We start from the raw sequence: 112,046 nt of genomic DNA, 5'->3' as shown, positions 1-112,046 counted from the left end.
TCGAACGGGAGTGCCGGATGCGCCGAAGTGGCTCACCTTTCGCCTTCATCCTGCTGGGCGTAGGCGTGTTCCTCCTCGTCCTCGCGCCCATGCTCGTGTGGTACGTCAAGCCGCGTGCCGCCGTGAACCCGATCGACATCGATGTGACAGCGGTGTACAAGGGCACGGGCAGTTACTTCGACGTCGGCGAGACGGAGACGCTGAGCGGGGAGCAGATCACCGTCACCCAGCGGGTGCGCGGTGACGTGGCCGAGAGCGAGCGCAGCGGGAACGCCGTGTGGGACGTGGTGACCACCGTCGACACGGAGAAGTCGCTTCCGGCGGCCGATCCGCACGACGCGCTGGACTTCTCCACCGCCCGCTGGGTCACCGACCGCCGCACCAACAAGCCCGTGCACTGCTGTGACGAGCAGCCGTACCACGAGGGCGAGGCGTATCTGAAGTTCCCCTTCGATGTGGAGAAGCGCTCCTACCAGTGGTGGGACAGCACCGGGGACACCACGGTCACGCTCTCCTACCAGGGCACGCAGGAGATCAAGGGGTACAAGGGCTACGTCTTCACCGGCAAGGTCGCCCCCATGCAGGCCGGTACCCGTCAGGTGCCCGGCGCGCTGGTCGGCCTCCCCGACACCCCGCAGGTCATCGCCGAGGAGTGGTACTCCAACCACGGCGTCAAGCTGGTCGTGGACCAGGCCACCGGTCGTACGCTCTACGCCCAGCTCGGCCCCAAGCGCACCCTGCGCGCCCCGGGTTCCGACGAGGACGCGGTGACCCTGCTGGACGTGGACAAGCTCTCCTTCACCGACGCCACCCAGCAGTTCGCGGTGGACCGCGCCGAGCAGGACAGCGGTCAGCTGCGGACGGTCGGGGTGACGGCCCCCATCGGCGCGGCCTCGGCGGGACTCCTGTCCACGATCGCCGCCGTCGTGCTCCTCGTACGGGGCCGCAGGCGCGGCGGGGAGAGCGACGAGGACCGTGCCGTCCCGTCCGAGCCCGCCCCCACGGCGGAACTCACGGCGGCCCGTCGGTGACGGCGGCGCCCACCCGCTGAGGTCTCCGGTACGCGAAGGGGGCGGCGGCAGTCCGGATTCACTCCGGCTGCCGCCGCCCCTTTCGTGCCGGGCTCATGCCCCGCAGGAACGCAGGAATTTCCGGGTCCGTACGGCGATCGGCAGCGGCGCGTCCGGCTCGCAGGGGTACATGTCCTGCTCCACGATCGCGAACAGGTCGATGCCCAGCCGCTGGGCGGCCACGAGCACCGGCTCCAGCTCGGGGACCCCGCCCGGCGGTTCGCACATCACCCCGCGCTGGACGGCCGGCCCGAAGGCGGTCCCGTGCGCCACGACGTCCGCGAGGATCTCCGGGTCCACCTGCTTGAGGTGCAGGTACCCGATCCGCTCCCCGTACGTCTCGATCAGCTTGACGCTGTCGCCGCCGCAGTAGGCGTAGTGCCCGGTGTCCAGACACAGTCCGACCAGCCCGGCGTCGGTGGAGTCGAGGAAGCGCTCGACATGGGTCTCGGTGTCGATATGGGTGTCGGCGTGCGGGTGGACCACGATGTCCAGGCCGTACGTCTCCCGCACCCGGTGTCCGAGGAGTTCCATGCCCTTGGCCAGATGGCCCCACTGCTGGGTGGTCAGCTCCGGCGGTTCCAGGATCTCGGCGGTCTTGTCGTCACGCCAGAAGGAGGGGATGACCACGAGGTGCCGGGCGCCCATGGCGCGGGTCAGCTCGGCGACCTGGCTGACGTGCTTCCAGGTCGGCTCCCAGACGTCCGGGCCGCGGTGCAGGCCGGTGAAGACGGTCCCGGCGGAGACCTTGAGCCCGCGCCGGCCCACCTCGTCGGCGAGCCGGACGGGGTCGGTCGGGAGGTAGCCGTAGGGGCCCAGCTCGATCCACTCGTAGCCGGCCTCGGCGACCTCGTCCAGGAAGCGCTGCCAGGGCACCTGCCGGGGGTCGTCGGGGAACCACACGCCCCAGGAGTCGGGGGCCGAGCCGACCCGGATGCGGTCCAGCGCAGCGGACATGATCAGGACTTCCCTTCGGGCTGTGCGGGTGGAACGGGCGGTGCGGGAGGTGCGGGAGGTTCGTCGGACTGCTGTGGTGCAGCGGGGGCGGGCGGTTCATGGGACCGCGGGGCGGCCGGGGCGGGCGGTTCATGGGACCGCGGGGCGGGCGCCGGGGGGCCGGGTTCCGTACCCGTTCCGACCTCGTCCGGCAGCTCGTCCACGTCCACGCCCCGCACCTGTGACAACTCATGCTTCAGCGCCGCCAGTTCGGCGCCGCCCGCCATGTGGTTGGTCAGCTCCTCCAGGCTGACCTCGCTGCGGTCGGCGGAGAGTTCCAGCGTGCCGAGCCGCAGCACGCTGAAGTGGTCGCCGACCATGTAGGCGTGGTGGGGGTTGTGGGTGATGAAGATGACGCCGAGGCCCCGGTCGCGGGCGGCGGCGATGTACTTCAGCACCACCCCGGACTGCTTGACCCCGAGCGCGGCGGTCGGCTCGTCCAGGATGAGCACACGCGCGCCGAAGTAGACCGCGCGGGCGATGGCGACGCACTGGCGCTGGCCCCCGGAGAGGGTGCCGATGGGCTGTTCGAGGTCGTCCAGGACGATCCCCATGTTGCGCAGTTCCTCGTCGGCGGTCCGCTTCATCCGGTCGATGTCGAGCCGGCGCACCGGCCAGGGGCCCCTGGTCATCTCGGAGCCGAGGAAGAAGTTGCGCCACACGGGCATCAGCGGCACGGTCGCGAGGTCCTGGTAGACGGTGGCGATGCCGCGGTCGAGGGCCTGGCGAGGGCTGGTGAAGCGGACGGGTTCGCCGTCCACGAGGACGTCGCCCTCGGTGTGCTGGTGCAGCCCGGAGACGATTTTGATCAGGGTGGACTTGCCCGCGCCGTTGTCGCCGAGGACACAGGTCACCCGCCCGGGGTGGACGGTGAGGTCGACGCCGTGCAGGGCGCGGATGTTGCCGTAGGACTTGCCGGCGGCGCGCAGCTCGACGATCGGGCCGTCCTGCGCGGGCGGGACGTCGGGCAGGACGGTCCCGTGGGTGCCGGTGCCGGTGGGGGCACTCGTGCCGGTGGCTTTGCTGGTCATTGGTCAGGTCACCTCCGGGTCGCCGTACGGCGTACCCACAGATTGATGAGCACGGCCCCGAGCAGCATCACCCCGAGGAACGCCTTGAACCAGTCGGGGTTCCATCCGGCGTACACGATGCCCTGGTTCACCATGCCGAACATGAAGGCGCCGAAGACCGGGCCGATGGCCGAGCCGTAGCCGCCGGTGAGCAGACAGCCGCCGATGACGGCGGCGGCGATGTAGATCAGCTCCTGGCCGACGCCCTCGCCGGACTGGACGGTGTTGAAGGAGAACAGGTTGTGCATGCCGATGAACCAGGCGCCGAAGCCGACCAACATGAACAGGGTGATCTTGGTGAAGGTCACCGGGACCCCGACGGCCCGCGCGCTGTCCTGGTTGCCGCCGACGGCGAAGACCCAGTTGCCGTACTTGGTGCGCAGCAGCACCCAGGTGGCGAGGCCGGCGAAGACCAGCCACCAGACCACGGTGATCTTCACCTCGACGCCTCCGATGTCGAAGGAGGAGGCGAAGAGGGCCCTGGCCTGGTCGAAGCCGTCCATGGTGCTGATGTCGTCGGTGGCGACATTGCCGGTGACCAGTTTGGTGACGGCGAGGTTGACGCCCTGGAGGATGAGGAAAGTGCCGAGGGTGACCAGGAAGCTGGGCAACCCGGTCTTCACCAGCATCCAGCCGTTGAACGCGCCGACGGCCAGCGAGGCCAGCAGGGCGACGACCACGCCCATCCAGACATTGAGGGTCAGCTGGTAGCTGAGCATGCCGGCGGTCAGCGCGGAGGTGATGACGGCGACCCCGGCGGAGAGGTCGAACTCGCCGCCGATCATCAGCAGGGCGACGGGCAGCGCCATGATGCCGATGGTGGACGCCTGGTAGAGCACGGTGGCCATCGAGCCGCCCTGGCGGACCGAGGGCGCTGCGATCAGGAAGAACACGAACACGGCGACCGCGCCGAGGAAGACCCCCACTTCCGGCCGGGCGAGCAGCCGCAGGGCGAGCGGGCGCTCCCGGGTGCGTCCGTCGGCCGGCCGGGGGCCGGACGGCGCCGGCGGTGCGCTCACCGCCGGCGCCGTCCGCTGGGGTGTGCCCATCACCGGGTGCCCTTCTGGGCGAACGTGGCGATGGCCTCGACGTTGGACTCGTCGACGAAGGCCGGTCCGGTGAGCACGGGCTGCTCGCCGCCGCCGCTGTAGTTGCCGTTGTTCTTGTAGAGCCAGAGGCCGTCCACGGCGAGGTAGCCCTGGAGGTAGGGCTGCTGGTCGACGGCGAACGCGATGTCGCCCTTGGCGATGGCCCCGGTGAGCTGCTTGTTGAGGTCGAAGGTGGCGACCTTCGCGTCGCTGCCCGCCTCGTCCACGGCCTGGACCGCCGTCAGCGCGAAGGGGGCGCCGAGCGTGACGACATGGTCGATCGCGGAGTCCTCCTTGAGCTTGGCGGTGATGGTGGACTTCACGGACGGCATGTCGGTGCCGTTGACGTTGAGGACCTCGGTGGTGCCGGAGAAGGTCTTCTTCACCCCGTCGCAGCGCTGGGTGAGCCCGACGTTGCCCTGTTCCTGGATGACGCAGACGACGTTCTTCGCGCCGTCCTCGTCGAGCCGCTTGCCGAGCGCCTCGCCCGCGACGGTCTCGTCCTGTCCGAAGAACTCCATGAGGCTCAGCTCCTTCCAGTCGCTGAGACCGGAGTTGAGGCCGACGACGGGGATGCCGGCCTGCTGTGCCTTGGCTATGACGCCCTTGAGCGCGTCGGGCTTGGCGAGGGTGACGGCGATCCCGTCCACCTTCTGGTCGATGGCGTTCTGGATCAGGTTGGCCTGGTTGCCCGCGTTGGGGTCGGCGGAGTAGACGAGCTTGACGTTGTCCTTGTCGGCGGCGGCCTGGGCGCCCTTGCGGACGATGTCCCAGAAGGTGTCTCCGGGCGCCTGGTGGGTGACGAGGGCGACGGTCATCCGCGGGGTGGTGGCCTTGCCCGCGCCGGCCCCCTCCGCCGCCGACTCCTCGGACTTCTTGCCGCCAGAGCCGCTGGAGCAGCCCGCCAGGGTCAGGGCCGCCGCGGCCACCACGGCCAGGGCGGGGGTGATTCTGCGGGAGCGAGAAGAGCGGTCCATCGTTGCTGCACCTCACTGTGCGGCCGGGGAAAGGGTGGGGGGTTCCGGGGAAACGCTGCGCGGTTCCGGAGAACCCGGTGCCCGGGATCCAATCCCCTGTCGCGCCCGGTGTCAATACTTTGTCCAGACATCATTGCAGGACAAGGTCCGAATGTAAGTACAAAGCCTTGACAGGGGATCACTCCCGGCACTAGACCTGACGGGCACACCCGAGCACACCCGACCACGCGAACACTCCGAGCACGCCCGAGCACGCTGAACACACCCGGGCCCGCCCCAGCACCCCCCAGTACTGCCCAGCACCCCCGCACTACCCGCACCCCCCGTACTCCCCCGCACATCCCGACTGCCTGATGCCCCTGAGCAGGACACCCACTGCCCCGCACGGAGGTGCCCCGTGGCGACGACCGGAGCCGGCCCCGTCTCCCCTCTCGCTTCCCTGGACTTCACCCTGGACCGCGCGAGCCCGATACCCCTGTACCACCAGCTCGCCCAGCAACTGGAGGCCGCCATCGAGCGCGGGGCGCTGCCCCCGGGCAATCTGCTGGGCAACGAGGTCGACCTCTCCCACCGTCTCGGCCTGTCCCGCCCCACCGTCCGCCAGGCCATCCAGTCCCTGGTCGACAAAGGGCTGCTGGTCCGCCGTCGGGGCGTGGGCACCCAGGTGGTGCACCGCCAGGTCAAGCGACCGCTCGAACTGAGCAGCCTCTACGACGATCTGGAGTCCGCGGGTCAGCAGCCCACGACCCGCGTCCTGCGCAACGCGCCCGTCCCCGCGTCCGCCGAGGTCGCCGCCGCCCTGGGCGTCCCCGAGCACACCGAGGTCACCCTCCTGGAACGCCTGCGCCTCACCCATGGGCTGCCGGTCGCGTTCCTCACCAACTACCTGCCGACCGACGTCCTCACCCCGCAGACCCCCCGCCTCGAAACGACCGGCCTGTACCGGGCGATGCGCGCGGCCGGCGTCACCCTGCACAGCGCCCACCAGACCGTCGGCGCCCGCTCCGCCACCCCGGGGGAGGCCGCGCTGCTCGACGAACACCCCGGCGCCGCGCTCCTCACCATGCGTCGCACGGCCTACGACGTCACCGGCCGCCCGGTCGAGTACGGCACCCACATCTACCGGGCGTCGCGGTACGCCTTCGACTTCCAGCTGCTGGTCAGGAGCTGACCGGCGCCACCGGGCGGCCAGTTCAGTGCGCCGCGTCCAGCCGGGCCCGCTGCTCCTGGGTCAGTTCCAGGTCCACCGCCGCCAGGTTCTCCTCCAGTTGGGTGAGCGACGAGGCCCCGGCGAGCGGGAGGACGGGCAACTCGGCGGCGATCTGCCAGGCCAGGACGGTCTGGTTGAGGGTGGCGCCGCTCTCCCGGGCGACCTCACGCAGGACCGCGAGCCGGGCGGGGGTGCCCGGGTGGTCGTAGTCCGAGGGCACCGGCTTGTCCTCGCGGACGTAGGCCCCGGCCAGCAGCGGGGAGTAGGCGACGAGGGTGAGGTCCGGTTCGGCCCGCAGATAGCTGAGGAGTTCCGGGCCTGTGTGGCCCAGGCTGCCGTCCGGGAACAGGTCGCCGGGCACGTCGAAGCGCGGGCGCAGCAGGCTGTGCTGGTACTGGAGCACCTCGTAGCCCGGCAGTCCGGCCGCCGCCGCGATCGCCCGGGCCCGCTCCACCCGCCACACCGCGTGGTTGCTGACGCCGAGCAGTCCGACCGTGCCCTCGGAGACCAGCGCGGCGAAGCCCTCGACGGTCTCGGCGAGCGGGACGGTCCGGTCCTCGATGTGGGCGTACAGCAGATCGAGCTTGTCGACGCCGAGCCGCTCCCGGCTGCGCTCGGCGGACTCCCGGATCACCTTCGCGGACAGTCCCTCGGCGTTGTCGACGAAGCCGGTGCCGGGGGCCAGCGGGCGGGCGCCCAGCTTGGTGGCGATGACGACCTCGCTGCCGATGCCCCGGCTGCGCCGCCAGCGGCCGAGCAGTTCCTCGCTCTGCCCGCCCTGGCTGCCGTCCTCCCAGAAGGCGTAGTTGTCAGAGGTGTCGATGAAATTGCCGCCGGCCTCCACATAGCGGTCGAGGACGGCGAAGGCGGTCTTCTCGTCGGTGCGGGTGCCGAACAGCATCGCGCCGAGCGCGAGCACACTCACCTCACGGCGGTGGGCCGGGTCGATGCCGATGGTGCGGTACTTCATGGGGGTTTCCTCCCGTTCGGACCCGGGTCGTCCGGGCACGAACGGGAGTCTGCTCGTTGAAGTGCTCTCCAAGTCAACCGACCCGGGCACGAGAACCTCACCATGGCGCCGGTGAGCCCCTCACCTGTGAGCCGCTCACCGGCGCCCCGCCTCCGGACGGACCGCTGCATCAGCTCCCTTCCCGCCACAGAACACCTCGTACCAGCCGATTTGTGACGGCTGACACATTCAGCCACCGTGGCCTGAATGGGGTGACATGGTGGGGGCGTGCTGCTCGACGACACCGACCGCGGGATCATGCGCGCCCTCACCATCGACGGGCGGACGCCCTACACCACACTCGCCCGTGAGCTGGGCGTCTCGGAGGGGACCGTACGGCAGCGGGTGGCCCGGCTCCAGGAGGGCGGGGTGCTGAGGATCGTCGCGCTGTGCGACCCGCTGCGGCTGGGACACCAGTCGGTGCGGCTGATGATCCGGGTGCGGGACCTCACCCCCAAGGCGGTGGCCAAGTCCCTCTCCGGTATGCCGATGATCAACCATGTGGCGCTGTGCGCCGGAAGCCAGGACATCTTCCTGGAAGGCACCTGCCGGGACCAAGCCCAGCTCGTGCAACTCCTCGACGACATCCGGATGCTGCCGGGGGTCTCCCGGGTGCAGGTGCTTCTGCTGCTGGAGCTGTTCAAGGACTACTCGTGGCAGGGGCTGGCGAGCGCGGTCGGACAGGGCGTGGCGGAGGAGTAGCCCCCCGGGGAGCGGCCCCGGAAACGGCCCGCGAGGGCAACCCCGGAACGGCCCGCGGGGCAACTCCGGAACGGCGCGCGGGGCGACCCCGGATCGGTGCGCGGGGCGACCCCGGATCGGCGCGCAGGGCAACTCCGGAACGGCCCGCAAGGCGACCCCGGAAGCAACCCCCCGGAACAGCTCACTCCCGGGAAAACAACCCCGCGCCCTCCCGTCAGCCGGGGATGATCCGCTTCTCCGGCCGTACCGGGACCTCCCGGAACCCGGCCCACAGGTACGAGTCCTTGATGACCTCCAGCACGGTCAGCGCCTCGGCGTGCGCGACCCCGTTGACCCGGCGCACCCGCTCGGTGAGCAGTTCGGCGAGGTGCTCCAGATTCCGGCAGCGGACGTCCGCGATCAGGTCGTACGGGCCCACGCAGGAGGCGACGTACCGGATCTCCGGCATCCGTGACAGCTCCCGGGCGACCAGCGACACCGGGATGTGATGGACGCGGATCGCGAGATGGACCTCCATCTCGCCCATGCGCACGGCGTCCGTCATCCCGACGACCTGGAGCACACCCTTGCGCTGGAGCCGCTGGTAGCGGGCGCGCACCGACGCCTCGGAGAGGCCCACGGTCCGGCCCATCTCCGCGAAGGAGCGGCGCCCGTCCACTCTGAGCTGGTCGATGATCTGCCGGTCCAGGTCGTCGATCACCGGGAACCTCCAGAGCGGGTACGAGTGCCTCGGCGCACTGACTGCACCTTCGGCCTTGCGGCCACCGGGTGTCAATGTCCCCCGTCACAGTCCGACCGCCCTGCGATACGCGTGGAAACAGGGCCGCTATTCCACGGGTTTCGTTGCGGGCGTGTCTTTCGGGTCGCCGCCCCGTCGCCCACTCTTTTCCCATCCGCAACCTCGGCGGTCCTCCCCTCGACGACGGCGAGGCGTGCCCTGGGCCTCGAACCGCCCCCGGACAAGGAGTTCAGCACATGCACACCACCCCTCCCCGCGCCCCGACGCCCCGGCGGCCGTCGCGGTGACCGTCACGGCAGCCACCACCGGTGTGCCCGCCGAACCGCGGGACGCGGGCCCCTCCGGTGCCGGCACCGCCCGCCGGGCGCGCGGCCGGCGGGCGGCGGTGACGACGCTGCTCCTCGCCCCCGCCGGGATCACCGTCCTCGGGCTGGTTCTCGTGCCGCTGCTGCTCGTGGTGCGCAACAGCTTCGCCTCGGCGGACGCCTACGGCGGCATCCAGGGCGGCTGGACCCTGTCGAACTACCAGGACCTGATGGACCCGGTCTATCTCAAGGTCTTCAGTTACAGCCTGGGCATGGCGGCGCTGAACACCGCGGTGTGCCTGGTGCTCGGCTATGTGGTCTCGTACTACCTGGCCGGCCGTTCCCCGCAGCGGCAGATGCTGCTGCTTCTGCTGATCATCGTGCCGTTCTGGACCGACTTCCTGGTGCGGACCTTCGCCTGGATCAATCTGCTCAGCCCCGGCGGGCCGGTGAACAGCCTCACCGACGCCCTCGGGCTCACCGACGGCAACACCCAGTGGATCCCCAGCCAGGGCGCGTCCTTCATCGGCCTGGTGTACGCGTTCCTGCCCACCGCGATCTTCCCGATCTACGCGTCGCTGCGCGGGGTCGACGGCTCCCTCGGGGAGGCCGCCCGCGACCTGGGGTGCGGCTGGTGGCGGGTGCACACCCGGGTACTGCTGCCGATCGCCCGGCCGGGGATGCTCGCGGCGGCGCTGCTCACCTTCATCCCGACCCTCGGGGTGTTCGTCATCCCGGTGCTGCTGGGCGGCGGCCGTGACCAACTCGTCGGCAACCTCATCGTCACCCTCTACACCGAGTTCCGTAACCAGCCCATGGGCGCCGCCGCCTCGGTCGTACTGCTGCTTCTGATGGTGGCGTCGATGGCGGTGTTCGGACTGGCCGCCCGGCGGCTGAGGAGGAAGTCGGCATGAAGCACGCTCTCGACACCCTGACGGCCTGGCTGGCCCGCGGCGTCATCGCCTTCCTCTACATCCCCATCGTCGTGGTGGTGGTGCTCTCCTTCAACGACTCCGAGGTCACCTACCGCTGGGACGGCTTCAGCACCCGCTGGTACGGGCGGCTCGCGGAGAACACCGAACTGCTGGCGGCGCTGCGGATCAGCGCCGAGACCGCGCTGATCTCGGCGACCCTCGCCACCCTGTGCGGACTGCTGGCCGCCATGGGCATGGCTCGGCTGCGGGCCCGGGGCAGGGCCGTCTTCTCCGGCGGGCTGTTCCTGCCGCTGATCATCCCGGAGATCGTGCTCGGCGTGGCGCTGCTGTCGGTCTTCGGCGCGATGCACGCCGACCTGGGCCTGACGACCCTGGTCGCGGGCCATGTGGTGGTGACCCTGCCGTACGCGGCGCTGATCGTGCTCGGCGCCCACGCGGCCCTGGACCCCTCCCTGGAGGAGGCCGCCACCGACCTCGGCTGCAACGCCTGGCAGTCGTTCCGCCGGATCACCCTGCCGCTGCTGCGACAGCCGCTGCTGGCGGCCTGGCTGCTCTCCTTCACCATCTCCTTCGGCAACATCGTGATGTCCACCTTCACCAACGGCGTCGGCAGCACCACCCTGCCGCTGCGCGTCTACTCGATGCTCAAGGGCGGTCTGACCCCTGAGATCAACGCGCTGGGCACGCTGCTCGTGCTCTTCACCCTGCTGATCATCGTCGGGGTGGGCCTACGGCAGATGCGCCGGGTCCTGCTCGGCGCCGACCGAGCCTGACCGACCCCGCACAGGCTCCCCTCTCCCCTCGGCCCTCTCCCCGGTCGTCCTCCCCCGTCCGTCCGCTTTCCTGAAAGGCACCACCCTCATGCGCGCAAGAAGTGTCTCCAGAGGCGTCCTCGCGATCGCCGTCACCACCGTCACCGGCCTGATCGCCACCGGCTGCGGCGGCTCGGACTCCGGCTCCGCCGGTTCGGGCGGCGGCAAGGAGCTGAACATCTACGCCTGGGCCGGGGAGATCCCCGACTCGGTGGTGAAGAAGTTCGAGCAGGAGACCGGCATCAAGGTCACCGTCGACACCTTCGACAGCAACGAGACGATGACCGCCAAGCTCAGCTCGGGCTCGGCCGGTTACGACCTGGTGGAGCCCAGCCAGTACAGCGTGCAGCAGCTCATCGGGCAGCAGTTGATCGAGCCGCTGGACCACTCCCGCATCAAGGGCCTGGACAACCTCGCGGACAAATTCCGCGACCCGTCCTACGACCCCGGCAACAAGTACTCGATCCCGTGGATCTGGGGGACCACCGGCTTCGCCTACAACGACACGTGCATCCCGTCGGCGACCAGCTGGAAGACCCTCTTCGACGAGAAGTACAAGGGAAAGGTCTACATGCTGGACAACATGCTCGCCGCGTACATCGCCGGGCTCCAGGTGACCGGCGCCCGCGCCACCAGCACCGACGAGGGCGAGATCAAGGCCGCCACCGACGCGCTCACCGACCAGAAGACGATGCTCGCGGGCTACAACTCCACCAACTACCCGCAGCTCCTGTCGACCGGCCAGGCGTGCGCGGCCCAGGCGTGGAGCGGCACGGCGATGGCGGAGGTGGTCGCTGCCAACCCGGACGTGCACTACGTCCTGCCCGAGGAGGGCGGTTCGATCTGGACGGACGGCCTGTCCATCCCCAAGGGCGCCGAGAACACGGACTCCGCCTACCGGTTCATCAACTACCTCCTCCAGCCCGAGATCGCGGCCATGGCCACCGACGACGGCGGCAGCGCCAGCACCAACGCCGGGGCCCGCGAGTTCATCAAGGACAAGAAGGCCCTGGAGAACCCGGCCGTGTACGCCTCCGACGAGGCGATCGCCAAGGCGGACTTCCTGCTCGACCCGGGCACCGCGATGAAGCACTTCCAGCAGGGCTGGACCAAGGTGAAGGCGTCCTGACGATGACCACCACGAAGACCCGCTCCGGGCCGGCGGCCCCGGACACCGACGCGGCACCGGCCGTACGCCTCACCGGCGTGGGCAAGACCTTCGGCGCCACCCATGCGGTGCGGGATGTCACCCTCGACATCCGACGCAACGAATTCTTCTCCATCCTCGGCCCGTCCGGCTGCGGCAAGACCACCCTCATGCGCATGATCACCGGCTTCGAGACCCCCAGCGAGGGCACGGTGGAGCTGGGCGGGGTCCCCGCCAACTCCGTACCGCCGCACAAGCGGGACCTCAACATGCTCTTCCAGAGCTACGCCCTCTTCCCGCATCTGTCGGTCGCCGACAATGTCGCCTTCGAGCTGAAGGTGCGCAAGTCCCGGCCGAAGCCGCAGATCGCCGAGGCGGTACGGGAGGCCCTGGCACTGGTCCGCCTCACCGGTTACGGCGAGCGGTCCATCGCCCAGCTGTCCGGCGGGCAGCGGCAGCGGGTCGCCATCGCCCGCGCGCTGATCGGCCGCCCCTCGCTGCTCCTGCTCGACGAACCGCTCGGCGCCCTCGACCAGAAGCTGCGCGCGCAGATGCAACTGGAGCTCAAGAAGATCCAGCGCGAGGTCGGGGTGACCTTCGTGACGGTCACCCATGACCAGGAGGAGGCCCTGACCATGTCCGACCGCATCGCGGTCATGGACGGCGGCAGGGTCCTCCAGGTCGACACCCCCGAGGCGATCTACGAACGCCCCGCGACCCGGTTCGTCGCCGACTTCATCGGTACGTCGAACTTCCTGACCGGCACCGTGGACGGCACCTCGGTCCTCGACGTCGGCGGCCTCGGCCGCTTCACCACGCCGGAGGGGCACGGGCTCACCCACGGCACCGAGGCCCATCTCGCGGTACGCCCCGAGAGCGTCCGGCTCGCCGGGGCGGACGCCGACCTCCCGGACTGCGGGACCGTCCTGGACGGCACCCTCCAGCAGATCGTCTACCTCGGCAACGCCACCCGCTACCACCTCACCCTCACCGACGGCACGGAACTGATCGCCGAGTCCCGCGGCCCGGACCGCAGCGGCCTGGCCGTCGGCGCCCCGGTCCGGGCGGGCTGGGACCCCCGACGGTCCCGGCTGCTCGCGCGATGACCCCGGCCACCCCGGTCCTCACCGGGCCCCGCCCCGCCACCCCCACCCTGGGCGCACACCCCACCCCGGACTGCGCCCACCCCAGCAAGGAGATACGACCGTGAAGGTCGCCGCAGCACAATTCGCCCCGACCGCCGACGCGGCCGGCAATCTCGCCGTCATCGAGGAGATGACCGCCGAGGCCGCAGCGGCGGGCGTCGAACTGGTCGTCTTCCCCGAGGAGTCGATGCTCCCCTCCGACGTCGGCGACGAGACCGACACCCAGCTCAGGGACCTGGCCGTGGCCCACTGGGAGCCTTTCCTGGCGGGCCTCTCCCGGATCGCCCGCGCCCACCACGTCGCGATCATCGCCGCGGGCTACGAGGACAGCGGGACGGCACTGCCGTACAACACCATGGCCGCGGTGGACGCCGACGGCGAGGTCCTCGGCCTCTACCGCAAGATGCACCTGTACGACGCCTTCTCCTACAAGGAGTCGCGCCGCATCCAGCGCGGCGACACCGGCCCGGTGGTGGTCCGCATCGGCGACTTCAACGTCGGCCTGGTCAACTGCTACGACATCCGCTTCCCCGAGTTCACCCGCTCCCTGGTGGAGATGGGCGCGGACCTCCTCGCGGTGTCGGCGGCCTGGGTGAAGGGGCCGCTGAAGGAGGACCACTGGCAGACCCTGCTGCGCACCCGCGCCATCGAGAACACCTGCTGGGTCGTGGCGTCCTCGCTCACCACCCCCGACTGCATCGGCATGTCGATGGCGGTCGACCCGCTGGGGGTGGTCCGTGCGGCGCTCGGCGAGGAGGAGCGCTCGCTGCTCGTCACCGACGCCGACAAGGACCGCATCGACCGGGCCCGCACGGTCCTGCCCGTGCTCCGCAACCGCCGCATCATCATCGGACCGAGGTGACCCGCCCATGCCCCTGGACCTCCGCGCCCTGCCCGCGCCACTGGACCCCGCGCTCGTCGAACGACTGCGGACGGTCGACTTCCCCACCCTCGGCCACTATCTGGAGGAGGGCTTCTGCGCGCCCGCGCTCCAGCGGGTGGCGGGGACCGGCAAGCTCGTCGGGCGGGCGGTGACGGTCCGGACCACCGCCACCGACTCCACCGTGCTCCACCATGCGGCGGGGCTGGTCGAACCCGGCGACGTGGTCGTGGTCGACACCGGCGGCGACCGGCGCCACGCCCCGCTGGGCGAGGTGGTGGTCAACGCGCTCGCCGCCCGCGGCGCGGCCGGCGCCGTCGTCGACGGTCTGTGCACCGACGTGGACGCGCTGCGGGCGGTGGGCCTCCCGGTGTACGCCCTCGGCCGCACCTCGCTGACCACCAAGCTCCACGGAATCGCGGACGGCTCGCTGTGCGCCCCCATCACCTGCGGCGGTGTCCCCGTGCACCCCGGCGACCTGGTGCTCGGCGACGCCAACGGCCTGATCATCGCGCCGGCCGGACGCCTCGCCGAGGTACTGGACGAGGCGATCGAGGACGACGCCGAGGAACCCGCCCTCATCGCCGAACTCCACCGGGGCAAGCCCCTCGGCACCCTCACCGGCGCCACCGAGACCCTGAGAACCCTGGGCGCCCTCAACTGACTCCCGGCTCCACCCTCTTCCTCGAAAGGACCACCGTGTTTCTGAAAGCCGCCGTCAACGGCGGGCGCTCCAGGACCGAGCACCCCACCGTCCCGGTCACCGCCGAGCAGATCGCCGCCGACACCGCGGCCGTCCTCGCCGCCGGAGCGGATGTCGTCCACTTCCATGTACGCACCCCGGACGGCGGCCAGAGCATCCACCCCGAGGCCCTCGCCGAGGTGCTGCGCGCGATCCGGGCCACCGCGCCCGGCGCGGTGGTCGGCACCACCACCGGCCTGTGGACCTGCTCCGGCCCCGAGGAGCGCTACGCGCTCGTCAAGGCATGGGACGTCCTCCCCGACTTCGCCTCCGTCGCGTTCTGCGAGGAGGGCGCGGCCGACACCGCCCGACTGGTCGTGGAGCGGGGCATGGTGCTGGAGAGCGCCGTCTGGACGATGGACGACGTCCCCGCCCTCCTGGCATCGCCCACCCTGCACGACAACGTACGGATCCTGATCGAGCCGGTGGAGGAGGACCCCGAGGAGGCGGTCACGGCCGCCCGCGCGATGGCCGGACGCATCCTCGCCGCCGGGGTGACCTGCCCGATCCTCTACCACGGCGAGGGCCCGACGGTCTGGCCCCTGGTCCACGCCGCCGCCGAGGACGGCCACCAGACCCGAATCGGCTTCGAGGACGGCACCGACCTCCCCGACGGAACCACGGCCCGGGACAACGCGACTCTGGTACGAGCGGTACGCGAACTGACGACCGACAACTGACAGATGACGCACAAAGGCCGGTTCCGAACACCCCCGGGCCCGGCCTTGCCCCCGCCCTGGCACACGTCATGCCCACGGCGGCGTGACTTCCTCCGGCTCAGCTGAAGGCGATGACGACTGCGACGGCATCGGGCCGTCAGTCGGCTCGGGTGACGGCCCGTCCGCCGGCGCGGAGGGGTCCGTGGGCTCCGGTGCCGCCTCTGCAGGATCGGGAGAAGGACCGCTGCCTTCCCCACCCGAGGTGGGAGCGGACGGATCCGCCGTCGCGGCCGCACGTTCTGCACCTGCGTCTGCGTGCCGACGGTGTCGGCGACAGGCAGCACCTCGACCACGTCCGCGATCTGTGCGGGGTCCTCGCTCGGGGAGGCGGACCCCTCCGGCGTCACCGTGCCCGGCTCCCCTGGGGTGGGCCTCGCTCAGATCGACGGTCGCCTCGGCGGCGGCAGGCCACTTCGGCGCCGGGAGCGCCTTGCCCGCCTCCTCCCGCCGCTGAGCGGGGACCGACCCCGATCCGCTGAGGCGAGATCAAGTGCCGGCTGACTCGGTCCCCGACCTGTCCCCCAGAACGACCGAAGGCCGGTCAGAACGACCGAAGGCCGGTTTCGGATGCCTCCGAAACCGGCCTTGTCTGTGACTCTCACGAGTCGGGACGACAGGATTTGAACCTGCGACCCCTTGACCCCCAGTCAAGTGCGCTACCAAGCTGCGCCACGTCCCGCCGCGTTCCCGTGGTGGTCCACGTGATCGCGCCGGGAGTACTTTACCTCACGGCGGGAGGTGAGCCGGTCACGCACAATCGTCGTATGGAGCCTCTCAGCGCATCGGACGACGGTACGGCGGCGGGCACGGAGCGGGACCGGGACGGTGCGGGGCGGGCCCGCAACGCCCGGCCCCGTGACGGGCTCGGGCGTCCGCTGCCGTACGGGGCGACGGGGGTGGAGCGGCAGCCGGAAGGGGTCGTGCGGACTCCGGAGCGGACGGTGGCCGAGGCGCAGGCGCTGCTGGACGCGGGGAGGCCGTTCCACGCGCACGAGGTGTTCGAGGACGCCTGGAAGTCCCGGCCGGACGACGAGCGGAGCCTGTGGCGGGGCCTCGCGCAGCTCGCCGTCGGGCTCACCCACGCCGCTCGCGGCAACCCGACCGGCGGGGCCCGGCTGCTGCGGCGCGGCGCGGGCGCGATCGGGGAATGGGCGGCGGAGTCGGGGCGGGCGGTGCCGTACGGGATGGATCTCGGGGGGCTGGCCGACTGGGCACGGGCGTTGGCCACCGAGGTGGAGGAGAGCGCGGCGACGGTGGACGCGGCGGCTCGGGCACCGCGGCTGGGCGGCGGGCGGTAGGGGGCGGGGGGGGTGACTCCGCCGCCCACCGGCGGTCGCTCGTCGGCTTCTCGTCCGGCCGCCGACGTCACTGTCAGTGCCGTACGGCACACTCGGGAGCGTGCGAAAGATTCATGTCATCGGTATCGGCGCGGGCGACCCCGAGCAGCTCACCCTCCAGGCGGTCAGGGCGCTGCGCGGCACGGACGTGTTCTTCCTGCTCGACAAGGGCGAGGTGAAATCGGATCTCACGGGGCTGCGTCGGGAGATGCTGGACACGCACATACCGGGGGGCGGGTACCGGGTCGTGGAGGCGCGGGACCCGGAGCGGGACCGGCGTGCGGGCGGCGCGGCGTACTCCCCGGCCGTCGGGGACTGGCGCAGCGCGCGGGCCGACATCTACGAGCGGCTGATCACCGACGAGCTGGCCGAGGGCGGGACGGGCGCGTTCCTGGTGTGGGGCGACCCCGCGTTGTACGACAGCACGCTCGGGATCCTGGAGGAGGTCCTGGACCGGGGCGCGGTCGCCTTCGAGTACGACGTGATCCCCGGGATCAGCAGTGTCTCGGCGCTGGTCGCCCGGCATCGCACGGGGCTGAACCGGGTGGCGCGGCCGGTGCAGATCACCACGGGCCGCAGACTGGCGGAGGGTTTCCCGGAGGGCGTGGACGACGTGGTCGTGATGCTCGACGCCCACCAGGTGTTCCGGCGGTACGCGGACCAGGACATCGACATCTACTGGGGTGCGTACATCGGCACGCCCGACGAGATCCTCGCCTCGGGGCCGATCGCCGAGGCCGCGCCGCGGATCGAGCGGCTGCGGGCGGAGGCACGCGAGCGCAAGGGGTGGATCATGGACACCTATCTGCTGAGACGCCGTCGCGGGGAGGACTGACCGGCGGCCGGGTCCCGGTACCCGGGCGGACGGCTCTGACGTGCGGTGACGGTGCCGCGATGTGATCGTGGCCGCGTGACCGTCGCCGAGGAGACCGCCCCGCCCGCAGCGCAGCCGCCGGTGCTCGACCCCCGGCGGCGGAACATCGTCTTCGTCACGATCCTGCTCGGTGTGCTGCTGGCCGCCCTCGACCAGACCATCGTGGGCACGGCGCTGCCGACGATCGTCTCGGACCTCGGTGGTGCCGAGCACATGTCGTGGGTGGTCACGTCGTATCTTCTCGCGGAGACGGTGGCGACCGTCCTGGTGGGCAAGTTCGGCGACCTGTTCGGCCGCAAGGTGGTCTTCCAGGTCTCGGCGATCGTGTTCATCACCGGCTCGTTCCTGTGCGGCCTCGCCTCCAACATGACCCTGCTGATCATCTGGCGCGGTATGCAGGGCATCGGGGCGGGCGGGCTGATGGTGACGGCGATGGCGCTGATCGCCGATGTGATCCCGCTGCGGGAGCGCGGCAAGTACCAGGGCGCGATCGGTGCGGTCTTCGGGGTGGCCACGGTCATCGGGCCCCTGCTGGGCGGGCTGTTCACGGATCATCTGACGTGGCGCTGGGCGTTCTACATCAATGTGCCGATCGCGATCGCCGTGGTGTTCGCGGCGGCCCGCACCATCCCGGTGGTGAAGTCGGCGTCCCGGCCGGTGATCGACTATCTCGGCATCGCACTGGTCGCGGTCGGCGCGAGCGCGCTGATCCTGGCGACGAGTTGGGGCGGCAACCAGTACGCGTGGGGCTCCGGCGTGGTCGTCGGGCTGTTCGTGGGCGGGCTCGTCGCGCTCGGGCTGTTCTGCTGGGTGGAGACCCGTGCCGCCGAACCGATGCTGCCGATGCGGCTCTTCGGCAACCCGGTGTTCACGGTGTGCTCGGTGCTCAGTTTCGTCGTCGGCTTCGCGATGCTCGGCGCGATGACCTTCCTGCCGACCTATCTCCAGTACGTCGACGGTGACTCGGCCACCGTCTCCGGCGTCCGCACCCTGCCGATGGTGTTCGGGCTGCTCATCGCGTCGGTGTTCAGCGGCAATGTGGTCAGCAAGACGGGCCGGTACCGGATCTTCCCCATCGTCGGCACGCTGGTGATGGGCGTCGGCCTGTATCTGATGTCCCTGATGGGGCCGGGCACGGGGGTCTGGCTGGAGTCGCTGTACATGTTCGTCCTGGGCACCGGCATCGGGCTGGGCATGCAGGTGCTCACCATCGCCGTGCAGAACACCGTCGACTACGCCGATCTCGGCACCGCGACCTCCGGTGTCACCTTCTTCCGTACGCTGGGTTCCTCGTTCGGCACCGCCGTGTTCGGCACGATCTACACCAACTCCCTCGCCCCTCACCTGCGCGACGGCATCGCGTCCGCGACGGCCACCGGCGCCGCCGACCCGCAGACGGTGGCGCGGGCGGCGACCAGCCCCGAGGGGTTGCACCGGCTGCCCGCCGAGGCGGCGGCGCCGATCATCCAGGCGTACGCCGACACCTTGCAGACCGTGTTCCGCTGGACCGTGCCGGTCGCGGCACTGGGTTTCGTCGTCGCCCTGTTCCTCAGGCAGGTGCGGTTGCGTGACAGTGCGCGGCTGTCGTCCACGGACATGGGCGAAGGCTTCGGGCAGCCCCATGACGCCGACTCGCGGCGGGTGCTGGAGGCGTCGGTGTGCCGGATCCTGGGCGGCACCGATCTGGACACCGCGCGCCGGCTCGTGCTCGCCTCGGACACCCGGCTGGATGTGGCGGGCGCGTGGGCCGTGATGCAGGTGGAACTCTTCGACCGCATGGTCGGCCATGCCAGTCTGGGGCTGATCGCGGCCCGCCGCCATATGCCGCCCGAAGTGCTGCTGCCGGTCTTCGACCGGATGGTGGAGGAGGGTTATCTGACGCGCCACGGCTCCCTGCTCTCCCACACCGCGGCCGGTGCCCGTGAGGCCCGGGTGCTCACCGGTGCCTGGGGCGCCTGGCTGGAGGAACGGGTCCAGGAGGACATCGGGCGCCCGGGCGGCAAGGAGTTGCGGGCCGCCGTCGACGCCATGGCCAAGCGGCTGCTGGTGGAGGACCTCAGCCAGGTCCTGCCGCTGCGCTCCGGCCGCCCGGCGCAGGGCACGGCACCGGTGTGACGGGGGTGGTGTGCCCTCGGAGGGCCCCCTCGTGCGGGGGTGGGCTCACTGCGGCGGTGGTGTACGTCCGCCGGCGCCCGGGAGCGACCCCAGCCACTCCAGTGCCCCCGCCACGTCCGGCACCACGGTCACGCCCGGTGGCAGCGGGGGGCGTTCCACCACGACGACCGGGAGCCCGGCGTCCCGTGCCGCCGTCAGTTTCGCCTCGGTCGCCGCTCCCCCGCTGTCCTTGGTGACGAGGACGTCGATCCGGTGTTCGCGGAGCAGCGCGGACTCGTCGGCGACGGTGAACGGGCCCCGGGCGAGGATCACTCGGGTGTGCGGCGGCATGGGTGGCTCGGGCGGCTCCACGGACCGTACGACGAAGTGGAGGTCGGTGAGAGGGGCGAAGGCGGCGAGGCCGAGGCGGCCGGTGGTGAGAAAGGCGCGGTGGCCGAGGGTGGGGAGGAGGTCGGCCGCGGCGGAGAGGGTGCGGACCGGGTGCCAGTGGTCGCCGGGGGCGGGCCGCCAGCCGGGGCGGCGGAGCGCCAGCGCCGGGAGGCCGGTGTCGGCGGCGGCACGTGCCGCGTGCGCGGTGATGGTCGCGGCGAAGGGGTGGGTGGCGTCCACGACCGCGTCCACGGCGTGCACGCGCAGCCACCGGGCCAGGCCCTCGGCCCCGCCGAACCCGCCGACGCGCAGTTCCCCCGCCACCGGTCCCGGCCGGCTGACCCGGCCGGCCAGCGAGGTGGTCACCCGGACACCGGGGCGGGCGGCCAGTGCGGTGGCGAGCGCGCGGGCCTCGGCGGTGCCGCCGAGGACGAGGATGTGCGGGGACATGGCGTTGAGCGTACTGATCGGTTCAGGACAGCAGGAGCTGGGCCCCGCCCACGACCGTCGCCGCGATCACGAGTCGTTCGAAGAGTCGCTGGTTGATCCGGTTCACAGCCCATTTGCCGATCAACGCACCCGGCAGCACGAACACCACCAGTGCCGCGTCCAGCAGCAGCGACCGGCCGTCGATCAGCCCCAGTCCGGCACTGAACGGCACCTTGGACACATTCACGATCAGGAAGAAGAACGCCGACGTCCCGAGGAACCCCAGCTTCCGGAAGCCCGCCGACAGCAGATACATCGACATCACCGGTCCGCCCGCGTTGGCGACCATGGTGGTGAAGCCGCTGAGCACCCCGTACGACCGGGCCTTCATCCGGCCCGCGCGGGTCGTGATCCCGTCGGGGGCGGGCTCCCGCTCGGCCTGTCTCTCCTGGCGCCGGCGCCACATCGTGACGCCCGCCATCACCAGCAGGATCACACCGATGGAGGTCCGTACCTGGGCGTCGTCCGCCCACACCAGGAACACGGTGCCGACCACCACCCCAGCGCCGACCGCCGGGAACAGCCGCCACAGGGTGGGCCAGTGGGCGTGCCGCCGGTAGACGAGGACGGCGATCAGGTCCCCGACGATGAGCACCGGCAGCAGGATGCCGGTGGAGGCGCGGGCGGGCAGTACGGCGGCGAAGATGGCGAGGCTGACCGTGTTGGCCCCGCTCACCGCGGTCTTGGAGAAGCCGACGAGCAGTGCGGCGAAGGCGAGTGCGGCGAATTCCCAGCCGGATATGTGCCAGAGCGTCATCGTGTCCATGCGGACACCGATGCTAGGCCCACGCATCTGCGCGGCGGTAGGCGTGTCTCGACTGCCGAACCCGCCGCGGCCTCACCCCGGCCCACCCGCACTCACCCCGGCCCCCGCTCACCCGCACTCACCCTGACCCGCCCCGCTCACCCTCACCCTCCCCCGCTCACCCCCGTTCCACGAGTACCGCGCTCCCCTGTCCCACCCCCACGCACATGGTGGCGAGTCCGCGCGTGGCGCCGGTGCGGCGCATGCGGTGGAGGAGGGTGGTGAGGATCCGGGCGCCGGAGGAGCCGAGGGGGTGGCCGAGGGCGATGGCGCCGCCGGTGGGGTTCACGAGGTCCGGGTCGAGGCCCAGCCGCTCCACACTGGCGACGGCCTGCGCGGCGAACGCCTCGTTGACCTCGGCCTCCTGGATCTCCCCGATACTCCATCGCAGACGGGCCAGTGCCTTCCGCGTGGCGGGCACCGGCCCGATCCCCATGACGTCGGGATGGACGCCGGCGCTGGCCCCGGCGACGTACCGGCCCATCGACTCCAGGCCGAGTTCCTCCAGGGCGTCCTCGCTGACCAGGAGCAGCCCCGCGGCGCCGTCGTTCATCGGTGCCGCGTTGCCCGCGGTGACCGTGCCGCCCGGCCGGAAGACGGGCTTGAGCCGGGCGAGTCTCTCCTGCGAGGTGTCCTCGCGGATGGACTCGTCGGCGGTGACGACGACACCGTCCGGGCGCTCGACGGGGAGGAGTTCGGCCTGGAAGAGGCCGTTCTCGCGGGCTTCCGCGGCGCGCAGTTGGCTGCGCAGGGCGAAGGCGTCCTGCCGCTCGCGGGTGACGCCGTACCGGGTGGCGACCTCCTCGGCGGTCTCCCCCATGGCGAGCACGCCGTGCAGGGCGCGCATCCGGGGGTTGACCAGGCGCCAGCCGAGCCGGGTGTCGGCGGTCTCCATCTGCCGGGGGAGGGCCTCGTCGGGGCGGGCCAGGACGTAGGGGGCGCGGCTCATGGACTCCGAACCGCCCGCGAGCACGATGTCGGCCTCGCCCGCGGCGATGGCACGGGCGGCCGTGGTGACCGCCTCCAGGCCGGAGGCGCACAGCCGGTTGACGGTGGCGCCGGGGACGGTGTCGGGGAGACCGGCGAGGAGGGCGGCCATGCGGGCGACATTGCGGTTGTCCTCGCCGGCCTGGTTGGCGGCGCCCCAGTAGATGTCGTCGACACGGGCCGGGTCGAGGGCGGGCACCTCGGCCATGAGGCCGCGGACCACTGCGGCGGCGAGATCGTCGGGCCGCACGGAGGACAGGGCTCCGCGCAGTCGGCCGATGGGGGTGCGGCGGGCGGCTGCGAAATGGACGGGACGCACGGCAGGTCTCCTGACCGACGGGCCACGGGGTCCACGGAATCCGCGGGATCCGCATCCACGGGATCCGCGTCCGCAGGATCCGCATTCACGGGATCCGCTGGATCCGCGACCCCCCTTTAATTAGCGCTGCTAGTTTCTGACTATAAGCCTCCCTCGACCCCACGGAGAAGGGCGGACGGGCCCACCCGGCGAACCCCGGATGCCGAACTCCCGGATGCCGAACTCCCGGATGACGGGATGCCGAGGGGCACACCGCCACGGCTGGCCGAAAACCGGCCGCTGTCAGCCGCGTCCGCCGTGCCAGACTGCGACGGACGCCCAGCGGGGCGGCACCGTACGACCGAGCATGAGGAGCGCCCTGTGACCGGGACCGAGCCGACCGGCCCACTGATCGACACCACCAGGCCGCATCCGGCCCGGGTGTACGACTGGTATCTCGGCGGCAAGGACAACTACCCGGTCGACGAGGAACTCGGCCACCGGATCATGTCCATCGACACCGGCGCCCCGCGCGCCGCCCGCAGCAACCGCTGGTTCATGCACCGGGCGATCCGGCTCCTCGCCCGGCAGGAAGGAATCAGCCAGTTCCTCGACATCGGTTCCGGCATCCCGACCGAGCCCAATCTCCATCAGATAGCCCAGAACGTGACGCCCGAGGCGCGGATCGTGTATGTCGACAACGACCCGATCGTGCTCGCCCACGCCGCGGCGCTGCTGCGCGGTACCCCGCAGGGGGTGACCGACTACGTCCAGGCCGACGCGCGGGATCCGGAGCGGATCCTCGAACAGGCCGGGCGCGTCCTCGACCTGGACCGGCCCGTCGCGCTGTCGCTGATCGCGCTGCTGCACTTCATCGCGGACGAGGACGGCGCCCAGCATCTGGTCAGCACCATGGTCGACGCGCTCGCGCCGGGGAGTTTCCTGGTGCTGTCGGCGCTGACCGCCGACTTCGAACCGGAGAACGTCCAGCGCGGTATCGAGGCGTACACGGCCGGCGGGGTCACTCTCGTCGCCCGTTCGCAGAGCGAATTCGGCGCGCTCTTCAAGGGCCTCGAACTGGTGGCGCCGGGGATCGTGGCGCTGCCCGCCTGGCACCCCGAGCTGGCCGTGGACGAGTCGGACATCGGCGACGGCCCGGTGTCGCTGTACGGGGCGGTCGGCCGCAAACCCTGACGGCCGCGGGCGGCTACAGCGCCACGCCCGGCAGCCGCAGGGCTCGCGCGATGGTGCGCAGCACGCCGTTCTCGTTGTTGGACGGACAGACCTGGCGGGCGCACTTCGCGATGTCGGGGTGGGCGTTGGCGACCGCGTAGGACCAGTCGGCGGCCTCCAGCATCTCCAGGTCGTTGAGGTAGTCGCCGAAGACCATGGTCTGCGCGGGCGTGATGCCCAGTTCCCGCTGGAGGCGGCGTACGGCGGCGCCCTTGTGGGCGGTGCGGTTCATGACGTCCACCCAGTGCGCGCCGGAGATCACGACCTGGTGGGTGTCGGCGAAGTCCGTCAGCGCGGGTGCGGTGGCACGGGCGACGGGGCCGAAGTCGAAGAGGGCGACCTTGAGGATGTCGTCGTCGATCGCGGTGGCGTCCGTCACGACCTGGTGCTCCACGTAGTACTTGCGCACCTCGGCGAGGAACGGCCCGTCGGCCCGCTCGACGTAGGCGGCGCGCTTGCCGCAGACGACGGCGCCGACGTTCACCCCGGACGCCGCCAGGTCCCGTACCGTCCGCACGATCCTCGGGGCGACCCCGGGCTCCAGCGGGTCGGAGCTGATCTCCACCCCGTCACGGACCACATACGCACCGTTCTCGGCGATGAACACCATGCCGCGGGCGGCCGGCCGGAACTCCCGGGCGAGGGTCGCGTACTGCCGCCCGCTCGCCGGGCAGAACAGCACTCCGCGCTCGCGCAGCAGTTCCAGCACCGTCCACAGGTGCCGCGGGGTCTGCTTGGCGTCGTCCAGGAGCGTGCCGTCCATGTCCGTGACGATGAGCCGGATGTCGGCCGGGCCGTCCGCGGCCTCCGGCGTGGAACGCAGGGGCGAGGGGGTGCGGAACAAGGGCATGAGCTGTTTCCTGTGGGATGCGGCGATGGACAAGCGGCCATTGTAAATGTCCCTCCCCGGACCCCGGACGACCAGGGCGGGAGCCCCGACCGGAGCTCCGCCGTTCCCGGGACAGCCGATCATGGGCGCGGCACAATGACGGCACGGCCGGTGGGGCGCGGCGGCCCCGGGGCGAGGAGGACGGACGACATGAGCGAGAGCCGGGCCCCGGTACGGAGGACGGACGACACGAGCAAGAGCCGGACCCCGGTGCGGGAGGCGGCGCCGGTGCGACCCGTGGCCCACAGCGCGCGGGTCTGGAACTACTGGTGCGGTGGCCGGGACAACTACGAGGTGGACGAGCGGGTCGGTGACGAGGTCGCCGCGCTGTTCCCGGTGATCCGAGACGTGGCCCGCGCGAACCGGGCGTTCCTGGGCCGGGCGGTGCGATTCCTGGCGGGCGAGTGCGGGGTGCGGCAGTTCCTGGACCTCGGCACCGGGCTGCCGACCGGCGACAACACGCACGAGGTGGCACAGCGGGTCGCGCCGGACGCACGGATCGTGTACGTCGACAACGACCCGACCGTGCTGATGTACGCCCGCGCCCTGCTGACCGGCACCGACGCGGGCGCCACGGACTACCTCGACGCCGACGTGCGCGAACCGGACGCGCTGGTCGAGCGGGCGGCCGAGACCCTTGACCTGGGGCGTCCCGTCGCCGTGCTGATGCTGGGGGTCCTGAACTTCGTGCAGGACACCGAGGAGGCCCGGTCCATCGTGCGCCGGGTCATGGCCGCGCTCCCGTCCGGCAGTCATCTGGCGCTGAGCCATCCCACGGCCGACCTCGCCCTCGGTGGCGAGGGCCAGATCTCGGCGATGGCGTACTGGAACGAGCACGCCCGGCCCCCGATACGGGCCCGCGACCGCGCCGCGACGGCATCCCTGTTCGAGGGACTCGAACTGCTGGAGCCGGGCCTCGTGTCGTGCTCGGCGTGGCGCCCGTTGTCCCAAGCACCCGCCGTGGTACCGCAGTTCGGGGCCGTGGCCGTGAAGCCCTGACCCGGCGCAGCGCCGGATCGACGAACCGCCCTGGAGGCCGTATGACCACCCTTGCCGATCCCGTTCCCGGTGGCCGTCCCGGGGAGGTGGAGCGGGCCGTGGGCCTGGCCGCCGAGCTGGCCGGGCGCGGGGTGCACGGTGTCGTGCTCTCCTACGTCGACACGGCGGGCGTCGGCCGGGTCAAGACGATCCCGGCGGGCAAGCTCGCCGGCGCGGCGGCCTGGGGCGTCGGGATGTCCCCGGTGTTCGACACCTTCCTCGCCAACGACGCGATCGTCTCCACGGACGTCCTGGGCTCCCCGGACGGCGATCTCCGGCTGTACCCCGACCTCGACCAGCTGACCGTGCTGTCGGCACAGCCCGGCTGGGCGTGGGCGCCGGTGGACCGGATCACCCAGGACGGCGAGCGGCACCCGGGCTGCTCCCGCACCTTCCTGCGCCGGCTGACGGCCGAGGCGGCGCGGGAGCACGGGCTGGACTTCCGGGCGGGCGTGGAGATCGAGTGGACACTCGCCGTGCCCCCGGGTCCGGACGGGGACTTCGTACCGGTGGCGACCGGCCCGGCGTACGGCGCCGTGCGGCAGGTGGAGCTGAGCGACTACGCGGCGGAACTGCTGGCGGCGTGCGCGGCGCAGGGCCTGGACGTGGACCAGTTCCACCCCGAGTACGCGGCCGGTCAGTTCGAACTGGCGATGGCGCCGCTGGACCCGGTGGCGGCGGCCGACCGCAGTGTGCTGGCCCGGCAGACGATCCGCGCGGTGGCCCGGCGCCACGGTCTCGCCGTCTCCTTCGCGCCCGCCGTCCGGGCCGAGGGCGTCGGCAACGGCGGCCATCTCCACCTCTCCGCGTGGCGGGCCGGCGTGAACCTCCACACCGGCGGCGACCGGCGGCACGGGCTGACCGCCGAGGCCGAGTCGTTCACGGCCGGTGTCCTCGCCCGGCTGCCCGCGCTGACCGCCGTCACCGCGCCCAGCCCGGCGAGCTATCTGCGGCTCAGGCCGTCCCAGTGGGCCGGGGTCTTCACGGCCTGGGGCCTGGAGACCCGCGAGGCCGGGTTACGGCTGATCAGGGGCACGGCGGGGCTGCGCGGCCAGGCCGCCAATCTGGAGGTCAAGCCGGTCGACCTGGCCGCCAACCCGTATCTCGCGCTCGGTTGCGCGATCGCCGCGGGACTGGACGGCATCGCCGCGGGCGCCACGCTGCCCGAGGAGACCACCGGGGACCCGGCCCGGCTCGACCCCGCCGAGGCGAAGGCCAGGGGGGTGCGCAGACTGCCGGTGTCGCTGGCGGAGGCCGTGGCGGAGTTCCGCGGGGACACGGTGCTGCGGGCCGCGCTGGGCCCGGTCCTCGCGGACGCGGTGATCGCCGTGCGCGAGGGCGAGAGCGCGGCCGTGGCCGGGCTGGATGACGAGCGGGTGGCGGCGGCCTACCGGTGGAAGTACTGAGATGGCGGCCGTGCGCGAGGCGCTGGACGCGCTGGCGCTGGTGGATCACCACTGCCACGGGGTCGTCACCGGCGATCTCACCCCCGAGGGCTTCGAGGGGCTGCTCACCGAGGGCGACCCGTGGCCCGGCGTGTCCCTGTTCGACACCCCGGTGGGCACCGCCGTGCGCCGTCACTGCGCCCCGCTGCTCGATCTGCCGGCGCACGCGCCGCCCGGGGAGTATCTGCGCCGCCGGGCCGACCTGGGCGCGGCCGAGGTCGGCCGGCGCTTCCTGACGGCCTCCCGCACGGAGGTGTTCTGCGTCGACACCGGGTACGCGCCCGAGCGGCTGACCCCGCCGGACGCCCTGGCGCAGGCGGCGGGCGCGGCGAGCGGCGCACCGGCGGTGGCGTACGAGGTCGTACGGCTGGAGGGTGTCGCGGAGCGGGTGGCGGCCGACGGGGTGGAGGCGGGCGAGTACGGCGACACCGTGCGCTCGGCCTGGCTGGAGGCGGTACGGCGGCCGGGGGTGGTGGGGGTGAAGTCGGTGGCGGCGTACCGGACCGGCTTCGCTCTCGACCCGGCCCGCCCCGCGGAGCAGGAGGTCACCGCGGCGGCCCGGCGCTGGCTGGAGCGGGGCGGGCGGCTGGAGGATCCCGTGCTCGTCCGCCATCTGCTGTGGACCGCCGTCGACCTGGGACTGCCGCTCCAGTTGCACACCGGGTTCGGGGACAACGACATCCGGCTGCACCGGGTCGACCCCACGCATCTGACCGACTGGCTGCATCTGACCGCGGGCACGATCCCGGTACTGCTCCTGCACTGCTGGCCGTACCAGCGGCAGGCCGGCTACCTGGCCGCCGTCTTCGAACAGGTGTACCTGGATGTGGGGCTCACCCTGCATCATGTGGGTCCGGTGCGGGCACGCGCGGTGCTGGAGGAGGCGCTGGAGATCACCCCGTACCGCAAACTGCTCTACAGCTCCGACGCCTTCGGGCTCGCGGAGTTCTACCATCTCGGCGCGCTCGCCTTCCGGCGCGGGCTCGCCGAACTGCTCCAGGACCGTGTGGACGCGGGCGAGACCGCTCTCGCGGACGCGCTGCGGCTCGCCCGGTGGGCGGGCCGGGACAACGCCCGCCGGATCTACCGGATTCCCTCCGACACCTGAAAGTATGATCAAGCAATGTCTGATATGACCGAGACCACGCCCGGCTGGCTGAGCCCCGACGAGCTGGAACTGGCCCGCGCCCAGATGCCGATCCTGTACGTCGAGGCGGTGCCGGTGCGGGTGGACGACAGCGGCGAGGTCGTCAGCATCGGCCTGCTGCTGCGCATCGGCCCGGACGGCACGGTCAGCCGGACCCTGGTGTCCGGCCGGGTGCTGCTGCACGAGCGGGTGCGGGACGCCCTGGTGCGCCATCTGGAGAAGGACCTCGGCCCGGTGGCCCTGCCCCGCATCCCCACCGCGCTCCAGCCGTTCACGGTCGCGGAGTACTTCCCGACCGTGGGCGTCACCCCGTACCACGACCCGCGCCAGCACGCCGTCTCCCTGGCGTACGTCGTCCCGGTCACGGGTGACTGCCGGCCGCGGCAGGACGCGCTGGACCTGGTGTGGTTCAGCCCGCGGGAGGCCGCCTCGGAGGCCGTGCACAGCGAGATGCCTGGCGGGCACAGCGCGCTGCTACGGCAAGCGCTCGCGCACGTGGGCGTCGGCCTCTGAGCCCCGGCCGTCCCCCTTCCCCTCCGCCTCCCCCCCTCCCCTCCCCCTTCCTCTCCGCCCTTCCCCTCCGGACGACCGCGCCCACCGGCTGCCGCCCTCCCCGCCGCCCCGGCACACAAGGGGTGGCAAAACCTCCCGAAAGGTACAGAAGTCAACGAACCACACATTGCTCGGGAGTGAGAATCACCGCAGGTCAGACCTGATATGTAGATCATCTGACCAAGATTTTCTGGACAACGTACAAAGCTCGAACGACTTCTTTTCTTGAACCCCTCACGTTCGAGCGGATAGGTTGGCGTCGTGACCGCAGCCCAGCCCTCGGCCGGTGTCGGCCGAGGTGTTGATCCGGCCCCTCCCCTCCGCATTTCCTGAGCACCGACCAAGCACGTTCGGAAGGATTCCCATGGCTGAGAACCCCGATGCGATCGTCACCGACCCGAAGGCGGAGGGCACCGAGGGCTGCCCCGTCGCCCACGGGCGTGCCGCGCACCCGACGCAGGGCGGTGGCAACCGCCAGTGGTGGCCGGAGCGGCTCAATCTGAAGATCCTTGCCAAGAACCAGCCCGTGACGAACCCGCTGGGCGAGGAGTTCGACTACGCGGCGGCCTTCGCGTCACTCGACCTCGCGGCCGTGAAACAGGACATCGCCGAGGTGCTGACGACGTCCCAGGACTGGTGGCCCGCCGACTTCGGCAACTACGGCCCGCTGATGATCCGTATGGCGTGGCACAGCGCGGGCACCTACCGCATCAGCGACGGCCGCGGGGGCGCGGGCGCCGGTCAGCAGCGTTTCGCCCCGCTGAACAGCTGGCCGGACAACGCGAGCCTGGACAAGGCCCGCCGACTGCTGTGGCCGGTCAAGAAGAAGTACGGCCAGTCCCTCTCCTGGGCCGACCTGATGGTCCTCACCGGCAATGTGGCGCTGGAGACGATGGGCTTCGAGACCTTCGGCTTCGGCGGTGGCCGCGAGGACGTGTGGGAGGCGGAGGAGGACGTCTACTGGGGCCCCGAGACCACCTGGCTCGGTGACGAGCGCTACACCGGCGACCGTGAGCTGGAGAACCCGCTCGGCGCGGTCCAGATGGGCCTGATCTACGTCAACCCGGAGGGCCCCAACGGCAACCCGGACCCGATCGCCGCGGCCCGCGACATCCGCGAGACGTTCCGCCGGATGGCGATGAACGACGAGGAGACCGTCGCGCTGATCGCCGGTGGCCACACCTTCGGCAAGACCCACGGCGCGGGCCCGGCGGACAACGTCGGCGCCGACCCCGAGGACGCCCCGATGGAGCAGCTCGGCCTCGGCTGGCGGAGCACGTACGGCACGGGCGTCGGCAAGGACGCCATCACCTCGGGTCTGGAGGTCACCTGGACCACCACCCCGACACGGTGGAGCAACGGCTTCTTCAAGAACCTCTTCGAGTACGAGTACGAGCTGTCGAAGAGCCCGGCCGGCGCGAACCAGTGGGTGGCCAAGGACGCCCCGGAGATCGTCCCGGACGCGTTCGACGCCGACAAGAAGCACCGCCCGACGATGCTCACCACCGACCTGTCGCTGAAGTTCGACCCGATCTACGAGCCGATCTCCCGCCGGTTCTACGAGAACCCGGCGGAGTTCGCCGACGCGTTCGCCCGCGCCTGGTACAAGCTGACCCACCGTGACATGGGCCCGAAGTCGCTGTACCTCGGCCCGGAGGTCCCCGCCGAGACCCTGCTGTGGCAGGACCCGCTGCCCGAGGCCGAGGGCCAGCCGCTGGACACCGCCGACGTCGCGGCGCTCAAGGCCAAGATCCTCGCCTCGGACCTGACCGTGTCGCAGCTGGTCAAGGCCGCCTGGGGCGCGGCCTCCACCTTCCGCGGCAGCGACAAGCGCGGTGGCGCCAACGGTGCCCGGATCCGTCTGGAGCCGCAGCGCGGCTGGGCGGTCAACGACCCCGACGAGCTGGCCCAGGTGCTGCGCGTCCTGGAGTCCGTGCAGAGCGAGTTCAACTCCGGCGCCAAGAAGGTCTCCCTCGCCGACCTCATCGTCCTCGGCGGCAGCGCGGCCGTGGAGAAGGCGGCCAAGGACGGCGGCGTGGAGATCGAGGTGCCGTTCTCCCCGGGCCGTGTCGACGCCACCGACGAGCACACCGACGCCGAGTCGTTCGCCGCGCTGGAGCCGGCGTACGACGGCTTCCGCAACTACGTCGGCAAGGGCAACCGCCTGCCGGCCGAGTACCTGCTGCTGGACCGGGCGAACCTGCTCACGCTGAGCGCCCCCGAGACGACCGTGCTGGTCGGCGGTCTGCGGGTGCTGGGCGCCAACCAGGGCGGCTCGAAGCACGGTGCGCTCACCGAGCGGCCGGGCACGCTGACGAACGACTTCTTCGTCAACCTGCTCGACCTGGACACCACCTGGAAGTCCACGTCCGAGGACCAGACCACGTTCGAGGGCCGTGCCGCCTCCGGCGCGGTCAAGTGGACCGGCACCCGTGCCGACCTGGTCTTCGGCTCCAACTCCGAGCTGCGGGCCCTCGCGGAGGTGTACGCGAGCGACGACGCCAAGGAGAAGTTCGTGAAGGACTTCGTCGCCGCGTGGGCCAAGGTCATGGACCTGGACCGCTTCGATCTGGCCTGATCAGCGACCGCTCAGCTCGCCTCGGATCGCATCGGATCGGCAGGGAGCGGCAGGCTGATGAGATCCGAGTGAATCTCGTGTGATCGCTCTGGCATTCGAGTCCGGGTCGGCCCGTTCGGGTCGGCCCGGTCCTCATTCCGAGCCCCGTTTCCGGGAACGGCCGACCCCGTCCCGGGAGTTGTACGGGCAGACACCGGCACAGGAAAGGTCCAGCATGATCATCTTCGGTACCAAGGGATACCTCTACCAGCTGGCGATCCTCACGCTGGTCTGCGGAAGCTGCGGAAATCCGGCGGCGCACACGCTGAGGAAGCGGGTCACCAAGTTCTCCCTGTTCTTCGTCCCGCTCTTCCCCGTCTCCACGAAGTACATGACGCAGTGCACGTTCTGCGGCGCCGAGCAGAAGGTGACCAAGGAGCAGGCCGATCGGCTGGAGGCACAGTCCGCGGCGGGCGGCGGCCCCGGCGGACAGGTGGGTGGCCAGATGGACGGACAGGCGCGGCAGCAGCCCTACGGCTCCTGAGCGGAGACTGATCTCCTGCCCGCGGGCCGGCTTCCGGTGCGCGGGCTGCATCGAAGGATGCAGTCCTGATTCGTCCATGGGCAGGAAGAGGACGGCCCGGACACCCGAGACGCTGGTGTCATGTCCGAGAACACGCGGGTGGCCAGGGCCGCCCCGACCGATCTCCAGGCTCCCCGGGGCCGACTGCCCGTCCTCGACGTACTGCGAGGCGTGGCGATCCTCGGCACGCTCATGACGAACGTGTGGATCTTCGCCTCGCCCGGCTCGGAGTGGGCGTTCCTCCAGGGCATGCCCCAGGCCGATCCGCTGGAGGAGCCTGCCGAGGCGGTCTTCCGGTTCCTCGCGGACGGCAAGTTCCTGGCGATGCTGACCATGCTGTTCGGGGTCGGCCTGGCCATCCAGTACGACTCGGCGCGGCGGCGCGGAACCGACTGGCCGCGCGGCTACCGGCCCCGGGCGCTGTTCCTGTTCGCCGAGGGAACCGTGCACTTCGTGCTGGTCTTCGGCTTCGACGTGCTGATGGGGTACGCGCTCACCGCACTGCTCGCCGCCCGGCTGCTGGTGCGCTCCGAGCGCCGCCGCCGGGTGATCATGTGGACGTCGGTGGGGCTGCACACGGCGTTGATGGCGCTGATCACCGTGGCCCTGCTGGCAGAGCGTTCCCCGGCGGAGCCGGGCCCCGGGGCGGAGCGGGCGGAGCGGGTGTACGCCGAGGGGAGCTGGTTCGACCAGATCGCCTTCCGGCTGGACAACGCGCTCGCGCTGCGCATGGAGCCGGTGATCTCCTTCGGCCTGCTGCTGTTCCTGTTCCTGCTGGGCGTGCGGCTGTACCGGGCCGGAGTGTTCGCCGCGACCGACCGGGGACGTGTGCTGCGCGCCCGGCTGGCGTGCTGGGGCCTGGGGATCGGGCTGCCCTTCAACGCGACCGTCGCCCTGGCCGGCGAGGACTTCTTCTTCCTGGCCCGCTATGTGGCCGCGCCCGTCGTGGCCCTCGGCTATCTCGGGCTCGTCGGTGTGCTGCTGGACCGCGCCTGGCTGCCCGCGCCGGCGGTGAGCGCGCTGAGCGCGGTCGGACGTACCGCGCTGACCTGCTACGTGCTCCAGAACGTGCTGGCCATGCTGGCCTGCTACGGCATCGGCCTCGGCCTGGCCGAGCGGTACGGGGAGAACGGGCCGTGGTGGGTGATGGGGCTGTGGGCCGTGATCTGCGCGGTGCTGGTCGCCTTCGCCACGGGGTGGCTGCGCCGCTTCTCGCACGGGCCGCTGGAGTCTGTGCAGCGGTGGGCGTTGCGGCGCTGAGAGTTGGGTTGGGGGTTGGGGTTGGGGTTGGGGGTTGGGGTTGGGGGTTGGGGACCGTGGGGGCCGAGGGGCCGGCTGGGGGTCAGGGGCTTTCGGCCCCCGGCCCCCGGCTTTCGGCTCCCGGCCCTCAGCTCCCTCGCACCGCCCCCGGCTTTCGGCTCCCGGCCCCGGCTCCCTCGCACCTGACCCCCGGCTCCCGGCCCCGGCTCCCTCGCACCCGACCCCCGGCTCCCGGCCCCGGCTCCCTCGCACCCGACCCCCGGCCTCGGCCCCCGGCTCCCGCCCCCCGGCTATCGGTGGCGCGGTGCGGTGCGGTGGGTCACCCCCGGAGTGCGGCGAGTTTGCCGCGCAGGCGCATCACGGCCTGGGTGTGGACCCGGGCGGCCTGGGACTCGGTGGTGCCGAGCGCATGGCCGATCTCGGCGAGGGTGAGCCCTTCGTAGTAGTAGAGGGTCACGACCGTCTTCTCCCGTTCGGGGAGTGCGTTGATCGCCCAGGCCAGGAATCGCCGCAGTTCATGGTCCTCCGCCACCGCCACCGGATCGTCGGCGGCCGTGTCCCCCAGCGTGTCCTCCAGACCCAGCCGGTCGTCGTCCTCCTCACCCCCCACCCGGAGCAGATCCTCCAGCGCGACCACGTTCGCCAGCGACAACTGCCCGAACAGGGCGTGCAGTTCCGCCACCTCGATACCCAGTTCCTGTGCCATCTCGGGGTCGGTCGGGGTGCGCCGCAGCCGTGTCTCCAGGGTCGCGTACGCCCGCTCCACGTTCCGCGCCTTCTGCCGTACCGACCGGGGGATCCAGTCCAGCGCCCGCAACTCGTCGATCATCGCCCCGCGGATCCGTGTGATCGCGTACGTCTCGAACCTGATCTCCCGGTCCACGTCGAACCTCTCGATCGCGTCGATCAGCCCGAGCACCCCCGAGGACACGAAGTCCGCCTGCTCCACATCGGCCGGCAGGCCGACGGCCACGCGCCCGGCCACGTATTTCACCAGCGGGGAGTAGTGCAGGATCAGCTGTTCCCGCAGCCGCTTGTCGCCCGTCGCCCGGTACGAGCGCCACAACTCGTCCAGCGTCGAGGGCACGGGTGGGCGATGGGCGCCCTGTTTGCCGACGCGGGGCGGGGACGGCTCCGCGACACCGACGGCGCGGTGGGACCGTACGGACGACACGTCGTCGGCTCCTCCGGCGGTGGCCAGCCGTGTGGAGCGGGCCACGGCGGAGACGGCCGTGCTCGTCAGGTTCTCGCGTCGCTCGCTCGGGGCGGGCGCTTCCTCGGTCATCCAGGCGCGCAGTTCGCGCAGGCCCTCGACCGTGGTGGGTGCGGTGGATCTCGTGGGTGCCGTCAGTGCGGTGACGGGTTCATCCGTCAGTTGGTCGAGCCGTCGTACCAGATCGTCGGCGCGTACCGGCGCCGGGGACGGCGAAGGGAACCCGGGTGTCTCCGGCTGTTCCTGATCCTGGTTCATCCCGCTGCCTCCTCTCCCGGACCCCGGTCCGTCCACTCGGACGGGAAGACGACCTCGTCCCCCAGTTCCGCGGCCAACCGGTGGCGCGCGTTGCGCAGATGGACACGGACCGTGCTGTCCGCGAGGCCCAGATGCCCGCTGATCTCACGGTTGGTCCACTCGCCCTGCCATTTCAAGAGTGCTACCCGTCGCTGGGCGCAGGGCATGCCGTCGATGACCTTCCAGCATCTGCGCAGCAGCAGATTGGAGACCGCGGTCCTCGGGGTGTCCAGATCGGCCGCCGGCAGGGTTGTCTCCAGGTCCGTGGTGGAGCGCCGCCGCGCCGAGCCCCACTGGTCGAACACTTTGTTGCGCACCACCGCGTACAGCCAGGCGCGCTGTCCGCTCTTGCCGCGGGGGCCGATGGTCTCCCAGCGCAGGGCGGCGTCCTTGAAGGTGTCCTGCACCAGATCGTGCGCCGCGTGGCGCTCACCGCCCAGGAGCCGGGTCGCGTAGTTGAGCAGGTCGTCTCGGCACCGGAGATAGAGATCCTCGATCTCGCCCCAGTGCCGCGCCGGGATGCGGGACGTCATTCCCCCTCTCCCCCGACCTCGATCCGCATCCTCGGCCCGCCGATGCCACCCTCCTGGGCCACGACGGTGCCGTGCGGGGCCCGGGTGACGACCGCCAGCAGGGTCTTACGGCGTGAGCGCTCCGCCAGCAGTCTCAGCACCCCCCACAGGACCGGAACACAGCAGGCCGACCACGGGACGAGGAACGGCACCAGGGCCGCCCCGTCAACTACCCACCCTTGCAGCAGGGTTGCGATGGCTTTCATGCCTGTACATCTCCCGACTCACGGGAAGTGTTTAGCAGGCGTCGGTGCCGCGGGCGGGCGGACCCGGAACAGCGTCACGCGTCCGCGTACGTTTCCCGGGCAGGGTCATACGGCACCGCACGGCCGACGGGCTCCTGACCGCATCGGTCTGGCACCCGGGTGGCGCCACAGCGCACCACCGGCGGTGCGGTGCAGCGCCGGGCAGGTGCCGAGCGGCGCGCATCGCGTGCCATGATGGCCACATGGAACTACGAGGCTACGTCGACGCCCTGCGTGAGGAGCTTGTCGCCGCGTCCGCGGCCGGAGACGCCGACACCCGCGCCGCCGCCGAACGGCTCCTGGCTCCCCTGGAGTCGGCCGTCCGGCTCACGTTGCTCAACGTTCTGTCGGCCGCCGCCGACGAAATCACCCGTGACCTGGCACCCGGCTCGGTCGATCTGCGTCTGCGGGGGATGGAGCCCAGCTTCGTCGTGACGCCGCCCACCGGTGACGCGGGGCCGGCCGGGGACACGGTGGAGGCGACCGGGGACGCGGTGAGCGCCTGGTCGAGCGGTGCGGGCGGTGGCGCCATGAGCGGCGCCACGGCCCGGATCAATTTCCGGCCGCCGCAGGAGATGAAGGACCAGATCGAGGAGGCGGCGGCCCGGCAGGGCATCTCCGTCAACGCCTGGATGGTCCGGGCCTCCGCCGCGGCGCTGGCCAACAGCAAGCGGACCTCGCGCGGCAGGCAGAGCTTCGACGGCTGGGTGCAGTAGCGACAGCCCGCCGCGTCACGGGGTCCGGGTCCCCGAATCCCTCAATACTGCGTTTTTGGGGTTCAGGACGCGCGGTGGACCGTGATGTCTCCGAACGAGGTCTCGCCCCGTACCGCGACGGACTTCTCGGCCGACTCGGCGGTGCTCTCCAGCATGTTGTGCACCCGGCCGAATCCCGTGCTCAGACTGAGCTTCGCGGGAAGGCCCGCGCCGATGCCGAGTTCCAGGTCCCCGGTCGCGGTCTTGAGCACGACCGTCGCACTGGTGACCTCGCCGAGGCGGATGCTGCCGTTGGCGGTCTCGGCCTCGGTCCTGGCACCGTGGGCGTGCCGCACGGTGATGTCACCGTTGGAGCAGCGGACCTGGATGTCGCCCGCGACCCTGCCGAGGTCCGTGTTGCCGTTGGAGTTCTTGACGGTGACCGAGCCGCCGATCTCCCCGGCGCGGATCCGCCCGGTGGAGGTGGAGATCTCGGCGTCGCCGTCGACCCGGCCCACGGTGACATGACCGGCCGAGGTCCGCACCCGCAGCGCTTCGACGTGATCGAGCTGGACGTGCCCGGTCGCCGTCTTGTACGCGCACTCACCGAGCCGTCCGGAGCCGCGCAGATCACCCACCGCCGACTCGCCCCGCAGCCGTGAGCCCGTGGGCAGCACGATCGACACGTCCACCGACTGGCTCTTCTTGGAGAAGCCGAGCGGCCGGGGCTTCGGTGTCCTGATCACCAGCACGCCGTCGGTGAACTGGACGCTCGCCTGCTCCGCGACCTTGACGTCCGAGGCGTCGTTCTCGTCCGTCGGCCGTACCTGGACGACGGTGTCGGTACGGTCCTCGGCGGTGATCAGCAGATCACCGACACCTCCGATGTCGATCGTGACGGAGATCGGTCCAGGAGTGTCGAATGCAGGCATGGCTGTACTTTCTCACGGGGCCGCCGGACACCGACACCCGCACACGGACCCCGGAGTGGCGCCAGTATGGCGCAGCTGGAACGCCGGCTCAAGCGATGCCAATCCGAGCCGTGCACCGGTCAGTTCCGGTCGGCTCGGTTCCGGCCGACTCGGTTCCGGTCGGGCTCGGTCCGGTCAGCTCGGTCCCGTCGGCTCGGTTCCGGTTGGTCCGGCCGAAAGCCCGCGTTCAGTCAGCCGGCTCCTGCGGTGTCGGGTGCTCGGGGTGCACCGTGCCTTTCGGCGCGCGCCCCTTCGGCCCCGAGCCCGCCTCGTCGGTGTCCGGCAGCCCCTCGTCCTCCTCGGCCTCGTGTCCGTCGGACTTCTGCTGTCCGTCCGGCCCCTTCTGTCCGTCGGACCTCTTCTGGCTGTCCGGTACGACGATCTCCAGCGGGTCTTCCTCGCCGGTGGCCTGCTGGTCCGGCGGGTCACGCGGTACCGGCGGGCGGGCGGCCCCGCTACGTCCCGTGTCTCGCTCGCTCATGGTCTCCCCTCCCCTGGTCAGCGTCCGAGTGCGCGCTTCAGCTGCTGCTTGTTCATGCTGGACCGGCCCTCGATGTTGCGCTTCCTGGCCTCTTCGTAGAGCTGGTCCCTGGTCGGCCCCTGAGCGCCGCTGTGGGAACGCTGACCGCCGCGCTGGGACGCGGACTTCGGGTCGCGGAGCGAGGTCCGGCTCGCGGTCCTGGACTCGCCGGAGCGGGCCCGTTCCTTGTTCACCGTGCGGGCGGCGATCTCCCGCGCCCGGCCCGGTGACTCGCCGCGTTCCTCCGCGGAGTCCCTGATGTGCTCGTACTGACGCTCTCGCTTGGGGCTGGATCCTCGGGGCATGACGGGCGCCTCCTGCTTCTGTCGCGTGGCCCGTCGTCTCCCCCTTAGGGAGAGGTCCCCCGTACGGGCCGCAAGCCCTGGGGGACCGGTCGGGCCGCCGGTCACCCCGGCGGGTGCCCCGCGCTCCGCCCGCCCACACCTGCGGACACCACCCGTGTGGAGCCGGGCCGGACGGGTACCCGGCTGCCACGACGGCCCGGCAACGGGACACCCCGGACACGTTCCGGGCACGGGAGCGCAGCCGCACGACGGAGAGGAGCACAGCGTGTCGAGCATCGAGGAGTCCGTCGAGGTCGCCGTCCCCCTCACCTCCGCCTACGCCCAGTGGGCGCGGTTCGAGGACTTCCCCCGGTTCATGGACGGGGTACGGCACATCGAGCGGCACAGCCCGGCGCTGACGTACTGGGTGACGGAGTTCGGCGGGGTGCGCCGGGAGTTCGAGGCGAAGGTCACCGACCGGCGCCCCGACGACCGGATCGCCTGGAGGACCGTACGCGGGGATGTGCGTCAGTCGGGTGTGGTCACCTTCCATCGCGTGGACGACACCCACACCGAGGTCATGGTCCAGATGGATCACGACCCGGGGCGGGTCACCGACATCGTCGCCGACCGGCTCGGGCTCGTCCGCCGCCAGATCAGGGGCGACCTGGGACGGTTCAAGGCGTACATGGAGGAGGCGTTCGCGGAGGAGCGCGGGGTGGCGTCGGCCTGAGCCCTCGGCCTGAGCCGGGCCGGGTCCGTCTCTCACCCCGCCGAGAGGCGTTCCCGTAGCCGTGTGCAGGTCGTGCTGAGCAAGCGCGACACATGCATCTGCGACACGCCGAACTCCTCCGCGATCCGGGTCTGGGTGAAGCCCTGGAAGTACCGCAGATACAGCAACCGCTGCTCCCGCTCGGGCAGTTCGGCCAGCAGCGGCTTGACGGCCTCACGGTCGAGGATCTTGTCCAGGTCCGGGTCGCGTCCGCCCAAGGTGTCCGCCAGCGTGGTCTCGCCGGCCTCCCCCAGGGTCAGGTCGGCGTCCAGGGACAGCGCCGAGTAGGCGTGCAGGGCGGACAGCCCCTCCCGTACGTCGTCCGTGTCCAGGCCGGTGCGCTCGGCGATCTCGCCCTCCGACGGCTCGTGTCCGGACTGGGACAGTTCCTGGTGCACCCCCCGTACCCGCCCGCGTAGATCCTGGGTCCGGCGCGGCACCCGCACCGTCCAGGTGTGATCGCGGAAGTGCCGGCGCACCTCCCCGGTGATCGTCGGGACGGCGTAGCTCTCGAACGCGCCGCGCCCCGGGTCGTATCCGTCGACGGCCTTGACCAGTCCGACCGCCGCGACCTGGCGCAGATCGTCCAGGGACTCGCCCCGGTCGCGGTAGCGGCCGGCGATGCGGTGGGCCATCGGCAGCCACGCGCGGACCACCTCCTCGCGCAGCCGGTCACGCTCCGGCCCCTCGGGAAGGACGGTCAGATCACGCTGCTCGGTGGCGGTGTCGGGAGCGTCGTGGTGGGCGCGGTGGGAGCGGGGACGGGGGTGGTGTCGTACACGGTTCGCGCTCGTCACAGAGATCAGAGCTCCGGTGATCGGTTCACACATACATACGGAGGACCGGTCGTACGGAGGACCGGTTCACGCCGGCGCTGTGCCTGCCCTCCTCCACGATCGCAAACCGGGCGTTCCACCGCACCCGCACCCGCACCGTCACGGTCGCAATCGCAGTCGGTCGACTACCGGGTGTACGCCGTCAGCCCTCGGGCCGGGCCTTCCGGGCGGTGGCCTCCTGCCGTTCCGCCTCGTCGCGGACCAGCAGCGCCAGCAGGGAGGCGACCGTCAGTCCGGCCTCGGCGGGATGCCGCAGGATCCTGCTGGGGTCGATCTCGTAGGCGTTGGTGCGGCCCTGGCGGGTGTGGGAGAGATAGCCGTCCCGTTCCAGGTCGGCGATGATCTTCTGCACCGCCCGTTCGGTGAGCCGGCAGCGCGCCGCGATGTCACGGATGCGCGCGTGACGGTTGTCGGCGATCGTGGCCAGGACCCGAGCATGGCTGGTGAGGAAGGTCCAGCCGCTGTGCGACCCGGGTACGCCGTCGATATCCGCCATGACCAGATCCTACGGCCGAGGTGTTCACGGGCTCAAAGAGCACCTCGCGCGGGGCGCGTCCGGCCACGGCGAGCCCGAGCCCGGTTCGGTCGCACCCGGTTCGGTCGCACCCGGTTCGGTCGCGCCCGAAAGGCGAATCATGATTCCGGTATCTCTTGACGGGTCATGGGGAGTCGGCGAGTCTGGGGGAGCGGGAACATCCCGGCAACCAGGGAAAGGCACACATGGGGAGCCAGGGAGAGGCGGCCGGGCCCGAACCCCTCCGTGCCGCCACCCAGCCGGAAGGTCGTACCGCCGTCGCCCGCAGATTCGCCGTCCGTCACGAGGACGACCGTGTGGTCGTACGGATCTCCGGTGCGCTCTGCCTGGACGACACCGAGTCGCTCGCCCGCGTACTGCGCACCGCCCTCGACGCGCCGGTCCGCCGGGTGGATCTGGACCTCGGCGGGCTGACCTTCTGGGACTGCTCGGTGCTCAATGTCCTGCTGGCGGCGCGCGGACGCGCCCGGGCGGAGGGCAAGGCCGTCACCGTGGTCGCCGCCACCCCGGTGGCCCGCCGCCTGCTCGTCCTCACCGGCACCCACATCCTGTTCGCACCGCCGCGCGAGGAGCTGGCCGGCGCGCGTTAGGGGCCTGCCGGATCTGCCGTATCCGCCGGTTCGGCTGGATCTGCCAGGTCAGCCGGTTCCCGAATGAACAGGGAGCCATCGGGTACTCGGAGGGTCCGACCGGCGTGGACGTCGGCGGCAGAGCGACCGGTAGGAAGACAGACCGGCAAAGACACAGATCCGATCCGACACGACGAGGGGACGCACCATGTCCGACCCCCAGTTCGAATACGGCGCCTCGGCGGCCCAGCAGGCGCTGCGCACAGTCGCCGAGAAGGGTGCGGACGGCACGGCGCTGAGCACCCTGGCCCACAGCGATGTGCTGGTCCCGGCGACGACCGACGCGGAAGGGCCGCCGCCCACGGCGCTGACCCTTCCCGTGTTCGAGCAGACGGACGGCACCGAACTGGTCCCGGTCTTCACCAGCCACGACCGCATGGAGCAGGCGCTCCCCCAGATTCACCGGCATCACACGGTGAGCCTCGGCGCCCTCGCCCACGACTGGCCCTCCGACACCCTGTCCCTGGTCATCGACGCCGGTACCCCCGAGCAATTGGCGCTGACGGCCCATGGAGTCAAGTCCTTGCTGGACCGGGGCGACGACTGACCACGTCAGGGAAGAGAAGAGGGAAGAGAAGAAGGAGAGAAGGAGAAGAGGGATCGACGTGTTGACGAAACCCGGGCGGACGACATCCGCCGCCCCTCGCGCCGAGACGGGCTGGGCCCGGTCCCGCCGCCTGCGCGAGCAGCCCATCCGCACCTGCGTCCGGGCCACTTTCGACGGCGACACCGGGCAGAAGCCCCCGGCGGAGGACTCGTACATCGTGCGGGGCGAGGACTGACGGCCGACCGCGCCCCTTGACGCGGCCGGTCCGACCACCGGCCTCGGCCCGGTCAGTTCACCGGCATCCGGCCCGTCCGGCCCGTCCGGCCCCTCCCGCCCCTCCCGGCGAGGAGTGCGAGGAGTGCGACGAGTGCGGCGGCGCCGATCAGGACCCCGAAGGCCACCCACAGGGCCACCGTGTATCCGTGCACCGTGGCGGCGGGGACGCTCTCGGGGCGATTCCCGCGCTCGGCGAGATACGCGGTGGTGACACTGGTGGCGATGGAGTTCAGCAGCGCCGTACCGAAGGCGGCGCCCACCTGCTGCACGGTGTTGTAGGCCGCGGAGGCGATTCCGGCCTCGGCGTGGTCGAGTTCGGCGGTCGCCCGGTTCGTGGCCACCGCGAGCAGACAGCCCAGGCCGATACCGGTGAGCATCATGGACGGCGTCAGATAGACCACGAACACATCGGTGCTGTCCACGTCGAGCCGGGTGAGGACCAGGGTGCCGAGGGCGGCGCACGCGAGGCTGCCCGCGATCAGAACGTCCGGGGCGAGCCGCCGCTGGAGTCTTCCAGCGATCAGCAGGGCGCCGATGGTCGTGCTGACGGCGTTGACGAGCAGGGTCATACCCGCCTCGACCGGTGAGTAGCCGAGGATCGTCTGTGTGTAGTAGCTGACGAAGAGGTAGAACCCGAACATCGCCACGAACATCACGCACACGGACAGGAAGGCCACACTCCGCGTCCGGTGCGCGACGATGTGCAGCGGCAGCAGCGGCTTCGGGGATCTGGCCTCCACCAGCACGAACAGCAGGAGCAGCAGCACTCCGGCGGTCAGCAGGGCCAGTACCTTCGGGTCGCCCCAGCCGTGGGGTTCGGCCTGGGAGAAGCCGTAGACCAGTGCGACCAGGCCCGCGGCGCTCAGCAGCACGCCGGGTATGTCGAGCCGGCGCAGCTCCCCGGTGGGGCGGTCGCGCAGCAGGTACGGCGCTCCGGCCAGGGCGGCCAGGGCCATGGGGACGTTGATGTACAGGCACCAGCGCCAGTCGGCGTACTCGGTGAGCAGCCCGCCGGCCACGACACCGAACGCCGCGCCGCCCGCGCCGACACCGGCGAAGACCCCGAACGCCTTCGCGCGTTCCCTGGGGTCGGTGAAGGTCAGGATCAGCAAGGACAGTGCGGCCGGTGCCAGCAGCGCCGCGAAGAGGCCCTGTCCGACCCGCGCGGCGAACAGGACGCCCGCATGATCGGCGGCACCCCCGAGGCCCGAGGCGAGTGCGAAGCCGGTCAGGCCGATGACGAAGGAACGGCGGTGACTCAGCGCGCTGCTGACCCGCCCGCCGAGGAGGAGCAGCCCACCGAAGGCGAGGGCGTAGGCCGTGATCACCCAGTGCCGGTCGGTGTCCGTCATGGCGAGTTCTTGCTGAACCGAGGGAAGAGCGATGTTCACGATGGTCGCGTCCAGCACGACCATCAGCTGGGCGAGGCTGATGACGGCCAGTGCCCACCAGCGTGTCGAGGGCCGCGCCGGTGACGCGGGGGCTTCCTGCCAGGTATCTGTCACGATCACTCACACATTGGTCGAGGGACTCGAACGTTGGTCTAGTGCGAGCCAGACCCTACTACAGCCCCACCCCCGGGGCCGGGGCCCCGAACGTGCCGCCGCGCACGGCAACTCCCCCTCTGATCAGGGGTTTTGGGAAAAAGAAATTCCGGGGCGCGATGCCGGAGCGGGGGCCTTCGGGCCCGTCGTGCGAGACTCACAGGGCTCGGCGAAGCGCCCGCGGGCGAGTCGCACCGGCGGGCGAGTCCGCACCGGCGGGCGGAGTCGTACCGGCGGGCGAGTCGCACCCGCGGGCGGAGTCGCACCGGCGGGCGAAAGGGATCTGGAGGTGGCCGTCATCGTGGCCAAGGAGAGTCAGTCCGGCGCGAGGGTCGGGAACGTGTGGCTCAGACCCGCGCGCGGCGCCGGGCAGGAGCCCCCGCTCACCCGGGAGCGCATCGTCCGCGCGGCTGTCGCCCTGCTGGACGAGGAGGGTATGGGCCGGCTGACGATGCGGCGGCTGGCCGAGCGGCTCCAGGCGGGCGCGACGACCCTCTACTGGCATGTGGCGACCAAGGACGACGTCGTCGACCTCGCCGTCGATGAGATCTTCGGCGAGTCGAAGGTGCCCGACCGGCATTCCGAAGACCCGCGCAACGACATCACCGTCCTGGTCGACGGCTGGCGTCGGGCGATCCTGCGGCACCCCTGGGCCACCGAGGTCCCCTCGCGGCAACGGCCCCTCCTGGGGCCGAACTTCCTCGCCTGGATGGAGTTCCTCCAGGCGGCCCTGCTGCGCGCCGGGGTGAGCGAGCAGCGGCTCAACGCGGCGACCTGGGCGCTGTACAACCACGTCATGGGCGCCACCGCCACCCAGTCCAGCCTGCGGCTCTCCGCCGAGGAGACCCGGATGGGCCAGGAGTACCTGCGCGATCAGCGGGACCGCTTCCCGACCGTGGCGGCCCACAACTACATCGCCGACGACGACTGGGACACCACCTTCAGGGTCGGCCTGGACTTCCTCCTCGACGGCATGCGGCTCACCCCCCGACCTGGCGGGCGGGGGGACCGGCCGGCAGCGGGCGTCTAGCTAGGGCCAAGTCTTTCGGCGTCCCGGGGCGGCGGCGTCGGGCCCGCGAGTCCGGATCCGACGCCGGGTTCCGGCTCGGCCTCGGCCCCGCTCTCGGCCCCGCTCTCGGGCGCGGTGCCGTCGATGGTGCCGATGTGGCGCAGTACGACCGCGGAGAGGACCGCGAGGAGCAGGGTGCCGATCGCGGCGGCGAGCATCGCGGTGTTCAGCCCGGAGGTGGCCGCCTCCTCGGCCCGGTCGAGCCAGTCGGCGGGCATCCGGTCCGCCCATGAGGACGCGCCCGCGAGGCTGTCGCCCGCCGCTTCGGCCGCCTCGGCCGGGGTGCCCGCGGGGATCTCGTCGCCGACTTCGGCGCGGTAGACGGCGGTGGCGAGGCTGCCGAGGACCGCCACGCCCAGGGCGAGGCCCAGTTCCTGCACGGTCTCCGACATGGCCGAGGCCGAACCGGCCTTCTCCGGCGGGGCGGCGCCGACCACCAGGTCCGTGCCCAGGGCCGCGACCGCCCCGAGCCCGAGGTAGACCAGCCCGAAGCCGCTCACGATCAGGGCGAGGCCGCCCGTGGCGTCCACCTGGGTGAGCAGGACGTATCCGAGGGTGGACAGCGCGAGGGTGGCGGCCACCACGATCCCCGGTGGCACCCGGCGCGCGACCACCGGCGCCCCGATCGCGGCCACGAGCATCATCAGCGCGGGCGGCCCCATCCACAGGCCCGACTCGACGGGGGTCAGCCCCTCCACGAGCTGGAGTTGCTGTGTGATGAGCAGCATCGTGCCGCCCACGCCCACCAGCCCGACGAGCAGGACGCCGAGCGCGGCGCTGAACGTCCGGTCGGTGAACAGCCGCAGGTCCAGCAAGGGGTTCGCCAGTCTGCCCTGACGGCGGACGAACAGCACCGCGAACAGCAGCCCGGCCACCGCGGCGAGGAGCGTGGGGGCTTCGGGGCCTTCCTTGGCGACTCGCTTCACCGCGTAGATCAGCGGCAGGATCGCGCACAGCGACAGGACGACGCCGAGCAGGTCGAACCGGCCGCTGTGCGGCGCCCGGTACTCGGGGATCAGGACCGGCGCGGTTACCAGCAGGACCAGCGCGACCGGCACCGCGAGCAGAAACGCCGAGCCCCACCAGAAGTGGTCCAGCATCACGCCACCGACCACCGGTCCGAGGGCCATGCCGAGCGCGAAGCAGGTGGCCCACACCCCGATCGCCAGGGAGCGTTGGCGCGGGGCGGCGAACATGTTGGTGATCAGGGCCAGGGTGGACGGCATCAGTGTGGCTCCGGCGATCCCCAGCGCCGCGCGGGCCGCGATGAGCAGGGCGGTGCTGTCGGAGTAGGCGGCCACCACCGAGACCGCCCCGAACGCGGCGGCCCCGATCATCAGGAGCTTGCGGCGGCCGATCCGGTCACCGAGCGTGCCCATGGTGATGAGGAAGCCGGCGATGAGAAAGCCGTAGGCATCCATGATCCACAGGGTTTCGGTGCTGCTGGGGCGCAGTTCCTCGGCCAGCGAGGGGAGGGCGAGGTACAGCACGGTGACATCGAGGCCGAGCAGCACGGTGGGCAGCGAGAGGACGGCCAGCCCGCCCCACTCCCGGGCACCGGCGCTGCGGACGGTGGGGGCGCTCATCGCACTCCCCCGCGGTTCGAGTTCGGGAACATACCGCGTCACCCTGCCGACCTGCGCGCACGGTTTCCTGATGGTCCGCCGGAGCGAGGGCCTGTCGTTCGGATCATCCCGGCGTCGCGGGGTCTGCCCGACCGAACAGCACCGCGTCCTACAGCCGGGCTGATCCAAACGGCAGGCCCTAGACTGTGACGATGCGTTACGGGGTGCTGGGCCCGCTGGTCGTCTGGGACGCGGCGGGGCTGCCCGTCAAGGTCCCCGAGGCGAAGGTGCGTGCTCTGCTGGCGAATCTGCTGGTGCACGGGGGCGGGCCGGTACCGGCGGACCGGCTGATCGAGGACCTGTGGGCGGGTGACGCGCCGGCCGGGTCGGTCAACGCGCTCCAGACCAAGATCTCCCAACTGCGCCGCGTACTGGGCCGGGACCAGGTGGTCCGCGAGCCCGCGGGCTACCGGCTGCTGCTGACGGACGGCATGGTCGACGCGCTGCGGTTCCAGGACCTCGCCGAACGGGCCCGCGCCCACGGGGAGCCGGCGGTGCGGGGCGCGCTGCTGGCCGACGCGCTCGCGTTGTGGCGGGGCCCGGCCTACGCCGATGTCGCGGAGTCCCTCTTCGCCCGGGGGGAGATCGCGCGGCTGGAGGAGCTGCGTCTGACGGTGCTGGAGGACCGGGCCGAGGTACGGCTGACGCTGGGCGAGCATCCGGCGCTCGCCGTGGAGCTGGGTGAGCTGGTGGCGCGGTATCCGCTGCGTGAGCGTCTGCGTATGGCGCACATGCGCGCGCTGTACCGGGCCGGGCGGCAGGGCGACGCGTTGCGGAGCTTCCAGGAGCTGCGGCGCGAGCTGGACGACGAGCTGGGGGTGGAACCGGGGCCGGGCGCCGTCGCGCTGCACGGGGCGATCCTGCGTCAGGAGCCGCATCTGGCACCGCCGACCGTCGAGTCACCGGCGTGCCGTACCAATCTGCCCGCCCCGCTGACCGCGTTGATCGGCCGGCGTGAGGCGGTCGGCCGGGTGCGGGCGCTGCTGGGCCCGGAGTCGGGGGCCCGGCTGGTCACGCTCACCGGTCTCGGCGGGGTCGGGAAGACCCGGCTGGCGACGGCCGCGGCACGTGAGCCGGCCGATCGGTTCCCCGACGGGGTGTGGCTGGTCGAACTGGCCGGACTGGCCGCCACGTCGAGCGCCGACGACATCGCGGAACGGGTCATCACCACGCTGGGGCTGTGCGACACCGCGGCGTCGGAGCCGGACCTGGAGGATCTGGTGGGCTGGCTGTGCCGGGCGGTGAGCGAGAAGCGGCTGCTGATCCTGCTGGACAACGGTGAGCATCTGATCGAGCAGGTGGCCGCGCTCGCCGGGGCCGTGCTGGCGTCGGTGCCCGGTGGGCGGCTGCTGGTCACCAGCCAGGAGGCCCTCGACATCCCCGGTGAGGTGGTGCATCCGGTGCCTCCGCTGGAGCTGCCGGAGGGTACCGGCCTGGGAGCGGTCGCCCGGTCCGGCGCGGTGGAGCTGTTCGTGCGGCGGGCGTCGGCCGCGGTGCCCGGCTTCGTCCTCGACGAGGACAACGCGGCGGCCGTCTCCGCGATCTGCCGCCGGCTGGACGGTATTCCGCTCGCGCTGGAACTCGTGGCCCCGCGGCTGCGGACGCTGAGCCCGCAGGAGCTGGCCGCCCGTCTGGACAGCCGGTTCACCCCGGAGGTCCGGGTGCGCGGGCTGCCCGCCCGGCAGCGGACGCTGCGGAGCATGCTCGACTGGAGCTGGCAGTTGCTGAGCGCGGACGAGCGGGCCGTGCTGCGGCGGTTGACGGTGCACGCGGACGGCTGCACCCTCAGGTCCGCCGAGGTGGTGTGCGCCGACCCGGACCTGCCCGCCGAGCGGGTGTCCGAGCTGTTGTCCCGGCTGGTGGACCGTTCCCTGGTGGTCCGTGAGGCGGGCCGGTTCCGGCTGCTCGAATCGGTGGCCGCCTACGGCGTCGAACGCCTCGCGGAGGCGGGTGAGTCGGCCGCCGTCCACGCGCGCTTCGTACGGTGCCACACCGAGCTGGCCGAGCGGCAGGACGGACTGCTGCGCGGCCCGGACCAGCGGCGCCGCCTGGAGCGCCTGGACGCGGAGACCAACAACCTGCGCCGCGCCCTGGACCTCGCGGTCACCGGGAAGGCCGCCGGACACGCGGTGCGGCTGGTGAACGCGATGGCGTGGTACTGGTTCCTGCGCGGCCGGCTCACCGAGGCCCGCAGATCCTTCCAATCGGCACTCGGCGCCGACGCCGGGCCCGCACCGACCGCAGCCCCGGCCGCCCGGCTGACGGCGCGGGCCTGGCTCGCCGGGCTGGAGCTGCGAACCGCGCCGACCGGCGCCCCGCCCCTGCCGCCCGGCGCGGACCCGACGGCCGGCATCGGTGACGCGAGGCTGCGGGCCCGGCTCCAGTGGTTCATCGGCACCGGATGGATCGTCCACGAGGACCATGACGCGGCCCGGCGACTGCTGGAGGCGGCGCTGGCCGGTGCGCGTGCCGCCGGGGACCGGTGGGGCGAGGCCGCGGCCCTGGTCGAACTGGTCGGCCTCGACCCGGCCCGGGGCGCGTCCCGCGCGGAACTGGGCGCCGCGCTGTTCCACGAGGTCGGGGACGGCTGGGGCCGGCTCCGGGCCACCCGCTCCCTGGCGCTCGTGGCGGAGCGCGACGGCGACGCCGGGCGAACGGAGCGGCTGTACCGGGAAGGGCTCCTGGTGGCCGAGGAACTCGGCCTGTGGACGGAGGTCGTGGAGACCCTGCTCCGGCTCGGCGACACCGCCCTCACCCGCGGCCGGCTACAGCAGGCGACGGACCTGTACGAGCGGGCCCGGTCCGTCGCGGCCGAACGGGCCTACGGCCGGGGCGAGATCCACGCCGAGGTCGGGCTGGGGCGGGCCGCCGGTCTCCGCGGCGACCGGGAGAGCGCCGACCGCCACCGGAACCGCGCCCTGGCCAAGGGCCGCCGGTAGGGAGGGGGAACGGCGCGCCACGGTCAGTCGGCGGGATCGGCGGCTGCCCGGTGCGTTCGAGGAGGTGTGCGCTGTCGGGACGGGCGTCCCGGAATAGCCTCGGGCCCGGCCCGCGTTGCCACCGGCATGACGACGAACGCGCCGCGGCCCGAGGTGCTGCGCTACACCGCCTTCTCCAGCGCGCCCGAGGGCGGGAACCCCGCCGGTGTCGTCCTGGACGCCGGTGCCCTGGACGACACCGAGATGCTGGCCATCGCCGCCGAACTGGGGTACTCGGAGTCGGCGTTCCTGACCGCGCCCCCGGAGGGTCTCGACGGCCGGGAGGGGCGGGCGTACGGCATCCGTTACTTCAGTCCCAGGGCCGAGGTGCCGTTCTGCGGGCACGCCACCATCGCGACCGCCGTCGCGCTCGCCGAGCGGACGGGCCCCGGGAAGCTGCTGTTCGCGACCCGCGCGGGCACCGTGCCGGTCGAGGTGACCGAGGAGGACGGCACGGTGCGGGCCACCCTCACCAGTGTCCGGCCGCACATCGAGGAGATCGCCGACGCCGACCTCGCGGAGGCGCTGGCCGCGCTCGACTGGCCGACCGCCGATCTGGACCCGGCCTTCCCGCCCCGGATCGCCTTCGCCGGAGCCCGCCATCTCGTGCTCGCGGCGGCGACCCGCGCCCGCCTCGCGGATCTCGCCTACGACTTCACCCGCCTCGAAACCCTGATGCACCGTCTGGACCTGACCACCGTCCAGTTGGTGTGGCGGGAGTCGGCCACCGTCTTCCACGTCCGTGACCCCTTCCCCGTCGGCGGTGTCGTCGAGGACCCCGCGACCGGCGCCGCGGCAGCCGCGTTCGGTGCCTACGCCCGTGCGCTCGGTCTGGTCCCCGAGGACGCCGTCCTCACCCTGCGCCAGGGCGAGGACCTGGGCCGCCCCGGCCGGCTCACGGTGACCTTGCGCGCGGGTGACCCGCGCGTCCGGGTCAGCGGCACCGGAACCCGTATCGGCTGACAGGCCGCGTGCCGGTGGCTTCCGGGGCGGGCGGGTTCAGCAGATCCGCGGCAGTTGCTCCCCCAGCGGCATGTCGACCACGCGGGTGCCGCCGAGGCCGGTACGGGCCACCACCATGCCGGGGTGGTCCGCGACCGCCTCGCCGATGACGGTGGCGCCGGCGCCCAGCGGGTGGGCCCGCATCGCGGCCAGCACCGCGTCGGCGTGCTCGCGGGGGACGAACGCGACCAGCTTGCCCTCGTTGGCGACGTAGAAGGGGTCGAGGCCCAGCACCGCGCAGGCGTTGGCCACCGCGGGCGGCACCGGTACGGCGCGCTCGGAGAGGACGACGCCGGTGCCGGAGTCGGCGGCGATCTCGTTGAGCGAGGCCGCCAGTCCCCCGCGGGTGGGGTCGCGCAGGACGTGGAGGTCGGGGGTGACGGCGAGCATCGCCGCCACCAGTCCGTGCAGCGGTGCGCAGTCGCTGACGATCTCGACGCCGAACTCCAGGCCCTCACGCACGCTCATGATGGCCACGCCGTGTTCGCCGACGGGCCCGCTGACGATGACGACGTCGCCGGGGACCACCCGGGAGGGGCGCAGGTCCACGCCGGGTGGGATCAGACCGATGCCGGAGGTGTTGATGAAGATCCCGTCGCCGTGCCCGGACTCGACCACCTTGGTGTCGCCGGTGACGACTTCGACGTCCGCGGCCCGGGCGGCGGTGCCCAGCGCCCGCGCGACCCGGGAGACGGTCTCGACGGGCACCCCCTCCTCCAGGATGAACCCGCAGGAGAGGTAGGCGGGGCGGGCGCCGCTCATGGCGAGGTCGTTGACGGTGCCGTTGACGGCGAGGTCGCCGATGCTGCCGCCGGGGAAGAACAGCGGCCGGACGACGAACGAGTCGGTGGAGAAGGCGAGCCGGGCGCCGCCGAGGGTGAGTACGGCGGAGTCGCCGAGGGCGGCGAGGGCCGGGCCGCCGAAGGCGGGGGCGAAGACGTGCTGGACCAATTCGGCGGTGAGGGTGCCCCCGCCGCCATGGCCCATGACCACATGCGGCTGGTCGCGCAGCGGGGCCGGGCAGGTCCAGGCCGTCAGGTCCGGAGCGATGGTCTCAGGCAACGGGGCTCGCCTCCCGGGACACCGGTCGCGTCTCAAGGCGCCGGTAGAGGTAGTAGGCGGCGCAGGCCCCCTCGCTGGAGACCATGGTGGCGCCGAGCGGGCTGCGTGGGGTGCAGCCGGTGCCGAACATCTCGCACTCGTCGGGTTTCAGGAGGCCCTGGAGCACCTCGCCGCTGCGGCACTCGGCCGGTTCCAGGGTGCGCATGCCGTCGACGGAGAATCTGGCCTCGGCGTCGAAGTCGCGGTACGCGGCGGACAGCCGCCATCCGCTGTCGGGGATCATCCCGATGCCCCGCCAGGGACGGTCCGTCACCTCGAACACCTCCGCGAGCACCGTGCGCGCCGCGGGGTTGCCCTCGGCGCGCACGGCCCGCGGGTAGGCGTTCTCGACGGCGTACCGGCCTCGCTCCAACTGCCGTACGCTGCGGCGTACGCCTTCGAGGATGTCGAGCGGTTCGAAACCGGTGACGACGATGGGCACCCGGTGGCGTTCGGCCAGTTCGGGGTACTCGTCGGTGCCCATGACCGTACAGACGTGCCCGGCGGCCAGGAATGCCTGCACCCGGCACTCCGGTGAGCGCATGATGGCGTCGATGGCGGGCGGCACCCGTACATGGGAGACCAGCAGGCTGAAGTTGCGGATGCCCAGCCTGCGGGCCTGGCGCACGGTCATCGCGTTGGGGGGCGCGGTGGTCTCGAAGCCGATGCCGAAGAACACCACCTCCCGCTCCGGGTTCTGCTGGGCGATCCGGAGGGCGTCCATCGGTGAGTAGACGACCCGTACGTCACCGCCCGCGGCGCGTACCTGGAACAGATCGCGTCCCGTTCCGGGCACGCGCAGCATGTCGCCGAAGGAGCAGAAGATCACGCCGGGCCGGGAGGCGATCGCCAGGGCCTTGTCGATCATCTCCAGCGGGGTGACGCACACAGGACAGCCCGGCCCGTGGATCAACTCGATCTGTTCGGGGAGCAGTTGGTCGATGCCGTGCCGGATGATGGAGTGGGTCTGGCCGCCGCAGACCTCCATCAGCGCCCACGGCCGGGTGACGGTGGCGTGGATGTCGTCGAGGAGCCGGCGGGCCAGCTCCGGGTCCTGGAACTCGTCGATGTACTTCACTTGCCTGCCTCCTCGTCGGCGTACGGACCGCCCTGGCCCGCCGCCGCTTCCCAGGGATCGGCGAACTCCTCCTGGAGCACGCCGAGTTCGGTGAAGAGTGCGAGGGTCTTCAGGGCCGACTCCTCGTCCAGCCGCTGGAGGGCGAAGCCCACGTGCACGATCGCGTACTCGCCGACCTGGAGGTCGGGCAGGTACTCCAGGCACACCTCCTTGACCACTCCGCCGAAGTCGACGGTGGCCACGCGGGTGCCGTCGCGTACGTCGATGTCCAGCACTCTGCCGGGTACCGCCAGGCACATGGGCCTCTCCTCGCTGTGGGTCGGACATGGATCGTCAGGGGGCCCTCGTCCCCGGCCCGGCGGTCCGGGCGGCGACCATCAGCTGTCCGAGGGCCAGGCCCCCGTCGCCCGGGGGCACCAGATGGTGGCGCAGCACCGTGAAGCCGTCCGCGGTCAGGGCCGCGGCGCAGGCCGAGGAGAGCAGGGTGTTGAGGAACACGCCGCCGGTGAGGGCGACGGTGTGCACGTCGTGGCGGTGCCGGGCCCGCAGGCAGACACGGTGCACGAGGTCGGTGACGGCCCGGTGGAAGCGGGCGGCGATCAGCGCGGTGGGCACACCGTCGCGGAGGTCGCCCACGATCGCGGCCAGCACGGGGGCCGGGTCGGCGCGCAGCGGGCCTTCGCCGTGGGTCGGCTCGCGTACGGCGAAGGTGTAGTGGGCGGTGTCCGTGGCGGGGGCGGACAGGGCCGTGGCCTCCAGTTCCACGGCGGCCTGGGCCTCGTATCCGGCGTGGTGGCAGACGCCGGTGAGGGAGGACACCGCGTCGAAGAGCCGGCCCATGCTGGAGGTGGGCACGGCGTTGATCCCGCGCTCCACCTGCCGGGCGAGCACCCGGAGTTCGTCGGGCGGGCAGGCCCGGGTGCAGGGGAGGTCCGGGGACCAGTCGAGGCCGGCCGCGTACAGATGGGCCAGGGCCATGCGGTAGGGCCGGCGGACCGCGGCGTCGCCGCCGGGGAGGGGGACGTAGGCCAGATGCGCCAGGCGGGTGTAGCCCGTGTAGTCCGCGAGCAGGAACTCTCCGCCCCACACCGCTCCGTCGTCGCCGTAGCCGGTGCCGTCGAAGGCGACGCCGAGGACGGGCCGGGTGCCGTCGAGTCCGTGTTCGGCCATCGCGGCGGCGACATGGGCGTGATGGTGCTGGACCCGGACCACCGGGCGACCCGCGGCGTGGCCGAGGGCCCAGCGGGCGGAGCGGTACCCGGGGTGCCGGTCGGCGGCCAGCAGGTCGGGCCGTACCGGGGTGATCGCCTCCAGTTGGGCGACGGCGTGTGCGAAGGAGCGGTGGGTGGCGGCGTCGTCCATGTCGCCGATGTGCGCGGACAGCCACGCCCTGCGGCCCGCGCCGAGGCAGAAGGTGTTCTTCAGGTCGCCGCCGACCGCGAGGGCCGGGCGTACCGGCAGGGGCAGGTCCAGGGGCAGCGGGGCGTAGCCGCGGGCGCGGCGTACGATCAGCGGTTCCCCGTCGCAGATCCGCACCACGGAGTCGTCGCAGGGGACCTGGATCGGCCGGTCGTGGGTGAGCCAGGCGTCGGCGAGGTGCGCGAGCCGTTCCAGGGCCTCCCGGTCGTCGGTGACGATCGGTTCGCCGGACACGTTGCCGCTGGTCATGACGAGCAGCCGGGGCCCGTCGGGGTCGTGCGGCAGGCCCAGCAGCAGATGGTGCAGCGGGGTGTAGGGCAGCATGACGCCCAGGTCGGGACTGCCGGGGGCGACCTCCCGCACCGGGCCGGGGCACCCCGGTCCGGGTTCGGCGCGGCGGCGCAGCAGGACGATGGGGCGGGCCGGAGCGGCGAGCAGCGCGCGTTCGGCGGCGCTCAGGGACACCAGGTGGGCGAGGTCGTCCGCGGTGCGGGCCATGAGCGCGAAGGGTTTGTCGCCCCTGGCCTTGCGGCGGCGCAGCAGCGCGACGGCGTCGGGGTCGGTGGCGTCACAGACGAGGTGGTAGCCGCCCAGCCCCTTCACGGCGAGCACCGCGCCCGCCGCCAGCAGGCGCCGCGCCTCGGTCACCGGGTCCGCGCCGGCGGCCTCCCGGGGGGCGGCGTCGGTCCGCTGAGGGCGGATCAGGAGCCGCAGCCGTGGGCCGCACCGCGGGCAGGCGACCGGCTGGGCGTGGAAGCGCCGGTCGGCGGGGTCGGCGTACTCGCGGGCGCAGTGCGGGCAGAGCGGGAAGCCGGCCATCGTGGTGTGGGCGCGGTCGTAGGGCAGACCGGTGACGATCGTGAAGCGGGGGCCGCAGTAGGTGCAGTTGATGAAGGGGTGGCGGTGGCGCCGGTCGGCGGGGTCGGCCAGTTCGCTCAGACAGGCCGCGCAGGTCGCGGTGTCCGGGGGGATCAGGGCCCCGCCGGGGGCGCCGGGCCGGGAGGCGAGGATGGTGAACAGGTCGTCGCCGGTGGCGGGCAGGTCCTGCTGCTCGACCTGGTCGACGCGGGCCAGTGGCGGGGCGTCGGGCGCGAGCCGGCCGCAGAACCGGTCGACGGTGGCGCGGACCCCTTCGACCTCCACGACCACCCCGCCCGGTGTGTTGGCCACGTGTCCCCGCAGGCCGAGCGAGGTGGCGAGGCCGTGGACGTACGGTCGGAAGCCGACGCCCTGGACCACCCCGCTGACGAGGACCCGGCGCCGCAGGATCGTCCCGTCTCCGGCCCCGGGACGGCTCACGACCGGGAGGAGACCGGGGTGTGGGGGTGCCCGGCGGGGTGGGCGTGCTCGGCCTGGCCGCCGTGCTCGGCGGGATCGCCGTGATCGGCGGGCCGGGCGTGCTCGGTGTGATCGGCGGTATCGGTGTGACCGGTGTGACCGGTGTGCTCCCCAGGCCGGGCGTGGCCTGCGTGGTCGGCGTGGTCGTGCGGGCGGGCGGCCATGACCGGGGTGTGCGGCGGGGCGCCCGTCTCGGCGGCGGACAGCGCCCGGTCCAGCAGGGTGCCGAGCCCCACCTGGCGGCGTACCGAGGTGAGCAGCACCTCGACGCCCGGATTGACCTGCTGGACATGGGCGCGGAACGCCGCCTCGTCGAAGTCCACCGCCTCGGCGATGTCGGTCTTGGTGACGACCACGAGATGGGCGAGGCCGAACGCGGTCGGGTACTTCAGCGGTTTGTCCTCGCCCTCCGTCACGGACGCGAGGACCACCCGCAGGGTCTCGCCGAGGTCGTAGGAGGCCGGGCAGACGAGGTTGCCGACGTTCTCCACGAACAGCAGCCTCGTGGGCCGCGGCAGCCAGCCCTCCAGATACCGGCCGAGCATGCCCGCCTCCAGGTGGCAGAGCCCGTCGGTGAGGATCTGCCGGACCGGGACGCCCGAACGGGCCAGCCGTGCCGCGTCGTTGTCGGTGGCGAGGTCGGCGGTGAGCGCGGCCACGGGCACGGACCGCTCGCGCGCCAGGGTCAGCTCATGCTCCAGCAGGGCGGTCTTGCCGCTGCCCGGACTGGAGAGCAGATTGACGACCGTGGTGCCGCGGGCCGTGAGCCGCGCGCGCAGGGCGTGCGCGGACTCGTCGTTCCGGGCGAGCACGGACTGGTGCAGATCCACCGCACGGCACATGGTTCAGCGCTCCTCGACACTCGGTTCACGGGTGGGGGGCGACGCGGTGCCGTCCTCCCAGCGCACCCCGGCGATGCACAGTTCACGCCCGGACAGCAGGTCGGTGCTCGAACCGAGGCACCGCGGGCAGGTCAGCCGGGGCGGCATCCCGGCGGCCCATTCATGGTCGCAGGGCGCACAGCGGGCCCGCCCGGGGACCGGGTCGGTGATCAGTTCGGCGCCGTCCAGCAGGGTGCCGGCACAGGCGAGTTCGAAGGAGAAGGCGAGGGCGTCGGGCACGACACCGGCGAGTTCGCCCACCCGGAGCCGCACCGAGCGCACCGCGGTGACACCACCGGCCCGTTCGGCCGCCTCCTCCACCTGCTCGATCACCGCCAGCGCGATGGACATCTCGTGCATCTGTCTCCGTCCCTGCGCGGGCCGTGCGGGCGCGGACCGCGCGGCGCGGGGCGCGCGCGTGGCTCGGCTCCCATTAGAGGTACGGGGGGCGGGGCCGGTGGACCGGCACGCCGCCGGGTCCGGCCGCGTACGTCGTTTGCCGCAGCGGCGCGCCTCCTCTGCCGCAGCGGAGCCGTTCGGCACCGTCCGGAACCGTCCGGAACCGCCCGGTCCGGAGTCGGCCGGAGCCGTCCGGAGTCGCGACCGGCGGTGTCACATGCTGCGGATGCGCAGATAGCGCCGGAGGTCGGGCAGGGACTGCACCAGGACCGCGGCAGCCGCGGCGACCGCGGTGGCCAGGGCGGCGACGACCAACTTGTTCATGCCTGTCTCCTCATTTCGCGGCTTCGCCCGCCGACGGACAAGGCTCGGGTTCCGGGGCGGCGGCGAGCAGTTCCTCGACGAGCCGTACGGCCCGCGGTACGGCGTCGGACACGGGCCCGCTCAGCTCCATCCGCTCCTCGATGCGGGCGGGTTCGCAGCCCACGACGAGCGTGCGGCGCGGTGGCTGTCCGCCGGTGCCGGCGCACAGGGTCCCGAGCAGGGCGAGCACGGCGTCCGGGGTCATGCGGTGGCCGTCCAGCGGTGCGCCCGCCGCCCCGGTGACCAGGGACTCGTCGTCGTGCTCGATGACGTAGAGGGTGCCCGGCGGGTGGCCGCGGGCGGTGGCGTCGACCAGGATCAGGGTGTCGTAGCCGTCGAGCAGCTGGTAGGCGAGGTGCACGCCGCGTACGCCGATGTCCACGACCTCGACGTGCGGGGGCAGCGGGCGGGCGGCCAGGGCGCGGGCGGTGGCCACGCCGAAGCCGTCGTCGCCGAGGAAGACGTTGCCGATGCCCGCGACGAGCACCCGGCCGGCCGTCGGGGCGGTGCTCATGTCGCCTCCGGGGGCCAGGAAAGTTCGTCGGGCTGGAAGTACAGGTAGCGGCCCTGTTCGCGGCGCAGGTCGGCGCCCGGGTCGCCGTCCGCGACGACGGCCAGGTGCACGACGCCGTCCACGTCGTGCAGCACGGCTTCGACCGTCGCGGTACGGCCGTGGAGGAAGAGGTCCTGGGCGTCCGTGCGGCGCAGTCCGGGGTTGAGCACGAGCCGGCTGCCCGCGCTCGCCGGCCGGCCGTCCACCAGGACGCTGTCGTGGGCGGGGTCGAAGCCGCGGTCGCTCGCGGGGTCCCACCAGGGGGTGTCGGGCTGCGGCACACCGTGCTCGTCGGGGAACCCGGCCGCCGCCACGGTCGTCGCGACAGGCGCGGTCGTCGCGGTGGGCGCGGTCGCCCCCGTGGGCGCGGTCGCCTCGCGCAGGCCGCGGATCGCGCCGTGCAGGCGTTCCATCACCTCGGGGGGCAGGGAGTCCGCCAGGTCGATCACGGCGGCGGCCCGCTGGTCGGTGCCCCGGGCCTCGCGCTTCTCCTCGTCGGTGAGGGCGGCGGTGCGCAGCGCGAGGATCTCGTCGATCTCGGTCGCGTCGTAGAGCGCTCCGGGGCTCTCGGGGGCGATCGCGGGGTGGTCCTCCAGGATGATCGGTGAGGAGAGGACGACGTCCGCGCGGCCGGGCTCACCGGCGAGGACCGGCCAGGTGTGGAGGTTGCGGCAGGCCGCCACCGCGCTCTTCGCCCACTGCGGGGGGTCGGTCATCGACAGGAACGCCCCCCGGTCGACGGCCATGAGCAGATGGGCGGCCACCAGGGAGCGCGGCAGGGCCGTGTCCCGGTCGTGGGCGCGGCCGGAGGGCGGGATCCAGTCGCTGGTGTTCTCGACGACGGCGGTCAGCCGTACGACCCGGTAGGGCCCGTCGAGTTCGGGGGCCCTGAGCCGCAGCCGGCCGGCGAGTGGTTCGTGGCGGTGGAGGGTACGGCCGACCGTCCGGCCCTCCTCGTCCAGGACGGTCTCCCGCTCGGTGCCCGCGGGCCGTTCGAAGGGGATGGTGACTTCTCCGGCGAGGAGTTCGGCGACCGGGACGACGGCCTCGACGCGTTCCTCCACCCCCTCGTCCCAGGGGACCAGCACCCGGTCCGCCAGGCGCAGTTCGGGAACCGGTTCGAACCCGCCGTCCTCGCGGGCCCGCTCGACGGTGCGGCGGCGGGCGCGCAGGAAGCGCAGTTCCACGGCGAGGGTGGCGCCCGTCTTCGGTTCCAGCAGGCATTCGGTGTGCTGGAAGGAGTGTTCCTGGCTGTCGGCGCCCCAGCCGGGCGGCACCAGCACGCCGAACTGCCAGCGCAGCCGGTTCTTCGCGGCCGAGGCGCGGTAGGGGTAGAGCACATAGCCCTCGAAGAGGACGGCGTCGGCGACTTTCCGGGCGAGGGAGAGCCGGGCCTCGGTGTGCGGGGCGAAGGTGGTCACGCTCACGGAGCGGTCCTTCCGGTCGTGCCGGTGAGGGCGGCTCCGGGGGCGGGGCCGTCCTGGGCCCGGGTGAGCAGATCGCGGACGGTCGCCTCCCAGGAGGGCAGTGCCCGCCGTGAGCGGTGGGCGAGCAGGGCGTCCATCGTGTCGCGGGGCAGCCGGATCCAGCCGCAGCCGGGGAAGTGCTGCTCGATCATCTCGCGCCAGGTCGCGACGGGCATCCGGAAGGCGGCCTCGCGGTCCCAGGGCACGGGTACGACGCGGAAGCCGCCCGTTCCGGTGAACGCGGTGCCGGAGAAGAGCATCAGCAGCGGTACGTCCCCGTCGCCGAGGGCGGACAGGTAGCGGGTGGCGGCGATGTCCATGTCGTAGGTGCAGGGCACGGTGAGGTCCGTCTCGGTCTCCCGGGTGAAGCCGGGCACCATCACCGGGATCTCCGCGAACTGGAAGGGCTGGAGGGTGCGTCCCCAGCCGGAGGGTTCGCCGAACAGGTCCACGAGGGCGTCGGTCTCGGGCCGGTCGTAGCCGCGCCGGGCGGGTTCGACGCGGATCTGGCAGCGCAGCGCGAGGGCGTGCACGGGTTCGTCGTCGGAGGTGGTGACGCGCAGCCGGAACACCAGGGTGGGCCCGGCCGCGTAGCGGTCGGCGCGCACTCCGGTGCAGTGGAAGGTGAGTGCGCTCACGGCCGGTCCTCCGGGTTCAGGGGCCGGGCGCGGTCCTCGGTCCGGGCGAAGAAGGTGTCCAGGGCGGCCCGGGCCTCGGCTCCGCCGTCGAAGCCCTGCCACAGCATCCGCATGCGGCCAACGAGTTCGTAGCAGGCGTCGATGGGCACCAGGTAGCAGCGGCAGCCGTCACCGGTGCGGCGCAGCAGCAGCGCCTCCACGTCGTCGCGGAGCACGCGGGCGAGGGCGCTGCGGCCGAGGACCGCGTTCCAGGTCTCCGGGTCGAGTTCGCTCTCGGTGGCTCCGGCCGGGCTGGGGTAGAGGGCGACGAGCCGGTCGAGGGGCGCGTTGCGGAAGAAGAACGCGACACCGACCGGGATCCGCAGCCGGTCCCAGGTGCTGTCGTCCAGGTGGTGGGCCGGGTCGGTGAGCCAGCGGTCGGGCACCGGACGGAACCGGCCGCCGCCGGCGCCGGGTTGTTCCATCAGCAGGAAGCAGGACGGGCAGGCGCACATCAGGGACCGCTGTTCGGTGTCGACCAGGTGGCGGTGGCCGCTGTCCGCCACCGGTGTCGCGCACAGTCCGCACCGCTGCGGCTGTGGGGGTCGATCGGTCAGGAAGCGTCGCAGTCCGTGGTCGGGGCGGGTCGGTGGGGCGGGGGCGGGGTCCTTGCCCGGGAGGGTGTCCGTGGCGGGGGACGCGTTCATGCGCCGGCTCCGGGGCGGATGCCGATCTGGAGCAGGGCGGGCTCGCGCGGGGCGGGTTCGGTGTCCAGTTCCACGGTGGTGACCTCGGGGGCGAAGTGGGCGAGCGCCTCTTCGGCCCGGCTCCGTACGTCGGAGGTGCCGACGGCGCAGCCGCAGCCCCCGGCGGCCACCGCGCGCAGCCGCAGCGTCCCGGTCGCCGCGTCGAGCCCCACGATCTCGACGCCGTCGCCGATCTGTTCCAGGGCGCGGTGGACCCGCGCGGTCACGTCCTCGGGGTGCAGGTCGTGCAGGAGCAGCAGACTCGCCACCAGTTCGTCACTGAGCAGGTCCAGGGGGTTCCGGTTCCCGGGGGGCGACAGCAGGTCGCGGATCCGGGCGAGTCCGGCGCCGTAGAACTCCATGAGGGAGCGGACCAGTTCCTCGCCCGCGGCGACGGCGTCCGCGTCGCCGGTGGCGGACAGCCGGTCGAGTGCCTCCTCGACGCGCCGGCCGGCCCGTTCCGCGTGGGCGGGGGCGCCGCTCATCCGCCCAGTCCGCTCAGGCCGGTGGGTACGTGCATCTTCTGTACGGTCCGGCCGCCGCCGACGTACATGTGGACTCCGCACGGCAGACAGGGGTCAAAGCTGCGCACGGCGCGCATGATGTCGATGCCCTTGAAGGTGTCCGGCGGGTTCTCCTCGAAGATGGGGGTGTTCTGCACGGCGTCCTCGTAGGGGCCGGGGGTGCCGTAGGGGTCGCGGACGCTGGCGTTCCACGGGGTGGGCGGATAGGGGTGGTAGTTGGCGATCTTGCCGTCCCGGATCACCATGTGGTGGGAGAGGACACCGCGGACCGCCTCGGTGAATCCGACGCCGATGCTCTCGTCGGGGACCTCGAACTTCTCCCAGGTCTGGGTGCGTCCGGCGCGGACCTCTTCGAGGCCCTTCTCCGCGAAGTGCAGGGCGAGGGCGGCGGTGTACGCCTGGAAGTAGCTGCGCGCGCGGTTGCGTTCCAGGGCGTTGCTCCACCGGGGGATCTTCCACTCGAAGGTGGTCTCGGGCCGGGTCATGGTGCGCGGCAGGTTGATGACGACGCTGTGCCCGGTGGCCTTGACGCCGCCGGTGTCGACCAGGCCGGCCAGGGCGGTGGCCCACAGCCGGGCGATGGGGCCGCCGCCGGTGTCCAGCGCCAGGTGGTCCTTGCCGTCGAACCAGCGCGGCGACATCACCCAGCTGTACTTGTCGCCGAAGTCGCGCTTCTGCGGGGCCGGGATGGTGTGCTGGTTCCACGGGTGGCGCGGGTCGACCGGGTTGCCGAGCGGGTCGTGGGTGACGAACTGTTCCTGGCCCTGCCAGTCCTCGTAGTAGGAGCTGCCCAGCAGGATGCGGATGCCGAGGTTGATCTCGGTGAGGTCGGTGGTGACGAGTTTGCCGTCCACGACGACGCCGGGGGTGACGAACATGCGCCGGCCCCAGTCGGTCATGTTGGCGTACGTGAAGTCACAGTGCTCGGGGTCGTTGAGCGCGCCCCAGCAGCCGAGCAGGACACGCCGGCGGCCGACCTCCTCGTACCCGGGCAGGGCCTCGTAGAAGAAGTCGAACAGGTCGTCGTGGAGCGGCACGACCCGCTTCATGAACTCGACGTAGCGCATCAGTCGGCTGAGGTAGTCGGTGAAGAGCTGCACGGAGGCGTTGGTGCCGACGCCGCCGGGGTAGAGCGTGGAGGGGTGCACATGGCGGCCCTCCATGAGACAGAACATCTCGCGGGTGTAGCGGCTGACCTGGAGGGCCTCGCGGTAGAACTCGCCCTCCATGGGGTTGAGGGAGCGCATGATGTCCGCGATGGTGCGATAGCCGTGCTCGCCGGCGTGCGGGGCCTCGGTGCGCTCGGCGAGGTCCAGGACGCCCGGGTTGGTCTCCTTGACCATCTTCTCGCAGTAGTCGACCCCGACCAGGTTCTCCTGGAAGATGTTGTGGTCGAACATGTACTCCGCGGCCTCGCCGAGGTTGATGACCCATTCACCGAGGTGCGGGGGCTTGACGCCGTACGCCATGTTCTGCGCGTACACCGAGCAGGTGGCGTGGTTGTCGCCGCAGATGCCGCAGATGCGGCTGGTGATGAAGTGCGCGTCGCGCGGGTCCTTGCCCCGCATGAAGACGCTGTAGCCGCGGAAGACCGACGACGTGCTGTAGCACTCGGCGACCCGCTTCTGCTTGAAGTCGATCTTCGTGTGGATGCCCAGGCTGCCCACGATCCGGGTGATCGGATCCCAGGACATCTCGGTCAGGCCGCTTCCGTCTCCGGCCGTCTTGGTCGTCGGTGCCATCGTCTCAGTCGTGCCCTTCTGCGTGCGGGGGATGCGGGGGGTGCGTGCGGGCCGGGGACGGGAGCGACACGGGCGTGATCACCATGGCGGCCGGTAACCGGTGGTCAGCTCACTGCCGGTGTGGCGCCACTTGGGCTCCTTGTCGAGGGTCTGCTGGGTGATGCTCCGCAGCCGGCGGATCACCGCGCCGTAGGCGCCGCTGGCCTTGGTGGAGAGGGTGGCGCCGGGCGGCTCGTCCATGAACGGCATGAACTTGTCGGGGAAGCCCGGCATGGTGCAGGCGATGCAGATGCCGCCGACGTTGGGGCAGCCGCCGATGCCGTTCATCCAGCCCCGCTTGGGCACGTTGCACTTCACGACGGGGCCCCAACAGCCGAGTTTCACCAGGCACTTGGGCGAGTCGTAGGTGTCGGCGAAGTCGCCCTGCTCGTAGTAGCCGGCCCGGTCGCAGCCTTCGTGCACGGTGGCGCCGAACAGCCAGGTGGGGCGGAGCTTGTCGTCCAGCGGGATCATCGGGGCCGAGCCCGCCGCCTGGTAGAGGAGGTAGGTGAGGGTCTCGGCGAAGTTGTCGGGCTGGATCGGGCAGCCCGGGACACACACGATGGGGATGCCCGCCTTCGACTTCCAGTCCCAGCCCAGGTAGTCCGGCACCCCCATCGCCCCGGTCGGGTTGCCCGCCATGGCGTGGATGCCGCCGTACGTGGCGCAGGTGCCGATGGCGACGACGGCGAGGGCCTTGGGTGCCAGCCGGTCGATCCACTCACTGGTCGTGATCGGCTGGCCGGTCTCCGGGTTGTCGCCGAAGCCGCACCAGTACCCTTCGGGCTTGATCGCCTCGTTGGGCACGGACCCCTCGACGACCAGCACGAACGGGTCGATCTCGCCCCGCTCCCCCTTGAAGAACCACTCGATGAACGTGTCCGCGCCACCGACCGGGCCGCACTCGAAGTCGATGAGCGGCCAGTGGACCTGGATCTTCGGCAGCCCCGGCAGCACCCCCAGTGCGATCTGCTCGATGCTCGGCTGCATGGCAGCCGTCAGCGCCACCGAGTCACCGTCGCAGCTCAGCCCGGCGTTGATCCAGAGGACATGGATCGGGGGCGCCTCATCGGCGGGCACGTCACTGGCGGGTCTGTCCTCGACATTGCTGTGCTTGGCCGGAGTCATGAGACCGCCTCCTCAGGGAGGTAGGGGACAAAGGCGGATGTTCTGACGTCCGTTTTTCTTGGTACCAGAGGTTCGGAGGGGATGGGGGGTCGACAAGGGCCGTTGCGGTGACGGGGGTGTCGTGCGGAGGCGGTGGGCTGCCGCCGACCGGGCCACCCGTCACCACCCACCCCTGGGCGGGACGGGTCGGCCGAGGGGTGGCCTGAAGACGGCCTTGGCGACACCGGGTGCGATGAGAGAATGCCCCTTGTCAGGGACATGCCTCTACTGCGCGGTAGGTCCCACCCGGTTCCCGGCTCCTCGTGGGAGGAAGACGTGAGCACCAAGCGCACCCACCCCCTCAGACGCACCGCTCAACGCTTCCGGCGGCCCGTGACCGCCCTGACGGCCCTGGCCGTGCTCGCCCTGCCCGCCGCACTGGGGCTGGTCGGCCCGCAGACGGCGCAGGCCCAGCCGCGGACGTTCAGCGCCACCGATCTCGCAGCCGCGGGCGACGCCGTCCTCGCCGCCGACATCGCCGGAACGGCCTGGGGTGTCGACCAGGAGACCGGCACCGTCCTGGTCACGGTGGACGAGCGCGTGTCGGCCGCCGAGCTGGCGGAGCTGCGCAGGAGCGCGGGCGCCCGGGCCGACGCCCTCACCTTCGAGCGCACCGCCGGCACCTTCCGGCCGCACCTCCAGGGCGGCGAGCCGATCTGGAGCAGTGCTCGCCGCTGCACCGCCGGCTTCAACGTACGGGCCGGCAACGCCGACTACTTCGTGACCGCGGGCCACTGCACCGCGGGCTTCCCCACCTGGTACACGAACTCGTCTCGCACCACGACCGTCGGCCCGACGGCGGGGAGCCGTTACCCGGGCTACGACTACGGCATCGTCCGGTACGCCAACCCCGCGGTGCCCCGGCCCGGAACGGTCAACTGCAACGGCACGATCATCGACATCACCGGCCCTGCGACCCCCGCTGTCGGCCAGTCCGTCCGGCTGGCAGGCGGCGCCACCGGCTGCCGCGCCGGCGGTGTCACCGGCCTCAACGTCACCGTCAACTACGGCGGGAGCGATATCGTCTACGGGCTCATCCGCACCACTCTCTGCAGCGAGCCGGGCGACAGCGGCTCCCCGGTGTTCATCCCCACCGGGGACGGCACGACGGGGCTGGCCGTCGGGGTGCTCTCGGGCGGCTCCGGCAACTGCACCTCGGGCGGCACGTCCTTCGTCCAGCCGATCAACGAGATCCTCGCCGCCTACGGCGCCGTCCTCACCTGATCCGGCCTCGCCCGGGCGCGCGCCGGGCGAGGCTCCAGCGCCGCGAACCGCCGGCCCGCCCCCTCCGTGGGAGGTGACGGGCCGCGGGCCGTGACGGGCCGGAGGTCGTGGGTCGCTCAGTTCCGGCGGGCCGTGTACGCCTCGAAGTAGTACTCGGCCTCCGCCACGATGACGAGCCGGTCGAGCGGACCGGGGCCGGCGGGATCCGAGCCGGGTGGGCCGGACAGGAACATCCACGGCTCCTCGACGGCGGATCTCAGTCGGGCGGTCCAGCCGGTCGCGGGGACCTGGCACTCCAGCCACGGCCGGAGTCCGACATGGCTCGCCACATACAGCCGGTCACCCATCCCCTGGGCGGTCAGCAGGCGTTCGATCCAGGCGTCGAGTTCCCCCGGTGGGGCGGTGTCGGGCAGCAGTTCGTCCGGCTCGGTGTGGATGCTGCGGGAACGGTCGATCGCCCTGGTGGCCCACTCCGGGACGGCGTCGGCCGCCAGCGCGTCACCGGTGAGCAGCGCTCCCAGCCCGGCTTCGACGGCCTCCAGGGCGGCCCGCTCCCGGCGCTCTCGGAGCTTGTGCTGCAACCTACTTTCCACCGCATCGCTCCTGTCCGTAGTAGATGTGATGCTTCGGCATGATCTGCTTGTACGTCCGGCCCTGCATGTTGACGTCCTGGGGCAGGCCGTCCTGCGGCTTGCCCGCGTGGAAGTGCGGATAGGGCGCCTTGGGGTCGGCGGTGTGCTCGGCGATCACCCGGGTGCCCTGCGGGGTGTCGTACTGGTAGTAGCGGCCCCACCCGGGGCGGGGGTCACGCTCCGGGGGTGCCGCCGGGTCGAAGGGCCGGTACTCGTAGTTGGCCCGGTGCGCCTGGAGCGGATCACCGCCGACCTCCCACTGCCGGATCGGCTGGGAGGAACTGGGCACGCCCGCCATGTCCCTGGCGTGGTTGAACGCCTCGGACCGGGTCGGGTAGACCGGGTTGTAGTCGGAGGCCAGACCGAGCGGGTCGGCCCACAGATGCGGGTTGTGCACATACGTCACCGGATTGGGCGCCGGGCCCAGACCGAGCGGGTCGGGGCTGACGTACCGGGCGGTGTCCGGGTCGTAGTGCCGGAAGTGGTTGTGGTGGAGGGCCGTCTCCTGGTCGGCGTACTGGCCGGGGAAGCGGAGCGGGGTGTAGGCGTCGGCGTCCCGGTTCCAGGTGGTCGCGCCCCACACCGTGGAACGGGTGCGCCAGGCGATCCGGCCGTCCTCGTCCACGAGTTCCGTGGGCGTGCCCACCAGATCGGTGACGATGGCGAAGAACCGGGCGTCGGTCTCCGCGTCGTCCAGGTGCTTGCGTTCGGTCTGGCTGATCGGCCGCAGCCCTCGGTGCTCCCAGGTCAGGGTGAGCGCGGGGACGGGGGCCTCGGTGTCGAACCGCCGGGTGGTCTGCTCGGCGAGGGTGCTGCCGTCCCACACGAAGTCGGTCCGCTCCCGCACCGTCCGCCCGTCGTCGGCGAGCCGCTCCTTGGCGATCCGGCGGCCGAACGGGTCGTACCGGTAGCGCCAGACCACCCCGTCCGGGGTCGTCACCCGGACCAGCCTGCTGTCCGCGTCCCAGGTGTAGCGCCACTCGTCGGGCCGGCGCGAGAGCCGGGTCCTACGGCGTACGACGGTCCGCCCCCGGGCGTCGTGCTCGTAGCTCACCTTGCCCGCCGAGCGGATCCGGGTGCCGGTGTAGACGCGCTCGCCGACCGCGTCGTGACCGGGCATGTCAGAGGGCCAGGCGGCCCGGGTCTGGTTGCCGCTGATGTCGTAGGCGTAGGACTCCCGCCAGTGCGCCGCCTCGACGGCGGTGATCCGCCCGGCCGGGTCCAGGGTGAACCGGCGACGGCCCGCGCGGTGGTCGTCGACCGCTGTGAGCAGTCCGTCGGGCCGGTAGGTGAAGTCGCGCCGGACCAGGGTGCGCTCGGCCGGGCCGGTCAGCTCCTGCCGGGTCAGCCGGCCCAGCGGGTCGTACGCGCCGCTCAGCCGCAGCCCGTCGCCGATCCGGCGGACCACTTCCCGGCCGGCCGGGTCATGGGCGAACGCCAGGGTACGGCCCGCCGTGCGCAGTTCGGCGACCTGGCCCGCCGCGTCGTACGACCAGGAGGAGACGGCGCCGGTAGGGGTGGTACGGGTGCTGCGGCGGCCGAGGGCGTCGTAGGTGTGGCGGGTGGTCCGTCCGTCGACGGTCTCGGCGACGAGCCGGCCGGCCCGGTCCCACTCGAAGGTCAGCTCGGCGTCCGGACCGGTGGCGCGGACCAGTTCGCCGGTGGGACCGAAGGCGAAGGAGGTGACCGAGTCCACCGTGCCGCCGTCGACATCGGTGGCGTCAGCGGCATCGGTGGTGCCAATGGTGCCGGTGGTGCCGGTCTTCGTGGATCCTGCCGGTGTTCCTCGGCGGCCGGTCTCCTTGCGGACGGTGCGGCCGAGGCCGTCCCGGAGGAAGCGGATGACCTCGCCGTCGGCGGTGGTCCGGCTGGTCAGCCGTCCCGCCGCGTCATGGCCGTAGGCCACCCGTCGGCCGTCGAAGTCCGTCTCCGCGACCAGTCGCCCCGTCGCGTCGTACGCGTACCGCCAGGTGAGACCGGTCGGCGCGGTGACCGCGGTGAGGCGGCGCTCCGTGTCGTGCGCGAACTCGTAGCGGGCGCCGTCCGGGCCGGTGCGCGCGATCGGCAGGTCGAAGGGGCCGAACTCGAAGCGCGTCTCGCCACCGGCCTGGTCGGTGTGGCTCGTGCAGTTGCCCTCGCCGTCCCAGGTCCAGGTCTCCATGGCACCGTCGGCGGTCGTCAGCCGCAGCGGCTTGCCCTGCGGGGACCACTCCAGCGTGGTGGTCGCGCCGAGCGGATCGGTCAGGGCACGGATCCGGCCGAACGCGTCCCGCTCGGAACGCCAGGTCGCGCCCAGCGGGTCGGTGAAGGCGACCGGCAGCCCGGCGGGGTCGTTGCGCACGACGGTGGTGTGGCTGAGGGCGTCCGTGACGGAGGCGACGGCTCCGGTCGGGTCATGGGTGTAGTGGGTGACGGTGCCGTCGGCCCCGGTCGCCCGGGTGAGGTTGCCGCGCGGGTCGTAGGCGTTGTGCAGGGTGCTGCCGTCGGCCAGGGTGATCTCGGTGGGCAGCCGCAGCGCGTTGTGGGTGTACCGGACGACGGTGCCGTCCTCGCGCTCGAACGCCACCAGGTCGCCGGTGTCGTCGTAGGTGGACCTGCGGGTGTGCCCGAGCGGATCGGTGCGGGTCAGCAGCCGGTCGTGGTGGTCCCAGCTCTGGGTGGTGGTGTGCCCGAGCGGATCGGTGATCGCGACGATCCGGCCGTGCGCGTCGGCCCGGTAGGTGGTGGCGTCGCCGAAGGAGTCGGTGTACGTGGCGGTGGTGGTGCCGTCCGGGTACGGACCGGCGTAGCGGATCCGGGAGTCGAGGATCCCGCCCGTGCCGTGGGTGGCGACGACCCGGTCGGCGGCGTCGTAGACATAGCGGAACCCGGTGCCCTGGCTGTCCTGCCAGCCGCTGATCCGGTGGGCGGCGTCGTAGTCGAGGCGGAAGGGGGTGCCCGTGGCGTCGCGCACCTCGGTCAGGTCGCCGGGACCGTCGTAGTGGTAGCCGCGGATCTGGACGGGGCCGTCGTCGGTGAGGAGGTGGAGGGCGGTGACCCGGGGGTGTGCCGGCTCCGTGGCCGCGGTGGTCTGCGCTGCCTCCGCTGTGTTCGTCATCGTGATCCGTACGCGGTAGCCGCCCGAGTGGGTGACCTCCAGGAGGCGGTCGTCGGGGGTGCGTTCGACGGTGAGGTGGTTGTGGTTGCGGTCCTCGACGCGGGTCAGCCACCAGACGCCGTCGGCGGTCCCGGCCGGTTCGAAGTATCGGGTCAGACCGATGCGCGGGTCCTGGACGACGAGGACGTACGACGTGCCCTCGGTCGCGTAGGTCAGCGGCAGCCGTTCACCCGCGACCGGGGCGACCCGGTCGCCGACGATGTCGGGGGTACGGGGGTAGTAGAGGCTGGAGCCGTCCTCGCGGCGCCACCACATGCCCTTGCCGCCGGGGTCCCGCTCCAGGCGTTCGTCCAGGGTGGACGCCCAGGACGGGCCGAACGCGAGTCCGTGCGGGTAGCCGGTCAGATGGGTGCGGCGCAGCGCGAAGGGCAGGACGCCGGGGAGGTCCAGGTCGGTCTGGGCCAGGATCATCTGGCCGGTGGCCATGTCGATGGGGTCGCCGCAGGTCTCCTTGGCGCCCAGCGGGCGGGCGTCGCGGGAACGCTGGTGCTGGTCGGGGTCCGGCCGTCGCCCGTCGGTGCCGCCTGGTCGGCCGGAGCCCGGTCCGGGCCGTCCGTCGCCCCCGTCCCCGCCGTTGAGGCGGGTGCCGACGTCGACGTTCCTGGCCCGGTCGCGGACGTCGATGTCATTGCCCCGGTGCAGCCGGGAGGTGGCCCGCGTCCGGTCGGGCACGGTGTCGGTGATGTGGGTGACGACCCGGCCCAGCACCTTCTCGGTGCCTTTGAGCCCGCCGTGCAGCACACTGTCGAAGGCTTGGGTGAAGGGGTCGCGCCCTTTGCTGCGTCCGAACGCGGTCCGCACCCGGCCCAGTGGGTCCCCCGCGGCCCGGCTCAGTTCACCGCCCCGCCGGGAGACCCGGCCCGCGCCGTCCTCGAACTCGGTGTGGTCGATCCGGGTGTTCTTCGGCTGACCGCCCCCGTTGCCGGGTCCGCCCCCGCCGTCACCGGCCGAGGCGAGTTTCATGCCTCCGCCGCCGCCTCCGCCGCCCCCACCGCCGCCGTCCCCGCCGTTCCCGGGTGGCGGGGAGAAGGCGCCCTCGGTCAGATCCAGGACCATGTCCTCGACCAGCGACTCCAGTTTGGCGTTGACCGGCTCGGTGAGCTTGGCGATCACCTCGTCGACGATCCGGTCCACGGCCTCGTCGATGATCCGCTTCATCACCTGCCGCATCGCCTGGATCTGGGCCGCGCCGAGCAGCGCCGACAGGCCACCGGTCGCCCAGGCGAGCCCGATCGACAGGCCCACCGACCCCGCCATGATGGCCAGTTCGGTCTCCGCCTTGGTCTTCATCCAGTAGATGACCTCGGCGAGGGAGTCGCACGCGTCCGCGAACAGCCGGGCCAGTTCCGGGATCTGCTTCAGGTGACTGGTCTTCACCTGGTCCCAGTGCTTCTCGAACGCGTCGACCGCCCAGCCCTCCGAGGAGGACAGAATCCGCGAGATCTCCTGATGCGCGTCCCCGCCGCGCTCCTCGAATTTGTCGGCGAACTCCCGCATGGCGTCAGCCATCTCGCGGTAGTCGTCCTCGTCGACGTTCGGGAAATTGACCCCGATGAAATCGAGGATCTCGTCCAGCCAGCCCGGGATCGTGTACCCCATGCCTGTTTCCTCCCCGTTGCAGCGCCCCGACCCAAGAAGGCTCTTCTTTACCACGGGCGATTCCACCGGACCGGTTCCCGCCGACACTTGGTCGAACACACATCCGACATCCGTTCGAGCGTCCCCCGCTACGGGACCGGCCCACTGCCCGGACCATGAGGGATGACCCGCCCGCCGACGTTCCCGCCCGGGGCCGCCTCGCCGGGGGGAAGGACCACCAAGGGTGCCGTCGACCGCACCGCGCAGAACCGCGCCCCCACAGCCGTCCCACTCGCACGACGCCACTCATGGTGACGACATCGTCACCACGGTTGACCGCGAGCCCCCGCGCCGCCACGACTCTGGCCCCAGGAACGATCAAGGGCCGGTTTCGGATTCCTCCGAAACCGGCCCTGACCTGCGACTGTCACCAGTCGGGACGACAGGATTTGAACCTGCGACCCCTTGACCCCCAGTCAAGTGCGCTACCAAGCTGCGCCACGTCCCGTTGCCCGTCTGACCTGGGATTTTCCCTGGCTGAACGCGCAGAGAAACCATACCGCACTCGGCCGGGTGGTCGCGCACGGGTTGACTTGACCTGAAGTCTGGTTGAGGTTGCACGATCGTCGGTATGACGATCACCGAGCTGCACCAGGAGTCGTACGGCTACCACGACCTGCCCGGGCTGATGAGCCTGATGACCGGCGACGAGAAGCACGGCCCGGCCGCGACCTCGACGCTGGACGTGCTGTGGGTGCTCTACGACCGCGTCCTGCGCGTCGGCCCCGAGCGGCGGGCGGACCCGGGGCGGGACCGGTTCCTGCTGTCCAAGGGGCACGGACCGATGGCGTACTACGCCGTACTCGCCGCGAAGGGCTTCGTGCCGGTGGAGTGGCTGACCGGCTTCGGCTCCTACGACTCCCCCCTCGGCCACCATCCCGACCGCACCCTGATCCCCGGCGTGGAGATCGGCAGCGGTTCGCTGGGCCACGGTCTGCCGATCGCCGTCGGCACCGTGCACGGCCTGCGGGCCCAGGGGCTCACCGCACCGGCCGTGTGGACCCTGATCGGCGACGCCGAACTCGACGAGGGCAGCAACCACGAGGCCATCGCCTACGCCGGCCCGGCCGGACTGGAGCAGTTGCACACCGTCGTGGTCGACAACTCCTCCGCCACCTACCGCCTCCCCGGCGGGATCGCCGCCCGGTTCGAGGCGGCCGGCTGGTCCGCCGTCACCGTCGACGGCCGGGACCACGAGGCGCTCCACGACGCCTTCACCACGCCCCATCCCGGCCGCCCGCACGCCGTCGTGGCCCGCGTCGAACCCCGGTCCGGCTGAGCATCCGCCTCCTGTGCCACACGGCCCGTCCGATCCGGCCGACCCGGTCCTGATCCGGCCCGGCCGAGCAGACCCACCCGACCCGATCCCTCCGCCTCTAGCCCGGAAGGCACGTCACACCATGGACACCACGGACACCATGCGCAGCCGTTTCGCCCCCACGATGACGAAGCTGCTGGACGAGGACCCGCTCGTCGCGGTCGTCCTCGCCGAGATCGGTGTGGCCCAGTTCGAAGAGGCACAGCGCCGACATCCCCTCCGCGTGATCAACGTCGGCATCCGCGAGCAGTTGCTGATCGGGGCCGGGGCCGGCCTGGCGCTGACCGGGATGCGGCCGGTCATCCACACCTTCGCCAGCTTTCTCGTGGAGCGGCCCTTCGAGCAGGTCAAGCTGGATCTCGGGCACCAGGAGGCCGGCGCGGTGCTGGTGAGCGCCGCCGCGTCCTTCGACTGGCCCTCCGGCGGCTTCACCCATATGTCCCCCGGTGACGTGGCCCTGCTGGACACGCTCGACGGCTGGGCCGTCCAGGTGCCGGGCCACCCGGACGAGGCCGAGACCCTGCTGCGGCACGCCGTCGCCGCGGGCGACGACAAGGTGTACGTCCGGCTGTCCGACCAGTCGAACGCCCGGCCGCTGCCGGTCGACGGCTCCCGCTTCCTCACCGTGCGCGAGGGCCGCTCCGGCGTGGTCGTCGCCGTCGGGACCACCCTGGACGCCGTGCTCGCCGCGACCGAGGGCCTGGACGTCACCGTCCTCTACGCCACGACCGTACGGCCCTTCGACACGGCCGGTCTGCGCGCCGCCACCGAGCGGGCGGGCACCGATGTCGCGCTGGTCGAGCCGTACCTCGCGGGCACCTCCACCGGCGCCGCGAACGACGCCCTCTCCGACCTCCCGCACCGTGTCCTCGGCCTGGGGGTCGGCCGCCGTGAGCTGCGCCGCTACGGCACGGTCGAGGAGCACATCGCGGCGCACGGACTGGACGCCGGATCGCTGCGGGGATCGATCAGCGCCTTCCTGTCCGGGGCCCGGGTACCGGTCGACGTGTGAGCCGGGCGGGGCGGGGCCGGCAGCGGGCGGGCGGGGGTGGGCCCGTGCGTCAGCTCGTCTGGCGGTCCCGCTCTCCCTGTATCGCCGCCGCCGCGCTGCCGCCGAGCGGGGTCGCGTCGACCCGGACCAGATTGCGGATCGCCGGTACCGCGAGCAGTGCGGCGAAGACGAAGACGCTGGTCACCGCGGCCACCATCAGCACCCCTTCGGCGCCCAGCGCGGCGGCGGCCGGACCGGCCAGCGCCTGGCCGACGGGCATCATGGCGAGGGAACCCGCGACGTCGTAGGCGTGGATGCGGTTCAGGACGTCGGGCGGGACCTGGGTCTGGACGCTGGTCGCCCACATCACACCCCAGAAGGCCATGCCCGCCCCGGCCACCGCCGCGCCCGCCGCCATGGCGGGTACGCCCAGACCCAGTCCGACGGTCGCGGGGAACCCGGCGAAGCCCAGCAGCATGCCGATCCCGCCCGCGCGCAGCATCCGGCGGGGCCGCAGCCGCAGGGCGAGCAGGCCCCCCACGACCGTTCCCGCGCCGAGCGCGGAGTTGACCAGTCCGTACGCGCCCGGGCCGTGCTCGCCCACCACCTCGGTCGCCACCAGTGGGGTGATCGGGCCCCAGACCGCGATCATGTAGACGCACCAGATCGCGATCACGCTCCAGAGCCAGGTGCGTGAACGGAACTCCCGCCAGCCCTCCACCAGATCGGCCCGGAAGGTGCTCACGGCTCTCGCCCGGGCCCGCTCGCCGGGGGGCTGCGCGGGGAGCCGGAGCAGCAGCAGACACACCGCGCTGATCGCGTAGGTGGCGGCGTGGGCGACGAAGACCCCGCCGGGTGAGGTGAGTCCGACCATGACACCCGCGGCGGCGGGCCCGCCGAGCTGGGCTGCGGACTCGGCGACGCGTATCGCGCCGTTGGCGCCCTGGGCGTCGGTCGCCAGGCGCTGCACCGTACTGGCCACGCCGGGCTGGAAGACGGCGCCCGCCGCGCCGTTGACCAGGCCGATCACACAGATCTCCCAGAGCACCACCCGCCCGGAGAAGAAGAGGACGGCGGTGAGCACCTGGGTGACGAGGCGCACCAGATCGGCGCCGATCATCAGTCCGCGGGTGCCGAAGCGGTCGGCGATCACCCCGCCGAAGATGACGAGTCCGGCGAAGGAGGCGACCGTCGAGGCCATGGCCAGGCCGACCGCGCCCGCCCCGTACCCGTGCTGGAGCAGTCCGGCGGCGATCGCCACCGGCAGCATGGTGTCGCCGAGCCGGGCGACCGCGCGGGCGACGAAGAACAGTCCGAAGTTCCTCGACCAGAGGCCGGGCGTGGCCCGCGCGTCCTTCGGTCCCACTCCCGGCGACGGCGACGGTGGCGGTGATGACGGCGGCGGTGGTGGCGGTGGCGGTGTTGGCTTCCCGGACATGGCGTGTGCTCCCCTTCCCCTGCCGACTTCCCGCGGATCCTCCCGGCCGCATCCCCGCGGGTCTCCGCCGTCGTTCCCCGGAACGACGACGGGAACCGCGGCCCCTCCGCCACGGCTCCACCCCTGTCTCCGGATCATGCCACGGAGCACTGACAACGGCCCCCGGGTTTCATCCCGGGGCGGGCAGGCCCAATTCCGGGTGGGCGTCCAGCAGTCGGGGCGGCGCGGCCTGCCGCCAGGAGTCGGCGAGGATGTCGCGCAACTCGTCCTCGTTGTCCAGGGCCGCCAACCGGGCGCGCACCCAGGCGAACTGTGCCTCGTGACCGGCGATCCAGAACTTCTCCGGCTCGGCCAGCACCAGTTCGTCGCGCTCCTCCTTGGGGCAGCGCACGGCGATGGAGGTCTCTTCCTCGGGCAGCGTGGCGAACATCTTCCCAGCGACCCGGAACGTGGGCATGCTCCAGGCGATCTTCTCCGTCGTCTCCGGCAGCGACAGGGCGATTCGGCGTACGTCTTCGGCATCCGGCATGCCAGGCACGGTAACCGGTGCCTCTGACAATCACCTGGTGAGCGGGGTCGCCCCGATCCGTTTGAAGTAGATCGACGTGGGCCGCGGCACGCCGTGCGGGTCGGCCGCGTAGTTCGGGATCGCCCCGACGCGGGTCCAGCCCTCGGCCGCGTAGAGGCGTTCGGCGCCACTGTCGGTCTCGGTGTCCAGGTGCAGCAGTGTGATGCCGCTCGCCGCCGCGGTCCGCTCGGCGGTGGCCAGCAGCCGGCGGCCGAGGCCCTGTCCGCGGGCCGCCCGGTGCACCATCAGCTTGACCAGTTCGGCGCGGTGGCGGCTGTTGGGCTTGTCCGGGAAGGCGAGACTCACCGTGCCGACGACCCGCCCGGCCCCCTCCACGGGCAGCGTCCCCGACCCCGCGGTCCCGACCGGCGGCACCTCCGGGTCCGCACCCTGCGCGGACGGCGGCGCCTCCCGCCCCGCCTCCTTGGCGACCGGCCGCTGCTCCCGTGCCACCCACACCGCGAGCCGCCCCTCGGCGACCCCGTCCGCCCACGCTTTCCACCAGGCGATCGCCGCCGTACGGTCGAGCGGGCCGAGGAAGCCGACGGAGGCTCCGTCGTCCACCGTGTCCACCAGCAGGTCGGCCAACTCCTCGGCCAGGGAGGTGAGCCGGACCGCGTCCACGCGGGCGATCGTCATGGCAGCACCACCGCCAGCGCGTACCGCGTCTCCCGCGGCCCGGCGCACCTGAAGCGGGTCGGCCCCCACACCCGCAGCCGCAGGCAGTCCCCCGGCTCCAGCAGGTGCTCGACGTCCCGCGCGGTCACCGCCAGCCTGCCCTCCAGCACCCAGATGTGCTGTTCCAGGCCGGGCACGGGCGGCCGGTCGTAGACGAGGTCGGCGCCGGCCGCGAGACGGCCCTCCACGAGTTCCCCGCGCAGCCCGGGATGCGGCGGTGACACGGACCGCCGTACGAAACCGGAGGCGCGGTCCTTCCACACGGGCTGGTCGGCGGTCCTCAGCACGGCGGCGGGTTCGGCCTCCACCTCGCTGAGGAGTCGGGACATGGTCCGGCCGTAGACATGGCACAGTCGGTTCAGTGTGGCCGCCGTCGGACTGATCTCGGCGCGCTCGGCCCGCGAGAGCGTCGAACGGCTCACCCCGCTGCGGTCGGCCAGCTCACCCAGCGACCAGCCCTGCTCGGCCCGCAACTCGCCCAGCCGCGCGGCCAGTCTGGCGTCCGCGGTCTCCATGGCACGGGTTCCGGCGGCTGCGGGATCCGGCCCGTCTGCATCGCGTCTCATATTCGGGACGGTATCCCTGATATGAGACAGCCCTGTTACGGAAGCCTCACATCTGTCGTACGGCAGGCGTCCCGCCGCAGGTCAGACCGGTGCCGCCTCGCCCAGTGCCGCCAGCACCGGGTGGATCAGCGGATGCTCCTCGCCGCCCCGGCGTACGGCCGCGAAGACCCGGCGGGTCGGGGCGACCCCGTCGACCGGGCGGACCACCACGCCGGTCAGGTCCATGCCGCGCAGCGCCGAGCGCGGCACGAGGGCCACCCCGACGTCGGCCGACGCCAGCGCCACGACCGCGCGGAAGTCGTCCGAGGAGTGATCGAGGCGGGGCTGGAACCCGGCGCTCTCGCAGGCGAGGACCACCACGTCGTGGCAGGGATTGCCGGGGTACGGGCCGATCCACGGGTCCTTGGCCAGTTCGGCGAGCGGCACCACTTCGGCGTGGGCGAGCCGGTGGGTGACCGGCACCACCGCGTCGAACGGCTCCGCGTACAGCGGCACATGGGCGAGGCGGGGATCGTCGGCGGGCGGTGCCCCCCGGTACTCGACGGCGACCGCCACCTCCACCTGCCGGTCGAGCACCATCGGCAGACTGGCGTCCCCCTCGGCGTCCAGGACCCGGATGCGGATACCGGGCGCGGTCCCGGCGAGGCGGGCCACGGCCGGGGCGACGACGAGCGCGATACCGGTCGCGAAGGAGGCGACGGTGACCGTGCCCGCGGCACCCGAGCTGTAGGCCGCCAGCTCGGCCTCCGCCCGCTCCAACTGGGCGAGGACCGCGTTGGTGTGGCCGAGCAGGATCTCGCCGGCCGGGGTGAGCCGGACGCCCTTGGCGCCCCGGTCGACGAGTCGGTGCCCGGTCTCCTGCTCCAGTGCCGTGAGCTGCTGGGAGACGGCCGAGGGGGTGAGGTAGAGCGCGGCGGCCGCCGCCGTCACGGTGCGGTGGTCGGCCACCGCGCGGAGGATGTGGAGCCGCCGTGCCTCGATCATGCTGCCGATTGTCTCAGGTCGCCCGCCCGAGCCCCGGAAACCCCACACGCCCCGAAGACCGGCCCCGGACCGACCCGACCGTGACCAGCCCCGGACCGACCCGACAGGACGATCCCCGGACCAGCCCTGGACCACCCCGACAGGACAGTCCCCGGACCGGCCCCGGACCAACCCGCCAGGACGCGGACCGCCCGTACAGTCCCCGGACAAAGCCCGACCGAACCGAACCGACCAGGACCGACCCCGGCCCGGCCCGACCGGACGCCGACCGACCCGTACACCCCCCGGACCGGCCCCGGCGCCTCACCCCGCCCCCTCGGCCTCCGCCTCCCCCTCCAGCTCCGCCCGCGCCGCGACGAACGCGTCCACCGCCCGGTCCACGTCCCGCGTGGAGTGCGCGGCGGACAGCTGTACCCGGATCCGGGCCTGGCCCTGCGGGACGACCGGGAAGGAGAAGCCGATCACGTACACCCCGCGCTCCAGCAGCAGCTCGGCCATCCGGCCCGCCCGCGCCGCGTCGCCGATCATCACGGGGGCGATGGCGTGGTCCCCGGGGAGGATGTCGAAGCCCTCGGCGGTCATCCGGCTCCGGAACCGCGCGGTGTTCTCGGCGAGCCGGACCCGCTGGTCGTCGGCGGTCTCCAGCAGGTCGATGACCTTGAGGGAGGCGGCGGCGATCACCGGGGCCAGGGTGTTCGAGAACAGGTACGGGCGGGAGCGCTGGCGCAGCAGGGCGACGATCTCGGCGCGGGCGGCGACATAGCCGCCGGAGGCGCCGCCGAGCGCCTTGCCGAGGGTGCCGGTGACGAGGTCGACGCGGTCCATCACCCCGTGCAGTTCGGGGGTGCCGCGCCCGCCGGGGCCGACGAAGCCGACGGCGTGCGAGTCGTCGACCATGACCATGGCGTCGTAGCGGTCGGCGAGGTCGCAGATGTCCTTCAGGGGTGCGACGTAGCCGTCCATGGAGAACACGCCGTCGGTGACGATCAGCTTGCGCCGGGCGCCCTCGGCGGTGGCCTCCTTCAGGCGGGCCTCCAGCTCTGTCATGTCGCGGTTGGCGTAGCGGAGGCGGCGGGCCTTGGAGAGCCGGATGCCGTCGATGATCGAGGCGTGGTTGAGGGCGTCGGAGATCACCGCGTCCTCGGGGCCGAGCAGGGTCTCGAAGACTCCGCCGTTGGCGTCGAAGCAGGAGGAGTAGAGGATCGTGTCCTCCTGGCCGAGGAAGGCCGAGAGGCGGGCCTCCAGTTCCTTGTGCACCTCCTGGGTGCCGCAGATGAAGCGGACCGAGGCCATGCCGTAGCCCCAGCGGTCCAGTGCCTCGTGGGCGGCGGCGACCACCTCGGGGTGGTCGGAGAGACCGAGGTAGTTGTTGGCACAGAAGTTGAGGACCTCGCCGGGGCGTCCGCCCGCGGTGACCGTGACGGTCGCGGACTGCGGGGTGCCGATCACCCGCTCGGGCTTGTGCAGTCCGGCGGCGCGGATCTCGTCCAGGGTGGCGCGCAGGTCGTCGCGCACGGAGTCGAACATCGAGGGCTCCTAGGGGAGATGGGCGAGTGGCTCGCGCTTACGCGGTCCAGTCCAGAATGATCTTGCCGCCCTTGCCGCTGGCGGCGTCGGCGAACGCCGCCTCGAAGTCGCGGTGGCTGTAGCGGCCGGTGATGACGGGGGCGAGGTCCAGGCCGCCTTCGAGCAGGACGGACATGGCGTACCAGGTCTCGAACATCTCCCGGCCGTAGATCCCCTTGATGGTGATCATCGAGGTGACGATCCGGGCCCAGTCGACGGGGAACTCCTCGGCGGGCAGTCCGAGCATGGCGATCCGGCCGCCGTGGGTCATGTTGGCGAGCATGTCGCGCAGCGCCTCGGGGCGGCCGGACATCTCCAGGCCGATGTCGAAGCCCTCGCGCAGGCCGAGCGTGCGCTGGCCGTCGGCGATGGACCCCCGTGTGACATCGAGGGCCAGGCTCACCCCTATCTTGCGGGCGAGGTCGAGCCGCTCCTCGCTGACGTCGGTGATCAGGATGTGCCGGGCGCCCGCGTGCCGGGCGACGGCGGCGGCCATCAGACCGATCGGTCCGGCGCCGGTGATCAGGACGTCCTCACCGACCAGCGGGAAGGACAGCGCGGTGTGCACGGCGTTGCCGAACGGGTCGAAGATCGCGGCGATGTCGAGGTCGACCGGCACCCGGTGCACCCACACATTGCTCGCGGGCAGCGTCACATACTCGGCGAAGGCGCCGTCGCGGCCGACCCCGAGGCCGACGGTGGCCCGGCACAGATGGCGGCGCCCGGCCAGACAGTTGCGGCACTTGCCGCACACCAGGTGGCCCTCGCCGCTGACCCGGTCGCCCACGGCGATGTCGGTGACGTCCCGGCCGGTCCCCACGACCTCTCCGACGAACTCGTGCCCGACCACGAGCGGGGCGCTGATCGTCTGCCGGGCCCAGCCGTCCCAGGCGCGGATGTGCAGATCGGTGCCGCAGATACCGGTGCGCAGCACCTTGATGAGGACGTCGCCGGGTCCCACGGCGGGCTCGGGCACGTCCACGAGCCACAGACCGGGCTCGGCCTTCTCCTTGACCAGCGCCTTCACGGGAGGGCTCCAGGGGTTCGGGTCCCGGCTCCCGGGCATGCCGAAGGGGCCCGCGGGCGGGGAGAGCGGGGGAATCGCACTGAAATCTGCCGTACGGCCCGGCCCCGGGTCCATCGAGGATTTCTTAAACGCCGCCGCAGCTTTCCTTCACACCCCGGCGCCTCATGGCCACTCGCCGCGCATCCGGTCCTCGATCCGTACGACGAGTTCCGCGGCGGCGGCCTTGATGGTCTCCAGGCCGGGCTTGCCCCAGGGGCGCGGGGTGACGTCGGAGACGGAGACGGTGCCCAGCACCATGCCGGAGGTGTCGATGAGCGGTGCGCCGAGATAGGAGCGGACGCCGAACTCGTCCACCACGGGGTTGCCCGCGAACCGCGGGAAGTCGGACACGTCGTGCAGCGCCAGGGCCCGGCGGCGGGCCACCACATGGGGGCAGTAGCCGTGGTCGCGCGGCAGGAACCGGCCGACCTCGGGGCGGCTGCCGTCGTCCCTGACCACCGGGACGGGATCCGCGGTGTGCAGTCCGGCGAAGAACTGCCCGTGTTCGGCGGGGAAGTTGACCATGGCGTACGGTGCCCCGGTGTGTCCGGCGAGGCGGGCCGCGAAGGCGTCGAGGGCCGGTTCGGGGCGTTCGCCGACGCCCAGGACGCGCAGTCGGCGGGTGCGGGCGGGGGCCTCCTCGTCCTCGGGGGTGAGCAGCAGTCGACCGGCCGGGCGCGGCGGGTCGTAGCTCATCGGCCGGTCCTCCCGCCGCTGGTCGCGTCGGCCGGGGCGTGTTCGATCAGATGGCGGACCAGGGTGAGCAGGGTCTGCACTCCGGAGGCGGAGATCCGGGCGTCGCAGGGGACGATGGGGATCCTGGGGTCCAGATCGAGGGCGGCGCGCACCTCCTCGGCGTCGTAGCGGTAGGAGCCGTCGAACTCGTTGACGGCGATGACGAATCCGAGGCCGCGTTCCTCGAAGAAGTCGACGGCGGCGAAGCACTCGGCGAGGCGTCGGGTGTCGGCGAGGATGACCGCGCCGAGGGCGCCCTCGGACAGTTCGTCCCACATGAACCAGAAGCGCTGCTGGCCGGGGGTGCCGAACAGGTACAGGACGTGTTCGGGGTCCAGGGTGATCCGGCCGAAGTCCATGGCGACGGTCGTCTCGACCTTGTGTTCGATGCCGTCGAGGCTGTCGGTGGCGGCGCTGACGGTGGTGAGGAGTTCCTCGGTGCTGAGCGGGGCGATCTCGCTGACCGCGCCGACGAAGGTGGTCTTGCCGACGCCGAAGCCGCCCGCGACAAGGATCTTCAGCGCGGTGGGGAACGGGTCTCGGCCCCGTGGGTCCTCCCGTCCGTGGGCGTCGTGGGAGGGGTGGGGGTCGTGAGGGTGACGAGGGTGGTGAGGGTCGTGGGGGGTGCGGGAGTCGTGGGAGTCGTGGTCATAGCTGTCGTCGTAGTCCATCGAGCACTGCCTCCAGAAGGGCCCGGTCAGTGGGGTGGTGGTGGAACACGGGGGGCTTGGTGGTGAGCGCCCCGCAGTCGAGGAGGTCGGAGAGCAGCACCTTGGTGACCGCCGCCGGCAGCTTCAGGTGGGCCGCCACCTCGGCGACCGGGACGGGGGCGCGGCACAGGTCGAGTGCCTCGGTGTGCTCCGGGCCGAGATAGCCGAGGGGGGTCGCCCCGGTGGCCATCACCTGCGACATCAGGTCCAGTGCGACGGTGGGACGGGTGCGGCCGTCGCTGACGGTGAAGGGCCGTACGAGCCGTCCGGCCGCGTCGTCGAGCCAGGGCCCGTCGCCGGCCGCCGCCACGCTCAAGGCATCCCCGTCGGTTCGACGGCGTGCTGCCGGGGCGCGGTCACCAGATAGGGGCGGACGCTCTTGACGAGCATGGCCATCTCGTAGCCGAGCACCGCGGCGTCGGCCTCGCGTCCGGCGAGCACGGCGAGGCAGGTGCCCGATCCGGCGGTGGTGACGAACAGCAGCGCCGAGTCGAGTTCGACCACGACCTGGCGTACGTCGCCGCCCGCGCCGAAGCGGACGCCCGCGCTGCGGCCGAGGGAGTACAGGCCGGAGGCGAGGGCGGCCATGTGGTCGGCGCTGTCGGGGTCGAGGCCGTGGACGGACTTCACGAGTCCGTCGCTGGAGAGCAGGACCGCGCTGTTGGTGTGCGGTACGCGCTGCACGAGGCCGCTCATCAGCCAGTCGAGGTCGGACACCTGGGCGGTCTGCGCTTCGCTCGCCATGGTGGATCTACTCCTTGGGGTACGAAGGTCCGCGGGAGCGGTGGGGACGGGGGCGGGGGTGAGGGTGAGGGTCGGGGTGGAGGCGGTACGGCTCATCCGGCGGGAGCGCTCCCGTCGTGCCGCGGGGTGGGGTCGTGGAGCCGGTCCGGCGGGGCGAGCGTCATGGACAGCGGCTGGGCCTGGTCGGCTCCGGCGCTGTGCTGGGCCTCGGCGAGGCTGACGCCGCGCCGGTAGGCCGCCATCAGGTCGGGGTCGTGTCCGGCGTCGGACGCGTCGTCCGGGCGGGTGGCGGGCCGTTCGAGGAGTTGGGGGGCGAGGTGCTGCTGGGCGCGGCGGCGGGGCAGCCGGGGCCGCTCCATGGTGCCGCGTACGGCTCCGGCGCGCGGGGTGAGCCGGGTGGTCGTGCTCTCCTCCAGGAGGGCCCGGTCGTCGGGGCGGATCCCGGGCACGGCCGCGGCCGGGTTGGCCCGCTCCTCGTGCGCGCCGCGCACCGGCAGGGGCGCGAGGTCGGCCCCCGGGAGAGCGCCGCTGTGGTGGTTGTGCTCGATGTGCGGGGCGGGGGCGGGGCCGGGGCGGGGTGCGGATACGGGTGTGGGGGCGGGTCGCTCGGGCCGGGGTTGGGGGGCGTAGGGGCCGGGCGGCGTCGGCCCCACGGCCTGAGGCCCTGCGGCCTGAGGCCCCACGGCCGCCCCCGGCCGTACAGCCGCCCCCGACGGCCCTACGGCCGCCCTCGGTCCTACGGCCGTCTCGTGCCGTACGTCCGTCCCGCGCGGGTCGGCCGTCGCCGGGTGCGGGGTGCCGCCCGCCGCCGCGCCCAGGAGGGCCTCGGGGACGACGAGGACGGCCTGGACACCGCCGTAGATATTGGTCTGGAGGCGCACGGTGATGCCGTGGCGGCGGGCGAGTTGGGAGACGACGTACAGGCCGATGCGGCCGTCGGCCAGCAGGCTGGCGACATTGACCTGGTCGGGGTCGGCGAGCAGGTCGTTCATCCTGCTCTGTTCGCCGACGGGCATGCCGAGTCCGCGGTCCTCGACCTCGACCGCGAGGCCGGAGGTGACCAGGGTGGCCCGGAGCAGCACCTGGGTGTGCGGGGCGGAGAACACGGTGGCGTTCTCGACGAGTTCGGCGAGCAGATGGATGACGTCGGCGACGGCGTGGCCGCGCAGGGTGCCGTCGATCGGCGGCACCAGTTTGACCCGGGAGTACTGCTCGACCTCGGCGATGGCGGAGCGCAGCACCTCGGTCATGGGGACCGGGTTGCTCCACTGGCGGCGGGAGACGGCGCCGCCGAGGACGGCGAGGTTCTCGGCGTGGCGGCGGATCCGGGTGGCGAGGTGGTCGACGTGGAAGAGGCCCTTGAGGAGGTCGGGGTCCTCCAGTTCGTTCTCCAGCTCGTCCAGGATGGCGATCTCGCGGTGGACGAGGGACTGGAGCCGGCGGGCGAGGTTGACGAAGACCTCCAGCTTCTGTTCGCTGCCGGTCTGGCTGGAGAGCTGGGCGGCCTGGACCACGGCGGCGACGGCACCGTCGTGGACGCGGGCCAGGTCCGCGGCGAGCAGTTCGAAGTCGTCGGCGTCGGCGGGCGGCGCACCGCGGGTCTTGCGGCGGGGCGGCTGTTCGCCGCGGCGCAGCGCCTCGACCAGGGTGCGCAGTTCGGCCTCGCGGCGGGCGCTGCCGCGGCGCAGGGCGCCGACCCGCTCATGGACGCAGCGGGAGGCGCGTTCGGCGGCGACGGCGGCGATGACGACGGCGGCGCAGGTCACCGAGACCGCTCCGGCGAGTACGGCCCACAGGGTGAGGCCGGGGCGTACGGCGGTGGAGCGGAGGATGAAGAGCACGGCGGCGGTGGCGCCGAGGGCGACCGCGACGGGCGGGAGCACGGCGAGGCGCAGGAGTTGGGGGCGTATCGGCGCTTCGGGCAGCGAGGGGGCGGGGCGGGCGACCGGTCGGCCGTGCCGGCCGCCCTCGCGGCGGTCCGCTCGTGCGGCCGGTGCCTTGGGGTGCGACATCACTGTCCTCGTGCTGGTCCGTCGGGGCCGCCGGGTGAACCGAGGAGTTCGGCCCCGCGTCGCCCGACGGACACTCACCGTAGTCGCCGATGCATCATGTGCGGTGGGCAGTTGACAAAGTCCTCCGCCGAGCGTCCCGCTCTGGTATGAGGCGTCGTACGCACGACCGATAAGTCGGCGGGCATACGGTCATGGATCAATAACCAGCCGGTCGGACCTGTTCAGTTGTGGTCATGTAAATCGGCGGGGGCCGGAGAGGCTGATGCTCTCCGGCCCCCGCCGACCGCTCGGGTGCGACCGTCCCGCGCCGCGCGGCGCTCACTTCGGCCCTAGATCCACTCCCCAGAACATCACCCTGAGTGAGGGGCGAGCGGGGGGCCGGGAGGTGTCACGGCTTGCGGGCGACCGCCCCGTACATCGCGATGTCCTCGTCCCGGATGCCCTCCTCGCCCGTGCCGTCGGGGTGCCACTTGTGGACCTGGACGATGCCGGGCTCGACCAGGTCGAGGCCCTCGAAGAACTCGTGCGCCTCGTCCAGGGTGCGCAGCCGCATCGGCATGTTGCGGGCCGCGTACTCACGGGCGACCCGGCCCACGTCCTCGGGGGCGAATTCCGCGGTGCCGATGGACATCGCCAGACAGCTTCCGGAGGGCAGCGGCTCCAGGAGCCGTCGGACGATCCCCACCGCGTCGTCCTCGTCCAGCACGAAGTGGACGATCGCGATCACGGTGAGCGCCACCGGCTGATCGAGGTCGAGCGTGTCCCGCAGCTCGGGGGCGTCGAGAATCGAGCCCGGATCACGGAAGTCGGCCTCGATGTACGACGTCCTGCCCTCGGGCGTGCTCGCCAGCAGCCCCTGGGAGAGGGTGAGGACGATGGGGTCGTTGTCGACGTAGACGACCCGGGACTCGGGGGCCACGGACTGCGCGATCTCGTGGAGGTTCGGGGAGGTGGGGATGCCGGTGCCGATGTCGAGGAACTGGCGCATGCCGGCCTCCTCGGCGAGCCAGCGCACGGCCCGGTTCATCCAGTCGCGGTTGGCCCGCATGTGGACGGGCAGGGCGGGCCACTCCCGGGCCATGGCGTCGCCCGCCTCCTGGTCGGCGGGGTAGTAGTCCTTGCCGCCCAGGATGTAGTCGTAGATCCGCGCGGAGTGCGCGTTCTCTGTGTCGATCCGGTCGGCCGGCCATCCGTTGTCAGGCAACGCCGTGTCTCCCCTTCGGGTGTCGGGTGGTGCGGGGCGTGTTCGTCGGTCCATCGATAACAAGGCAGGGGGACCCGTGCGGGTTCACAGCAGGAAGTCGGCGTCACCCGCCTTCACCCCGGACAGGAAGCGGGACATCTCGCGCGAGGTGAACACCAGCGCCGGGCCGTCGGGATCGGTGGACTGACGGACCGCCACCCGCCCGTCGGCCAGCAGCATCACCTCCACGCAGGCACCGCCCGCGTCGTCGCTCCAGGGCTTGGCCCAGCCGCTCGCACCCAGCTCCCTGGAGGGCATCCCGTTGCGCACGGGCGAGGTGGGGACACGGCCGGGCCTGTGGTCAGACGTACGGTCGGAGATCTGACCCGGTACGTGACCGGACATCTGACCCGATAGGTGGCCGGACATCTGACCCGGTACGTGACCGGACATCTGACCCGGTGAGCGACCAGGCATCTGACCCGGTGAGCGACCAGGCATGTGCTCGGGTATGTGCGGGGGCATCACAACTCCTTGCGAATCGCGCCGAGGTGGGCCTCGGTCCGGCCGACGGGCGCCGCCTGGGCGCCCAGCCGGTCCAGGGCCTCCCGGTACACCACGACGTCGTCCCTCTTGTCGAGATAGACCGCGCCGACCAGGCCGTTGAGGTAGACGATGTCGGGCAGCTCGGGCGCCCGGAACCGGAAGATGTGGTAGGCGCCGGCCCGCATGGCCGGGTGCGGGCCGTTGGCGAACCGCATGATCTGGACGGTCACGTGCGGCAGCCGGTTCATCTCGATCAGATGGTCGATCTGGGCCCGCATCACCTCGGCCCCGCCGACCGGCCAGCGCAGCACGGTCTCGTCGATCACCACCCACAGCCTCGGCGGACCGGGCCGGGTCAGCAGTTCCTGGCGCCGCATCCGCAGCGCGACCCTGCGTTCCGTGGCCTCGGCCGGGGCGTGCGGGTTGCCCGCGCCGAGCAGGGCGCGCGCGTACTGCTCGGTCTGGAGCAGGCCGTGCACGAACTGGTTCTCGTAGGCGCGGATCTGCAACGCCGCCTGCTCCAGGCTGAGATACGCGGCGAACCAGTCGGGCATGACATCGCGGTAGGTGTGCCACCAGCCCCTCTTGTTGGCCTCGCGGGCCGACTTGAGGAAGGTGTCGATCTCCTGCTGGTCCGTGACCCCGTAGATCTGGAGCAGCTTCTCGGCGTCCGCGAGCCGCAGCCGGGCCACCTTCGCGGCCTCCATACGGCGGATGGTGGAGTGACTCACCCCGAGCGCCGCGCCCGCCTGCTCGAAGCTCAGACCCGCCTTGACCCGCAGCTCCTCCAGTTGCCGGCCCAGGATCATGCGCAGAACGGAGGGAGCGCCACCCCAGTCGGTCTCCGCGGTCACGCCTTACCCCCTCAGTGCCTCCGGGTTGCAGGGCCACCGTCTCACGCGATCACTTCCACCCGCCTGTTCGATCACCATCTGCCGCAATCAGGATGCACGCGCGCATTTGCAATTTTCAACTTGCAGGTTGCGAAAGGTCGTTCCCGGATGACACATTGGACCCACTGTTCCGGCTCACTCAACGTCACCACGTTGGGGCCCAGTTGGGGTGGCGGGACAGTGACCCACTGTCGTCGGACACGAACTGACCACCGTGTCCCGCGCATGACCGGACCACATCGACTGATCTGGTACGGCCATGGGCCCATGGCAGACGAAAGGCGCGCGGCGATGACTTCGCCCTATCTCCCCCACCCGCTGGACAACCTGCCCGAGCCCGGATTCCTCGAAGCGATACCCGCGGGCAGACGCCCGCACGACACGCGGGAGCACACCCGCGCCACCGAACCACCCGGAGGCGAGACCACCGGTCAACTCCCTGGGGACCCGCACCCCGACCGGCTCGCCTCCGGGGATCACCCCGCCCCGCAGCGGTATCCCGCCGAAGCCCGCCCGACGCGCGCCCACACCGCCGACAGCCGGCCCACCCGCACCCACGCGGCGGAGACCACCCCGACCCGCACGCACCCCGCCGAGCCCCACCCCGCGCACACCCGCGCCGTCGAGGACCGGCCGACCTCCTGTCCCGGGGCGGAGGGCCGCCCCGCGCGGTTGTCGGCCACCTTCGGTCTGCCCGCCGTACCGGCCTCGGTCGGCGCGGCCCGCCGGCACATAGACGGCCTCCTGCGCGCCTGGGACATCGCGCAGGAGACCCTGGACGACGCGGTCGTCGTGACGTCCGAGCTGGTCACCAACGCGGTCACCCACTCGGCGAGCGAGCAGGTGGTGTGCCGTCTCCAGCGCACCGCGCGGCGGCTGCGCATCGAGGTGGAGGACCAGAACCGCGCGGTGGCCTGTCCGACCCCACGGGTGTCGGCCCCGGACGACCAGAGCGGCCGAGGGCTGCTTCTGGTCGCCGCGCTCAGCGCCGACTGGGGCGTCATCGCCCCCTCCGACCTGCCCGGCCGTATCGTGTGGGCCGAACTGCAGGCAGTCCCGGACGAGCCCCACACCATCGCCCCGGACCCGATCGAGACCACCCCCGGCCCCTCCCCCACTCGGCCGAAGGATGTACACCATGCTCCGACCCCCCTGCACTGACCGCCGTCGACCCGCCGTCCGCACCGCCGACCCGTCCTGGACCCCGACCCGCCCCCGCCCGGAGGAGCACTCGACCCACCGCACTCCAGCGGCGGCCCCTCCGGTACCCGGCCCCTCAGCGTTCCGCCGCTGAACCGGCGGGCTCCTTCCCCACCGGTGTCAGGAGCTGCCCCTTGTGCCCCAGGGGCAGCTCCACCACCCGCTCCACGGCCAGCCCCGACCGGTCGAAGAGCGCCCGGCAGTCCGCGTCGGTGCGCTCACGCCCGCCGTTCACCACCAGCAGGTGCAGATCCCAGAGCGGGGTGAGCACATCGGCGGGGTCGTCCGTCGCCACCCGGTCGAGCACGACGACCCGGGACCGCGGCGTCATCACCGCGCGCACCCGGCGCAGCAGCCGTACGCACGCCTCGGTGTCATGGCCGGCGAGGACCCGTGAGAGCAGATAGACGTCCGCGCCCGGCGGCACCGGCCCGGTGAGCATGTCCTGGCCGAGGAGGTCGACGCGGTCGAGCCCGACGCGTTCCGCGAGATACGCGCGGGCGAGGGGCATGGTGTGCGGCAGATCCACCAGCACGCCGCGCGCGTCCGGGGCCGCGGCGAGTACGGTCGCCAGCAGTTGGCCGCTGCCGCCGCCGAGGTCCACGACCGTACGGACGCCGGTCAGGTGGAGGGCGGTCGGCACGCTGTCGAAGACGAGCCGACCGGACCGCATGACCCGCTGGAACCGGTCCGCCACCTCCGGATGCGCGGCCAGATGTTCGTCCAGCGGACGGCCGTACGTCTGCTCGAATCCGCTGGTCCCCGTGGTCACGGCGGGCTCGGCCTGCCCCCACGCCTGGTAGAACTCCTCCCCGTACAGCAGGCACATGTCCCGCAGGGAGCCGGGCCGGTCCCGCAGCAGTTCGCTCACGCGGGTCGGCCGGTGGACGCGGTCGGCGCCCTCGCCCTCGGCGTCGAACACCCCGAGCGCGACCAGCAGCCGCAGCAGCCGCCTGACACGGTCCTCCGCCACGCCGGTCACCACGGCGAGCGCGGCGCTGTCACGGTGCCCGTCCGCGATCAGGTCCGGCAGCCGGAGCCGGACGGCGGTGTGGACGGCCTGGGTGCGCCAGGCGCCGGTGACGAGGTCGAGGACGGCGCGGGTGGCGGTGGTGTCGCAGGTCATGTCGGGTCCTTTCGGCAGGATGAGAGAGGGGGAGGCCGCGTTCCTGTCGGGTCGGGTCGGGTCAGGGCTGGAGGCGGGTGGCGCTCCAGCCGTCGCCGGTACGGTCGTAGCGCAGCCGTTCGTGGAGGCGGTCGGTGCCGTTCGCCCAGAACTCCAATTGTTCCGGGACGAGTTCGAAGGCCGCGTAGGCGGCGGGGCGGGGTTGGGGTCCGGCGGCGGCGAGATCTGCCGCGCGGGCGCGCAGGTCGGCCACGTCGGCGAGGGGCCGGCTCTGCCGGGAGGCCACCGTCATGGCGTGGGTGCCGACCGGCCGGGCGGCCCACAGGTCGTCGGCCGTGCTGTCCGGCAGCCGCCGTACCGGCCCGTCGGCGCTGATCTGGCGGCTGGTCTCACGCCAGTAGAGCAGCCCCGACGCCCAGGGGTTGGCGCGCAGGTGGCGGCCCTTGCGGCTGTCGGCGTGGGTGGCGAAGAGCAGGCCGGTGCGGGTGAGGTCGGACAGTACGACGATCCGGGTGGCGGGGCGGCCCTGGGCGTCCGCGGTGGCGAGGGCGAGGGCCCGGGGTTCGCGGACGCCGAGGTCCACGGCCTGCGTCAGCCAGTGCCGCAGCAGGGTCAGGGGGTCGGCGGGCGGGGTGACGTACTCGGGGAAGGGCAGGGTGTGGGTGCCGGTGAGGGTGTCGGAGGCGGCGGCACCCGTCCGCTCCGGCCGCCGGGCGTCGTCCGTGTGCTCAGACATGGAGCCTCCCGTGGGCCACGACCACCGCGTCGCCGCCGACCTCGACCGACCGCACCCGCTCCCCCGAGCCCTCCGTGCGGGCAAGCATCAAGGAAGGGCGTCCGAGTTCGAGGCCCTGGCGGATCTCGATACGGCGGCCGTGCGGGGCCCGTCCGTGGCGGGCGAGATGGATGGCGAGGGGCCCGGCGGCGGAGCCGGTCGCCGCGTCCTCGGCCACCCCGTACGCCGGGGAGAACATCCGGCTGCGCCAGCGGGTGCCGGAACCCGCGTAACAGACGGTGGCCATGGACGCGAACGCCGCCAGACGGCGCTGGTCGGGGACGGTCGCCGACAGCGCGGCCACGCCGGGAAGACCGACGAGGACATGGCGGGGGCCGTTGCGGTAGATCTCGACGGGGAGCGTGGAGTCCGCCACCCCGAGCGCGTCCAGGAGTTCCTCGGTGCGCTCGAAAGGGCGCCAGGTGGGTACCGGTTGACGCATCCGCGCCCCCGTCACCCGGCCGCCCTTCCGTTCGAGGACGAAGGGGATGACCCCCATCGCCGTCTCCAGGCGCAGCCGGTCACCGGCGGCGGAGGCGGCCAGCGCGACGGCCGCGCCGAGCAACGGGTGGCCCGCGAAGGGCAGTTCGCCGACCGGGGTGAAGATCCGGACGCGGTGGTCGCCGCCCCGGACGGCCGGGAGGACGAAGACGGTCTCCGAGAGGTTCATCTCCCGGGCGATGCGCCGCATCCGTCCGGCCGTCAGATCGGCGCAGCCGAAGAACACCGCCACGGGGTTGCCGTGCAGCGGCCTGCTGGTGAAGGCGTCGACGACGACATAGCTGTGCATGGCTCCTCACGCCCCTTCCCGTGGTGTGCCGAGGATGTGCCGCAGGGCGTGGGCGACGAGGGCGGGGCCGTTCTGGGTGAGCACGGACTCGGCGTGGAACTGCATCGAGACGAAACGCGGGCCACGCAGGGCGTGCACCTCCCCGGTCGCCGGGTCCCGGCAGATGTCCACCGCGCCGACCCCGTCGATCTCGGCCCGGTCGGTGTGGCTGTGTGCGGCGAAGGTGTTGTAGAAGCCGACGCGTTCACGGCGGCCGAAGTGGTCGATCTCCCTCTGCTCCCCCTGGTGGGGCACGGCCCGCCGGGCCAGGGGGAAGCCGAGGCGCAGGGCGAGCACCTGGTGGCTCAGGCAGACGGCGAGAAACGGGCGGCGCCGGGCGAGCAGGGTGTCCACGGCCGTGTGGAGCCGGTCGATCCTGGGCTGTCCCCGCTCGCCGGGATCACCGGGCCCCGGGCCGAGCAGCACCAGATCGTGGGCGTGGAGCCGGTGTGGCTCGTCCCAGCGGCGGACGGTCACGTCCAGGCCGAGGGAGCGCAGTTGCCGGGTGGTCATCGCGGTGAAGGTGTCCTCGGCGTCGAGGACGAGGACGGTACGTCCGTGGAGACCGGGTGCGCGGGGTGGTGGGGCGGCGCCGGACGCCGACCGCGCCTGCCGGCCGCCGTCGCCCCCTCCCCCGTCCCTTCGACCGTCCTCGCCCAGCCAGTAGCGGGCGAGGTTCCGGTTGCGTCGTGCCAGGGCGGTGCGTACGTCCGGGTGGTCGGCGAGCGAGCGGGTGGTGTGGCCGGACTCCAGGGCGGTGAGCAGGCCGGCGGCTTTGGCGCGGGTCTCGGCCACCTCGGCGGCGGGGTCGGAGTGGCGGACCAGGCTCGCGCCGACACCGAGGGACAGCCGGCCGGCCGGGTCGATCTCGGCGGTGCGGATGAGGATGGCGGAGTCCAGGGCGGGGGCGCCGGCCGCGTCACGGCCGAGGAGGGCGGCGACACCCCCGTAGTAGCCGCGGCCCCCGCGCTCGTGGCGGGCGATGACGCGGGCGGCGTTCTGGAGCGGGGAGCCGGTGACGGTGGCCGCGAACATGGTCTCGCGCAGGAGGTCGCGCGGGTCTCGGCCGGTGCGCCCCTCGATGAGGTACTCGGTGTGGGCGAGCCGGGCCATCTCCTTGAGGAAGGGGCCGACGACCCGTCCGCCGGCCGGGCAGATCCGGGCCATCATCTTCAGTTCCTCGTCCACGACCATGTTCAGCTCGTCGGTCTCCTTGCGGTCGCCGAGGAAGTCCAGGACGCCGGGGAGCGTCGCTCCGGCGGCGGGGTAGCGGTACGTGCCGCTGATCGGGTTCATCACCGCCGTGCCCCCGGCCAGGGTGAGATGCCGTTCCGGCGAGGCCCCTACGAAGGTCCGTGTGCCGGTGTGGATCAGGAACGTCCAGTACGCCCCGGACTCGCGCTCCAGCAACCGGCGGAAGACGGCGAGCGCGCTGTGCGGGCCGTAGTCGCCGATGCGGGCGGTGAAGGTGCGGCGCAGGACGAAGTTCGAGCCCTCCCCGGCGCCGATCGCCTCGTCCACGACCCGGCGGACGGTACGGGCGTAATCGGCGTCGTCGCTGTCGAAGTCACCGCCGGTCAGGGGCGTCGGCACCCGGGGCAGCCGGGCCAGCGCCTCCCCGACGGGGACCGTACGCCGTCCGGTGATCCGCAGCGCGATCAGCGGTGCCCCGTCGTCCACACAGGCGAAGCCGCGCTCGGTGAGCTGGCGGTACGGGACGACGGCCAGGACCTCGTGCGGCGCGGGTCCGTCCGCGGGGTGCGGTGGGAGTTCCGCCAGGGTCCGCGGCAGGGAGATCCGGCCGACGAGGACGTCGAGGGTGTCGGGGCCGGTGGCTGCGGGGCGGTGCAGCAGCGCGAAGGGCCGCGGCCGGGCGGTGGTGAGCACCTGGTCGAGCGGGTCGTTCAGGGCAGCCATGCCAGGACCTCCTCGGTGGTGACGACCATGGCGCAGCGCCCGGCGGCGAACCGCAGGGCGCCGTCGTGGTGGGCGCGGGAGAAGTCGGCGACGGCGTCGGCGACCAGGAAGGGGCGGATGTCGTGGGAGAACGCGTCGACGGCGGTCGCCAGCACACCCAGATGGGCGTAGACGCCGCACAGGACGAGCTGGTCGCGCCCGCTGTGCCGGATCCGGTCGAGGAGGCCGGAGCGGAAGAACGCGCTGTAGCGCCACTTGGTGAGCATCCAGTCGCCGTCGGCCGGTGCGAGCGCGGGCTCCACCGCCCGCTCCTCGGGGGCGGCGCGCATGCCCGAGCCCCAGAAGTCGGCCAGCAGCCCGCGCTGTCCGGGGGTCATGCCGCCGGGCTGCGCGGTGTACGCCACGGGGAGTCCGGCGGCTGCGGCCCGCTCGCGCAGGGCCGTCACCCGCGCCACCAGCTCCGTACGTCGGGCCGGTGGGAACGGCGCCAGGAAGTACCGCTGCATGTCGTGCACGAGCAGCACGGCGCGACGCGGGTCGAGTGTCCAGCGGGCGGTGTTGGGGGGCAGGTCGGCGGGGCGGGGGACGGGGTAAGGCGCGATGCGGGGCAAGGGGGTCATGAGAGGGTCCCCTGTTCGTGGTGGGCGGCCGGACGGCCGTTCTGCCGGGTGGCCGGGGGCGGAGGCGGGTCCCCGAGCCGGGCTCGAAGCGGGTCCGGGTCCGGGTCCGCGCCCGGACCCCGGCGCGGGTCCCTCTGCGGGGCGTCGCCCGTCGAGGTCCGTGGTGGGTGGTCCGCCGGGGCCGCGGTGTCCCGCCAGGCCGACACCACCGTCAGCGCCTGATCCGGATTCAGCCGGGGGTCGCAGAGGCTGGTGTACGGGCCGCTCGCCCGGTGGGTGTCCCCTGGGCCCGGGTCCTGCGCGGTGCACTCCGTCACGTCGTCCGGTGTGGTCTCCAGGTGGAGGCCGCCCGCGATCCCGCCCCCGGCGGTCACCGCCCGTTGGAAGAGGACGACTTCGCGGCACAGGGTCGCGACGGCCCGCACCTTCCTGCCGTCGGGGGCGGTGACCGTGTTGCCGTGCATCGGGTCGCACAGCCAGACCACCGGATGACCCGCGGCGCGCACCGCGGCGACGAGCGGGGGCAGCCGGTCGGCGACCCGGTCGGCGCCCATCCGGGCGACCAGGGTGAGTCGGCCGGGCCGGCGCCTCGGGTCGAGCCGGGCGCACAGGGCGACCAGCGCGGCCGGGGTCATGGCCGGGCCGACCTTGCAGGAGACGGGGTTGGACACCACCGCGAGCAGGGCGACATGGGCGCCGTCGAGCCGGGCGGTGCGCACCCCGAGCCAGGGCCAGTGGGTGGAGCCGAGATAGGGGCGGCCGTCCTCGTCCCGGCGCAGCAAGGGGATCTCGTAGTCGAGCACCAGGGCTTCGTGGCTGGTCCACAGGGCGGAGCCGGGTTCCGGCCGGGTCGGGCCGGATCTCCTGAGGTCGCGGCCGGGCCGGCCGAGGTGCTCCATGACGTCACCGGCCGCGAGGTAGCCGAGCAGGAGACGCAGCGGGTCGGGGCGACGGGCGTCCGGGTCGGGGTCGGGCGCGTTGACGAGATGGCCCCGGTACACGGGCAGTCGCCCCCCGGCGGTCTGCTCGTAGGGCTGGGAGCGGGGTTTGGCGTACTGGCCCGCGATCCGGCCCACCCGTTCCACGGGGGTGCCGGTGAGGGTGCGCAGGGCACCGGCGAGGAGGTCGAGGACGGCGGCCTTGCGGCCCACGTCCGCGGGGGTGCGGTCGGCGGGGTCCTCGGCGCAGTCGCCGCTCTGGACGACCAGGATCTCCCCGGCCGCGGCGCGGGCCAGGAGCCCTTCGAGGGCGCGTAGTTCGGTCGGCCGGACCAGGGCGGGGCGGGTCGCCAGGGCCGCGCGGACCCGTCGTACGAGGTCCGGGTCGGGCCAGTCCGGCTGCTGGTCGGCGGGCCTGTGGGCGACATCGTGCGCGAGGGCGTCAAGGACCGGGTCGGGGCGGTTCACGTCGGTATCCCTTCGCGTCGGATCCGGGGCACCGGGATGCCGAGGGCGCGCAATTGGGCGTAGGGGTTCATGAACTCGCGGTTGCGGGTGATGCGGCCGTCCTCCAGTTCGAAGGAATGGAGGAAGTGGTTCTGGTAGTGGCCGGGGGGATAGCCGGGGAAGCGGATCTGTCCGCGGCCCTCGCACTCCACCCAGAAGTGGTTCGGGTCCTGGGTCTCGAAGATCCGGATGTCGTACCACTCCCAGTCGGGGAAGCAGCGCAGTGACCAGACGGCGTGGGCGGCCAGCCGGTCGCGGCCGGTGATCTCGATGGGGGCGCCGGTGTCGGTGGTCCACAGACCGCCGCGGCCGTCCTCGGTGAACAGTTCGTGCCGGCGCAGCCGGTCCTGCCCCCGGGTGTTCATGTACGTCTCGACGGTTCGGCGGTTGCGGCGGCGCAGTGCGGTCGCGCGGCCTGTTCCCCGCCGGGGTGCGGTACCGGACATGTCGGGCCCTCCTGGGGTGCGTGGGAAGCGGTTCGGGTGCCCACTCTCCAGGTCCCGGCGCCCCGGGTTCCTGAGCCCGGCGCCCTCACCCGCGCCCGGCGGCGGCCGGGTGTGCGTCACCCGGGCGGGATCCGGGACAGGGATGGGGCAGGCGCCTCATCCGTCCGGTGTACCGGGCCTTCGAGACTGGAACTTTCCCCGGCCGCCGGGGGCCAGAAGGGCATCCGACGCGGACCGGGGGGACGAGGAGGCCGCCTTGACGCCCAGGCCGGCACCAGTGCCCGTACCCCTACCAGCGCCGGCACCAGTGCCCGTACGCGTGCCGAAGCCCGCGCCGGAGTCGGGGAGGGTGGGGTCAGTGAGTCCCGGTGGGCGGGGTCGTCCCGTCCGCGCGGGGCGGCTGCCCCGGCTGCCCCGGCTGTCCCGGCTGTCCCGGCTGTCCCGGCTGTCCCGGCTGTCCCGGTTGCGGCGACTGCCCCGGTTGCGGCGGCTGTCCCGGTTGCGGCGGCTGTCCCGGTCCGCCCGCGCCGAGGCCGGCGTTGCGGGCCCGGACGATCGCCTGGGCGCGGTCGTTCACCTGGAGCTTGGTGAAGATGTTCGTGACGTGGTTGCGGACCGTCTTGTCGGAGATGGTGAGCCGGCGGGCGATCTGGCGGTAGTCCAGACCGGCGGCGATCAGATCGAGGATCTCCAGTTCGCGCGGGGTGAGGTCGGGGAAGACCTGGCGGCCGGGCGCGGCGGCCAGGGCGCCGAAGAAGGACGGCAGGCGGGCGGCGATCCGGGGGCCGAAGACGGCCCCGCCGGTCGCGACGGTCCGGATCGCGGCGAGGATCTCCTCGCGGTCGGCGCCCTTGACGAGATAGCCGCTGGCTCCGGCGCGCATCGCGGCGAGGACGTTGTCGTCGTCGTCCGACATGCTCAGCACCAGAACGCGGACCTCTGGACGGTCGCTCAGCAGCCGCCGGGTCACCTCGATGCCGGAGGCGTCGGGCAGACCGAGATCGAGCACCACCACCTGGGGTGCGGTCCTGGCGCTCGACTCGATGGCGTCCTCGGCGCGGGACGCCTCCCCCACGACCTCGAAGCCCTCGGCCGCGAGCAGGGCCCCGCGCAGCCCGCCGAGGAACATCGGATGGTCGTCGACCAGCAGGACTGTCACCGGGTCCGCGCCGGGCGGCCGGGAGTCGTCTTCCCTCATATTGATTACTATAGGTAATCTCATGACTGCATGGAGTGTTCGCACGCTGCTCGGGTCACGCCGGTCCGAGGGCATGGACCAGGTGGCCGCCGCCGCGCTGTGCTTCGCGGCGATCCTGACCCTCAGCGGTCTGTGGATCAGCTATCTGCTGGCCCACACGGACGCTCCCGGAGTGTCCGGAAGCGTCCGTGACCTCAGTGTCCTGCTGTACGGGCTGCCGGCGGCGGTGGCCGGGGTCCTGGTGCACGCGCACTGGCCCGGCGCCCCCTTCGGCTGGGTGCTGATCGTCTACTCGGCGACCGTCGTCCTGCCGTCCACGCTCGCCGCGCCGCTGTGGCTGGGCAGCGGCGGCAGCACGGCGAGCGGCGCGGTCCTCGCCTTCGAGGCGCTGGCCAATCTGGTCAAGGTCACACTCTGGTACTCGCTGCCGCTGTGGTTCCCGAAGGGGCGGCTGTCCCGCGGCTGGTGGTGGTACCTGGCGGCGGTCGCCGTATGGGTGGCGCCGCAGACCTTCGCGTACGCGGCGGCGGCCCCCGTGCAGTTCGGTGCCCCCAACCCGCTCGCCACGGGCTGGTGGGGCGGGGCCGCCGCCGTGCTGCGCGATCGCCTCGCCACCGCCTGGGACCTCTCCGACGTGCTGCTCATCGTGCTGGCCTGCGGTGTGCTGCTCCGCCGTATCCTGCGCGGCGAACCCCGGCTGCGCCGCCATCTGTTCCTGCTGCTGTCGACGTACCTGCTGTGGGCGGTGGCACAGCGGGTCTACTACTACGCCGGCGATGACGCCTACTGGCCGTCGTACATCCTGTTCACCGTGGCCTCGGCGCTGTGGCCGGTGTCCGTGGCGTACGTCGTCTTCCGGACGGGTTCCTGGCGCATCAGCCGCTCCGCCCGCCGGATCCTCGCCCGGCTGATCGTGACCGCGCTGCTCACCGTCGGCTACGTCGCGGCGGCCGCGGTGCTGGCGGGCGGGCTGACCCCGGGCCGGACCGCCGACGCGGTGGTCCTGGTGACCCTCGCCTTCCTCCTCGGCACCGGGCTGCGGCGCACCAGCGCGTGGGCGGGCGGTCTGGTGGACCGGCTGTACTACGGCGACCGGGCCCACCCCTATCAGGTGCTCCAGACCCTGGCCGAGCGGATCAGCCACGCGGTCAGCCCGCAGGACATCCCGGCGACGCTGTGCACCACGGTGGTGGAGACGCTGCGGCTGCCCGGGGCCGCACTGGCGGTGACCACCCGGGCGGGGCCGCGGATCCTCGCCCAGGCGGGTCGGCCCGAGGAACCGGGGCAGCGTTTCACCCTGCTGCACCAGGGGGCCGTGGTCGGCCATCTCTCCGTCACCCCGCGCGACCGCGAACCGGAGCTGGACCAGTGGGACACCGGGATCCTCTCCTCGCTCGCCAACCAGGCGGCCCCCGCGCTGGCCTCGCTGCGGCTCCAGGAGGATCTGCGCTCCAGCCGGGAGCAGATCGTCTCCGGGCGGGAGGAGGAACGGCGCCGGCTGCGGCGGGACATCCACGACGGGCTCGGACCGGCCCTCGCGGGGCTCAGGCTCCGGGTGGAGAGCGCCACGGCCCGGCTTCCCGCCGAGGACCCGGTCGGCGCCGAACTGCGGGCCGTGTCGGGAGACCTCGGCAGGGTGATCGAGGAGGTGCGGGGGATCACCCACCACCTGGGGCCCGCGCCCCTGGGAGAGCTGGGGCTCAGTGCCGCGCTGCGCCAGCTGGCCGCCGGTTTCGACGGGGAGCGCCTGTGCGTCGACGCCGTGCTCGACCCCGATCCGCTGCCGCCGTTGCCCGCCGCCATGGAGGTGGCGGCCTACCGGATCGCCGCCGAGGCCCTCACCAACGTGGTGCGCCACGCCCGCGCCCGGCACGCGCACGTGCGGGTGCACGTCGACCACCGGGCGCTCACGCTCACCGTCGAAGACGACGGCACCGGCTTCGACCCGTCCGCCCGCACCGGCGGCCTGGGCATCCGCTCCATGGCCGACCGCGCCACCGAGATCGGCGGCCGGTGCGCCGTGGAGCCCGTCGAAGGCGGCGGAACCCGCGTCCGCGCGGTCCTGCCGCGCTCACCGGCGCTGCTGGTGCCGGAGGGCGCGCGGTGACCTCGTACGGTCGCGCCCGCCGCCCCTCGGAAGGGGCGACGGGCGCGGGACGATCGGGTCCAGGTCGGGGCGGCCGGGGCGGTCGGTGGCCGGGTACGGTCAGCGGCCCTTGCCCGGCAGCTTGGGGCAGGCGGGGCACTTCTTCTCCAGCCAGGTGCGCAGGCGGTCCACCGGACCGGAGTCCTTCGAGGAACCGTCGTCGCATCGCGTGACGAGGTAGATCGTCACGACGAGGACTGTGCCGGTACCCGCTGCCGTGATCACCTTGCGATTCATGACTGTCTCTCTCTGCCGGCGAGCCGACGGCCGGACGGCCGGACCTGTCGGATGCGCAGGTGTGTCGACTCTGCTGTTCGTCCGTGCTCTTTCCTGATCCATCCTCCGCACCCGGTGTCCCGCCCGCATGAGGCGGCGGACCCACCGGCAGCCCGGTTTCACAGGGGCACCGCGCGGCGGCCGAGGGCGGGCAGGTCGGCGGGGGTGCGCGCGAGGGGCGCGGCGCACGGGCCGCGGCGCCCCACGACCCCGTACTCCGCACGCCACAGCTCGAACATCAACAGGGCCCAGACCGTCCCGGCGAGCCGGGTGCCCGGCCGTGCGAGCTGGGCGTCCACGAGGCGGCCCACAGCGTGGGCGTCCAGCATCCCCGACGCCTTCAGCCGTTCCGCGGACAGCACCTCGCGGACGAACCGGGTGAGCGGGTTGTCCCCGGTGAGCAGGGTGCGCGCGGCCGTGGTGCGCCGGGCGGCGCGATACCGCTCGGCCACCTCGGTCGCGGGGGCCGCCCAGGTCTGGCGCGGGGTCGAGGGCAGGGTGGCGCGGACCGCGTGCGCGCCGCTGAGATGGGCCGTGCGCCGCAGTCCCCTGGCCGGGAGCAGGACGTCGAGTTCGAACCCGGTGAGGGTCGCCCGCCGTGATCCGCCGGCCGCCTCCTCACCGAGCCGCTCGGTCAGCCGCCGCGCCGTGTCGCCCCGGTCGGTGAGGTAGGCGCGGTAGTCGCTGCTGTAGAGGCCGAAGCGGGCGTTGGCGGAGGCGGTGCCGAGGGTGTCGACGTACCGCGCGATCCCGTCCGTCACGGCGCTGTCCGGCGTGCCGTCGGCCGCCGCGTCGACCCGTCGCCGGCCGCGCCCGATCTCGTCCACGGCGTCCGCCGCCAGCGTGGTGCGCAGTCCCGCCCGGTGCGCCGTCGCGTACAGGGCGTACGAGGTGAGGGCGGCCGGGTCGGCGTCGGGCTGGCCCAGACTCCAGGCGAGCGCGGGCAGCAGTTCGGGAAGGTCCGCGCACCGAGGGGCAGGGAGCGGGGTGTCGGGCGGCCGGGTGCCGGATCCGGCCGGAGCGGGCGGGCGGCCCTGCCCACGTTCGCCCGCACCGGCGCGGCGGGCCGTCCCGGGCGGGCTCCCACCGGGTCCGGTGTCGCGTCGGATCAGGCGGAGGCCGCGTCCGCGCGCGCAGACGGCGGTGGTGCGGGGCGGCAGCGACCGTACACCGTCGATCAGGGTCTGCCCGTCCAGCGGTGCCCCCGTGGTCAGATAGGCGTCGAGTCCGGGTTCCCAGAGCGAGGGGCGGGCCCGGAGCAGCGCGAGCAGATCCGTCACGCGGGTCGCGAAGCGCAGTTCCTCGCGGGCGGCGTCCCAGTGGTAGTAGAGCGGGGTGGTGCCGGCGTCGTCGGTGGCGAGGACCACGACGGGTGCGCCGCGTGTGTCGACCACGGCCAGGGCGTAGGCGCCCTCCAGGCGGGCGGTGACGTCCGTGCCGTCCGCCTCGTACGCCGATCCGATCAGCGCGGCGTGGTCGCGCTCGGCGACGGCGCCGCCCGCCGCTTCGATCCGGGTGAGCAGTGGCAGCCGTACGTCCAGCCGCCCGGCGAGGGCCACGGCGACTCCGCCGCCGCTTCTCCCCCGCCCGGCGGCCAGCGCCCAGCCGGCGCCGCCGCACAGGGCGGGGGCGGCGTCCGCCCCTTCGTCCGCCAGGGCGGCCCGCAGCCGGTACGGGGCGATGTCGGCACCGAGATGGCCCAGGATGCGGTCCACGGTGATCACGACCCTCCGAGCGAGGTTTCTTCACGCCCCCACGCTCGCCCGCCCGGTGCCCCGGTCACACGGGCCGCGGATCCGGTTCGGCACCCAGGAGGTTCCCGGGACGCCGCCCGGCCGCCGTTCCCCCGGCCCCGCCCGTCCCGGCCGAGGGATCCCGGCGCGTGGGGCTCGCGGTTCGGGGTCCGTCGGGCGCGGGCGCTTCGGGTCAGCGCTCCCCGGCCAGGTCCAGGTCGCCGCGGGGCTCCGGGGCCGTACCGCCGGTGGTGCGCCAGGGGTGGTCGATCGGGGTGGAGACCGGCTGCCACCAGCGCTCGGCGGGGAGGGTGCCGGTGGGCTCGAAGGGCTCGCCGGGCCTCGGGAAGGCGGCCTGCTGGCCGGCGTCCGCCGTCACGTCCGCGGTCCATTCGGCGGGCTCGGCCCAGGGGTGACCGGCGAGGTTGAAGGTGCCCCAGTGGATCGGGAGCAGCACTCCGCGCGGGGCGCCGCCCTGGAGGTCGAGGTGGGCGCGCAGGGCCTCCTCGGGGGTCATGTGGATGTCGGGCCAGAACTCGCTGTAGGCGCCGAGCTGGATCATCGTCGCGTCGAAGGGGCCGTGCAGGGCGCCGATGTCCTTGAAGCCCTCGAAGTAGCCGGTGTCGCCGCTGTGGAAGACGCGGTGCCGCTCACCGGCGACGGACCAGGAGGCCCACAGGGTGTGCTGGGTGTTGCGCAGACCCCGGCCGCAGAAGTGACGGGCGGGGGTGGCGGTGAGCCTCAGCCCGGCGATCTCGGTCGACTCCTGCCAGTCCAGCTCCCGCAGCCGGGCGGCGCGCACGCCCCAGTGCTCCAGGTGGGCGCCGACGCCGAGCGGGGCGGCGAACACGGTGTCCGTGCCGGCCAGCGCCTTGATCGTGGGCAGGTCCAGATGGTCGTAGTGGTCGTGGGAGATCACGACGGCGTCGACCTGGCCGAGCGCGGCGAGAGGCAGCGGCACCGGGTGCAGCCGCCGGGGTCCGGCGAACGGGAAGGGCGAGCAGCGCTCGCCCCACACGGGGTCGAAGAGGACGCGGGCCCCGTCGATCTCGGCGAGGACGCTGGAGTGCCCCATCCAGGTGAGCCGCAGCCCGCTCGCCGGGGGCCGGGCGATGTCGGCCAGCGTGGTGGGATGCACCGGGACCGGGGCGGCGGGGGCGCGCCGGCGGCGGGCCTCCTTGTCGACATACTGCTTCGCGAAACCGAGCGGCGAGGACGGCACCATACGGGTGACGCCGCCAGGGTTCTGGAAGACCCCGTCCTTGAAGTGGGGCGATCTGCGGATACGCGCCAGGCGCTCGCCGCTCGGGTCCGCGCCGAACGCCTCGGGCCGCACGGCGCGCAGCCCGGAGCCCGGGGAACGGAAACCGGCCACATTACCTCCAGGTGGAGTTGCTGAGATCTCCATTATGGTCGGCCCCTGTGACAACCCGACCGGCCCGCCACCGACCCCTCTTCGATACTGACCGGTAAGTCAATAGTGTGCTACGCCTGCGGCACCGCACGCCGTGCCGTCGCACGTCCGTTCCACCGCACGTCGCCCCGAGGAGCCCGCCATGTCCGCCCCCCTGCTGTCGCTCACCTGGACCGACCATGTCACCGGCCGGGCGGGACACCTCGTCGTGGACCGGCTGGTGCGCGGGGTGGCCAGCGGCGGGCTGCGGATGCGGGAGGGCTGCACGCTGGAGGAGGTCACCGGCCTCGCGCGCGGCATGACCATGAAGGAGGCACTGCACTACGACCCCGACAGCCGTTACGTCCCGCTCGGCGGCGCCAAGGGCGGGATCGACTGCGATCCGCGCTCCCCGGAGGCGTACGGGCTGCTGGTGCGCTACCTGTGCGCGATGCGGCCGTACATCGAGAGCTTCTGGACCACCGGCGAGGATCTCGGGCTGAGCCAGGATCTGCTGGACCGGGCGGTGGCGGAGGCCGGGCTGGTGTCGTCGGTGCAGGCCGTGCATCCGCTGCTGGACGACGAGACCGCCGCGCGCAAGCGGCTCGCGGACGCCTTCGCCGTCGAGGTGGACGGGATCGGCCTGGACGAACTGGTCGGCGGCTGCGGGGTCGCCGAGTCGGTGCTCGCGGCGCTGGATCGCGCGGGGGTGCCGTACGGGGGGACGCGGGTGGCCGTCCAGGGGTTCGGCACGATGGGCGGCGCCACGGCCCGCTTCCTCGCCCGCGCGGGCCTCACGGTCACCGCCGTCGCCGATGTGCGGGGCACGATCGCCAATCCGGCGGGGCTGGACGTGGAGGCGCTGCTCGCGGCGCGCGACCGCTACGGGACGGTGGACCGCGCGGCCCTCGGCCGCGACGACCGTGAACTGCCGGGGGACGCCTGGCTGTCCACCGGGGCGGAGGTGCTGGTGCCCGCCGCCGTCTCGTACACGGTGGACGCGGCCAACCAGCACCGGGTCACCGCGCGGTGGATCGTGGAGGCGGCCAACATGCCGGTGACGGCGGGGGCGGAGGAGTCGCTGGCCGCGCGGGGCATCACCGTGCTGCCGGACGTGGTCGTCAACTCCGGCACCAACGCCTGGTGGTGGTGGACCCTGTTCGGCGACATCGGGGCCGACGCGGAGGAGGCGTTCGCCCACACGCGGCGCTCGATGCGCGCCCTCATCGATCTGACGCTCGCCCGCGCGGAGGCCGACGGGACGACACCGCGCGCCGCCGCGCACGCGGTCGTCGCCGAGCGGCTGCCGGTGATCGCGGAACGGTACGGCTGGTACCGCTGAGGCCACGGCACGGTCCCGGACGGCGTCGGCGGTGCTCACACCGTGACCGCCGGGTGAAAGGTCACGGCGTGACCATGGACGGACACCCCTGAGTCACCCGGACGATAAGGTGACCGCGTGGCCAGAGTTCGGTTGAGCGTGGAAGAGCGGCGCGAGGAGATGCTGAGGGCCGCGATCGAGCAGATCGAGGACCGGGGGCTCGCCGCGGTCCGGATCGCCGACGTGGCCTCGGTGCTCGGCGTGAGCAACGCGCTGGTGCTGTACCACTTCTCCACCAAGGAGAAGCTCGTGGCCGCCGCGTTCGCCTACGCCGCCCAGGACGATCTCGCGCATCTGCGCAAGGTGCTCGGCCGCCGTACCAGCGCGCTGCGCCGACTGCGGGCGGCGGTGCGCTGGTACGCCCCCACCGGTCAGGCCAAGGGCTGGCGGCTGTGGATCGAGGGCTGGGCGGCGGCGCTGCGCGAGCCGGGCCTCAAGGACGTGACCCGCGCTCTCGACCGCCAGTGGAAGGCGGCGATCGCCGAGGTCATAGCGGAGGGCGTGGCCGCCGGTGAGTTCCGGTGCGCGGACCCCACGGCGACGGCCCTGCGGCTGACCGCGCTGCTGGACGGGCTGGCCGTGCAGATGACGTCGTACGCGGGCGCGGGCACGGTGTCCCGTGCCCGCGCCCTGCGCTGGGTGGACGAGGCCCTGGCCCGCGAACTGGGCCTGCCCTCCCTCTAGACCGTCGGCCGCCGCGCCGACCCGACAGCGCCCGGCCGCCCGGTTGTACGGTTTCCGGCCGTACGGTTTCCGGCCGTACGGTTGTCCCGCGGCCCCGCCGTCCGGCCGCCCCGCCATTCGGCCGCCCCGCCATTCGGCCGTCAGCGCAGCCGTCCGGTCAGGCCACCGAGTCGATGCGCCACTTGATGGCCTCCGGCGAGAGTGCGCCCTTGGCCGTCACATGGTCGCCGGAGGACTGACCGCGCAGCCGGCGGCCGATCCACGGCACCAGGTACTCCCGCGCCCAGTGCACATCGTCCCGGCGGATGTCGAGCGTCCCGCGCGGCGGCTGCGGCGGCCAGGGCTGCTCGGGGTCGGCCGGGATGTCCAGACCGAGCGCCTGCCCGGCGCGCAGCGCCACCCTGGTGTGCCCCTCGGGCGAGAGATGGAGCCGGTCGTGGTCCCAGGCCCGGCGGTCCTGGACGGACTTGAGGGACCACAGGTCGAGGACCGGACAGCCGTACCGGTCGGCGACCGCCCGGACATGTCCGTTGTACGTCGCGATCTTGCCGCGCAGATGCTTGAGGAGCGGCACCCCGCGCGTGTCGAAGCCGGTGGTCACCAGCACGGTTCCGGCCGCCTCGGTCAGCACCGCGACCGCGCGCTCGAAGCGCTCGGCCACGTCGTCCGGGTCGCTGCCCGGCCGGAGGATGTCATTGCCGCCGGCACAGAAGGAGATCAGGTCGGGGGCGAGTTCCCGCGCCCTCGGCACCTGTTCCGCCACGATCTGGTCCAGCAGCCTGCCTCGCACCGCGAGGTTGTTGTAGTTGAAGTCGTCTTCCGGTCGCCGGTCCGCGAGCAGCACCGCGAACCTGTCGGCCCAGCCGACGAACGCCCCGTCGGGGCCGGGGTCACCGACACCCTCACTGAAGCTGTCCCCCAGCGCCACGTACGACCCGATCACTGATCTGCTGTCGTTCTTCGAATCGTCTGCCACATCGAGCCATGATTCCTCTTCGAATGTGACCTACGCGACCGTAATACGGGGTTGACGGGCGGTGAGATGAGCCACGGATCCACAGGGGTCACTTCGGGAATAACCACGAGGGTCCCTGACGGCCCCCGGGCGGTGGTGGCCCGCGAGGCTGCGGACCTGCCGAAGGCCGGACCCGGGGATCGGGGGTCCGGCCTTCGGGATGATGCGCGGCGGGTGCCTCGGGTCAGATGGAGAGGCCGAGCGAGCGCAGGTAGGCGACGGGGTCGACGTCCGAGCCGTAGTCCGGCGTGGTCCGGATCTCGAAGTGCAGGTGCGGGCCGGTCACATTGCCGGTCGCGCCCGAGAGGCCGACCTGCTGTCCTGCGGTCACGGTCTGGCCCTGCGAGACGGAGAGCGAGGACAGGTGGGCGTACTGGGCGTAGTGGCCGTCGGCGAGCTTGAGGACGACCTGGTTGCCGTAGGCGCCGCCCGCGCCGGCGGAGACGACCGTGCCGGCGCCGACGGCCTTGAGGGAGGTGCCGGTCGGGACGGAGAAGTCCACACCGGTGTGGTAGCCGCTGGACCACATGCTGCCGGACATCCGGTACGCGGTGCCCACGGAGCCCGACACCGGGAGGCTGTAGTCGCCCGCGGCGGCCGTGTCGGTGGACGGGGTCTCGGCGGACTGCGACGGGGCCGACGCCTGCGTGTCGGTGGCCTCGGAGGACTGCGAGGTCCCCGTGGACTCCGTGGACTTCGTGGACTCCTCGGAGCGTGTGGAGCCGGAGGACGCGGGCGCCTCGGCGGACTCCGGGGCGGCCGACGGCTTCGTCTCGCTCGCGGCGGCGCCGGACGCCTTGCCGCCGAGGGTGAGCTTCAGGCCGGGGTGGATGAGCGACGGGTCGGCGCCCACGGCCTCGCGGTTGTCCTCGTAGATCCGCTGCCAGCCACCGCTGACGTCCTGCTCGTCGGCGATCTTCGCCAGGTAGTCGCCCACCTTCACGGAGTAGGTCCGGGTGGTGGACTGCTTCTCGGACGTCTGCGAGGCGGACTGCCCGGCGGACGGGGAGACGGACGGCGAGGCGCTCTGCTGGGAGACCGACTGCGGTGCCGCCACGACGGACTGGCCCGGTGCGGCGTACGCCCCGGTCGCGCCCATGAGCGGGAGGGCGAGTGCGGCGCCACCGGTTCCGGCGACCGCGATGGAGCGGGTGAGGCTCAGGGACTTGGTACGGCGGTGCTTACCCTTCGCGGGCATAGGGGTTTCCTCTCCGGCGCCTGCGAGGTGAGCTGTCGGGTGCGGGCTGGAGATGCCCGGCCACGTGCGCAGACGCGGCTTGACCCCTAGCCTGTTCCGGAGACCGGGACAGGCGGTGAGTCCTGTGGGTCCCCCGCTCCTGCCGGTCACGGGTGGGTTGATGTGCGTTCCGGACGGCGGCAGGATTCGGCGTTCCGTCCGGATTCGGTGGCGAACGTAAGCGACCAAGACGCGAAGGAACAAGCAGGAGGTTCCACCCGAAGGCCACCTTCTTGATCCACGGCACCGCTCACCGGTCACCCTGCGTCGAGATGGCACGGGTCGTTTTCCTCAAAGGCCCTTGAGGCGCACCTCGATTACGTGGACATGACGTGCGACGCACGGTCACGGGTATGACGCTGCTCACGTGGGCCCGCTCCACCGCCCTTTACTCCAGAGCGAGTTGTTATTAAAGCCATCAATTCGGACAGAAGTCCCAGACAATGCATAGGGGAGGAAGAGGGGTATTGAGGTGCACAGGGAACACACAGGCTTCCCCTGCCGGGGTTCCTCCGGTTCGTGCGGCCGGTTCGCGAGGCCATGTCGTATCGTCGGAGCCCCCTGCCGGACGGCGACACAGCCGGGCCGGTGAGCCGACTGGGAGGAGCCCCCGTGACGCAGCAGATCCCGTCGACCGAACCCGAGCTGGCCGGAGTGCGCAACTTCCGTGACGTGGGCGGACTGCCCACCGAGGACGGCCGCCGGGTACGCCACGGGGTGCTGTTCCGCAGCGGGCATCTCGCCCACGCGACCGCCGAGGACACCGCGTTCCTCTCCTCCCTCGGGCTGCACACGATCTTCGACTTCCGCAACGCGGCGGACCAGCTCCTGGAGGGCCAGGACGTCGAGCTGCCCGGGGTGCGCAATGTGAATCTGCCGCTGAGCGACCCGGCGGACGGCGCCGAGTTCTGGAAGATGGTCCGCGACGGCGATCTGGACCAGCTCCGCGGGCTGCTCGCCGGCGGGCAGGCGGAGAACCGGATGATCGACTCGTACCGCCTGATCGTCAAGGAGCGCAACGCGGAGCACGCGCGTGTGCTGCGCGCGCTCGCCGAGGACAGCGTCCCGGCGCTGATGCACTGCGCGGCCGGCAAGGACCGCGCGGGGCTGTCGATCGCGGTGACGCTGCTGGCCGTCGGGGTGGAGCGCGAGGCGATCCTCGGCGACTACCTGGAGTCCAACGCCCTCCACCGGCGCTACAAGGTGCACCGCAGCGGCAGCTCCGCCTCGGCCTACTCCCCCGAGGTGATGGAACTGCTCAGCCCGCTCTTCGACGCGCGCGCCGCGTACCTGGAGGCCGCGTTCGAGACCATCGAGGGGACCTGGGGCGGGGTCGACGCCTATCTGGAACGCGGCCTGCGGGTCACACCCGAGCTGCGGGAACGGCTGCGGGAGCGACTCCTCGACTGAGCGGCCCCATGACCGGGCGACGCCCCGGGGCCGCAGGGCACCCAGGGCCTCAGGGCACCCGGGGCCTCAGGGCTCCCGTCGGCTACTTCGCGCCGACCTCGAAGAGCAGGTACAGGAACGCGGCGAAGACATGTCCGACGGCGACATAGATGAACAGCCGGATCCAGATCCCGAGGTGCCGCTTCTCCTTGGGCTTGGTGGCCTTGATCTCACTCATCGCGTTTCTCCCGTGATCGGGCCGAGGCACAGCGCGGCCGTGGGGCTCTGCAAGAGGGTGTGGACGAACAGCAGCTCGACGCCCTCCGGGTCGCGGGCGGCGATCCGGTGCGGGGTCAGCGAGTCGAAGTGCGCGCTGTCCCCGGGGCCGAGCCGGTGGGCGGTGTCGCCGAGGCGCAGCCACAGCCGCCCGGTGAGGACATGGAGCCACTCCTCACCGGGGTGCACCCGGACGAGGTCGCCCTGGGAGCCGTACGGGACCCGCACGCGCAGTGCCTGCATACCGCGGCCGGGTGCGCCGGCCTGCCAGTAGGTCCAGCCACCGGCCTCGGTCGGGTCCTGCCGGCCGCCGCGCACGACCGCGTCCCGGTCGGGGACCGACTCGCCGAGCAGTTCGGAGACGGTCGTACCGTAGATGCGGGCGAGTGCGAGCAGCATCGGGAGCGAGGGCTGGCGCCCACCGGTCTCCAGCCGGGAGAGGTGGGCGGGTGACAGCCCGGCGGCCCGGGCCGCCGCCTCCAGGGTCAGCGCGGACCTGCGGCGCAGGGCGCGGAGCCGGGGGGCGACGGCGGGGAGCGGCTCGGTCGGCGCGGCGGACCCGGGGTCCGGCGCCTCGGGGCCGGGGCCCGGCTCGACGTCGCGTGCGGTGCTCATGCCTCCATTGAGCCGCACTCTTTACCTCAGAGGCAAATCCCTTGCCTCTGAGACAAGAATGAGGTGGATCGGGTGGAGGCGCGGAGCGTCACCGGTTGGCCACCGCCTGCTTGACGAGCGTCCGGCCGAATTCCCAGATGAGTCCGCCTCCATGGTGCGCGTCGTCCATGACCTCTGTGAAGGCCGCCACGAACCGGTCGACCTCCTTCTCCCCGACGATCAGCGGCGGGATCAGTTTGATCACCTCCAGACGGTCGCCGGAGACCTGGGTGAGGATCCGGTGGCGCTGGAGCAGCGGCACGACGACCATCTGCGCGAACAGTCCCTTGCGGGCCGTCTGGAGCATGGTCCAGCGCCCGCGCAGCGTCAGCGACCTCGGCCTCCCGAACTCGATGCCGATCATCAGTCCGCGCCCGCGTACGTCGGCGAGCAGTTCGTACGTGTCCACCAGCGCGGCCAGCCGGGATCTGAGCAGGTCGCCGGTGGCGCGGGCGTTGGCCACGATCTGCTCGTTCTCCATCACCGACAGGACCGCGAGGCCCGCCGCCATGGCCTGGGCGTTGCCGCCGAAGCTGGCCGAGTGGACCAGGACCCGGTCGATGGACGAGTAGACCTTCTTGAAGATCCAGTCCTTGCCGAGGGTGGCGCCGACCGGCACATAGCCGCCCGACAGCGCCTTCGCCACACACACCAGGTCGGGCTCCACGCCCTCCTCGTGCTGGTAGGCGTAGAAGTCACCGGTGCGGCCGAGGCCGGTCTGGACCTCGTCGGCGATGAGCAGCGCCTTGTGCCGGTGCAGCAGGTCCTGGGCGGCGCGCAGATAGCCCGGCGGGGTCGCGTGCACGCCCTTGCCCTGGATCGGCTCCACGATCAGGGCGGCCACGTCGCCCTGCTTCAGTTCCCGGGCCAGCGCGTCGAGGTCGCCGAGCGGCACGGCGGTGTCGGGCAGCAGCGGGGCGAAGCCGTCCCGGAAGCCGTCCTCGCCGTTGACCGACAGGGAGCCCGTGGTCAGACCGTGGAAGGCGTGCGGGCAGTACAGGATCCTGGACCTGCCGGTGGCACGGCGGGCGAACTTCAGCGCGGTCTCCACCGCCTCCGTGCCGCTGTTGCCGAAGAAGACCCGGTCCAGGTGCGGGCTGTGCGCGAGCAGCCGCTCCGCCAGCAGTCCGGGCAGCGGCGGGCAGTCGAAGCGGGTGAGGTCGGCGAGCCCGGCGTCCAGGACGTCGTGCAGCGCCTGGCGGACCACGGGGTGGTGGCGGCCCAGCCCCATCACCCCGAACCCGGCGAGCATGTCCAGGTAGTCGGCGCCGTCCGCGTCCCAGAAGTAGGCGCCCTCGGCCCGCTCGTAGACCTTGTCGAAGCCGATGGTGTGCAGCATGCGCGGCAACTGGTGGTTCAGGTACCGGGCGTGCAGGTCGTACCGCTCCCCCGCGCGTTCCTTCAGCAGCCGGGCGAGATCGAACCCACCGTCCGTGGTGCTCATCGCGGTGTCTCCTCGGAGGTGCGCGCCCCGGGCGCCCGCACCACGGTCGGCCCGGCCCCGTCGTTCGCGGGGGGAGGGTCGGCCTCGTCACCGGCGGGGCGACCGACACCGTCGGCGGTACGACCGTCCCCGTTCGCGGTGCGACCACTCCCGTTCGCGGTACGACCGTCCCCGTTCGCGGTGCGACCACTCCCGTTCGCGGTGCGGGGCGGGCGCTTGGTCGTGCGGGGCTTCGGCGCGGGGGCGCTGCCCGCGGTCGGTGCGGCCCCGTCCGGAGCCGCGTTCACGTCCTTCACCGCGAGGCTCGCCCCGATCCGCCCGGCGATCTCCACCGGGGTCAGACCGATGTCCGCGAGGACCTCCGCGCGCTTGGCGTGGGCGAGGAACTGCTCGGGGATGCCGAAGCGCCGTACCGGTACGTCCACCTCGGCGTCGGCCAGCGCGAGCGCGACGGCCGAGCCGACCCCGGCCGCGCGGCTGTTGTCCTCGACCACCGCGACCAGCCGGTGCCCGGCGGCGAGGCCGGGCAGGGCCGGGTCGACGGGTTTCACCCAGCGCGGATCGACCACCGTGCAGCCGATACCGCGGGCCTCCAGCAGTTCCGCGGCCCCGAGGCAGACCGGCGCCATCACCCCGACCGCGACCAACAGCACCTCGGGCCGCTCGGCGCGGTGCAGCACGTCCAGGCCGCCGACACGGTCGACGGCGGGCAGGGGCGGGCCGACGGACTCCTTCGGGAAGCGGACCAGCGTCGGCGCGTCGTCCACGGCCACCGCCTCCCGCAACTGGGCGCGCAACTGGTCCGCGTCGCGCGGCGCGGCGATCCGCAGCCCCGGCACGACCTGGAGGACGGACAGGTCCCACATGCCGTTGTGGGAGGCGCCGTCGGTGCCGGTGACCCCGGCCCGGTCCAGGACGAACGTCACCCCGCAGCGGTGCAGCGCGACATCCATCAGCAGTTGGTCGAAGGCGCGGTTGAGGAAGGTGGCGTAGACGGCGACGACCGGGTGCAGTCCCCCGGTGGCGAGTCCGGCCGCGGACACCGCCGCGTGCTGCTCGGCGATGCCGACGTCCCAGACCCGGTCCGGGAACCGCTCGGCGAACCCGGCGAGGCCGACCGGGTGCAGCATGGCCGCCGTGATCGCGACGACGTCCTCGCGGTCCTCGCCGATGGCGACGAGTTCCTCGCCGAACACCGAGGTCCAGGAGGGGCCGCCGGACGGGGTCAGCGGGGCGCAGGTGAGCGGGTCCATCGCGCCGACGGTGTGGAAGTGGTCCTCCTCGTGCGCGAGGGCCGGTTCGTAGCCGCGGCCCTTCTCGGTGAGGCAGTGCACGAGGACCGGTCCGTGGAAGCGCTTGGCGCGGCGCAGCGCGGACTCGACGGCGCGGATGTCGTGCCCGTCGATCGGGCCGACGTACTTCAGACCCAGATCCTCGAACAGGCCCTGCGGTGCGAACGCGTCCTTGAAGCCCTTCTTCGCTCCGTGCAGGGCCTCGTAGACCGGGGTGCCGACGACCGGGGTGTGTGTCAGCACCTGTTTCCCCCAGGCCAGCACCTTCTCGTAGGAGTCGGTGGTGCGCAGGGTGGCCAGATGGTCGGCGAGGCCGCCGATGGTGGGCGCGTAGGAGCGCTCGTTGTCGTTGACGACGATGATCAGCGGGCGGTCCTTGGCCGCCGCGATGTTGTTCAGCGCCTCCCAGGCCATGCCGCCGGTGAGCGCGCCGTCGCCGATGACCGCGACGACATGGCCCTTCCCGCCCCGCACCTGACGGGCCTTGGCGAGTCCGTCGGCCCAGCCGAGCGCCGTGGAGGCGTGGCTGTTCTCGACGATGTCGTGCTCGGACTCCTCGCGCGAGGGGTAGCCGGACAGGCCGCCCTTGCCGCGCAGCTTGGAGAAGTCCTGGCGGCCGGTCAGGAGTTTGTGGACATAGCTCTGGTGGCCGGTGTCCCACACGATGCGGTCCAGCGGCGACTCGAAGACCCGGTGCAGGGCGACGGTGAGTTCCACCACGCCCAGGTTGGGTCCCAGATGGCCGCCGGTCCTGGCGACCGCGTCCACCAGGAACTCCCTGATCTCCCCGGCCAGTTCGGCCGACTCTGCCCCGGACAACGCCTTCAGATCGCGTGGTCCCCGGATGCTTTCCAGAATCGTCACGCTCGGCCCCCTTCGGTCCGTGCTGATCAACGCGGGCTGCTCAACTCACGGTGACGGCCGGCTCCCCCGACGCGACGCCGTCCTGCTCCATCTGTGCGGCGATCTTCATCGCCTCTTCGATCAGGGTCTCCACGATCTTCGACTCGGGGACGGTCTTGACGACCCGGCCCTTGACGAAGATCTGGCCCTTGCCGTTGCCGGAGGCGACGCCGAGGTCGGCCTCCCGGGCCTCGCCGGGGCCGTTGACGACACAGCCCATGACCGCCACCCGCAGCGGCACTTCCATGCCCTCCAGACCGGCCGTGACCTCGTCCGCCAGCTTGTAGACATCGACCTGGGCCCGGCCGCAGGAAGGGCAGGAGACGATCTCCAGGCCGCGCTGTCTCAGCCCCAGTGACTCCAGGATCTGGAGGCCGACCTTGACCTCCTCGGCGGGCGGGGCGGAGAGGGAGACGCGGATGGTGTCGCCGATGCCCTGGGAGAGGAGGGC

Annotated in this window: 105 protein-coding genes, 2 tRNA genes, 1 pseudogene and 1 riboswitch; of the genes and pseudogenes, 37 read left to right on the top strand and 71 right to left on the bottom strand. The window is 72.4% G+C overall.

What is annotated here, in order from left to right; translation table 11 throughout:
- Positions 1-17: 17 nt before the first annotated feature.
- The gene (locus tag ACIQNG_RS08220) at positions 18-1,031 is read left to right on the top strand and encodes a DUF3068 domain-containing protein (RefSeq protein WP_401483229.1); all 1,014 of its coding nucleotides are present in this window, start codon (positions 18-20) and stop codon (positions 1,029-1,031) included.
- A gap of 93 nt (positions 1,032-1,124) precedes the next feature.
- On the opposite strand, the gene ACIQNG_RS08215 is transcribed toward ACIQNG_RS08220, so the two are convergent.
- The 4 genes from ACIQNG_RS08215 to ACIQNG_RS08200 are packed head-to-tail and all read right to left on the bottom strand — an operon-like array spanning position 1,125 to position 5,201.
- Positions 1,125-2,027: a sugar phosphate isomerase/epimerase family protein gene (locus ACIQNG_RS08215; protein WP_401483228.1), complete on the bottom strand. Its 903-nt coding sequence runs from the start codon at positions 2,025-2,027 to the stop codon at positions 1,125-1,127.
- 2 nt (positions 2,028-2,029) lie between these two features.
- On the bottom strand, positions 2,030-3,097 hold the full coding sequence (locus tag ACIQNG_RS08210) for an ATP-binding cassette domain-containing protein (protein WP_401483226.1): 1,068 nt from the start codon (positions 3,095-3,097) through the stop codon (positions 2,030-2,032).
- Positions 3,098-3,105: 8 nt separating this feature from the next.
- The gene (locus tag ACIQNG_RS08205; RefSeq protein ID WP_401424399.1) at positions 3,106-4,185 is read right to left on the bottom strand and encodes an ABC transporter permease; all 1,080 of its coding nucleotides are present in this window, start codon (positions 4,183-4,185) and stop codon (positions 3,106-3,108) included.
- Positions 4,185-5,201: a sugar ABC transporter substrate-binding protein gene (locus tag ACIQNG_RS08200; protein WP_401483224.1), complete on the bottom strand. Its 1,017-nt coding sequence runs from the start codon at positions 5,199-5,201 to the stop codon at positions 4,185-4,187. Before ACIQNG_RS08200 ends, ACIQNG_RS08205 begins: the two co-directional genes overlap by 1 nt.
- A gap of 397 nt (positions 5,202-5,598) precedes the next feature.
- On the opposite strand from ACIQNG_RS08200, the gene ACIQNG_RS08195 reads away from it, so the two are divergent.
- Positions 5,599-6,372, top strand: a complete 774-nt coding sequence (locus tag ACIQNG_RS08195) for a GntR family transcriptional regulator (protein ID WP_401483222.1) — start codon at positions 5,599-5,601, stop codon at positions 6,370-6,372.
- A 22-nt stretch (positions 6,373-6,394) separates the two neighbouring features.
- Here the strand turns inward: ACIQNG_RS08195 and ACIQNG_RS08190 are convergent, their stop codons facing one another.
- Positions 6,395-7,381, bottom strand: a complete 987-nt coding sequence (locus tag ACIQNG_RS08190; protein WP_401483220.1) for an aldo/keto reductase — start codon at positions 7,379-7,381, stop codon at positions 6,395-6,397.
- Positions 7,382-7,648: 267 nt separating this feature from the next.
- Here ACIQNG_RS08190 and ACIQNG_RS08185 point away from each other — a divergent pair, with 267 nt between their 5' ends.
- A complete protein-coding gene (locus ACIQNG_RS08185; protein ID WP_401424403.1) occupies positions 7,649-8,122 on the top strand; it encodes an Lrp/AsnC family transcriptional regulator in 474 nt (157 codons plus the stop codon).
- Positions 8,123-8,336: 214 nt separating this feature from the next.
- On the opposite strand, the gene ACIQNG_RS08180 is transcribed toward ACIQNG_RS08185, so the two are convergent.
- Positions 8,337-8,822 (bottom strand): Lrp/AsnC family transcriptional regulator, encoded by a 486-nt coding sequence (locus ACIQNG_RS08180; protein WP_401424404.1) that lies wholly within the window; start codon positions 8,820-8,822, stop codon positions 8,337-8,339.
- 322 nt (positions 8,823-9,144) lie between these two features.
- Here ACIQNG_RS08180 and ACIQNG_RS08175 point away from each other — a divergent pair, with 322 nt between their 5' ends.
- From ACIQNG_RS08175 to ACIQNG_RS08145, 7 genes are all read left to right on the top strand, one after another.
- Positions 9,145-10,080 (top strand): ABC transporter permease, encoded by a 936-nt coding sequence (locus ACIQNG_RS08175; RefSeq protein WP_401483218.1) that lies wholly within the window; start codon positions 9,145-9,147, stop codon positions 10,078-10,080.
- On the top strand, positions 10,077-10,874 hold the full coding sequence (locus ACIQNG_RS08170) for an ABC transporter permease (RefSeq protein ID WP_401483216.1): 798 nt from the start codon (positions 10,077-10,079) through the stop codon (positions 10,872-10,874). The genes ACIQNG_RS08175 and ACIQNG_RS08170 overlap by 4 nt, the downstream gene beginning before the upstream one ends.
- An 88-nt stretch (positions 10,875-10,962) precedes the next feature.
- A complete protein-coding gene (locus ACIQNG_RS08165) occupies positions 10,963-12,042 on the top strand; it encodes a PotD/PotF family extracellular solute-binding protein (RefSeq protein ID WP_401483214.1) in 1,080 nt (359 codons plus the stop codon).
- A gap of 2 nt (positions 12,043-12,044) precedes the next feature.
- Positions 12,045-13,166 (top strand): ABC transporter ATP-binding protein, encoded by a 1,122-nt coding sequence (locus tag ACIQNG_RS08160; RefSeq protein ID WP_401483212.1) that lies wholly within the window; start codon positions 12,045-12,047, stop codon positions 13,164-13,166.
- A gap of 100 nt (positions 13,167-13,266) precedes the next feature.
- Positions 13,267-14,067: a carbon-nitrogen hydrolase family protein gene (locus ACIQNG_RS08155; RefSeq protein ID WP_401424409.1), complete on the top strand. Its 801-nt coding sequence runs from the start codon at positions 13,267-13,269 to the stop codon at positions 14,065-14,067.
- Between the two features lie 7 nt (positions 14,068-14,074).
- On the top strand, positions 14,075-14,749 hold the full coding sequence (locus tag ACIQNG_RS08150; RefSeq protein WP_401483210.1) for an RraA family protein: 675 nt from the start codon (positions 14,075-14,077) through the stop codon (positions 14,747-14,749).
- A 35-nt stretch (positions 14,750-14,784) separates the two neighbouring features.
- Complete coding sequence (locus tag ACIQNG_RS08145; RefSeq protein WP_401483208.1) at positions 14,785-15,507, top strand: 3-keto-5-aminohexanoate cleavage protein; 723 nt, start codon at positions 14,785-14,787, stop codon at positions 15,505-15,507.
- Positions 15,508-16,151: 644 nt separating this feature from the next.
- Here ACIQNG_RS08145 and ACIQNG_RS08140 read toward each other — a convergent pair.
- A tRNA-Pro gene (locus ACIQNG_RS08140) sits at positions 16,152-16,225 on the bottom strand.
- Between the two features lie 85 nt (positions 16,226-16,310).
- Between ACIQNG_RS08140 and ACIQNG_RS08135 the strand changes: the two genes are divergently transcribed.
- The 3 genes from ACIQNG_RS08135 to ACIQNG_RS08125 all read left to right on the top strand — a co-directional run bounded on the left by ACIQNG_RS08135 (position 16,311) and on the right by ACIQNG_RS08125 (position 19,872).
- Positions 16,311-16,844 carry a DUF309 domain-containing protein gene (locus ACIQNG_RS08135; protein WP_401483206.1) on the top strand — a complete coding sequence of 178 codons (534 nt, stop codon included), beginning with the start codon at positions 16,311-16,313 and terminating at the stop codon, positions 16,842-16,844.
- Positions 16,845-16,944: 100 nt separating this feature from the next.
- Positions 16,945-17,718, top strand: coding sequence for a precorrin-6A synthase (deacetylating) (cobF, locus tag ACIQNG_RS08130; protein ID WP_401483204.1), 774 nt, complete (start codon positions 16,945-16,947; stop codon positions 17,716-17,718).
- Between the two features lie 75 nt (positions 17,719-17,793).
- Entirely contained in the window at positions 17,794-19,872 is a 2,079-nt protein-coding gene (locus ACIQNG_RS08125) for an MDR family MFS transporter (RefSeq protein ID WP_401424417.1), read from the top strand.
- Positions 19,873-19,917: 45 nt separating this feature from the next.
- Here the strand turns inward: ACIQNG_RS08125 and ACIQNG_RS08120 are convergent, their stop codons facing one another.
- From ACIQNG_RS08120 to ACIQNG_RS08110, 3 genes are all read right to left on the bottom strand, one after another.
- Complete coding sequence (locus ACIQNG_RS08120; protein ID WP_401483203.1) at positions 19,918-20,691, bottom strand: cobalt-precorrin-6A reductase; 774 nt, start codon at positions 20,689-20,691, stop codon at positions 19,918-19,920.
- A 22-nt stretch (positions 20,692-20,713) separates the two neighbouring features.
- The gene (locus ACIQNG_RS08115) at positions 20,714-21,496 is read right to left on the bottom strand and encodes a sulfite exporter TauE/SafE family protein (RefSeq protein ID WP_401483201.1); all 783 of its coding nucleotides are present in this window, start codon (positions 21,494-21,496) and stop codon (positions 20,714-20,716) included.
- A 157-nt stretch (positions 21,497-21,653) separates the two neighbouring features.
- Entirely contained in the window at positions 21,654-22,841 is a 1,188-nt protein-coding gene (locus ACIQNG_RS08110) for a thiolase family protein (protein ID WP_401483199.1), read from the bottom strand.
- A 360-nt stretch (positions 22,842-23,201) separates the two neighbouring features.
- Between ACIQNG_RS08110 and ACIQNG_RS08105 the strand changes: the two genes are divergently transcribed.
- Positions 23,202-24,014 carry an SAM-dependent methyltransferase gene (locus ACIQNG_RS08105; RefSeq protein WP_401424421.1) on the top strand — a complete coding sequence of 271 codons (813 nt, stop codon included), beginning with the start codon at positions 23,202-23,204 and terminating at the stop codon, positions 24,012-24,014.
- Positions 24,015-24,027: 13 nt separating this feature from the next.
- Here ACIQNG_RS08105 and ACIQNG_RS08100 read toward each other — a convergent pair whose 3' ends face one another.
- On the bottom strand, positions 24,028-24,903 hold the full coding sequence (locus ACIQNG_RS08100; protein WP_401483857.1) for a Cof-type HAD-IIB family hydrolase: 876 nt from the start codon (positions 24,901-24,903) through the stop codon (positions 24,028-24,030).
- 189 nt (positions 24,904-25,092) lie between these two features.
- Between ACIQNG_RS08100 and ACIQNG_RS08095 the strand changes: the two genes are divergently transcribed.
- From ACIQNG_RS08095 to ACIQNG_RS08065, 7 genes are all read left to right on the top strand, one after another.
- Entirely contained in the window at positions 25,093-25,941 is an 849-nt protein-coding gene (locus tag ACIQNG_RS08095) for an SAM-dependent methyltransferase (protein WP_401483196.1), read from the top strand.
- A 41-nt stretch (positions 25,942-25,982) separates the two neighbouring features.
- A complete protein-coding gene (locus ACIQNG_RS08090; RefSeq protein ID WP_401483194.1) occupies positions 25,983-27,386 on the top strand; it encodes a glutamine synthetase in 1,404 nt (467 codons plus the stop codon).
- A gap of 1 nt (position 27,387) precedes the next feature.
- Positions 27,388-28,533: an amidohydrolase family protein gene (locus ACIQNG_RS08085; protein WP_401483193.1), complete on the top strand. Its 1,146-nt coding sequence runs from the start codon at positions 27,388-27,390 to the stop codon at positions 28,531-28,533.
- Positions 28,534-28,557: 24 nt separating this feature from the next.
- Positions 28,558-29,085: an NUDIX hydrolase family protein gene (locus ACIQNG_RS08080; protein WP_401425129.1), complete on the top strand. Its 528-nt coding sequence runs from the start codon at positions 28,558-28,560 to the stop codon at positions 29,083-29,085.
- Between the two features lie 403 nt (positions 29,086-29,488).
- Complete coding sequence (katG, locus tag ACIQNG_RS08075; RefSeq protein ID WP_401424425.1) at positions 29,489-31,702, top strand: catalase/peroxidase HPI; 2,214 nt, start codon at positions 29,489-29,491, stop codon at positions 31,700-31,702.
- Between the two features lie 214 nt (positions 31,703-31,916).
- Positions 31,917-32,225, top strand: a complete 309-nt coding sequence (locus tag ACIQNG_RS08070; protein ID WP_401483191.1) for a zinc-ribbon domain-containing protein — start codon at positions 31,917-31,919, stop codon at positions 32,223-32,225.
- 120 nt (positions 32,226-32,345) lie between these two features.
- Positions 32,346-33,524 (top strand): DUF418 domain-containing protein, encoded by a 1,179-nt coding sequence (locus tag ACIQNG_RS08065; protein WP_401483189.1) that lies wholly within the window; start codon positions 32,346-32,348, stop codon positions 33,522-33,524.
- A 319-nt stretch (positions 33,525-33,843) separates the two neighbouring features.
- Here ACIQNG_RS08065 and whiG read toward each other — a convergent pair whose 3' ends face one another.
- The 3 genes from whiG to ACIQNG_RS08050 form a co-directional block, all read right to left on the bottom strand.
- A complete protein-coding gene (whiG, locus tag ACIQNG_RS08060) occupies positions 33,844-34,698 on the bottom strand; it encodes an RNA polymerase sigma factor WhiG (RefSeq protein ID WP_401483855.1) in 855 nt (284 codons plus the stop codon).
- 293 nt (positions 34,699-34,991) lie between these two features.
- Positions 34,992-35,567, bottom strand: coding sequence for an RNA polymerase sigma factor (locus tag ACIQNG_RS08055; protein ID WP_401424428.1), 576 nt, complete (start codon positions 35,565-35,567; stop codon positions 34,992-34,994).
- The gene (locus ACIQNG_RS08050; protein ID WP_401483187.1) at positions 35,564-35,812 is read right to left on the bottom strand and encodes a hypothetical protein; all 249 of its coding nucleotides are present in this window, start codon (positions 35,810-35,812) and stop codon (positions 35,564-35,566) included. The genes ACIQNG_RS08055 and ACIQNG_RS08050 overlap by 4 nt, the downstream gene beginning before the upstream one ends.
- A gap of 242 nt (positions 35,813-36,054) precedes the next feature.
- Here ACIQNG_RS08050 and ACIQNG_RS08045 point away from each other — a divergent pair, with 242 nt between their 5' ends.
- Positions 36,055-36,567, top strand: coding sequence for a hypothetical protein (locus tag ACIQNG_RS08045; protein WP_401483186.1), 513 nt, complete (start codon positions 36,055-36,057; stop codon positions 36,565-36,567).
- 62 nt (positions 36,568-36,629) lie between these two features.
- Here the strand turns inward: ACIQNG_RS08045 and ACIQNG_RS08040 are convergent, their stop codons facing one another.
- From ACIQNG_RS08040 to ACIQNG_RS08030, 3 genes are all read right to left on the bottom strand, one after another.
- Complete coding sequence (locus tag ACIQNG_RS08040; RefSeq protein WP_401483184.1) at positions 36,630-37,478, bottom strand: DUF4097 family beta strand repeat-containing protein; 849 nt, start codon at positions 37,476-37,478, stop codon at positions 36,630-36,632.
- A gap of 226 nt (positions 37,479-37,704) precedes the next feature.
- Positions 37,705-37,998, bottom strand: coding sequence for a hypothetical protein (locus ACIQNG_RS08035; protein WP_401424432.1), 294 nt, complete (start codon positions 37,996-37,998; stop codon positions 37,705-37,707).
- A 17-nt stretch (positions 37,999-38,015) separates the two neighbouring features.
- Positions 38,016-38,342 carry a plasmid stabilization protein gene (locus tag ACIQNG_RS08030; protein ID WP_401424433.1) on the bottom strand — a complete coding sequence of 109 codons (327 nt, stop codon included), beginning with the start codon at positions 38,340-38,342 and terminating at the stop codon, positions 38,016-38,018.
- Between the two features lie 265 nt (positions 38,343-38,607).
- Between ACIQNG_RS08030 and ACIQNG_RS08025 the strand changes: the two genes are divergently transcribed.
- Positions 38,608-39,054 (top strand): SRPBCC family protein, encoded by a 447-nt coding sequence (locus tag ACIQNG_RS08025; RefSeq protein ID WP_401483182.1) that lies wholly within the window; start codon positions 38,608-38,610, stop codon positions 39,052-39,054.
- A 32-nt stretch (positions 39,055-39,086) separates the two neighbouring features.
- On the opposite strand, the gene ACIQNG_RS08020 is transcribed toward ACIQNG_RS08025, so the two are convergent.
- Together ACIQNG_RS08020 and ACIQNG_RS08015 are read right to left on the bottom strand one after the other, a co-directional pair.
- Positions 39,087-39,890 (bottom strand): SigB/SigF/SigG family RNA polymerase sigma factor, encoded by an 804-nt coding sequence (locus ACIQNG_RS08020; protein WP_401424434.1) that lies wholly within the window; start codon positions 39,888-39,890, stop codon positions 39,087-39,089.
- 181 nt (positions 39,891-40,071) lie between these two features.
- The gene (locus tag ACIQNG_RS08015) at positions 40,072-40,425 is read right to left on the bottom strand and encodes a helix-turn-helix transcriptional regulator (RefSeq protein ID WP_401424435.1); all 354 of its coding nucleotides are present in this window, start codon (positions 40,423-40,425) and stop codon (positions 40,072-40,074) included.
- 224 nt (positions 40,426-40,649) lie between these two features.
- Here ACIQNG_RS08015 and ACIQNG_RS08010 point away from each other — a divergent pair, with 224 nt between their 5' ends.
- The 3 genes from ACIQNG_RS08010 to ACIQNG_RS08000 all read left to right on the top strand — a co-directional run bounded on the left by ACIQNG_RS08010 (position 40,650) and on the right by ACIQNG_RS08000 (position 41,875).
- A complete protein-coding gene (locus tag ACIQNG_RS08010) occupies positions 40,650-41,054 on the top strand; it encodes an STAS domain-containing protein (RefSeq protein ID WP_401483181.1) in 405 nt (134 codons plus the stop codon).
- 187 nt (positions 41,055-41,241) lie between these two features.
- Positions 41,242-41,640 (top strand): SseB family protein, encoded by a 399-nt coding sequence (locus tag ACIQNG_RS08005; protein ID WP_401424437.1) that lies wholly within the window; start codon positions 41,242-41,244, stop codon positions 41,638-41,640.
- A 58-nt stretch (positions 41,641-41,698) separates the two neighbouring features.
- Positions 41,699-41,875 carry a hypothetical protein gene (locus ACIQNG_RS08000; protein WP_401424438.1) on the top strand — a complete coding sequence of 59 codons (177 nt, stop codon included), beginning with the start codon at positions 41,699-41,701 and terminating at the stop codon, positions 41,873-41,875.
- A gap of 52 nt (positions 41,876-41,927) precedes the next feature.
- On the opposite strand, the gene ACIQNG_RS07995 is transcribed toward ACIQNG_RS08000, so the two are convergent.
- The gene (locus ACIQNG_RS07995) at positions 41,928-43,421 is read right to left on the bottom strand and encodes an MFS transporter (protein WP_401483179.1); all 1,494 of its coding nucleotides are present in this window, start codon (positions 43,419-43,421) and stop codon (positions 41,928-41,930) included.
- 328 nt (positions 43,422-43,749) lie between these two features.
- On the opposite strand from ACIQNG_RS07995, the gene ACIQNG_RS07990 reads away from it, so the two are divergent.
- Positions 43,750-44,490, top strand: a complete 741-nt coding sequence (locus tag ACIQNG_RS07990) for a TetR/AcrR family transcriptional regulator (RefSeq protein WP_401483176.1) — start codon at positions 43,750-43,752, stop codon at positions 44,488-44,490.
- Here ACIQNG_RS07990 and ACIQNG_RS07985 read toward each other — a convergent pair.
- A complete protein-coding gene (locus ACIQNG_RS07985; protein ID WP_401483173.1) occupies positions 44,487-46,115 on the bottom strand; it encodes an MFS transporter in 1,629 nt (542 codons plus the stop codon). The two genes, ACIQNG_RS07990 and ACIQNG_RS07985, sit on opposite strands and share 4 nt — an antisense overlap.
- Positions 46,116-46,306: 191 nt before the next feature.
- Here ACIQNG_RS07985 and ACIQNG_RS07980 point away from each other — a divergent pair, with 191 nt between their 5' ends.
- Together ACIQNG_RS07980 and ACIQNG_RS07975 are read left to right on the top strand one after the other, a co-directional pair.
- A complete protein-coding gene (locus ACIQNG_RS07980) occupies positions 46,307-49,093 on the top strand; it encodes a BTAD domain-containing putative transcriptional regulator (RefSeq protein WP_401483171.1) in 2,787 nt (928 codons plus the stop codon).
- A gap of 126 nt (positions 49,094-49,219) precedes the next feature.
- Complete coding sequence (locus ACIQNG_RS07975) at positions 49,220-50,095, top strand: PhzF family phenazine biosynthesis protein (RefSeq protein ID WP_401483169.1); 876 nt, start codon at positions 49,220-49,222, stop codon at positions 50,093-50,095.
- A 36-nt stretch (positions 50,096-50,131) separates the two neighbouring features.
- Here ACIQNG_RS07975 and hypE read toward each other — a convergent pair whose 3' ends face one another.
- From hypE to ACIQNG_RS07905, 14 genes are all read right to left on the bottom strand, one after another.
- On the bottom strand, positions 50,132-51,121 hold the full coding sequence (gene hypE, locus ACIQNG_RS07970; RefSeq protein ID WP_401425137.1) for a hydrogenase expression/formation protein HypE: 990 nt from the start codon (positions 51,119-51,121) through the stop codon (positions 50,132-50,134).
- Positions 51,122-51,188: 67 nt separating this feature from the next.
- Positions 51,189-52,313, bottom strand: coding sequence for a hydrogenase formation protein HypD (gene hypD, locus ACIQNG_RS07965; RefSeq protein WP_401483167.1), 1,125 nt, complete (start codon positions 52,311-52,313; stop codon positions 51,189-51,191).
- Positions 52,310-52,612: a HypC/HybG/HupF family hydrogenase formation chaperone gene (locus ACIQNG_RS07960; protein WP_401483165.1), complete on the bottom strand. Its 303-nt coding sequence runs from the start codon at positions 52,610-52,612 to the stop codon at positions 52,310-52,312. Before ACIQNG_RS07960 ends, hypD begins: the two co-directional genes overlap by 4 nt.
- A 34-nt stretch (positions 52,613-52,646) precedes the next feature.
- Positions 52,647-55,031, bottom strand: a complete 2,385-nt coding sequence (gene hypF, locus ACIQNG_RS07955; protein WP_401483163.1) for a carbamoyltransferase HypF — start codon at positions 55,029-55,031, stop codon at positions 52,647-52,649.
- Positions 55,028-55,912 carry a hydrogenase nickel incorporation protein HypB gene (gene hypB, locus ACIQNG_RS07950; protein ID WP_401483161.1) on the bottom strand — a complete coding sequence of 295 codons (885 nt, stop codon included), beginning with the start codon at positions 55,910-55,912 and terminating at the stop codon, positions 55,028-55,030. Before hypB ends, hypF begins: the two co-directional genes overlap by 4 nt.
- Positions 55,913-55,915: 3 nt before the next feature.
- On the bottom strand, positions 55,916-56,311 hold the full coding sequence (locus tag ACIQNG_RS07945) for a hydrogenase maturation nickel metallochaperone HypA (protein ID WP_401424447.1): 396 nt from the start codon (positions 56,309-56,311) through the stop codon (positions 55,916-55,918).
- 252 nt (positions 56,312-56,563) lie between these two features.
- Positions 56,564-56,674 carry a DUF6893 family small protein gene (locus ACIQNG_RS07940; protein WP_401424448.1) on the bottom strand — a complete coding sequence of 37 codons (111 nt, stop codon included), beginning with the start codon at positions 56,672-56,674 and terminating at the stop codon, positions 56,564-56,566.
- 10 nt (positions 56,675-56,684) lie between these two features.
- Entirely contained in the window at positions 56,685-57,227 is a 543-nt protein-coding gene (locus ACIQNG_RS07935; RefSeq protein WP_401483158.1) for a hydrogenase maturation protease, read from the bottom strand.
- A complete protein-coding gene (locus ACIQNG_RS07930) occupies positions 57,224-58,693 on the bottom strand; it encodes a hypothetical protein (protein WP_401483155.1) in 1,470 nt (489 codons plus the stop codon). Before ACIQNG_RS07930 ends, ACIQNG_RS07935 begins: the two co-directional genes overlap by 4 nt.
- Positions 58,690-59,370 carry a DUF6084 family protein gene (locus ACIQNG_RS07925; protein ID WP_401424451.1) on the bottom strand — a complete coding sequence of 227 codons (681 nt, stop codon included), beginning with the start codon at positions 59,368-59,370 and terminating at the stop codon, positions 58,690-58,692. The genes ACIQNG_RS07930 and ACIQNG_RS07925 overlap by 4 nt, the downstream gene beginning before the upstream one ends.
- On the bottom strand, positions 59,367-60,056 hold the full coding sequence (locus ACIQNG_RS07920) for a DUF5947 family protein (protein ID WP_401483154.1): 690 nt from the start codon (positions 60,054-60,056) through the stop codon (positions 59,367-59,369). Before ACIQNG_RS07920 ends, ACIQNG_RS07925 begins: the two co-directional genes overlap by 4 nt.
- Positions 60,053-60,580: a hypothetical protein gene (locus ACIQNG_RS07915; RefSeq protein WP_401483152.1), complete on the bottom strand. Its 528-nt coding sequence runs from the start codon at positions 60,578-60,580 to the stop codon at positions 60,053-60,055. The genes ACIQNG_RS07920 and ACIQNG_RS07915 overlap by 4 nt, the downstream gene beginning before the upstream one ends.
- Positions 60,577-62,361, bottom strand: a complete 1,785-nt coding sequence (locus ACIQNG_RS07910; RefSeq protein ID WP_401483150.1) for a nickel-dependent hydrogenase large subunit — start codon at positions 62,359-62,361, stop codon at positions 60,577-60,579. Before ACIQNG_RS07910 ends, ACIQNG_RS07915 begins: the two co-directional genes overlap by 4 nt.
- Before the next feature lie 78 nt (positions 62,362-62,439).
- The gene (locus ACIQNG_RS07905; RefSeq protein WP_401483149.1) at positions 62,440-63,528 is read right to left on the bottom strand and encodes a hydrogenase expression protein HypE; all 1,089 of its coding nucleotides are present in this window, start codon (positions 63,526-63,528) and stop codon (positions 62,440-62,442) included.
- A gap of 315 nt (positions 63,529-63,843) precedes the next feature.
- Between ACIQNG_RS07905 and ACIQNG_RS07900 the strand changes: the two genes are divergently transcribed.
- Positions 63,844-64,791, top strand: a complete 948-nt coding sequence (locus tag ACIQNG_RS07900; protein ID WP_401483147.1) for a S1 family peptidase — start codon at positions 63,844-63,846, stop codon at positions 64,789-64,791.
- A gap of 116 nt (positions 64,792-64,907) precedes the next feature.
- Here the strand turns inward: ACIQNG_RS07900 and ACIQNG_RS07895 are convergent, their stop codons facing one another.
- The 3 genes from ACIQNG_RS07895 to ACIQNG_RS07885 all read right to left on the bottom strand — a co-directional run bounded on the left by ACIQNG_RS07895 (position 64,908) and on the right by ACIQNG_RS07885 (position 70,666).
- Positions 64,908-65,384, bottom strand: a complete 477-nt coding sequence (locus tag ACIQNG_RS07895) for a hypothetical protein (protein ID WP_401424457.1) — start codon at positions 65,382-65,384, stop codon at positions 64,908-64,910.
- Positions 65,374-70,179: a DUF6531 domain-containing protein gene (locus ACIQNG_RS07890; RefSeq protein WP_401483144.1), complete on the bottom strand. Its 4,806-nt coding sequence runs from the start codon at positions 70,177-70,179 to the stop codon at positions 65,374-65,376. The genes ACIQNG_RS07895 and ACIQNG_RS07890 overlap by 11 nt, the downstream gene beginning before the upstream one ends.
- Before the next feature lie 413 nt (positions 70,180-70,592).
- Positions 70,593-70,666: transfer RNA gene (locus tag ACIQNG_RS07885), tRNA-Pro, on the bottom strand.
- A 123-nt stretch (positions 70,667-70,789) separates the two neighbouring features.
- Between ACIQNG_RS07885 and ACIQNG_RS07880 the strand changes: the two genes are divergently transcribed.
- Positions 70,790-71,497: a transketolase gene (locus ACIQNG_RS07880; protein WP_401483142.1), complete on the top strand. Its 708-nt coding sequence runs from the start codon at positions 70,790-70,792 to the stop codon at positions 71,495-71,497.
- A 121-nt stretch (positions 71,498-71,618) separates the two neighbouring features.
- Complete coding sequence (locus ACIQNG_RS07875) at positions 71,619-72,548, top strand: transketolase family protein (protein ID WP_401483141.1); 930 nt, start codon at positions 71,619-71,621, stop codon at positions 72,546-72,548.
- Between the two features lie 49 nt (positions 72,549-72,597).
- On the opposite strand, the gene ACIQNG_RS07870 is transcribed toward ACIQNG_RS07875, so the two are convergent.
- The 15 genes from ACIQNG_RS07870 to ACIQNG_RS07800 all read right to left on the bottom strand — a co-directional run bounded on the left by ACIQNG_RS07870 (position 72,598) and on the right by ACIQNG_RS07800 (position 86,177).
- Positions 72,598-73,893 (bottom strand): MFS transporter, encoded by a 1,296-nt coding sequence (locus tag ACIQNG_RS07870; RefSeq protein ID WP_401483139.1) that lies wholly within the window; start codon positions 73,891-73,893, stop codon positions 72,598-72,600.
- Positions 73,894-74,134: 241 nt separating this feature from the next.
- The gene (locus tag ACIQNG_RS07865) at positions 74,135-74,494 is read right to left on the bottom strand and encodes an MmcQ/YjbR family DNA-binding protein (protein WP_401424552.1); all 360 of its coding nucleotides are present in this window, start codon (positions 74,492-74,494) and stop codon (positions 74,135-74,137) included.
- A gap of 30 nt (positions 74,495-74,524) precedes the next feature.
- A complete protein-coding gene (locus ACIQNG_RS07860; protein ID WP_401483136.1) occupies positions 74,525-75,172 on the bottom strand; it encodes a GNAT family N-acetyltransferase in 648 nt (215 codons plus the stop codon).
- Entirely contained in the window at positions 75,169-75,777 is a 609-nt protein-coding gene (locus ACIQNG_RS07855) for a helix-turn-helix domain-containing protein (RefSeq protein ID WP_401483134.1), read from the bottom strand. Before ACIQNG_RS07855 ends, ACIQNG_RS07860 begins: the two co-directional genes overlap by 4 nt.
- Before the next feature lie 81 nt (positions 75,778-75,858).
- Complete coding sequence (locus ACIQNG_RS07850; RefSeq protein WP_401424555.1) at positions 75,859-76,761, bottom strand: LysR family transcriptional regulator; 903 nt, start codon at positions 76,759-76,761, stop codon at positions 75,859-75,861.
- 303 nt (positions 76,762-77,064) lie between these two features.
- Positions 77,065-78,288, bottom strand: a complete 1,224-nt coding sequence (locus tag ACIQNG_RS07845; protein ID WP_401483132.1) for a glycine C-acetyltransferase — start codon at positions 78,286-78,288, stop codon at positions 77,065-77,067.
- A gap of 37 nt (positions 78,289-78,325) precedes the next feature.
- Positions 78,326-79,354 carry an L-threonine 3-dehydrogenase gene (tdh, locus tag ACIQNG_RS07840; RefSeq protein WP_401483130.1) on the bottom strand — a complete coding sequence of 343 codons (1,029 nt, stop codon included), beginning with the start codon at positions 79,352-79,354 and terminating at the stop codon, positions 78,326-78,328.
- A 162-nt stretch (positions 79,355-79,516) separates the two neighbouring features.
- Positions 79,517-80,089 (bottom strand): GAF domain-containing protein, encoded by a 573-nt coding sequence (locus ACIQNG_RS07835; RefSeq protein WP_401424558.1) that lies wholly within the window; start codon positions 80,087-80,089, stop codon positions 79,517-79,519.
- Entirely contained in the window at positions 80,086-80,799 is a 714-nt protein-coding gene (locus ACIQNG_RS07830) for a GTP-binding protein (RefSeq protein ID WP_401483128.1), read from the bottom strand. Before ACIQNG_RS07830 ends, ACIQNG_RS07835 begins: the two co-directional genes overlap by 4 nt.
- Positions 80,777-81,148, bottom strand: coding sequence for a DUF742 domain-containing protein (locus ACIQNG_RS07825; RefSeq protein ID WP_401425142.1), 372 nt, complete (start codon positions 81,146-81,148; stop codon positions 80,777-80,779). Before ACIQNG_RS07825 ends, ACIQNG_RS07830 begins: the two co-directional genes overlap by 23 nt.
- Positions 81,149-81,150: 2 nt before the next feature.
- Positions 81,151-81,582 (bottom strand): roadblock/LC7 domain-containing protein, encoded by a 432-nt coding sequence (locus ACIQNG_RS07820; protein ID WP_401424560.1) that lies wholly within the window; start codon positions 81,580-81,582, stop codon positions 81,151-81,153.
- A 92-nt stretch (positions 81,583-81,674) separates the two neighbouring features.
- Positions 81,675-83,594 (bottom strand): ATP-binding protein, encoded by a 1,920-nt coding sequence (locus tag ACIQNG_RS07815; protein WP_401483125.1) that lies wholly within the window; start codon positions 83,592-83,594, stop codon positions 81,675-81,677.
- 388 nt (positions 83,595-83,982) lie between these two features.
- A complete protein-coding gene (locus ACIQNG_RS07810; RefSeq protein ID WP_401424562.1) occupies positions 83,983-84,798 on the bottom strand; it encodes an SAM-dependent methyltransferase in 816 nt (271 codons plus the stop codon).
- 84 nt (positions 84,799-84,882) lie between these two features.
- On the bottom strand, positions 84,883-85,095 hold the full coding sequence (locus ACIQNG_RS07805) for a DUF397 domain-containing protein (protein ID WP_401425144.1): 213 nt from the start codon (positions 85,093-85,095) through the stop codon (positions 84,883-84,885).
- 206 nt (positions 85,096-85,301) lie between these two features.
- Positions 85,302-86,177 carry a helix-turn-helix domain-containing protein gene (locus ACIQNG_RS07800; RefSeq protein ID WP_401483123.1) on the bottom strand — a complete coding sequence of 292 codons (876 nt, stop codon included), beginning with the start codon at positions 86,175-86,177 and terminating at the stop codon, positions 85,302-85,304.
- A gap of 330 nt (positions 86,178-86,507) precedes the next feature.
- Here ACIQNG_RS07800 and ACIQNG_RS07795 point away from each other — a divergent pair, with 330 nt between their 5' ends.
- Complete coding sequence (locus tag ACIQNG_RS07795; protein ID WP_401483121.1) at positions 86,508-87,377, top strand: ATP-binding protein; 870 nt, start codon at positions 86,508-86,510, stop codon at positions 87,375-87,377.
- Between the two features lie 115 nt (positions 87,378-87,492).
- On the opposite strand, the gene ACIQNG_RS07790 is transcribed toward ACIQNG_RS07795, so the two are convergent.
- From ACIQNG_RS07790 to ACIQNG_RS07755, 8 genes are all read right to left on the bottom strand, one after another.
- Positions 87,493-88,542 (bottom strand): methyltransferase, encoded by a 1,050-nt coding sequence (locus tag ACIQNG_RS07790; RefSeq protein WP_401483119.1) that lies wholly within the window; start codon positions 88,540-88,542, stop codon positions 87,493-87,495.
- Between the two features lie 61 nt (positions 88,543-88,603).
- Positions 88,604-89,278, bottom strand: a complete 675-nt coding sequence (gene phzG / locus ACIQNG_RS07785; protein WP_401483117.1) for a phenazine biosynthesis FMN-dependent oxidase PhzG — start codon at positions 89,276-89,278, stop codon at positions 88,604-88,606.
- Entirely contained in the window at positions 89,271-90,107 is an 837-nt protein-coding gene (locus tag ACIQNG_RS07780) for a PhzF family phenazine biosynthesis protein (protein ID WP_401483115.1), read from the bottom strand. Before ACIQNG_RS07780 ends, phzG begins: the two co-directional genes overlap by 8 nt.
- Positions 90,108-90,113: 6 nt before the next feature.
- On the bottom strand, positions 90,114-92,063 hold the full coding sequence (locus tag ACIQNG_RS07775) for an anthranilate synthase family protein (protein ID WP_401483113.1): 1,950 nt from the start codon (positions 92,061-92,063) through the stop codon (positions 90,114-90,116).
- Positions 92,051-92,683 (bottom strand): isochorismatase family protein, encoded by a 633-nt coding sequence (locus ACIQNG_RS07770; protein ID WP_401483111.1) that lies wholly within the window; start codon positions 92,681-92,683, stop codon positions 92,051-92,053. Before ACIQNG_RS07770 ends, ACIQNG_RS07775 begins: the two co-directional genes overlap by 13 nt.
- Positions 92,680-94,089, bottom strand: a complete 1,410-nt coding sequence (locus tag ACIQNG_RS07765; RefSeq protein ID WP_401483109.1) for a 3-deoxy-7-phosphoheptulonate synthase — start codon at positions 94,087-94,089, stop codon at positions 92,680-92,682. Before ACIQNG_RS07765 ends, ACIQNG_RS07770 begins: the two co-directional genes overlap by 4 nt.
- Complete coding sequence (locus ACIQNG_RS07760) at positions 94,086-94,574, bottom strand: PhzA/PhzB family protein (RefSeq protein WP_401483107.1); 489 nt, start codon at positions 94,572-94,574, stop codon at positions 94,086-94,088. Before ACIQNG_RS07760 ends, ACIQNG_RS07765 begins: the two co-directional genes overlap by 4 nt.
- A 355-nt stretch (positions 94,575-94,929) precedes the next feature.
- A complete protein-coding gene (locus ACIQNG_RS07755; protein ID WP_401483105.1) occupies positions 94,930-95,772 on the bottom strand; it encodes a response regulator in 843 nt (280 codons plus the stop codon).
- A gap of 22 nt (positions 95,773-95,794) precedes the next feature.
- Here ACIQNG_RS07755 and ACIQNG_RS07750 point away from each other — a divergent pair, with 22 nt between their 5' ends.
- Positions 95,795-97,879 carry a sensor histidine kinase gene (locus ACIQNG_RS07750; RefSeq protein WP_401483103.1) on the top strand — a complete coding sequence of 695 codons (2,085 nt, stop codon included), beginning with the start codon at positions 95,795-95,797 and terminating at the stop codon, positions 97,877-97,879.
- Positions 97,880-97,978: 99 nt separating this feature from the next.
- On the opposite strand, the gene ACIQNG_RS07745 is transcribed toward ACIQNG_RS07750, so the two are convergent.
- The 3 genes from ACIQNG_RS07745 to ACIQNG_RS07735 form a co-directional block, all read right to left on the bottom strand.
- The gene (locus ACIQNG_RS07745) at positions 97,979-98,155 is read right to left on the bottom strand and encodes a hypothetical protein (RefSeq protein WP_401424574.1); all 177 of its coding nucleotides are present in this window, start codon (positions 98,153-98,155) and stop codon (positions 97,979-97,981) included.
- Positions 98,156-98,313: 158 nt separating this feature from the next.
- Complete coding sequence (locus ACIQNG_RS07740; protein ID WP_401483100.1) at positions 98,314-99,918, bottom strand: hypothetical protein; 1,605 nt, start codon at positions 99,916-99,918, stop codon at positions 98,314-98,316.
- A 202-nt stretch (positions 99,919-100,120) separates the two neighbouring features.
- Positions 100,121-101,302 carry an MBL fold metallo-hydrolase gene (locus ACIQNG_RS07735; protein WP_401483098.1) on the bottom strand — a complete coding sequence of 394 codons (1,182 nt, stop codon included), beginning with the start codon at positions 101,300-101,302 and terminating at the stop codon, positions 100,121-100,123.
- 181 nt (positions 101,303-101,483) lie between these two features.
- Between ACIQNG_RS07735 and ACIQNG_RS07730 the strand changes: the two genes are divergently transcribed.
- Both ACIQNG_RS07730 and ACIQNG_RS07725 read left to right on the top strand, forming a co-directional pair.
- Positions 101,484-102,662 (top strand): Glu/Leu/Phe/Val dehydrogenase dimerization domain-containing protein, encoded by a 1,179-nt coding sequence (locus tag ACIQNG_RS07730; protein WP_401483096.1) that lies wholly within the window; start codon positions 101,484-101,486, stop codon positions 102,660-102,662.
- A gap of 159 nt (positions 102,663-102,821) precedes the next feature.
- On the top strand, positions 102,822-103,385 hold the full coding sequence (locus ACIQNG_RS07725) for a TetR/AcrR family transcriptional regulator (RefSeq protein ID WP_401425146.1): 564 nt from the start codon (positions 102,822-102,824) through the stop codon (positions 103,383-103,385).
- A 157-nt stretch (positions 103,386-103,542) separates the two neighbouring features.
- Here ACIQNG_RS07725 and ACIQNG_RS07720 read toward each other — a convergent pair whose 3' ends face one another.
- Both ACIQNG_RS07720 and ACIQNG_RS07715 read right to left on the bottom strand, forming a co-directional pair.
- Positions 103,543-104,328 carry an SGNH/GDSL hydrolase family protein gene (locus ACIQNG_RS07720; protein ID WP_401483853.1) on the bottom strand — a complete coding sequence of 262 codons (786 nt, stop codon included), beginning with the start codon at positions 104,326-104,328 and terminating at the stop codon, positions 103,543-103,545.
- 256 nt (positions 104,329-104,584) lie between these two features.
- A complete protein-coding gene (locus tag ACIQNG_RS07715) occupies positions 104,585-105,598 on the bottom strand; it encodes a LysM peptidoglycan-binding domain-containing M23 family metallopeptidase (RefSeq protein WP_401483094.1) in 1,014 nt (337 codons plus the stop codon).
- Positions 105,599-105,602: 4 nt separating this feature from the next.
- Positions 105,603-105,800: riboswitch (cyclic di-AMP (ydaO/yuaA leader) on the bottom strand.
- A gap of 449 nt (positions 105,801-106,249) precedes the next feature.
- Between ACIQNG_RS07715 and ACIQNG_RS07710 the strand changes: the two genes are divergently transcribed.
- Positions 106,250-107,047, top strand: a complete 798-nt coding sequence (locus tag ACIQNG_RS07710; RefSeq protein WP_401483092.1) for a tyrosine-protein phosphatase — start codon at positions 106,250-106,252, stop codon at positions 107,045-107,047.
- 82 nt (positions 107,048-107,129) lie between these two features.
- Here ACIQNG_RS07710 and ACIQNG_RS07705 read toward each other — a convergent pair whose 3' ends face one another.
- The 5 genes and pseudogenes from ACIQNG_RS07705 to ACIQNG_RS07685 form a co-directional block, all read right to left on the bottom strand.
- Positions 107,130-107,264, bottom strand: coding sequence for a DUF6126 family protein (locus ACIQNG_RS07705; RefSeq protein ID WP_401424580.1), 135 nt, complete (start codon positions 107,262-107,264; stop codon positions 107,130-107,132).
- Positions 107,261-107,917 carry a helix-turn-helix domain-containing protein gene (locus ACIQNG_RS07700; protein ID WP_401483089.1) on the bottom strand — a complete coding sequence of 219 codons (657 nt, stop codon included), beginning with the start codon at positions 107,915-107,917 and terminating at the stop codon, positions 107,261-107,263. Before ACIQNG_RS07700 ends, ACIQNG_RS07705 begins: the two co-directional genes overlap by 4 nt.
- 88 nt (positions 107,918-108,005) lie before the next feature.
- Positions 108,006-109,400 (bottom strand): aspartate aminotransferase family protein, encoded by a 1,395-nt coding sequence (locus ACIQNG_RS07695; RefSeq protein ID WP_401483086.1) that lies wholly within the window; start codon positions 109,398-109,400, stop codon positions 108,006-108,008.
- A 290-nt stretch (positions 109,401-109,690) separates the two neighbouring features.
- Positions 109,691-111,556 (bottom strand): annotated as a pseudogene (dxs, locus tag ACIQNG_RS07690) (1-deoxy-D-xylulose-5-phosphate synthase); the annotation flags it as partial.
- A 40-nt stretch (positions 111,557-111,596) separates the two neighbouring features.
- On the bottom strand, positions 111,597-112,046 hold a 450-nt coding region (locus ACIQNG_RS07685; RefSeq protein WP_401483084.1), incomplete at its 5' end, for a flavodoxin-dependent (E)-4-hydroxy-3-methylbut-2-enyl-diphosphate synthase.

Origin of the sequence: Streptomyces sp. NPDC091377 (genome assembly GCF_044757045.1) — a bacterium.
In the GTDB taxonomy this organism is placed as follows: domain Bacteria; phylum Actinomycetota; class Actinomycetes; order Streptomycetales; family Streptomycetaceae; genus Streptomyces.
Note: the sequence above shows the minus strand (reverse complement) of the source record. Positions and strands in the feature narration are given on the sequence as shown.

Coding starts and splice junctions, on each gene's coding strand:
- ACIQNG_RS07780 (WP_401483115.1), bottom strand. CDS start 90,107: ATGCACAGCTATGTCGTCGTCGACGCCTTCACCAGCAGGCCGCTGCAC.
- ACIQNG_RS07960 (WP_401483165.1), bottom strand. CDS start 52,612: ATGTGCCTGGCGGTACCCGGCAGAGTGCTGGACATCGACGTACGCGAC.
- ACIQNG_RS07725 (WP_401425146.1), top strand. CDS start 102,822: ATGCTGAGGGCCGCGATCGAGCAGATCGAGGACCGGGGGCTCGCCGCG.
- ACIQNG_RS07860 (WP_401483136.1), bottom strand. CDS start 75,172: ATGACGATCGCCCGCGTGGACGCGGTCCGGCTCACCTCCCTGGCCGAG.
- ACIQNG_RS07775 (WP_401483113.1), bottom strand. CDS start 92,063: ATGGCTGCCCTGAACGACCCGCTCGACCAGGTGCTCACCACCGCCCGG.
- ACIQNG_RS08045 (WP_401483186.1), top strand. CDS start 36,055: ATGGAACTACGAGGCTACGTCGACGCCCTGCGTGAGGAGCTTGTCGCC.
- phzG (WP_401483117.1), bottom strand. CDS start 89,278: ATGTCTGAGCACACGGACGACGCCCGGCGGCCGGAGCGGACGGGTGCC.
- ACIQNG_RS07940 (WP_401424448.1), bottom strand. CDS start 56,674: ATGAACAAGTTGGTCGTCGCCGCCCTGGCCACCGCGGTCGCCGCGGCT.
- ACIQNG_RS08200 (WP_401483224.1), bottom strand. CDS start 5,201: ATGGACCGCTCTTCTCGCTCCCGCAGAATCACCCCCGCCCTGGCCGTG.
- ACIQNG_RS07815 (WP_401483125.1), bottom strand. CDS start 83,594: ATGTCGCACCCCAAGGCACCGGCCGCACGAGCGGACCGCCGCGAGGGC.
- ACIQNG_RS08210 (WP_401483226.1), bottom strand. CDS start 3,097: ATGACCAGCAAAGCCACCGGCACGAGTGCCCCCACCGGCACCGGCACC.
- ACIQNG_RS07730 (WP_401483096.1), top strand. CDS start 101,484: ATGTCCGCCCCCCTGCTGTCGCTCACCTGGACCGACCATGTCACCGGC.
- ACIQNG_RS07700 (WP_401483089.1), bottom strand. CDS start 107,917: ATGAGCACCGCACGCGACGTCGAGCCGGGCCCCGGCCCCGAGGCGCCG.
- ACIQNG_RS08190 (WP_401483220.1), bottom strand. CDS start 7,381: ATGAAGTACCGCACCATCGGCATCGACCCGGCCCACCGCCGTGAGGTG.
- ACIQNG_RS07945 (WP_401424447.1), bottom strand. CDS start 56,311: ATGCACGAGATGTCCATCGCGCTGGCGGTGATCGAGCAGGTGGAGGAG.
- ACIQNG_RS07695 (WP_401483086.1), bottom strand. CDS start 109,400: ATGAGCACCACGGACGGTGGGTTCGATCTCGCCCGGCTGCTGAAGGAA.
- ACIQNG_RS08010 (WP_401483181.1), top strand. CDS start 40,650: ATGGGGAGCCAGGGAGAGGCGGCCGGGCCCGAACCCCTCCGTGCCGCC.
- ACIQNG_RS07975 (WP_401483169.1), top strand. CDS start 49,220: ATGACGACGAACGCGCCGCGGCCCGAGGTGCTGCGCTACACCGCCTTC.
- ACIQNG_RS08055 (WP_401424428.1), bottom strand. CDS start 35,567: ATGACGTCCCGCATCCCGGCGCGGCACTGGGGCGAGATCGAGGATCTC.
- ACIQNG_RS07770 (WP_401483111.1), bottom strand. CDS start 92,683: ATGACCCCCTTGCCCCGCATCGCGCCTTACCCCGTCCCCCGCCCCGCC.
- ACIQNG_RS07760 (WP_401483107.1), bottom strand. CDS start 94,574: ATGTCCGGTACCGCACCCCGGCGGGGAACAGGCCGCGCGACCGCACTG.
- ACIQNG_RS07865 (WP_401424552.1), bottom strand. CDS start 74,494: ATGCCGGATGCCGAAGACGTACGCCGAATCGCCCTGTCGCTGCCGGAG.
- ACIQNG_RS08085 (WP_401483193.1), top strand. CDS start 27,388: ATGGCGGCCGTGCGCGAGGCGCTGGACGCGCTGGCGCTGGTGGATCAC.
- ACIQNG_RS07790 (WP_401483119.1), bottom strand. CDS start 88,542: ATGACCTGCGACACCACCGCCACCCGCGCCGTCCTCGACCTCGTCACC.
- ACIQNG_RS08115 (WP_401483201.1), bottom strand. CDS start 21,496: ATGGACACGATGACGCTCTGGCACATATCCGGCTGGGAATTCGCCGCA.
- ACIQNG_RS07875 (WP_401483141.1), top strand. CDS start 71,619: ATGGACACCACGGACACCATGCGCAGCCGTTTCGCCCCCACGATGACG.
- ACIQNG_RS08035 (WP_401424432.1), bottom strand. CDS start 37,998: ATGAGCGAGCGAGACACGGGACGTAGCGGGGCCGCCCGCCCGCCGGTA.
- ACIQNG_RS08030 (WP_401424433.1), bottom strand. CDS start 38,342: ATGCCCCGAGGATCCAGCCCCAAGCGAGAGCGTCAGTACGAGCACATC.
- ACIQNG_RS08120 (WP_401483203.1), bottom strand. CDS start 20,691: ATGTCCCCGCACATCCTCGTCCTCGGCGGCACCGCCGAGGCCCGCGCG.
- hypE (WP_401425137.1), bottom strand. CDS start 51,121: ATGGGCCATGGCGGCGGGGGCACCCTCACCGCCGAATTGGTCCAGCAC.
- ACIQNG_RS08050 (WP_401483187.1), bottom strand. CDS start 35,812: ATGAAAGCCATCGCAACCCTGCTGCAAGGGTGGGTAGTTGACGGGGCG.
- ACIQNG_RS08015 (WP_401424435.1), bottom strand. CDS start 40,425: ATGGCGGATATCGACGGCGTACCCGGGTCGCACAGCGGCTGGACCTTC.
- ACIQNG_RS07980 (WP_401483171.1), top strand. CDS start 46,307: ATGCGTTACGGGGTGCTGGGCCCGCTGGTCGTCTGGGACGCGGCGGGG.
- ACIQNG_RS08205 (WP_401424399.1), bottom strand. CDS start 4,185: ATGGGCACACCCCAGCGGACGGCGCCGGCGGTGAGCGCACCGCCGGCG.
- hypB (WP_401483161.1), bottom strand. CDS start 55,912: ATGTGCCGTGCGGTGGATCTGCACCAGTCCGTGCTCGCCCGGAACGAC.
- katG (WP_401424425.1), top strand. CDS start 29,489: ATGGCTGAGAACCCCGATGCGATCGTCACCGACCCGAAGGCGGAGGGC.
- ACIQNG_RS07845 (WP_401483132.1), bottom strand. CDS start 78,288: ATGTTCGACTCCGTGCGCGACGACCTGCGCGCCACCCTGGACGAGATC.
- ACIQNG_RS08170 (WP_401483216.1), top strand. CDS start 10,077: ATGAAGCACGCTCTCGACACCCTGACGGCCTGGCTGGCCCGCGGCGTC.
- ACIQNG_RS07890 (WP_401483144.1), bottom strand. CDS start 70,179: ATGGGGTACACGATCCCGGGCTGGCTGGACGAGATCCTCGATTTCATC.
- ACIQNG_RS08160 (WP_401483212.1), top strand. CDS start 12,045: ATGACCACCACGAAGACCCGCTCCGGGCCGGCGGCCCCGGACACCGAC.
- ACIQNG_RS07750 (WP_401483103.1), top strand. CDS start 95,795: ATGACTGCATGGAGTGTTCGCACGCTGCTCGGGTCACGCCGGTCCGAG.
- ACIQNG_RS07835 (WP_401424558.1), bottom strand. CDS start 80,089: ATGAGCTACGACCCGCCGCGCCCGGCCGGTCGACTGCTGCTCACCCCC.
- ACIQNG_RS08220 (WP_401483229.1), top strand. CDS start 18: ATGCGCCGAAGTGGCTCACCTTTCGCCTTCATCCTGCTGGGCGTAGGC.
- ACIQNG_RS07935 (WP_401483158.1), bottom strand. CDS start 57,227: ATGAGCACCGCCCCGACGGCCGGCCGGGTGCTCGTCGCGGGCATCGGC.
- ACIQNG_RS07905 (WP_401483149.1), bottom strand. CDS start 63,528: ATGACTCCGGCCAAGCACAGCAATGTCGAGGACAGACCCGCCAGTGAC.
- ACIQNG_RS08005 (WP_401424437.1), top strand. CDS start 41,242: ATGTCCGACCCCCAGTTCGAATACGGCGCCTCGGCGGCCCAGCAGGCG.
- ACIQNG_RS07910 (WP_401483150.1), bottom strand. CDS start 62,361: ATGGCACCGACGACCAAGACGGCCGGAGACGGAAGCGGCCTGACCGAG.
- ACIQNG_RS08090 (WP_401483194.1), top strand. CDS start 25,983: ATGACCACCCTTGCCGATCCCGTTCCCGGTGGCCGTCCCGGGGAGGTG.
- ACIQNG_RS08165 (WP_401483214.1), top strand. CDS start 10,963: ATGCGCGCAAGAAGTGTCTCCAGAGGCGTCCTCGCGATCGCCGTCACC.
- ACIQNG_RS08095 (WP_401483196.1), top strand. CDS start 25,093: ATGAGCGAGAGCCGGGCCCCGGTACGGAGGACGGACGACACGAGCAAG.
- ACIQNG_RS07880 (WP_401483142.1), top strand. CDS start 70,790: ATGACGATCACCGAGCTGCACCAGGAGTCGTACGGCTACCACGACCTG.
- ACIQNG_RS08135 (WP_401483206.1), top strand. CDS start 16,311: ATGGAGCCTCTCAGCGCATCGGACGACGGTACGGCGGCGGGCACGGAG.
- ACIQNG_RS07745 (WP_401424574.1), bottom strand. CDS start 98,155: ATGAATCGCAAGGTGATCACGGCAGCGGGTACCGGCACAGTCCTCGTC.
- ACIQNG_RS07985 (WP_401483173.1), bottom strand. CDS start 46,115: ATGAGCGCCCCCACCGTCCGCAGCGCCGGTGCCCGGGAGTGGGGCGGG.
- ACIQNG_RS08215 (WP_401483228.1), bottom strand. CDS start 2,027: ATGTCCGCTGCGCTGGACCGCATCCGGGTCGGCTCGGCCCCCGACTCC.
- ACIQNG_RS08070 (WP_401483191.1), top strand. CDS start 31,917: ATGATCATCTTCGGTACCAAGGGATACCTCTACCAGCTGGCGATCCTC.
- ACIQNG_RS07795 (WP_401483121.1), top strand. CDS start 86,508: ATGACTTCGCCCTATCTCCCCCACCCGCTGGACAACCTGCCCGAGCCC.
- ACIQNG_RS07805 (WP_401425144.1), bottom strand. CDS start 85,095: ATGCCCTCCAGGGAGCTGGGTGCGAGCGGCTGGGCCAAGCCCTGGAGC.
- ACIQNG_RS08080 (WP_401425129.1), top strand. CDS start 28,558: ATGACCGAGACCACGCCCGGCTGGCTGAGCCCCGACGAGCTGGAACTG.
- ACIQNG_RS08150 (WP_401483210.1), top strand. CDS start 14,075: ATGCCCCTGGACCTCCGCGCCCTGCCCGCGCCACTGGACCCCGCGCTC.
- ACIQNG_RS07920 (WP_401483154.1), bottom strand. CDS start 60,056: ATGAACGCGTCCCCCGCCACGGACACCCTCCCGGGCAAGGACCCCGCC.
- ACIQNG_RS07850 (WP_401424555.1), bottom strand. CDS start 76,761: ATGATCGAGGCACGGCGGCTCCACATCCTCCGCGCGGTGGCCGACCAC.
- ACIQNG_RS07830 (WP_401483128.1), bottom strand. CDS start 80,799: ATGGACTACGACGACAGCTATGACCACGACTCCCACGACTCCCGCACC.
- ACIQNG_RS07705 (WP_401424580.1), bottom strand. CDS start 107,264: ATGAGTGAGATCAAGGCCACCAAGCCCAAGGAGAAGCGGCACCTCGGG.
- ACIQNG_RS07855 (WP_401483134.1), bottom strand. CDS start 75,777: ATGAGACGCGATGCAGACGGGCCGGATCCCGCAGCCGCCGGAACCCGT.
- ACIQNG_RS07755 (WP_401483105.1), bottom strand. CDS start 95,772: ATGAGGGAAGACGACTCCCGGCCGCCCGGCGCGGACCCGGTGACAGTC.
- ACIQNG_RS07715 (WP_401483094.1), bottom strand. CDS start 105,598: ATGCCCGCGAAGGGTAAGCACCGCCGTACCAAGTCCCTGAGCCTCACC.
- ACIQNG_RS08065 (WP_401483189.1), top strand. CDS start 32,346: ATGTCCGAGAACACGCGGGTGGCCAGGGCCGCCCCGACCGATCTCCAG.
- ACIQNG_RS07820 (WP_401424560.1), bottom strand. CDS start 81,582: ATGGCGAGCGAAGCGCAGACCGCCCAGGTGTCCGACCTCGACTGGCTG.
- ACIQNG_RS07915 (WP_401483152.1), bottom strand. CDS start 60,580: ATGAGCGGCGCCCCCGCCCACGCGGAACGGGCCGGCCGGCGCGTCGAG.
- ACIQNG_RS08100 (WP_401483857.1), bottom strand. CDS start 24,903: ATGCCCTTGTTCCGCACCCCCTCGCCCCTGCGTTCCACGCCGGAGGCC.
- ACIQNG_RS08040 (WP_401483184.1), bottom strand. CDS start 37,478: ATGCCTGCATTCGACACTCCTGGACCGATCTCCGTCACGATCGACATC.